General features: G+C 63.7%; 111 protein-coding genes, 1 tRNA gene and 1 pseudogene (2 of these 113 cut by a window edge). 49 read left to right on the forward strand and 64 right to left on the reverse strand.

Going from position 1 to position 110,985, the window contains the following annotated elements:
* From ACM62G_RS20825 to ACM62G_RS20835, 3 genes are all read right to left on the reverse strand, one after another.
* Positions 1-467: the 5' portion of a response regulator gene (locus ACM62G_RS20825; protein ID WP_419735450.1), read on the reverse strand. Its footprint begins 172 nt before the window's first position; only the first 467 of its 639 coding nucleotides appear in the window; it begins with the start codon at positions 465-467; its stop codon lies off the left edge, out of view.
* A 133-nt stretch (positions 468-600) separates the two neighbouring features.
* Positions 601-873 (reverse strand): helix-turn-helix domain-containing protein, encoded by a 273-nt coding sequence (locus ACM62G_RS20830; RefSeq protein WP_273826326.1) that lies wholly within the window; start codon positions 871-873, stop codon positions 601-603.
* Positions 874-1,340: 467 nt separating this feature from the next.
* Positions 1,341-3,005 carry an electron transfer flavoprotein-ubiquinone oxidoreductase gene (locus tag ACM62G_RS20835; RefSeq protein ID WP_273826327.1) on the reverse strand — a complete coding sequence of 555 codons (1,665 nt, stop codon included), beginning with the start codon at positions 3,003-3,005 and terminating at the stop codon, positions 1,341-1,343.
* Between the two features lie 531 nt (positions 3,006-3,536).
* Between ACM62G_RS20835 and ACM62G_RS20840 the strand changes: the two genes are divergently transcribed.
* From ACM62G_RS20840 to ACM62G_RS20890, 11 genes are all read left to right on the forward strand, one after another.
* Positions 3,537-4,286 carry an electron transfer flavoprotein subunit beta/FixA family protein gene (locus tag ACM62G_RS20840; protein ID WP_054058597.1) on the forward strand — a complete coding sequence of 250 codons (750 nt, stop codon included), beginning with the start codon at positions 3,537-3,539 and terminating at the stop codon, positions 4,284-4,286.
* A 2-nt stretch (positions 4,287-4,288) separates the two neighbouring features.
* Positions 4,289-5,218: an electron transfer flavoprotein subunit alpha/FixB family protein gene (locus ACM62G_RS20845; protein ID WP_054058596.1), complete on the forward strand. Its 930-nt coding sequence runs from the start codon at positions 4,289-4,291 to the stop codon at positions 5,216-5,218.
* Positions 5,219-5,435: 217 nt separating this feature from the next.
* Positions 5,436-6,248, forward strand: a complete 813-nt coding sequence (locus tag ACM62G_RS20850; protein ID WP_416769952.1) for a substrate-binding periplasmic protein — start codon at positions 5,436-5,438, stop codon at positions 6,246-6,248.
* A gap of 9 nt (positions 6,249-6,257) precedes the next feature.
* Positions 6,258-6,614, forward strand: a complete 357-nt coding sequence (locus tag ACM62G_RS20855) for a DUF4398 domain-containing protein (RefSeq protein WP_419735451.1) — start codon at positions 6,258-6,260, stop codon at positions 6,612-6,614.
* Entirely contained in the window at positions 6,611-7,423 is an 813-nt protein-coding gene (locus tag ACM62G_RS20860) for an OmpA family protein (protein WP_054059952.1), read from the forward strand. Before ACM62G_RS20855 ends, ACM62G_RS20860 begins: the two co-directional genes overlap by 4 nt.
* A gap of 220 nt (positions 7,424-7,643) precedes the next feature.
* A complete protein-coding gene (locus tag ACM62G_RS20865) occupies positions 7,644-9,086 on the forward strand; it encodes a PLP-dependent aminotransferase family protein (protein ID WP_054059951.1) in 1,443 nt (480 codons plus the stop codon).
* 130 nt (positions 9,087-9,216) lie between these two features.
* On the forward strand, positions 9,217-9,735 hold the full coding sequence (locus ACM62G_RS20870; RefSeq protein ID WP_419735452.1) for a hypothetical protein: 519 nt from the start codon (positions 9,217-9,219) through the stop codon (positions 9,733-9,735).
* A gap of 149 nt (positions 9,736-9,884) precedes the next feature.
* Positions 9,885-10,139, forward strand: coding sequence for a YkgJ family cysteine cluster protein (locus ACM62G_RS20875; RefSeq protein ID WP_054059949.1), 255 nt, complete (start codon positions 9,885-9,887; stop codon positions 10,137-10,139).
* 34 nt (positions 10,140-10,173) lie between these two features.
* Positions 10,174-10,779 (forward strand): START domain-containing protein, encoded by a 606-nt coding sequence (locus ACM62G_RS20880; protein ID WP_054059948.1) that lies wholly within the window; start codon positions 10,174-10,176, stop codon positions 10,777-10,779.
* Positions 10,780-11,019: 240 nt separating this feature from the next.
* On the forward strand, positions 11,020-11,256 hold the full coding sequence (locus ACM62G_RS20885) for a hypothetical protein (RefSeq protein WP_054059947.1): 237 nt from the start codon (positions 11,020-11,022) through the stop codon (positions 11,254-11,256).
* A gap of 211 nt (positions 11,257-11,467) precedes the next feature.
* Complete coding sequence (locus ACM62G_RS20890) at positions 11,468-11,806, forward strand: ribonuclease E inhibitor RraB (protein WP_054059946.1); 339 nt, start codon at positions 11,468-11,470, stop codon at positions 11,804-11,806.
* A 292-nt stretch (positions 11,807-12,098) separates the two neighbouring features.
* On the opposite strand, the gene ACM62G_RS20895 is transcribed toward ACM62G_RS20890, so the two are convergent.
* Both ACM62G_RS20895 and ACM62G_RS20900 read right to left on the reverse strand, forming a co-directional pair.
* Positions 12,099-12,908 (reverse strand): c-type cytochrome, encoded by an 810-nt coding sequence (locus ACM62G_RS20895; protein ID WP_419735453.1) that lies wholly within the window; start codon positions 12,906-12,908, stop codon positions 12,099-12,101.
* Between the two features lie 10 nt (positions 12,909-12,918).
* Complete coding sequence (locus ACM62G_RS20900; RefSeq protein WP_273826242.1) at positions 12,919-13,395, reverse strand: rhodanese-like domain-containing protein; 477 nt, start codon at positions 13,393-13,395, stop codon at positions 12,919-12,921.
* 562 nt (positions 13,396-13,957) lie between these two features.
* Here ACM62G_RS20900 and ACM62G_RS20905 point away from each other — a divergent pair.
* The 3 genes from ACM62G_RS20905 to ACM62G_RS20915 all read left to right on the forward strand — a co-directional run bounded on the left by ACM62G_RS20905 (position 13,958) and on the right by ACM62G_RS20915 (position 18,159).
* Complete coding sequence (locus ACM62G_RS20905; protein WP_054059943.1) at positions 13,958-15,163, forward strand: acetyl-CoA C-acetyltransferase; 1,206 nt, start codon at positions 13,958-13,960, stop codon at positions 15,161-15,163.
* A gap of 19 nt (positions 15,164-15,182) precedes the next feature.
* On the forward strand, positions 15,183-17,324 hold the full coding sequence (locus ACM62G_RS20910) for a 3-hydroxyacyl-CoA dehydrogenase NAD-binding domain-containing protein (protein WP_419735454.1): 2,142 nt from the start codon (positions 15,183-15,185) through the stop codon (positions 17,322-17,324).
* Between the two features lie 106 nt (positions 17,325-17,430).
* On the forward strand, positions 17,431-18,159 hold the full coding sequence (locus ACM62G_RS20915; protein WP_419735455.1) for an amidotransferase: 729 nt from the start codon (positions 17,431-17,433) through the stop codon (positions 18,157-18,159).
* 73 nt (positions 18,160-18,232) lie between these two features.
* Here ACM62G_RS20915 and ACM62G_RS20920 read toward each other — a convergent pair whose 3' ends face one another.
* The 3 genes from ACM62G_RS20920 to ACM62G_RS20930 form a co-directional block, all read right to left on the reverse strand.
* The gene (locus ACM62G_RS20920; protein ID WP_054060408.1) at positions 18,233-19,204 is read right to left on the reverse strand and encodes a magnesium and cobalt transport protein CorA; all 972 of its coding nucleotides are present in this window, start codon (positions 19,202-19,204) and stop codon (positions 18,233-18,235) included.
* A gap of 144 nt (positions 19,205-19,348) precedes the next feature.
* Positions 19,349-20,074, reverse strand: coding sequence for a lysophospholipid acyltransferase family protein (locus ACM62G_RS20925; protein WP_419735456.1), 726 nt, complete (start codon positions 20,072-20,074; stop codon positions 19,349-19,351).
* Between the two features lie 179 nt (positions 20,075-20,253).
* Positions 20,254-20,943: a crotonase/enoyl-CoA hydratase family protein gene (locus tag ACM62G_RS20930; RefSeq protein ID WP_054062957.1), complete on the reverse strand. Its 690-nt coding sequence runs from the start codon at positions 20,941-20,943 to the stop codon at positions 20,254-20,256.
* A gap of 318 nt (positions 20,944-21,261) precedes the next feature.
* On the opposite strand from ACM62G_RS20930, the gene ACM62G_RS20935 reads away from it, so the two are divergent.
* From ACM62G_RS20935 to ACM62G_RS20945, 3 genes are all read left to right on the forward strand, one after another.
* Positions 21,262-21,351, forward strand: a tRNA-Ser gene (locus tag ACM62G_RS20935).
* Positions 21,352-21,636: 285 nt separating this feature from the next.
* Complete coding sequence (locus tag ACM62G_RS20940; RefSeq protein ID WP_419735457.1) at positions 21,637-21,810, forward strand: hypothetical protein; 174 nt, start codon at positions 21,637-21,639, stop codon at positions 21,808-21,810.
* Complete coding sequence (locus tag ACM62G_RS20945) at positions 21,811-22,167, forward strand: hypothetical protein (protein ID WP_419735458.1); 357 nt, start codon at positions 21,811-21,813, stop codon at positions 22,165-22,167. It abuts the gene before it with no gap.
* On the opposite strand, the gene ACM62G_RS20950 is transcribed toward ACM62G_RS20945, so the two are convergent.
* Positions 22,131-23,135 (reverse strand): alpha/beta fold hydrolase, encoded by a 1,005-nt coding sequence (locus ACM62G_RS20950; protein WP_419735459.1) that lies wholly within the window; start codon positions 23,133-23,135, stop codon positions 22,131-22,133. The genes ACM62G_RS20945 and ACM62G_RS20950 overlap by 37 nt on opposite strands.
* A 257-nt stretch (positions 23,136-23,392) precedes the next feature.
* Positions 23,393-24,028 carry a LysE family translocator gene (locus ACM62G_RS20955; protein WP_054060403.1) on the reverse strand — a complete coding sequence of 212 codons (636 nt, stop codon included), beginning with the start codon at positions 24,026-24,028 and terminating at the stop codon, positions 23,393-23,395.
* Between the two features lie 120 nt (positions 24,029-24,148).
* On the opposite strand from ACM62G_RS20955, the gene ACM62G_RS20960 reads away from it, so the two are divergent.
* Positions 24,149-25,066: a LysR substrate-binding domain-containing protein gene (locus ACM62G_RS20960; RefSeq protein ID WP_054060410.1), complete on the forward strand. Its 918-nt coding sequence runs from the start codon at positions 24,149-24,151 to the stop codon at positions 25,064-25,066.
* 7 nt (positions 25,067-25,073) lie between these two features.
* Here ACM62G_RS20960 and ACM62G_RS20965 read toward each other — a convergent pair whose 3' ends face one another.
* On the reverse strand, positions 25,074-25,568 hold the full coding sequence (locus ACM62G_RS20965) for a DUF1543 domain-containing protein (protein ID WP_419735460.1): 495 nt from the start codon (positions 25,566-25,568) through the stop codon (positions 25,074-25,076).
* 119 nt (positions 25,569-25,687) lie between these two features.
* Positions 25,688-25,900 (reverse strand): hypothetical protein, encoded by a 213-nt coding sequence (locus ACM62G_RS20970; protein ID WP_419735461.1) that lies wholly within the window; start codon positions 25,898-25,900, stop codon positions 25,688-25,690.
* 374 nt (positions 25,901-26,274) lie between these two features.
* Here ACM62G_RS20970 and ACM62G_RS20975 point away from each other — a divergent pair, with 374 nt between their 5' ends.
* The gene (locus ACM62G_RS20975) at positions 26,275-26,793 is read left to right on the forward strand and encodes a DUF4142 domain-containing protein (RefSeq protein WP_054060400.1); all 519 of its coding nucleotides are present in this window, start codon (positions 26,275-26,277) and stop codon (positions 26,791-26,793) included.
* Here ACM62G_RS20975 and ACM62G_RS20980 read toward each other — a convergent pair whose 3' ends face one another.
* Positions 26,794-27,054: a hypothetical protein gene (locus ACM62G_RS20980; RefSeq protein WP_186681412.1), complete on the reverse strand. Its 261-nt coding sequence runs from the start codon at positions 27,052-27,054 to the stop codon at positions 26,794-26,796.
* Positions 27,055-27,228: 174 nt separating this feature from the next.
* On the opposite strand from ACM62G_RS20980, the gene ACM62G_RS20985 reads away from it, so the two are divergent.
* Positions 27,229-27,489 carry a DUF1652 domain-containing protein gene (locus ACM62G_RS20985; RefSeq protein ID WP_054061476.1) on the forward strand — a complete coding sequence of 87 codons (261 nt, stop codon included), beginning with the start codon at positions 27,229-27,231 and terminating at the stop codon, positions 27,487-27,489.
* A gap of 22 nt (positions 27,490-27,511) precedes the next feature.
* Here the strand turns inward: ACM62G_RS20985 and ACM62G_RS20990 are convergent, their stop codons facing one another.
* The 3 genes from ACM62G_RS20990 to ACM62G_RS21000 all read right to left on the reverse strand — a co-directional run bounded on the left by ACM62G_RS20990 (position 27,512) and on the right by ACM62G_RS21000 (position 28,687).
* Complete coding sequence (locus tag ACM62G_RS20990; RefSeq protein WP_054062953.1) at positions 27,512-27,892, reverse strand: hypothetical protein; 381 nt, start codon at positions 27,890-27,892, stop codon at positions 27,512-27,514.
* A 65-nt stretch (positions 27,893-27,957) separates the two neighbouring features.
* Positions 27,958-28,299, reverse strand: a complete 342-nt coding sequence (locus ACM62G_RS20995) for a hypothetical protein (RefSeq protein ID WP_419735462.1) — start codon at positions 28,297-28,299, stop codon at positions 27,958-27,960.
* 88 nt (positions 28,300-28,387) lie between these two features.
* Positions 28,388-28,687, reverse strand: a complete 300-nt coding sequence (locus ACM62G_RS21000; protein ID WP_419735463.1) for a DUF6388 family protein — start codon at positions 28,685-28,687, stop codon at positions 28,388-28,390.
* A gap of 257 nt (positions 28,688-28,944) precedes the next feature.
* On the opposite strand from ACM62G_RS21000, the gene ACM62G_RS21005 reads away from it, so the two are divergent.
* On the forward strand, positions 28,945-29,649 hold the full coding sequence (locus ACM62G_RS21005) for an HAD-IA family hydrolase (RefSeq protein ID WP_419735464.1): 705 nt from the start codon (positions 28,945-28,947) through the stop codon (positions 29,647-29,649).
* Positions 29,650-29,734: 85 nt separating this feature from the next.
* On the opposite strand, the gene ACM62G_RS21010 is transcribed toward ACM62G_RS21005, so the two are convergent.
* On the reverse strand, positions 29,735-30,928 hold the full coding sequence (locus ACM62G_RS21010; protein WP_419735465.1) for an MFS transporter: 1,194 nt from the start codon (positions 30,926-30,928) through the stop codon (positions 29,735-29,737).
* Between the two features lie 105 nt (positions 30,929-31,033).
* Between ACM62G_RS21010 and ACM62G_RS21015 the strand changes: the two genes are divergently transcribed.
* Positions 31,034-31,945 carry a LysR family transcriptional regulator gene (locus tag ACM62G_RS21015; protein ID WP_054062951.1) on the forward strand — a complete coding sequence of 304 codons (912 nt, stop codon included), beginning with the start codon at positions 31,034-31,036 and terminating at the stop codon, positions 31,943-31,945.
* Here ACM62G_RS21015 and ACM62G_RS21020 read toward each other — a convergent pair.
* The gene (locus ACM62G_RS21020) at positions 31,935-32,681 is read right to left on the reverse strand and encodes a 3-oxoacyl-ACP reductase family protein (protein ID WP_419735466.1); all 747 of its coding nucleotides are present in this window, start codon (positions 32,679-32,681) and stop codon (positions 31,935-31,937) included. The genes ACM62G_RS21015 and ACM62G_RS21020 overlap by 11 nt on opposite strands.
* Positions 32,682-32,820: 139 nt before the next feature.
* Between ACM62G_RS21020 and ACM62G_RS21025 the strand changes: the two genes are divergently transcribed.
* Positions 32,821-33,753, forward strand: a complete 933-nt coding sequence (locus ACM62G_RS21025) for a LysR family transcriptional regulator (protein ID WP_054063124.1) — start codon at positions 32,821-32,823, stop codon at positions 33,751-33,753.
* Between the two features lie 30 nt (positions 33,754-33,783).
* Here ACM62G_RS21025 and ACM62G_RS21030 read toward each other — a convergent pair whose 3' ends face one another.
* Entirely contained in the window at positions 33,784-34,512 is a 729-nt protein-coding gene (locus ACM62G_RS21030) for an aspartate/glutamate racemase family protein (RefSeq protein ID WP_273826231.1), read from the reverse strand.
* A 53-nt stretch (positions 34,513-34,565) separates the two neighbouring features.
* Complete coding sequence (locus ACM62G_RS21035) at positions 34,566-36,080, reverse strand: NCS1 family nucleobase:cation symporter-1 (protein ID WP_273826230.1); 1,515 nt, start codon at positions 36,078-36,080, stop codon at positions 34,566-34,568.
* A 470-nt stretch (positions 36,081-36,550) separates the two neighbouring features.
* Between ACM62G_RS21035 and ACM62G_RS21040 the strand changes: the two genes are divergently transcribed.
* On the forward strand, positions 36,551-37,579 hold the full coding sequence (locus ACM62G_RS21040) for an Ldh family oxidoreductase (RefSeq protein WP_419735467.1): 1,029 nt from the start codon (positions 36,551-36,553) through the stop codon (positions 37,577-37,579).
* A gap of 18 nt (positions 37,580-37,597) precedes the next feature.
* Here the strand turns inward: ACM62G_RS21040 and ACM62G_RS21045 are convergent, their stop codons facing one another.
* Complete coding sequence (locus ACM62G_RS21045; RefSeq protein WP_054059755.1) at positions 37,598-37,918, reverse strand: DUF883 family protein; 321 nt, start codon at positions 37,916-37,918, stop codon at positions 37,598-37,600.
* 166 nt (positions 37,919-38,084) lie between these two features.
* Here ACM62G_RS21045 and ACM62G_RS21050 point away from each other — a divergent pair, with 166 nt between their 5' ends.
* On the forward strand, positions 38,085-38,339 hold the full coding sequence (locus tag ACM62G_RS21050; RefSeq protein ID WP_010447072.1) for a hypothetical protein: 255 nt from the start codon (positions 38,085-38,087) through the stop codon (positions 38,337-38,339).
* A 9-nt stretch (positions 38,340-38,348) separates the two neighbouring features.
* Here ACM62G_RS21050 and ACM62G_RS21055 read toward each other — a convergent pair whose 3' ends face one another.
* Positions 38,349-38,831 (reverse strand): GreA/GreB family elongation factor, encoded by a 483-nt coding sequence (locus ACM62G_RS21055; RefSeq protein ID WP_419735468.1) that lies wholly within the window; start codon positions 38,829-38,831, stop codon positions 38,349-38,351.
* A 14-nt stretch (positions 38,832-38,845) separates the two neighbouring features.
* Positions 38,846-39,262, reverse strand: coding sequence for a hypothetical protein (locus ACM62G_RS21060; protein WP_054059754.1), 417 nt, complete (start codon positions 39,260-39,262; stop codon positions 38,846-38,848).
* Positions 39,263-39,387: 125 nt separating this feature from the next.
* On the opposite strand from ACM62G_RS21060, the gene earP reads away from it, so the two are divergent.
* The gene (gene earP, locus ACM62G_RS21065; protein WP_419735469.1) at positions 39,388-40,521 is read left to right on the forward strand and encodes an elongation factor P maturation arginine rhamnosyltransferase EarP; all 1,134 of its coding nucleotides are present in this window, start codon (positions 39,388-39,390) and stop codon (positions 40,519-40,521) included.
* Positions 40,522-40,569: 48 nt separating this feature from the next.
* Positions 40,570-41,139 (forward strand): elongation factor P, encoded by a 570-nt coding sequence (efp, locus tag ACM62G_RS21070; RefSeq protein WP_017905681.1) that lies wholly within the window; start codon positions 40,570-40,572, stop codon positions 41,137-41,139.
* Between the two features lie 213 nt (positions 41,140-41,352).
* Here efp and ACM62G_RS21075 read toward each other — a convergent pair whose 3' ends face one another.
* The 4 genes from ACM62G_RS21075 to ACM62G_RS21090 all read right to left on the reverse strand — a co-directional run bounded on the left by ACM62G_RS21075 (position 41,353) and on the right by ACM62G_RS21090 (position 44,563).
* On the reverse strand, positions 41,353-42,372 hold the full coding sequence (locus ACM62G_RS21075) for an alpha/beta hydrolase (RefSeq protein WP_273826226.1): 1,020 nt from the start codon (positions 42,370-42,372) through the stop codon (positions 41,353-41,355).
* 26 nt (positions 42,373-42,398) lie between these two features.
* On the reverse strand, positions 42,399-42,818 hold the full coding sequence (locus ACM62G_RS21080) for an organic hydroperoxide resistance protein (protein WP_054059751.1): 420 nt from the start codon (positions 42,816-42,818) through the stop codon (positions 42,399-42,401).
* Positions 42,819-43,081: 263 nt separating this feature from the next.
* Positions 43,082-43,534: a MarR family winged helix-turn-helix transcriptional regulator gene (locus ACM62G_RS21085; protein ID WP_054059750.1), complete on the reverse strand. Its 453-nt coding sequence runs from the start codon at positions 43,532-43,534 to the stop codon at positions 43,082-43,084.
* A gap of 72 nt (positions 43,535-43,606) precedes the next feature.
* On the reverse strand, positions 43,607-44,563 hold the full coding sequence (locus ACM62G_RS21090; RefSeq protein WP_273826225.1) for a LysR family transcriptional regulator: 957 nt from the start codon (positions 44,561-44,563) through the stop codon (positions 43,607-43,609).
* Between the two features lie 103 nt (positions 44,564-44,666).
* Here ACM62G_RS21090 and ACM62G_RS21095 point away from each other — a divergent pair, with 103 nt between their 5' ends.
* Complete coding sequence (locus ACM62G_RS21095) at positions 44,667-45,416, forward strand: sulfite exporter TauE/SafE family protein (protein ID WP_054060773.1); 750 nt, start codon at positions 44,667-44,669, stop codon at positions 45,414-45,416.
* On the opposite strand, the gene ACM62G_RS21100 is transcribed toward ACM62G_RS21095, so the two are convergent.
* On the reverse strand, positions 45,406-46,260 hold the full coding sequence (locus ACM62G_RS21100) for a LysR family transcriptional regulator (protein ID WP_192842793.1): 855 nt from the start codon (positions 46,258-46,260) through the stop codon (positions 45,406-45,408). The genes ACM62G_RS21095 and ACM62G_RS21100 overlap by 11 nt on opposite strands.
* A 98-nt stretch (positions 46,261-46,358) precedes the next feature.
* Here ACM62G_RS21100 and ACM62G_RS21105 point away from each other — a divergent pair, with 98 nt between their 5' ends.
* Positions 46,359-46,586: a DUF1127 domain-containing protein gene (locus ACM62G_RS21105; protein ID WP_419735470.1), complete on the forward strand. Its 228-nt coding sequence runs from the start codon at positions 46,359-46,361 to the stop codon at positions 46,584-46,586.
* 70 nt (positions 46,587-46,656) lie between these two features.
* Positions 46,657-47,868, forward strand: a complete 1,212-nt coding sequence (locus ACM62G_RS21110) for a winged helix-turn-helix domain-containing protein (RefSeq protein ID WP_419735471.1) — start codon at positions 46,657-46,659, stop codon at positions 47,866-47,868.
* Positions 47,869-47,938: 70 nt separating this feature from the next.
* Here ACM62G_RS21110 and ACM62G_RS21115 read toward each other — a convergent pair whose 3' ends face one another.
* Positions 47,939-49,285, reverse strand: coding sequence for a class II 3-deoxy-7-phosphoheptulonate synthase (locus tag ACM62G_RS21115; protein WP_273825489.1), 1,347 nt, complete (start codon positions 49,283-49,285; stop codon positions 47,939-47,941).
* 155 nt (positions 49,286-49,440) lie between these two features.
* Here ACM62G_RS21115 and ACM62G_RS21120 point away from each other — a divergent pair, with 155 nt between their 5' ends.
* Positions 49,441-50,196: a spermidine synthase gene (locus tag ACM62G_RS21120; RefSeq protein WP_054060769.1), complete on the forward strand. Its 756-nt coding sequence runs from the start codon at positions 49,441-49,443 to the stop codon at positions 50,194-50,196.
* Between the two features lie 343 nt (positions 50,197-50,539).
* Positions 50,540-52,238: pseudogene (locus ACM62G_RS21125) on the forward strand (DEAD/DEAH box helicase).
* A gap of 186 nt (positions 52,239-52,424) precedes the next feature.
* Here ACM62G_RS21125 and ACM62G_RS21130 read toward each other — a convergent pair.
* Complete coding sequence (locus tag ACM62G_RS21130) at positions 52,425-53,192, reverse strand: DODA-type extradiol aromatic ring-opening family dioxygenase (RefSeq protein WP_419735472.1); 768 nt, start codon at positions 53,190-53,192, stop codon at positions 52,425-52,427.
* Between the two features lie 103 nt (positions 53,193-53,295).
* Here ACM62G_RS21130 and ACM62G_RS21135 point away from each other — a divergent pair, with 103 nt between their 5' ends.
* The gene (locus tag ACM62G_RS21135) at positions 53,296-53,961 is read left to right on the forward strand and encodes a thiopurine S-methyltransferase (RefSeq protein ID WP_419735473.1); all 666 of its coding nucleotides are present in this window, start codon (positions 53,296-53,298) and stop codon (positions 53,959-53,961) included.
* Between the two features lie 49 nt (positions 53,962-54,010).
* Here ACM62G_RS21135 and htpX read toward each other — a convergent pair whose 3' ends face one another.
* A complete protein-coding gene (htpX, locus tag ACM62G_RS21140; protein WP_054058828.1) occupies positions 54,011-54,898 on the reverse strand; it encodes a protease HtpX in 888 nt (295 codons plus the stop codon).
* 318 nt (positions 54,899-55,216) lie between these two features.
* Positions 55,217-56,428, reverse strand: coding sequence for a pyridoxal phosphate-dependent aminotransferase (locus ACM62G_RS21145; RefSeq protein WP_017905666.1), 1,212 nt, complete (start codon positions 56,426-56,428; stop codon positions 55,217-55,219).
* A 227-nt stretch (positions 56,429-56,655) separates the two neighbouring features.
* On the opposite strand from ACM62G_RS21145, the gene msrB reads away from it, so the two are divergent.
* From msrB to ACM62G_RS21160, 3 genes are all read left to right on the forward strand, one after another.
* Positions 56,656-57,057: a peptide-methionine (R)-S-oxide reductase MsrB gene (gene msrB / locus ACM62G_RS21150; protein ID WP_054058831.1), complete on the forward strand. Its 402-nt coding sequence runs from the start codon at positions 56,656-56,658 to the stop codon at positions 57,055-57,057.
* 148 nt (positions 57,058-57,205) lie between these two features.
* Positions 57,206-57,697: a glutathione peroxidase gene (locus ACM62G_RS21155; RefSeq protein WP_054062902.1), complete on the forward strand. Its 492-nt coding sequence runs from the start codon at positions 57,206-57,208 to the stop codon at positions 57,695-57,697.
* Positions 57,690-58,142 (forward strand): MarR family winged helix-turn-helix transcriptional regulator, encoded by a 453-nt coding sequence (locus tag ACM62G_RS21160; protein WP_054058826.1) that lies wholly within the window; start codon positions 57,690-57,692, stop codon positions 58,140-58,142. The genes ACM62G_RS21155 and ACM62G_RS21160 overlap by 8 nt, the downstream gene beginning before the upstream one ends.
* Here ACM62G_RS21160 and ACM62G_RS21165 read toward each other — a convergent pair.
* Complete coding sequence (locus ACM62G_RS21165) at positions 58,135-60,453, reverse strand: response regulator (protein WP_273825480.1); 2,319 nt, start codon at positions 60,451-60,453, stop codon at positions 58,135-58,137. The two genes, ACM62G_RS21160 and ACM62G_RS21165, sit on opposite strands and share 8 nt — an antisense overlap.
* Positions 60,454-60,631: 178 nt before the next feature.
* On the opposite strand from ACM62G_RS21165, the gene ACM62G_RS21170 reads away from it, so the two are divergent.
* Both ACM62G_RS21170 and ACM62G_RS21175 read left to right on the forward strand, forming a co-directional pair.
* Positions 60,632-61,522: an ATP-binding protein gene (locus ACM62G_RS21170; protein ID WP_054058824.1), complete on the forward strand. Its 891-nt coding sequence runs from the start codon at positions 60,632-60,634 to the stop codon at positions 61,520-61,522.
* Positions 61,519-62,001 carry a GAF domain-containing protein gene (locus tag ACM62G_RS21175; protein WP_054058823.1) on the forward strand — a complete coding sequence of 161 codons (483 nt, stop codon included), beginning with the start codon at positions 61,519-61,521 and terminating at the stop codon, positions 61,999-62,001. Before ACM62G_RS21170 ends, ACM62G_RS21175 begins: the two co-directional genes overlap by 4 nt.
* A 7-nt stretch (positions 62,002-62,008) precedes the next feature.
* Here ACM62G_RS21175 and ACM62G_RS21180 read toward each other — a convergent pair whose 3' ends face one another.
* The 9 genes from ACM62G_RS21180 to ACM62G_RS21220 form a co-directional block, all read right to left on the reverse strand.
* The gene (locus tag ACM62G_RS21180; protein ID WP_419735474.1) at positions 62,009-64,960 is read right to left on the reverse strand and encodes an HD domain-containing phosphohydrolase; all 2,952 of its coding nucleotides are present in this window, start codon (positions 64,958-64,960) and stop codon (positions 62,009-62,011) included.
* Between the two features lie 142 nt (positions 64,961-65,102).
* The gene (locus ACM62G_RS21185; protein ID WP_419735475.1) at positions 65,103-68,786 is read right to left on the reverse strand and encodes a transporter substrate-binding domain-containing protein; all 3,684 of its coding nucleotides are present in this window, start codon (positions 68,784-68,786) and stop codon (positions 65,103-65,105) included.
* Positions 68,787-68,794: 8 nt separating this feature from the next.
* Positions 68,795-69,424 carry a response regulator transcription factor gene (locus ACM62G_RS21190; RefSeq protein ID WP_054058820.1) on the reverse strand — a complete coding sequence of 210 codons (630 nt, stop codon included), beginning with the start codon at positions 69,422-69,424 and terminating at the stop codon, positions 68,795-68,797.
* Positions 69,425-69,751: 327 nt separating this feature from the next.
* On the reverse strand, positions 69,752-70,147 hold the full coding sequence (locus ACM62G_RS21195; RefSeq protein ID WP_054058819.1) for a response regulator: 396 nt from the start codon (positions 70,145-70,147) through the stop codon (positions 69,752-69,754).
* Positions 70,148-70,403: 256 nt separating this feature from the next.
* Positions 70,404-71,735 (reverse strand): deoxyguanosinetriphosphate triphosphohydrolase, encoded by a 1,332-nt coding sequence (locus ACM62G_RS21200; RefSeq protein ID WP_054058818.1) that lies wholly within the window; start codon positions 71,733-71,735, stop codon positions 70,404-70,406.
* A gap of 144 nt (positions 71,736-71,879) precedes the next feature.
* Complete coding sequence (locus tag ACM62G_RS21205; RefSeq protein ID WP_054058817.1) at positions 71,880-73,043, reverse strand: EAL domain-containing protein; 1,164 nt, start codon at positions 73,041-73,043, stop codon at positions 71,880-71,882.
* A gap of 129 nt (positions 73,044-73,172) precedes the next feature.
* Positions 73,173-73,514, reverse strand: a complete 342-nt coding sequence (locus ACM62G_RS21210) for a hypothetical protein (protein WP_054058816.1) — start codon at positions 73,512-73,514, stop codon at positions 73,173-73,175.
* On the reverse strand, positions 73,511-73,888 hold the full coding sequence (locus ACM62G_RS21215; RefSeq protein WP_054058815.1) for a phage holin family protein: 378 nt from the start codon (positions 73,886-73,888) through the stop codon (positions 73,511-73,513). The genes ACM62G_RS21210 and ACM62G_RS21215 overlap by 4 nt, the downstream gene beginning before the upstream one ends.
* A 2-nt stretch (positions 73,889-73,890) precedes the next feature.
* Entirely contained in the window at positions 73,891-74,205 is a 315-nt protein-coding gene (locus ACM62G_RS21220) for a DUF883 family protein (RefSeq protein ID WP_419735476.1), read from the reverse strand.
* 328 nt (positions 74,206-74,533) lie between these two features.
* Here ACM62G_RS21220 and ACM62G_RS21225 point away from each other — a divergent pair, with 328 nt between their 5' ends.
* Positions 74,534-75,742, forward strand: coding sequence for an ammonium transporter (locus ACM62G_RS21225; RefSeq protein ID WP_419735477.1), 1,209 nt, complete (start codon positions 74,534-74,536; stop codon positions 75,740-75,742).
* 3 nt (positions 75,743-75,745) lie between these two features.
* Here ACM62G_RS21225 and ACM62G_RS21230 read toward each other — a convergent pair whose 3' ends face one another.
* Positions 75,746-77,701 (reverse strand): monovalent cation:proton antiporter family protein, encoded by a 1,956-nt coding sequence (locus ACM62G_RS21230; protein WP_054058812.1) that lies wholly within the window; start codon positions 77,699-77,701, stop codon positions 75,746-75,748.
* A 189-nt stretch (positions 77,702-77,890) separates the two neighbouring features.
* On the opposite strand from ACM62G_RS21230, the gene ACM62G_RS21235 reads away from it, so the two are divergent.
* From ACM62G_RS21235 to ACM62G_RS21260, 6 genes are all read left to right on the forward strand, one after another.
* A complete protein-coding gene (locus ACM62G_RS21235) occupies positions 77,891-78,997 on the forward strand; it encodes an acyltransferase family protein (protein ID WP_273825472.1) in 1,107 nt (368 codons plus the stop codon).
* A 6-nt stretch (positions 78,998-79,003) separates the two neighbouring features.
* On the forward strand, positions 79,004-79,975 hold the full coding sequence (locus tag ACM62G_RS21240; protein ID WP_273825471.1) for an acyltransferase family protein: 972 nt from the start codon (positions 79,004-79,006) through the stop codon (positions 79,973-79,975).
* Positions 79,976-80,042: 67 nt separating this feature from the next.
* Positions 80,043-80,279, forward strand: a complete 237-nt coding sequence (locus ACM62G_RS21245) for a glutaredoxin family protein (RefSeq protein WP_054058810.1) — start codon at positions 80,043-80,045, stop codon at positions 80,277-80,279.
* Between the two features lie 150 nt (positions 80,280-80,429).
* Positions 80,430-80,615 carry a hypothetical protein gene (locus ACM62G_RS21250; RefSeq protein WP_419735478.1) on the forward strand — a complete coding sequence of 62 codons (186 nt, stop codon included), beginning with the start codon at positions 80,430-80,432 and terminating at the stop codon, positions 80,613-80,615.
* A gap of 146 nt (positions 80,616-80,761) precedes the next feature.
* Positions 80,762-81,097 carry a hypothetical protein gene (locus tag ACM62G_RS21255; RefSeq protein WP_054058809.1) on the forward strand — a complete coding sequence of 112 codons (336 nt, stop codon included), beginning with the start codon at positions 80,762-80,764 and terminating at the stop codon, positions 81,095-81,097.
* 81 nt (positions 81,098-81,178) lie between these two features.
* A complete protein-coding gene (locus ACM62G_RS21260; RefSeq protein ID WP_273825470.1) occupies positions 81,179-82,069 on the forward strand; it encodes a pseudouridine synthase in 891 nt (296 codons plus the stop codon).
* On the opposite strand, the gene ACM62G_RS21265 is transcribed toward ACM62G_RS21260, so the two are convergent.
* From ACM62G_RS21265 to mobA, 3 genes are all read right to left on the reverse strand, one after another.
* Positions 82,053-82,526, reverse strand: a complete 474-nt coding sequence (locus tag ACM62G_RS21265; RefSeq protein ID WP_054058807.1) for a type II 3-dehydroquinate dehydratase — start codon at positions 82,524-82,526, stop codon at positions 82,053-82,055. The two genes, ACM62G_RS21260 and ACM62G_RS21265, sit on opposite strands and share 17 nt — an antisense overlap.
* A 149-nt stretch (positions 82,527-82,675) precedes the next feature.
* Positions 82,676-82,897, reverse strand: a complete 222-nt coding sequence (locus ACM62G_RS21270) for a YgdI/YgdR family lipoprotein (protein WP_054058806.1) — start codon at positions 82,895-82,897, stop codon at positions 82,676-82,678.
* Positions 82,898-82,943: 46 nt separating this feature from the next.
* Complete coding sequence (mobA, locus tag ACM62G_RS21275) at positions 82,944-83,561, reverse strand: molybdenum cofactor guanylyltransferase MobA (protein WP_419735479.1); 618 nt, start codon at positions 83,559-83,561, stop codon at positions 82,944-82,946.
* A gap of 121 nt (positions 83,562-83,682) precedes the next feature.
* Here mobA and moaB point away from each other — a divergent pair, with 121 nt between their 5' ends.
* From moaB to ACM62G_RS21290, 3 genes are all read left to right on the forward strand, one after another.
* The gene (gene moaB / locus ACM62G_RS21280) at positions 83,683-84,222 is read left to right on the forward strand and encodes a molybdenum cofactor biosynthesis protein B (protein WP_419735480.1); all 540 of its coding nucleotides are present in this window, start codon (positions 83,683-83,685) and stop codon (positions 84,220-84,222) included.
* 22 nt (positions 84,223-84,244) lie between these two features.
* A complete protein-coding gene (gene glp, locus ACM62G_RS21285; protein ID WP_419737543.1) occupies positions 84,245-85,432 on the forward strand; it encodes a gephyrin-like molybdotransferase Glp in 1,188 nt (395 codons plus the stop codon).
* A 190-nt stretch (positions 85,433-85,622) separates the two neighbouring features.
* Positions 85,623-86,771, forward strand: a complete 1,149-nt coding sequence (locus tag ACM62G_RS21290) for an acyl-CoA dehydrogenase family protein (RefSeq protein WP_419735481.1) — start codon at positions 85,623-85,625, stop codon at positions 86,769-86,771.
* Between the two features lie 12 nt (positions 86,772-86,783).
* Here the strand turns inward: ACM62G_RS21290 and ACM62G_RS21295 are convergent, their stop codons facing one another.
* From ACM62G_RS21295 to ACM62G_RS21375, 17 genes are all read right to left on the reverse strand, one after another.
* Entirely contained in the window at positions 86,784-87,332 is a 549-nt protein-coding gene (locus ACM62G_RS21295) for an adenine phosphoribosyltransferase (protein WP_054061460.1), read from the reverse strand.
* 90 nt (positions 87,333-87,422) lie between these two features.
* Positions 87,423-88,157: a fumarate/nitrate reduction transcriptional regulator Fnr gene (fnr, locus tag ACM62G_RS21300; protein WP_054061459.1), complete on the reverse strand. Its 735-nt coding sequence runs from the start codon at positions 88,155-88,157 to the stop codon at positions 87,423-87,425.
* Positions 88,158-88,264: 107 nt separating this feature from the next.
* Positions 88,265-89,647: an oxygen-independent coproporphyrinogen III oxidase gene (hemN, locus tag ACM62G_RS21305; RefSeq protein WP_054061458.1), complete on the reverse strand. Its 1,383-nt coding sequence runs from the start codon at positions 89,645-89,647 to the stop codon at positions 88,265-88,267.
* Positions 89,648-89,738: 91 nt separating this feature from the next.
* Complete coding sequence (locus ACM62G_RS21310; protein WP_054062891.1) at positions 89,739-90,422, reverse strand: sulfite exporter TauE/SafE family protein; 684 nt, start codon at positions 90,420-90,422, stop codon at positions 89,739-89,741.
* Positions 90,415-90,633: a cbb3-type cytochrome oxidase assembly protein CcoS gene (gene ccoS / locus ACM62G_RS21315; RefSeq protein WP_054061543.1), complete on the reverse strand. Its 219-nt coding sequence runs from the start codon at positions 90,631-90,633 to the stop codon at positions 90,415-90,417. Before ccoS ends, ACM62G_RS21310 begins: the two co-directional genes overlap by 8 nt.
* A 22-nt stretch (positions 90,634-90,655) precedes the next feature.
* On the reverse strand, positions 90,656-93,106 hold the full coding sequence (locus ACM62G_RS21320) for a heavy metal translocating P-type ATPase (protein WP_419735482.1): 2,451 nt from the start codon (positions 93,104-93,106) through the stop codon (positions 90,656-90,658).
* Between the two features lie 32 nt (positions 93,107-93,138).
* Positions 93,139-93,678 carry a FixH family protein gene (locus tag ACM62G_RS21325; protein WP_273825466.1) on the reverse strand — a complete coding sequence of 180 codons (540 nt, stop codon included), beginning with the start codon at positions 93,676-93,678 and terminating at the stop codon, positions 93,139-93,141.
* An 11-nt stretch (positions 93,679-93,689) separates the two neighbouring features.
* Complete coding sequence (ccoG, locus tag ACM62G_RS21330) at positions 93,690-95,105, reverse strand: cytochrome c oxidase accessory protein CcoG (RefSeq protein WP_054061070.1); 1,416 nt, start codon at positions 95,103-95,105, stop codon at positions 93,690-93,692.
* A 312-nt stretch (positions 95,106-95,417) separates the two neighbouring features.
* Positions 95,418-96,392 (reverse strand): cytochrome-c oxidase, cbb3-type subunit III, encoded by a 975-nt coding sequence (gene ccoP, locus ACM62G_RS21335; protein ID WP_054061069.1) that lies wholly within the window; start codon positions 96,390-96,392, stop codon positions 95,418-95,420.
* A complete protein-coding gene (locus ACM62G_RS21340; protein ID WP_026145428.1) occupies positions 96,389-96,574 on the reverse strand; it encodes a CcoQ/FixQ family Cbb3-type cytochrome c oxidase assembly chaperone in 186 nt (61 codons plus the stop codon). The genes ccoP (ACM62G_RS21335) and ACM62G_RS21340 overlap by 4 nt, the downstream gene beginning before the upstream one ends.
* Before the next feature lie 6 nt (positions 96,575-96,580).
* Positions 96,581-97,189 (reverse strand): cytochrome-c oxidase, cbb3-type subunit II, encoded by a 609-nt coding sequence (ccoO, locus tag ACM62G_RS21345; protein WP_017905624.1) that lies wholly within the window; start codon positions 97,187-97,189, stop codon positions 96,581-96,583.
* Complete coding sequence (gene ccoN / locus ACM62G_RS21350; protein WP_054061068.1) at positions 97,189-98,631, reverse strand: cytochrome-c oxidase, cbb3-type subunit I; 1,443 nt, start codon at positions 98,629-98,631, stop codon at positions 97,189-97,191. The genes ccoO (ACM62G_RS21345) and ccoN (ACM62G_RS21350) overlap by 1 nt, the downstream gene beginning before the upstream one ends.
* A 334-nt stretch (positions 98,632-98,965) precedes the next feature.
* Complete coding sequence (gene ccoP, locus ACM62G_RS21355; RefSeq protein ID WP_054061067.1) at positions 98,966-99,904, reverse strand: cytochrome-c oxidase, cbb3-type subunit III; 939 nt, start codon at positions 99,902-99,904, stop codon at positions 98,966-98,968.
* Positions 99,901-100,095, reverse strand: coding sequence for a cbb3-type cytochrome oxidase subunit 3 (locus ACM62G_RS21360; protein ID WP_337959421.1), 195 nt, complete (start codon positions 100,093-100,095; stop codon positions 99,901-99,903). The genes ccoP (ACM62G_RS21355) and ACM62G_RS21360 overlap by 4 nt, the downstream gene beginning before the upstream one ends.
* A gap of 3 nt (positions 100,096-100,098) precedes the next feature.
* A complete protein-coding gene (gene ccoO / locus ACM62G_RS21365) occupies positions 100,099-100,707 on the reverse strand; it encodes a cytochrome-c oxidase, cbb3-type subunit II (RefSeq protein WP_054061066.1) in 609 nt (202 codons plus the stop codon).
* Between the two features lie 10 nt (positions 100,708-100,717).
* On the reverse strand, positions 100,718-102,142 hold the full coding sequence (gene ccoN / locus ACM62G_RS21370) for a cytochrome-c oxidase, cbb3-type subunit I (RefSeq protein WP_054061065.1): 1,425 nt from the start codon (positions 102,140-102,142) through the stop codon (positions 100,718-100,720).
* A gap of 210 nt (positions 102,143-102,352) precedes the next feature.
* On the reverse strand, positions 102,353-109,780 hold the full coding sequence (locus ACM62G_RS21375; RefSeq protein ID WP_419735483.1) for an Ig-like domain-containing protein: 7,428 nt from the start codon (positions 109,778-109,780) through the stop codon (positions 102,353-102,355).
* Between the two features lie 156 nt (positions 109,781-109,936).
* On the opposite strand from ACM62G_RS21375, the gene ACM62G_RS21380 reads away from it, so the two are divergent.
* Positions 109,937-110,596 (forward strand): alpha/beta fold hydrolase, encoded by a 660-nt coding sequence (locus tag ACM62G_RS21380; RefSeq protein WP_419735484.1) that lies wholly within the window; start codon positions 109,937-109,939, stop codon positions 110,594-110,596.
* A gap of 39 nt (positions 110,597-110,635) precedes the next feature.
* Here ACM62G_RS21380 and ACM62G_RS21385 read toward each other — a convergent pair whose 3' ends face one another.
* A protein-coding gene (locus ACM62G_RS21385) for a hypothetical protein (protein WP_419735485.1) crosses the window boundary here: on the reverse strand, positions 110,636-110,985 show its final stretch. 382 nt of this gene lie beyond the right edge of the window; only the last 350 of its 732 coding nucleotides appear in the window; its start codon lies off the right edge, out of view — the gene reads right to left on this strand; it ends in the stop codon at positions 110,636-110,638.

A 110,985-nucleotide genomic window follows, 5' to 3' on the forward strand; every position in this document is an offset into this window, starting at 1 on the left:
TCCCGTTGCGACAGCGGGGCATCGAGCAGGTCGCTGGTGCCGTGCATTTTCAGCATCAGCGCGAAGCTGGGGCTGAGGTAGCGGCGGTCGGCCCCGACCTCGGCCACGGCGTTGCTCAACTCGTGCAGCGGCTGATTCTTGTCGAACAGCCCGGTCACCCCCTGGTCGAGCAGCTCGCGCAGCAGCGCCGGGCTGCTGAGCATGGTCATCACCAGCACCTTGAGCGTTGGATAATGCCGGCGGATATAGCCGATCAGGGTAATGCCATCGGGGAAGCGGCCATTGGGCATGGACAGGTCGGTCAGCAGCAGGTCGCAAGGGTGCCGTTGCAAATGGGTGACCAGGGCATCGGTGCTCAGGGCTTCGTGCAAGGTCAGGTCGGCATCGCGGTTGGCGACGGTAATGGCCATTCGCGCACCTTGCAGCACGACGGGATGATCGTCGGCCAGGAGGATATGTCGGGTCATGGAACGGGATCTTGGGCTTGGAAGGTGGCTGGGGCGAAGGAGCTGGCGTTGCGGATCCTGAGGGTCACAACCGCCGAGTGCAGGTCTCGTGTGACGATCAGGTCAAGGGCGCGGATTCATGCAGGGCATGGAATCACGGCTTTACCAGGCCCATCTGAGCGGCCCGGCGCAAGGCGACCCAGCGCGATGACACGTTGAATTTCACACGGATATTGGCGAAGTGGTAATTCACCGCCGACTCCGTGCAGTCGAGGATCCGGGCGATTTCCCAGGAGGACTTGCCCAACATCGCCCAGCGCATGACCTCCAGCTCCTTGCGGGTGAGTCGGATGTGGGGCGCGCCATCGCCGCTGGGTTGTACGACTGGGGGAAGGGAGGAGGTGGGTTTGGGTTGTAACGCACGCATATCGGAAACTCCCGCAAAAAACAGTTGAGGAACTTCAATCGGTTTTCGGGCTGGGCGGCTCGGGATCCCTGACGGAAACGGCCCTGAGGCCAGCGGTGACTTCCCTAGGTTGCCCATGAGGTTATAAACAAAAAAACGCCGTTTGGGACCTGTCAGAATTGACAGGTGGCGACTGATGGAAACTGTACTTGGATGAGTGGTCCGTTTCTGTAAGCTGATTCTTTATATGCTGTGGGCTGGAGGATCAGGCGGGCCGGTAGCCTGAAAAGACGGGGAAGGTCTTTGTTTACAGTCAGTTAATGGAGCGTTTTTTACCGGTGGTTTTTCGGGGGGAGAGGGCAGGGGCGGGGGAGGGGCACGCTGGTTTTTCGGGTGCCGTTGGTCGTTTTCTTACCGAGTGTTTCCTGCTTTCGCAAAGGCAACAAAAAGGCCCCCGAAGGAGCCTTGATGCCATTCAGCCAGCCATCTCACATGTTCGGATAGGTCGGGCCACCAGCCCCTTCCGGCGCCACCCAGGTGATGTTCTGCGATGGATCCTTGATGTCGCAGGTCTTGCAGTGCACGCAGTTCTGGGCGTTGATCTGGAAGCGCTTCTCGCCGTCTTCCTGGGTGATCACTTCATACACGCCCGCCGGACAGTAGCGCTGCGCCGGCTCGTCGTACAGCGGCAGGTTCCTGGTCAGCGGAATGCTCGCATCCTTGAGCTTGAGGTGGCACGGCTGTTCTTCTTCATGGTTGGTGCTGGAGAGGAATACCGAGCTGAGCTTGTCGAAGCTGAGCTTGCCGTCCGGCTTGGGGTAGTCGATTTTCACCGAGTCCTTGGCCAGCTTCAGGCAGGCGTAGTCCGGCTTGTTGTCGTGCAGGGTGAAGGGCAGCTTGCCGCCGAACAGGTTCTGCTCGACCCAGTTGAAACCGCCACCGATGATCGGGCCGTACTTGTGGATGGCCGCGCCGAAGTTGCGGCTGGCGAACAGTTCCTCGTACAGCCAGCTGGCCTTGAACGAGGTGACGTAGTTGTCCAGCTGGTCACCGCCCTCGGCGCCGGCCAGCAGCTTCTCGGCCACCGCTTCGGCGGCGAGCATGCCGGATTTCATCGCGGTGTGGCTGCCCTTGATCTTGGCGAAGTTCAGGGTGCCGAGGTCGCAGCCGATCAGTGCGCCGCCGTTGAAGACCATCTTGGGCAGCGAGTTCAGGCCGCCCTTGCAGATGGCGCGGGCGCCGTAGCTGATGCGCTTGCCGCCTTCCAGGTACTGCTTGAGCACCGGGTGGTGCTTGAGGCGCTGGAACTCGTCGAACGGCGACAGATAGGCGTTGCTGTAGGACAGGTCGACGATCAGGCCGACCACCACCTGGTTGTTTTCCAGGTGATAGAGGAAGGAACCACCGGTGTTCTCGGTGCCCATGATGTCCAGCGGCCAGCCGGCGGTGTGGACCACCAGGCCCGGCTGGTGCCTGGCCGGGTCGATTTCCCAGATTTCCTTGAGGCCGATGCCGTAGTGCTGGGCGTCGGCTTCGCTGTCGAGCTTGAAGCGCGCGATCAGTTGCTTGCCGATGTGGCCGCGGCAACCTTCGGCGAACAGCGTGTATTTGCCTCGCAGTTCCATGCCGGGGGTGTACAGGCCGTCTTTCGGGTTGCCTTCACGGTCGACGCCGAGGTCGCCGGTGATGATGCCGCGTACCACGCCATTGTCGTCGAACAGCGCTTCCTGGGCGGCGAAGCCCGGGTAGATCTCCACGCCCAGGTTCTCGGCCTGCTGAGCCAGCCAGCGGCACAGGTTGCCCAGGGAGATGATGTAGTTGCCTTCGTTGTGCATGGTCTTGGGCACGAAGAAGTCGGGAACCTTGGTCGCGGTCTCGCCGTTGCGCAGGACATAGATGTCGTCGCGCTTGACCGGGGTATTGAGCGGCGCACCGAGTTCCTTCCAGTCCGGGAACAGTTCGTTCAGGGCCCGTGGTTCGAACACCGCGCCGGAAAGGATGTGGGCACCGACCTCGGAGCCTTTTTCCACGACGCAGACGCTGATTTCCTGACCCGCTTCGGCGGCTTTCTGTTTCAGCCGGCAGGCGGCGGACAGGCCTGCGGGGCCGGCACCGACGATGACCACGTCGAATTCCATGTATTCGCGTTCCACAGACTCTCTCCTACTCTCAAGGCTCAACAGTTTTCTTCTGGATTGGAGGTTTGGTGTCCCGCTCCAGGAGGGGGGAGACATCTTTCTCTCTAGGTGGCGCATTATATCTACACCACTATCAGCGTCCAATACAAACGTTTGTTTGAATTCGCTGGAGGCCAGATAAATCAAAGTAGCGCGGCTTATGACTGACCATTTTGCCGTATTGACCAGAATAGGCGTTCCGGTCAAGATACGAGCGGTTTTGCGCTTGCCGTAGGCTAAACGGAGGCCGCAAGAGCACGTCTAAAGACAGGACGAAGACAGCGAAAGTGAAGTGGCACGCCGATTCTGGCGCGAAGTTTACACGTCCATCGGTCCCGTGACTGCACGGTCACGTCGGACGGACGGTCATGAACCGGAAGACAGCCAGGCTTTCGTGCAGATGTCGGCGTTTTTGGAGGTGCCCTTGAGCTTCACGCGCGCGCCGCTGAGCATCCAACCGCCAGGTACGCCTGGGCGACTTTCTTTTCACCGGAGAGTGAGGAATCCATGAAGGTTCTTGTAGCTGTCAAACGCGTTGTCGATTACAACGTCAAGGTTCGCGTCAAGGCGGACAATTCCGGCGTCGACCTCGCCAACGTCAAGATGTCGATGAACCCGTTCTGCGAAATCGCAGTGGAAGAAGCGGTACGTCTGAAGGAAAAAGGCGTGGCGACTGAAATCGTCGTCGTCACCATCGGCCCGTCCACTGCCCAGGAGCAACTGCGTACCGCGCTGGCGCTGGGTGCCGACCGCGCCATCCTGGTCGAGTCCGCCGACGAACTGAACTCCCTGGCCGTGGCCAAGCTGCTCAAGGCCGTGGTCGACAAGGAACAGCCACAACTGGTGATCCTCGGCAAGCAGGCGATCGACAGCGACAACAACCAGACTGGCCAGATGCTGGCTGCGCTGAGCGGCTACGCCCAGGGCACCTTCGCCTCGAAAGTCGAAGTGGCGGGCGACAAGGTTGCCGTGACCCGCGAAATCGACGGCGGCCTGCAGACCGTGTCGCTGAGCCTGCCGGCCATCGTCACCACCGACCTGCGCCTGAACGAGCCACGCTATGCGTCGCTGCCGAACATCATGAAAGCCAAGAAGAAGCCGCTCGAGACGCTGACTCCGGATGCTTTGGGCGTTTCCACCGCCTCCACCAACAAGACCCTGAAGGTTGAAGCACCGGCTGCACGCAGCGCGGGCATCAAGGTCAAGTCGGTTGCAGAACTGGTCGAGAAACTGAAAAACGAAGCGAAGGTAATCTGAACATGACTATCTTGGTAATCGCCGAACACGACAACAAAACCGTCGCTCCGGCCACCCTGAACACCGTTGGCGCCGCCGCGAAGATCGGTGGTGACATCCACGTGCTGGTTGCCGGCCAGGGCGTTGGCGCCGTTGCCGAAGCCGCCGCGAAAATCGCTGGCGTGTCGAAAGTGCTGGTGGCCGACAACGCCGCCTACGCTCATCAACTGCCGGAGAACGTCGCTCCCCTGGCTGCCGAGCTGGGCAAGGGCTACAGCCACGTCCTGGCCGCCGCCACCTCCAACGGCAAGAACATCCTGCCACGCGTGGCCGCCCAACTGGACGTCGACCAGATCTCCGAGATCATCTCGGTGGAAAGCGCCGATACCTTCAAGCGCCCGATCTATGCCGGTAACGCCATTGCCACCGTGCAATCGAGCGCTGCGGTCAAGGTCATCACCGTGCGTGCCACCGGTTTCGACCCGGTTGCCGCCGAAGGGGGCTCGGCTGCCGTCGAAGCCGTTGGCGCCGCTCACGATGCGGGCAAATCGTCGTTCGTCGGCGAAGAGCTGGCCAAGTCCGATCGTCCTGAGCTGACCGCTGCCAAGATCGTCGTCTCCGGCGGCCGCGGCATGCAGAACGGCGACAACTTCAAGCACCTGTACGCCCTGGCCGACAAGCTGGGCGCGGCAGTCGGCGCTTCCCGCGCCGCGGTCGACGCCGGTTTCGTGCCGAACGACATGCAAGTCGGCCAGACCGGCAAGATCGTCGCGCCACAGCTGTACATCGCCGTCGGCATCTCCGGCGCGATCCAGCACCTGGCCGGCATGAAGGATTCCAAGGTGATCGTCGCGATCAACAAGGACGAAGAGGCGCCGATCTTCCAGGTGGCCGACTACGGCCTGGTGGCTGACCTGTTCGAAGCCGTGCCCGAGTTGGAAAAGCTGGTCTGATCCAGCTGCTTCACTTATAAAAGAACCCGGTCTGGTGACCGGGTTTTTTTTTACCGAATCGCTGTATCTGTACCGCGTCATGGCGACACCGCCTACCGTAGGAGCAGGGCTTGCCCGCGAAAGCGTCAGGTCAGTCAACCTATTGGCTGGCTGACCTGACGCTTTCGCGGGCAAGCCGCGCTCCTACAGGATGCGGCGTGGATTGGAGAAATTTGTCATGGACGTGCTTCGCGTCGCCGCATTGTCACTGCTGTTCGGTCTGCCTGCGCAGGCCCTCGCCGTCGGTAAGTGCGAGCGTCTGATCGTCACCGGCAGCCCGGATGCACCGCCCTACCTGTGGCGTGACCCTGAGGATCCGGTGCACCTGATCGGCGCCAGCGCCGACCTGTTGCGCCAGGTCGGCGGCGAGCTGGGCCTCAAGATCGAGGTGCTCTACGGCGGCAAGCGCTCCCAGGCCCAGGAGGAGGTGCGCAGCGGGCGCATGGACCTGCTGGTGGACGCGCCGATCGCCGTCAACGAACTGGACGCGCTGGATTACATCCACCCGGCGCTGGTACAGAACGACTTCCTGGTCTGGACCCGCAACGATTCGACGCTCGTCTACAACACCGCCAACGACCTGCATGGACACACCGGTGCCGTCTCGCAGAAGGCCCGGTTGACCCAACCGTTCGTGGAATTCAGCAGGCAGCACCTGACGCTGCAGTACACGCCGGCCTTGCCCCAGGCTTTCCAGAAGCTGCTGCTGGGCGAGGTCGAGTATGTCCTGGCCGGGCGGTATGCCGGCATGGTCACCGCCCAGAGCCTGGGCATGGCCCGGGACATCGCCCCGCGGGCCCAGCCGGTGGACCAGCCGGGCCTGTTCCTGGCGGTGTCCCACAACTCGGCCTGCAATGACGCCTGGTTGCGCGGACAGCTGGCAAAAAAAATGACAGAATTGCCCGCTTCCGGTCTGACCGAGGCCGTGTTGCAGCGCAATCTGGAGCGTTGGAAGGCGCAACTGCAACCGGTCGGCGCCCCCAAACAGTAGGAATTTGCTTTGAGTATTCGACCTTTATTCGCTGCCCTGGCCGTCGTGGCCCTGGCGGGTTGCGCGGCCGATCCGGCGCCGAATGAACAAATGCGTCTCACCGAACGTGCGCTCGAACAGGCCCGGGCGGTTGGCGCCAAGGCTGACGAAGTCGCCGAACTGAAACTGGCCGAAGGCAAGTTCGAACGTGCCAAGTCCGCCATGGCCGACCAGTCCTTCAAGAAGGCCCGCATGCGGGCCGAGCAGGCCGAGCTGGACGCGCGCCTGGCCGAAGCCCAGGTGCTGACCGCCAAGAGCGAGGAGGAGCTGAAACTGCTCAATGCCCGTATCACGCGCCTGCGCAAGCAGTTGGGAGACGCCCAATGATCTATCCGAGCCGAATGGTCGGCGTCCTGCTGGCGCTGGGCTGTGTCAGTCTCTACGGTTGCGCCGGCCAGCAGGCCAGCGAGGCGGCGCTGCAACAGGCTTCCGCCAGCTTCCAGAAGGTCAAGGAAGACACCAATGTGCTGCGTTATGCGCCCAAGGACGTGATCCGCGCCGGTGAGTCGCTGGCGCGCGCCGATCGCCTGTCCGGCTACTGGGGCAGCAGCGGCGATGTGGCGCATTACGCCTACCTGAGCGAGCGCTACTCGGACATCGCCCGCCAGCACACCGAGCAGGCCCTGAACCAGGAACGTGCCGCCAAGCTGGAACTGGAACGTCAGCGCCTGCAACTGGCCCTGCGCGAGTCCAAGCTGATCAGCGTGCAGCAGCAGGGCAAGTGGGTGGAGGAGCAGATCAGCCAGGCCAGCACCCAGACCGATCGCGGGCTGGTGATGACCCTGGGCGACGTGTTGTTCGATACCGGCGAGGCCGAGCTGCAGAGTTCCGCCAACCGGGCGATCCTCAAGCTGGTGCAGTTTCTCCAGCTCAACCCGAAACGGGTCGTGCGCATCGAAGGCTACACCGACAGCACCGGCGAGAAGGACAGCAACCTGCAGTTGTCCCGCGACCGGGCGCAGTCCGTGGCGGACATGCTGGTGGACCTGGGCATCGACGAAAAGCGTATCGAGGTCGTTGGCTATGGCGACGAATACCCGATCGACGTGAATGCCACCGAGCGCGGCCGGGCGCAGAACCGTCGGGTGGAGGTGGTGTTTTCCGACGAGAAGGGCCATCTCGGCGCAGCCCGCTGAGGCGTCGGCCGATGCAGGAACAGACCCGGTATCCGCAAGGTGCCGGGTTTTTTCATGCCCGAACGCCCGGGCTGAAACACCTGGCGGTGTGCCGATACAGTTTTACTTCTCTCGTCACTGTATTGTCGACTATTGTAGGAACTGTGCCAGTACACTTTGAAACTGTTCCGGTATCGTTGCTTTCAAGAATAAAAACGCCGTTGAAACCGAGTGCCGCTTCATGACCAACCTATTGCTCTACCAACGTATTGCGCAGCAACTGGCCGACGACATCCGCCGTGGTGTCTATCAGCCAGGCGAGCGCGTGCCTTCGGTACGCAAGATGAGCTCGCAGCTCAACGTCAGCCACGCAACGGTGTTGCAGGCCTACGCCAACCTGGAAGACCAGGGGCTGATCCGCGCCCGTCCGCAGTCGGGCTACTACGTGCACCAGACTCCCGCGCTGACCGCGCCGACGCCGGATATCGCCCGGGTCGAGCGGCCGGGCCTGGTCACCCGCAGCAGCATCATCCACCAGGTGCTGGTCGAATCCCGCCGTGAAGGGGTGTTTCCATTCGGCGCGGCGGTGCCGTCGGTGGATTACCTGCCGGTACGGGCGCTGCACCAGCAGTTGGCCAAGGTCACCCGGTTTCACAGCCCGCGGGCTTTCAGCTACATGTTCAGCCCCGGCTTCGAGCCGCTGCGACGCCAGGTGGCGATCCGCATGCGCGATGCCGGGGTGGTGGTCGATCCCTCCGAGGTGGTGATCACCCACGGCTGCGTCGATGCGCTGCAGATGTCGCTGCGGGTGCTGACCCGCCCTGGTGATCTGATCGCAGCCGAGTCGCCAACCTACTACGGCCTGCTGCAACTGGCCGACCTGCTGGGCCTGAAGGTCATCGAGATTCCCAGCGATCCGTCCACCGGCATGAGCCTGGAAGCCCTGCAACTGGCGGCCAACCAATGGTCGATCAAGGCGCTGGTGCTGACCACGCGCCTGAGCAACCCGCTGGGCGGGACCATGCCCGAGGAGCGGCAGAAGCAACTGCTGCGCCTGGCATCGGATTTCGATATCCAGATCGTCGAGGACGATATCTACGGCGAACTGATGTTCGAGGTGGGCCGTACCAAGGCGCTCAAGGCCTATGACCGGCTGGACCGGGTGATCTACTGTTCGAGCTTCTCCAAGACCCTGTCGCCCGGCGTGCGGATCGGCTGGATGATCGCCGGCAAGTTCCAGCAGGAAATCCAGCGCCTGCAGACCTTCAGCACCCATTCGGCCTGCAGCGTGACGCAGATGGGCGTGGCGGCCTACCTGGAGAACGGCGGTTACGACCGGCACCTGCGCTACATTCGCCAGGAGTACCGCAAGAATCTCAGTGCCTTCCAGTTGGCGGTGCAGCAGTATTTTCCCGAAGGTACGCAGATGACCCGTCCGACCGGCGGTTTCATTCTCTGGGTCAGCCTGCCGGGACGGGTCAACACCCAGGAGTTGCATGTCCGGGCGCTGCAGCAGGGCATCAGCATTGCGCCGGGGCTGATCTTCAGCAACACCGAGCAGTTCAACCACTGTATCCGGCTCAACTGCGGGATTCCGTGGAACCGCGAGGCCGAACGGGCGCTGATGACCCTCGGCATGCTGGCCAACCAGCTCTGCCAGGAAACCGCGGCCGGGCTGTTCTGAACGGGCTGCCGGGAGCTGCCAGCGGGCACTCCCGGCGGTGGCATCCGGGGACGATTCGCGATCGCATTACTTGTCATTACCTGCCCAACGAGCGAGCATAGGGCACTCTGTTGTCGATGCCGTAGAGTTCATGAACGCGACTTTCGCTGTACGCCTGCTGTTGCTTGCCTTGCTGACCGGCCTTGGCGCTGGTGGTACGGTTATGGCGCAGGCCCAGGAAAGGCCGCCGGCCACCCGTGGCACGACGCAGGAAAACACGGCTACTTCAGCGAAGCAGACCCGTGCTTCGACGAATAAGGCCGCAGCCACTCAGAAAAAAGCCCAGCCGAAAAAGACCACGCCTACAAAGAAAGCCACCACGGGCAAACCACGCAAGGTCGATAATGAGGTGGTGAAGACTCGTCTGCCACCGCCCAAGCTGGACTTGAGCCTGCCCCAGGAACTGGTCAACAAGATGCAGCCGGTCGGCAAGGTGCCGCTGTCCAGGAGCCGGCCGCTGTTGCCGCAGATGTTCGTGGAAAAGCCGGCCTCCCAGACGCCTTTTCAACTCAACGGTCGACTGCTGAGCAACGAAATGGAGCTGCAGTTGCGTAACGACAGCCGTCGGGAAATCGAGGGCGCAGCGCTGGATTTCGAGTTCAAGCAGTAGAATCCCCCTCTCGGTCATGACGCTTCGTCGGTGACTGACCAGTCATCTACCCAGTTATTGAAAAACCATTGTGCGACCAATTTTAAACAGCCGTTTTAGCGGTTACTCTGTCTTCCACACCCCGGGTCCGTTGCTGGGAGCGTATCGCCATGAACTGCCGTGAGGGTTGTGGTGCCTGCTGTATCGCTCCTTCCATCAGCTCGCCGCTGCCGGGCATGCCCGAGGGCAAGCCGGCCGGAGAACGTTGTGTGCATCTCTCGGTCGAAAACCTCTGTGAACTGTTCGGCCGGCCCGAGCGGCCGGCCGTGTGTGGGGGATTCAAGGCCGACCCGGAAGTCTGTGGCGGCAGTCGTGAAGAGGCCATCCGCCTGATCGGCTGGTGGGAGAAAATGACGGCGGCTTGAAGCGTGTTTACCTTCGACAATAAGGAATAAGAAAATGGGTTCGCTGCATCGTTTAGCTGTGGTTTGTGGTTTGAGTGCCCTGTTGACCGGGACCGCCTACGCGGAAACCTGGGAGACGGCCAAGGATGAAAACGGCATCAAGGTGTCGCTCGCCGAAGTGAGCGGTTCCAAGTACAAGGCCTACCAGGGCGTGACGACGATCAAGGCTTCGGTGGCCAAGATCCGCGCCCTGCAGGAGGATGTGGTCGGCGCCTGTGCCTGGATCCACGAGTGCAAGTCGCAGAAACTGGTGGACAAGAAGGGTGACGAAAGCTGGACCTACACCCAGTTCAAGGCACCGTTCCCGGTCACGGATCGCGACTCCTACCTGCATATCACCACCATCCAGAATGCCGACGGCAGCCTGACCCGCAAGCTCCAGGGCGTACCGACCTACAAGCCGGAAGAAAAGGGTTATGTGCGCGTCGCCCAGGTCGATGGCTTCTGGAAGCTGGTGCCCAAGGGTGACAACCTCACCGAGGTGACCTACCAGGTGCACACCGAGCCAGGTGGCAGCGTGCCTTCGTGGCTGGCGAACAAGTTCGTGGTCGAGGCTCCCTTCAATACCCTGCAGGCCCTGAAGGAACGCGCCGAGAAGTGATCGGCCGGGGGCGCAGGTCTCTCCTCGGAGCAGGAGCCCGGGACCGCCGCCCCTTGTAGGAGCGCGGCTTGCCCGCGAAGGCGGTCGACCAGTTGACATATCCGCTGACTGAGCCATCGCCTTCGCGGGCAAGCCACGCTTCTACAGGTTCTGGTTGCCTGCAAACGCCTTGAACGATCCCTGTTGCCGCGAGGTCCAGATATCTGTGGGCCCGTGATGGGCTTGAGCGAGGAGACACCGATGAAGATGTGGGCAGTCACTTTCGTGGATGATCATGGTGTTCAGAGCGTCGAGCACTTCGATTGCGAGCACCAACCGAGTAGGGAGCAGGCCGCACAGTGGGTTCGCGCCCGTTTGCTGCCGGTTCCGGCCGAACTGGACCTCAATGATCTCGACGGGCGCATGGACGAGCCGACAGTCAAGAGCCTCAAGGAGCAGAACAGCATCCAGATCCTGCGCATCGCGCCGGCTTCGTAAAGTCGGTTTTTCTACTTCAGACCCTCTGGCAGAGCTGCTGGCATCACGCTACTCTGCAATCGAGATCAGCGAGAGATTCGCTAAGGTGGTCTGATCTTGTCAGCTACATGCTTGTTTCCCGGCGATGGCCATCCGTCGCGCTGCCGGCACCGTGGGTGCCCGTCCCGGGATCGCGGAAAGTCTATCCAACGCTTGCTGAGGAGGACGTTTCATGAGCACAGCCTATCAAGAAGACATCAGCAGCCAGGTGCTGCGCCGCATGAAAGAAGGCGGTTTTGATTTCGCACGTATCCATCCCATCGAGTTCTATGCGGTTTTCCCGGACGAGGAGCGGGCGCGCAGGGCTGCAGGTCAGTTTCGTGGTGAATCCCTGAACGCTCAGGTCAGCCCCAGGGACGACGGTGCCTGGTATCTGGAACTGAGTAAGGTGATGTACGCCACCTATGGTGGCATCGATGACTTCGAGCACGACTTCGGGGCGGTGGTCGAACCGCTGGGCGGCGTGATCGAAGGCTGGGGTGTCAAGCATCCGGTCCGTGCGCGCAACTGAACGTACGGAACTCTCCCTGAAACGACGGCTGACCTGTGGGTCGGCCGTTTTTGTTTTCGGCGTAGAGTGGGCGCAAAAAAAGGCCACCGCAGAGGGTGGCCGAATGGGAAGCAGGGGGCGCGGACGAGGTATCGGTCGATCCACGGGCAGACGCCGCTTGGCGCCTGGCAAAAGGGGGCAAGTCGCCTGGGCGGTGCTTGTCGCCCTGGCCGGCTTGATGGGGGAATTATCCGCCAGCTCTCTCCCAGGCGGAAATCGACTCTGGCTATGTAGGTGATAGCCAAAAGCCTGCTTACTGCACTGGCACCTTGCGCTGGGCCATGTGCCTGAGATAGCCCACCAGCAGATCGAGGTCGCTGTCCGGCAGCACCGCCGGGGCGAACGCCGGCATCTTTGCCTGTGGCCAGTGGCGCAGGCTCTGCGGGTCGCGGATGTAACGCTTGAGATAGCCTTCGGCGAAGTACTCGGTCGGGCTGTACGGTACGTTCAGGTCCGGTCCCACCTGCGCATCGCCCGCGCCGTTGAGCTTGTGGCAGGCCAGGCAGTTTTTCTGGAACAGCGCGAAGCCCTGGTTCACCGGGTCGTTGGCCGCCAGCGCGGGGTCCGGCAGCAACGCCGGGAAACGCTGCGCCACCGGGGCCAGGCGCTGGATACTGGCGACCTGGAAAGGCCATTGTTCGGGGCTGATGTGTCCGGCTTCCGGATGCGTCCACACCAGGTAGAACGGCCCGGCGCCCGGTTTGCCCTCGGCGAGTGGCGGCCAGGGTCTGGCCGGGTCTTCCACCGCCAGCCAGGCCTGGGCGCCACTTTTGCCGAGCAGCGGCGCAGCGCTCATTTCGGCGGCGAACCCGTCCAGCGCCACGGCCTGCAGGTGATCGTCAGGCTTGACGCCGTCCAGCAGCACGGCCACCGGCACCGCACGATAGGTCATCTGGCGTTTGTAGGAGACATCGTCGTCGATGGTGATGGTCTGTGCCTTGGGGTGGGCCAGCAGCGCCTCGGTCTCCCAGGTCCGGGGGCCGGAGCCGAGGTCGAGGGTGAGTTGGGCGGCATGCAGTTGGCTGCAGAGCAGGGCGGTGGTCAGCAGGATCAGGCGTTTCATTCGTGGGGTCTTATTCGATCGGGGCGGTGGTGGGGTTGGATTGGTCGGCGATATCGTCGTCATTGTCGAAGACCCAGGTCGGGGTGTCCTCGACATGATCGAACAGCGCATCGCGCAGTTCGCTGTAGTTGCCGCCATTGACGATGCCGAAGTAGCCACGCCGGATCAGCGTGTCCTCGGCTTCCAGGGCGTGCTGGTTGGTGTCGCTGTAGATCACCACGGTGGCGTTCGGGTCGAGTACCACCAGGCGCAACTGGTAGGCCAGGCCTTCGGCACTGATGCCGGTGCCGTCTTCCAGGGTCAGGTCCACCTGCAGGGAGTTGTGGATATTGCCGGCGGCGAAATCGCTGTTGTTGCGCAGGTCGAGGATAAGTGCACCGTCGCGGATTTCGTCGACCGCGCGGTTCACATCGATGATCCCGGCCCGGGCGTGGAAGCTGCCGAGCAGTGCCGTGGCTGTCAGGGCGGCGGCGATCCAGTGGCGCATGAGCTTGTCTCCATCAAGTCATGGCTCAAGATTGGCACACAAAACCGAACCCCGGTAGTTGACCGGGGCGAGAATTCGGTTTTGTGAAAAAGCGCCACAGGCTCTAACCGGCCAACCTGGTGAGGTTCGGCAGGATGAGCAACAAGGTGGTGGCGAATAGGATCAAACCGGCCTGGCGGACTTTCGAGTGCTTGAACATGGCTGACTGCCTTTTGTTGTTATTCCTGAAATACGACTCGATGACTCGGTGTTGGTGTCCCGGCAAAACCCGGCGGCAACTCCACAGGAGTAACCTTAGGGCCCGCGTCACACTTGGCTTAGAACTCTTTGCCATGTGTTTAGCAAAGTTTTATTTAAAAAAGACATGAGGCATATGGCCAGCTGGCTAGCGGGCCTTTGGCTAGACACCTGCAAGCACTCAACCGGTCAAGCGCTTAGCACACTACCGTTCGTCCGAGCGTGAGGGTCAAGGCCGATGAGCGCTTCGGTCATTGAATCCTGGCGGGCCGGGCCTAAGGTGGGAGCGCGGCTTTTTTCTCCACCCGAACGGTTCGAGGACGTCATGACAGAGGCTCTGATATTCGATGCGGTGCGTACGCCCCGGGGCAAGGGCAAGGCCGGTGGCGCCTTGTACAGCGTCAAGCCGGTGAACCTGCTGGCCGGGTTGCTCACGGCGTTGCAGCAGCGCAACGGCTTCGATACCCGCGAAGTGGACGACCTCGTGATCGGCTGCGTGACGCCGGTGGGTGACCAGGGGGCCGATATCGCCAGGACGGCGGCGTTGGTGGCGGACTGGGATGTCAGCGTTGCCGGGGTGCAGGTCAACCGGTTTTGCGCCTCGGGCCTGGAAGCGGTGAACCTGGGCGCGATGAAAGTCCGTTCGGGCTTCGAGGACCTGGTGGTGGTCGGTGGCGTCGAGTCCATGTCGCGGGTACCGATGGGCAGCGATGGCGGGGCCTGGGTGCTCGATCCACAGACCAATCTGCATTGTCACTTCACGCCCCAGGGCATTGGCGCGGACCTGATCGCCACCCTGGAAGGCTTCAGTCGCCAGGATGTCGACGGCTTCGCCTTGCAGTCGCAGCAGAAGGCCGCACGGGCGAGGGCCGCGGGGGCGTTCCGCAAGTCCCTGGTGCCGGTTATGGACCAGAACGGCCTGGTCCTGCTCGACCATGACGAATTCATCCGGGCCGATTCGACCCTCGAGGGCCTGGGGCAACTCAGGCCGAGTTTCGAGGCGATCGGGCAGATGGGCTTCGACGCCACGGCCCTGCGGGTCTACAGCCATGTCGAGCGGATCCGCCATGTGCATACCCCGGGCAACAGTTCCGGGATTGTCGATGGCGCCGCGCTGATGCTCATCGGTTCGCCCGACAAGGGCCGTGAACTGGGCCTGCGGCCGCGGGCGCGGATCGTGGCGAGTGCGGTCACCGCCACCGATCCGACCATCATGCTCACCGGCCCCGCACCGGCCACCCGCAAGGCGCTGGCCAAGGCCGGCCTGCAGATCGGCGACATCGACCTGTTCGAGGTCAACGAAGCCTTTGCCTCGGTGGTGCTCAAGTTCATCAGGGACATGGCGGTCGATCCGCACAAGGTCAACGTCAATGGCGGCTCGATTGCCCTGGGGCATCCGCTGGGGGCCACCGGTTGCGCGATGCTCGGCACGCTGCTCGACGAGCTGGAGGCAAGGCAGTTGCGCCATGGGCTGGCAACGCTTTGCGTCGGTGGCGGCATGGGGATCGCCACCATTATCGAACGCCTTTGAACCGATCGGGAAACCTGCCATGACGGATGCCATTCGCTACGAAAAGGGGGCCGACCGGATCGTCGTCCTGACCCTGGACATGCCCGGCCAGACGGCCAACACCCTGAATGCCGCCTATCGCCAGGCCATGGCCGCCTGCGTGGCGCGCCTCACCGCCGAGCGCGAGGATCTGGCCGGGGTGATCATCACTTCGGCCAAGCCCACCTTCCTTGCCGGGGGCGATCTCAATGAACTGATCAGGGTCACACCGGCGGATGCGCAGGCTTTCCAGGACGGCGTACGCGAACTGAAGGCCCAGTTGCGCGCCCTGGAAACCCTGGAGCGGCCGGTGGTGGCGGCCATCAATGGTGCTGCGCTGGGCGGTGGCTGGGAAGTCTGCCTGGCCTGCCAGCACCGCATCGCCCTGGACGACAAGGCCGTGCAACTGGGCTTGCCGGAAGTGACCCTGGGCCTGCTGCCGGGCGGTGGCGGGGTGGTGCGCATGGTGCGCCTGCTGGGCCTGGAGAAGGCGCTGCCGTACCTGCTCGAAGGTCGGAAGGTTGGCGCCCGGCAGGCGCTGCAGGCCGGCCTGGTCGGCGAGTTGGCGGGCGACGTCGACGAGATGCTGGCCAAGGCCCGGGCCTGGATCGTCGAGCATCCGGCGGCCCGCCAGCCCTGGGACCTGCCGGGCTATCGACTGCCGGGGGGAAGCCCCTCCGAGCCCAAGGTGGCGCAGATGCTCGCCATCGCCCCGTCGATCCTGCGCAGCAAGACCCAGGGTTGCCTGCCGGCCCCGGAAAAAATTCTCTGTGCGGCGGTGGAAGGGGCCCAGGTCGACTTCGATACCGCGCACCTGATCGAGACCCGCTATTTCACTGAACTCGCCACCGGCCAGGTGGCGAAGAACATGATCGGGACCTTCTGGTTCCAGTTGAACGAGATCAATGCCGGCGGTTCCCGCCCCGGGGGATTTGCCCCCCATATCACCCGCAAGGTCGGCGTGCTCGGGGCGGGGATGATGGGCGCGGGTATCGCCCATGTCAGCGCCGTCGCCGGGATCGAGGTGGTGCTCAAGGACGTCAGTCTGGCCGTGGCCGAGCAGGGCAAGGCCCGCTCGGCGGCGTTGCTGGACAGCAAGGTCGCCCGTGGCCAACTGAGCGGCGAACAACGCGAAGCGATCCTGGCGCGCATCCGGCCGACCGGGACGGATGACGACCTGACCGGGTGCGACCTGATCATCGAGGCGGTGTTCGAGGACCGTGAACTCAAGGCCAGGGTCTCGGCGGCCGCACAACGGGTGGTGGGCAGCGAGGCCGTGATCGCCTCCAACACCTCGACCCTGCCCATCACCGGCCTGGCCACGGCAGTACCGCGTCAGGACCGGTTCATCGGCCTGCATTTCTTCAGCCCGGTGGAGAAGATGCCGCTGGTGGAAATCATCCGGGGCGCGCAGACCAGCGACGAAACCCTGGCCCGCGGCTTCGATTTCGTCCAGCAGATCCGCAAGACGCCGATCGTGGTCAATGACCGCCGCGGCTTCTTCACCTCGCGGGTGTTCGGCACCTTTACCCATGAAGGCATTGCCATGCTCGGCGAGGGAATCCCGGCGGCGATGATCGAAACCGAGGCGCGCAAGGCCGGCATGCCGATCGGGCCGCTGGCGGTTTCCGACGAGGTGTCGCTGAGCCTGATGAGCCACATCCGCCAGCAGACCGCCCGGGACCTGCAGGCCGAAGGCAGGGTGCCGCCCAGTCACCCGGCCTACGCGGTGATCGATGCGCTGCTGGAGTACAGGCGCCCCGGCAAGGCCGGTGGTGGTGGGTTCTACGATTATCCGGCGGGCGGGCAGAAACACCTGTGGCCGGACCTGAAGCGGCATTTCGAGAACCCCGAACGGCGGATTTCGCCCCAGGATGTGCGCGACCGCCTGCTCTTCGTGCAGGCCCTGGAAACCGTACGCTGCCTGGAGGAGGGCGTGCTGCAGTCGACGGCCGATGCCAACGTCGGCTCGGTCCTCGGTATCGGCTTTGCCGCCTGGAGCGGCGGCGCCTTGCAGTTCATCAACCAGTACGGCCTGGCGAACTGCGTTGCCCGGGCCCGCTACCTGAGCGAACAGTACGGCGAGCGTTTCGCGCCACCGGCGCTATTGCTGGACAAGGCCGCCAGGGACGAGCGGTTCTGAGGCAACTGAACCACGCCTGGCGCAGGCGCGTTCCGGGCTTGCCTTGAATACAGGTTTCAAGGCAGGCTCAGGCCTCACTCTTTGGTCTTTCGCGTCAGGTACTTTTATGTCGTTACACATCTGCATTCTGGAAACCGATGTCCTGCGTCCAGAGCTGGTCGAGCAGTATCAGGGGTATGGGAAGATGTTCGAGCGTCTGTTCTCCCGCCAGCCGATCACTGCCGAGTTCAGTATCTACAACGTGATGCAGGGCCACTATCCGAGTGACGACCTGACCTTCGACGCCTACCTGGTGACGGGCAGCAAGGCCGACTCCTTCGGCAGCGCCCCGTGGATCCAGACGCTCAAGACCTACCTGCTGAACCGCTACGAGCGTGGCGACAAGCTGCTGGGCATCTGCTTCGGCCACCAGTTGCTGGCGTTGCTGCTGGGCGGCAGGACCGAGCGTGCCCACCAGGGCTGGGGCGTTGGCATCCATCAGTACAAGCTGGCCGCGAAAGCCCCCTGGATGAGCCCGGTGCGCGAAGAACTGACCTTGCTGATCAGCCACCAGGACCAGGTCACCGAGCTGCCGGAGAATGCCACGGTCATCGCCAGCAGCGATTTCTGCCCGTACGCGGCGTACCACATCAACGACCAGGTGTTGTGCTTCCAGGGGCACCCGGAGTTCATCCATGACTACTCGCGGGCCCTGCTGGACATCCGCCAGGAGAACCTCGGCGAGACCCTCTATGCCAAGGGCGTCGCTAGCCTGGACCAGGAACACCACGGCACCACGGTGGCGGAGTGGATGATGCGCTTCGTCGCGCACAAGCCGCAGGCCGGATCCGCCTGATCCCGGCTCCCACGGTGAGTTGCAGTCGACACAAGTCCCTGTGGCAGCGGGCTGGCCCGCGAAGCCTTTGACTTCACAACCAGCCTGAGCGCTTGAAGCTGGCCCACAACGCCGTGCAGCCGACCGCAATCGCCCCGAGCACGGCGAAGTAGCCGTAGTGCCAGCTCAGTTCCGGCATGTTCTGGAAGTTCATCCCGTAGATCCCCGCCACCGCGGTGGGAAACGCCAGGATCGCCGCCCAGGCAGCGAACTTGCGCTGCACGATGCTCTGCCGGGTCGACTCCAGCAGTGCGCCGATCTCAATGGTCTGGCTGGCGATATCGCGCAGCGTCGCCAGGTCTTCCATCTGCCGGGTCACGTGGATCTGCACGTCGCGAAAGTACGGACGCATGTTCTTGTCGATGAACGGGAAGGCCAGGCGCGAGACCTCTTCGCTGATCTCGACCATCGGTGCCACGTGGCGACGCAGGCGCAGCACGTCCCGGCGCAGGTGGTGGATGCGCTGGATGTCGCCCTCGTTCAGCGTGCTGCACAGTACGTTCTTTTCCAGTTCGTCGATTTCGGCATGAATGGCTTCACTGACCGGCTGGTAACTCTCGGTCACGAAGTCCAGCAGGGCATAGAGCACGAAGTCCTCGCCGTGTTCCAGCAGCAGAGGACGGGCTTCGCAGCGCTGTCTGACATGGGCGTAGGATTTCGAATGCCCATTGCGGCAGGTGATGATGTAGCCCTTGCCGGCAAAGATGTGGGTCTCGATGAACTCCAGCCTGCCTTCGTTGCGGATCGGCGAATAGGTGACGATGAACAGCGCGTCGCCGAAGGTTTCCAGCTTCGGTCGGCTGTGCTTTTCCAGGGCATCCTCAATGGCCAGTTCGTGCAGGTTGAACTGTTTCTGCAGGTTGGCCAGTTCCTGGGCGTTGGGCTCTTCCAGACCGATCCAGACGAAATGTCCCGGCTTTGCCGCCCAGGCGGCACCTTCGTCGAGGGTGATATTGGTGACTTTCTTGCCGGCGCTGTAGACCGCGGCCGCAACGACTCTACCCATAATGCTGATCGCTTCTTCTTGAGGGGGAAAGACAAGTTGCAGCTTAGCCTGCCTGGCCTCTCTCCAGGAGATGGCGATGCCTTGCACAAGGCTCGGTCCCTTGTCGGAGCCGGCCCCGACAATGTATTCCCATAGCGACGACGCTCAGGGCTCGGCCTGCACCTGCCGATCCAGCGCCTCGATGCACTCGCGCATCTGTTCCCGACATTGCGCCATCAGCTTCGGTATGTCTTCCGAGGTCAGCCCCGCGGTGGGAATCGCCGGCAGCGAGCGGATCATCACCTGGCCGCTGTTCCAGCGGTTCAGGCGCATGTGTCGGACATAAGTGCTGGCGCACACCGGCACGATCGGCACACCGGCGGCGATCGCCATCTGGAACGCGCCTTTCTTGAACGCCAGCAGCGCCTGGCCCCGGTTGCGGGTGCCCTCGGGAAACACCCAGATCGACGTATCCTTGTGCTGCAGGGTATCGGTGGTGGTGCGTATCGCCCGGCGCGCCTTGTAGGCGTTGCTGCGGTCGATCAGCACATTGCCCGCCAGCCAGAAGATCTGGCCGAAGAACGGCAGCCACTTGAGGCTCTTCTTGCCGATGGCGACCGTGCGCCGGGGCACCACATTGCCGAACACGAACAGGTCGTAGTTGGACTGGTGGTTGGCGATGATCACGCCGCTTTGCGATTGACCCTGCAGGGACTCGACCTCGGCCCTGAGCTTCAGGCCCAGGATGCGCATGGCCGGCCTGGCATAGAAGCGGGCACACAGCCGACTGTTGTCCGGGTTGAAGGGGCGGCAGAGCACCAGCAGCAGGCCGAGCAGACCGGCCAGCAGGAAATGCAGCCCCATCAATGACATGCGTAATACGAACAGCATCTGGCGAGCTTCCCTGACAAAAGGTCAAACAGTGTACGGTTGTACACTGGGTTCGGCAATCAATCCGCTGGCGCGGGTTATTGGCGGAGGGAGGCCGGGAAACCGTGGCGAGACGGCCTGGACGGGCAAGAAAAAGCCCGGCACGAAGCCGGGCTGCAGGGCGCAAGGCGTCATGCGGATCAGTTCAGGTGTTCCTGGTCGAGGATGATCGCGTTGTCCAGGGTTTCCAGCAGTTCCTTGCGCACTTTCAGCTTGGTCTTCTTGTGCGCGTTCATGTTGATCTTCTTCAACTGCCGGGCGGCGTTCAGCGCGGCTTCCCGAAGATCTTCCGGGGCGACCAGCTTGTCGAGGAAGCCGGCATCCACCGCGTCTTTCGGCGAGAACATCTCGCCATTGATCACCGAGCGGTGGAAGGCCGAGCGCCGCAGCCGGTCACGGGCCAGCTCGATACCGGCGTGGTGCATGGTCATGCCGATCTGCACTTCGTTCAGGCCGATGCTGAAGGGGCCGTCGACACCCAGGCGATAGTCGGCCGACAGCAGCAGGAAGGCGCCCTTGGCGACGGCATGGCCGGGGCAGGCGACGATCACCGGGAACGGGTGGGACAGCAGCCGGCGGGCGAGGGTGGAGCCGGCGGTCACCAGGCTGACGGCCTCCTTGGGGCCGGCGGTCATCACTTTCAGGTCGTAGCCGCCGGAGAGGATGCCGGGCTGGCCGGTGATGATCACCACGGCACGGTCGGCGGTGGCCTGATCCAGGGCAGCGTTGAAGGCGGCAATCACGTCCGGGGAAATGGCGTTGACCTTGCCATTGTTCAAGGTCAGGGTCGCGATACCGTCGTCGAGGTGGTAGGAGATCAATTCACTCATGACGTAATTCCTTATAAAGAAGTGCAGCAGACGTTACCCAGCCGCACGAGGCAGGTAAAGCGTCGTGACTGACTGGTGAGTCAGGCTTTGCCACCGGGATGCGCCGCGGGCGGGCGCCAGGCGTCCGCTCCAGCCGGGTCGAAGGCGGCGAGCCGGGCCGGAGATTGGCGGGTTTGCCCTGATCGACGGGAGCGCCCATGGCGGAAAATCGGCTATTTGACTTAACCGCATGAAAATTCTGAAAAAAACCTTTGCCATCGGGAACGCTTTCGACTACATTAGCGCGCCTCGACAGACTGAATCGGTTTGACGAGATACGGTGAAGTGTCCGAGTGGCTTAAGGAGCACGCCTGGAAAGTGTGTATACAGGAAACTGTATCGAGAGTTCGAATCTCTCCTTCACCGCCAAATTCGATATAGCAGAACCCCTGGCTCTCTCAAGAAGCCAGGGGTTTTGTGTTTCTGGGGCTGGAAAGTTGGCCGGGTGAATCCGTGTTCTGCGGTAGTCAGCCTAATCACTGACAGTTCCCTCGGCTTTTCCCTACCTGCTCAGGTAAACCTTTCCAAATCGTAATACCGACAAACAATTTGCTCGGGGCACGGCCGCTTTTGATCGGGACGCCAGCCGGGAAATAAGTCATTCTGAACCCATTGAGCCGCGACTCTCGACGGCTCGCCACGGGAGCAATCTCCATGTCCATGCCTGACCTGAAGACTCCGCGACTCGTCCTTTCCGGTGCCTTGCTGGGGATCGCGGTTGCGAATGTACTGTTTGGCACGGGAGACTCCACTGCTGGTGAATGGCTGGCGGGCGCTGTCGGGGCCAGTGTTGCCTTTGTCGCCATCAAGGTTCTGGCGATTGCCTGAATGATCAGCGCCTTCGGCCACGAAATCGGCAGTGAAGGCATCACGCTGATCATCGCGGCAGTCTGTGTGTTGATAAGCTTTGTCCAGCAATGGCGCAGCAGGCGGCAGATTACGACGACGGACTCGATTGCCTCACTGCTCAACGGCGCTTCGTTGTTTCCCTTCTGCCTGATGGTGGGTGCGAGCTTTTCGAGCGACTTCATGCATGCCGCCATTGCCTCGAGGGCATCTCTGAGCATTGCGGGATTTCTGGGGTTACTGTGCGTTTGTGGGGAGGTTCTTTCTCCTTCGGGGCTCAAGAGGTATTCGGGGAAAAGTGTTCATTCCGAGCCTGCTGTCTCGTCGAAAATCCCCTGAGTTTCCCTAGGCGTGTTTTCCTGGGGGTAGTTCCTCCCAAGAAAATCCAGCAACGCCGCATTCACCTCCTCGGGCTTTTCGTTCTGGATCCAGTGCCCGCAATCCTCCAGCACCTGTTGTTCCAGATGGGGCACCACGGTGGGCATGCGCTTGATCGTATGCGCTTCCAGGGCACCGACCGGGTCGCGGTCGCCGACCATGAACAGTGTCGGTTGCAGTACCTGGGCCCCGGCCAGGAACTCGGTCTCTTGCCAGTTGCGTTCGAAGTTGCGGTACCAGTTCAGAGCGCCGTGAAAGCCCTTGCCGGTGAAGGTCTGGCGATAGGCCTCGAAGTCTTCTTCCGTGCACCAGTGCGGCAGTGCCGAGGGCATGTTCACGCCGTCAAACAGCCTGGCGTCGGCCGGCTTGCTCTGCAGGAACACCTCGGTATCGCCCATGAAGGTTCGTAGGGTGCGATCGATGTCCGCATCCAGTTCCTGCTCGGCAACACCCGGCTGCTGGAAGTAGAGAATGTAGTTGAAGCGATCGGCGAAGAACTCGCGCATGCTCTCGATGGCCGGGCGTTTGGAACGGCCAGCGAAGGGCACCGACAACGTCACCAGGGCCCGGACCCGCTGCGGCTCCAGCAGCGCCAGGTGCCAGGCTACCGGTGCGCCCCAGTCGTGGCCGATCATGGCGACCTGCTCGTGAGCAAAGGCCTGCATGGCGGCCTGGATGTCGCCACAGAGGGTCAGTAATGCGTAGGCTGCGCTGTCCGGCGGTGCGCTGCTACGGCCGTAGCCGCGCATTTCCGGGACGAAGACCCGGTAACCGGCCTGAACCAGCGCCGGTACCTGCTTGCGCCAGGAGTGCCAGCACTCCGGGAAGCCGTGCAGCAGCCAGACCGGCCGACCCTCCTGGGGACCTGCCACATGTACGCTCAGGGTGATGCCGTTGACGGACAAGCTGTGCTGTTCGAGTGCGTTCATCCCGTGGGCTCCTGATCGGACGTATCGACCCTAGTGTCCTGTCTCGGAAATAGGCTGTGCACTTTTGGCGGCGTCTTGGGCGCCCGGCCGGCGTTGCCGCTCCTCGCCATAGCCCTGCTATGACTCGTCGCGGCGCCTTGGCCGAACACCCAAGCCACTCGCTAAAAGAGAACTTATTTCCGAGACAGGACACTAGCAGAAACGCGGAATGGCGCTAATCATCATTCATTGATCGAATGATGACTGAAACACGCCTTTCAATGCAGGGCCACCAGCATCGACCGGGCGGCGTAGCCGGCGCCGAAGATCGCCACCAGCAGCAGTACCAGGCTGGAGGCGAAAGTCACCTTGGCCTTGTGTCGGGCGGAGAACATCCGGTTGGCCAGGTGGATGTACAGACCCAGGATGATGAAGTCGACCAGGGCCCAGAGTACGGTCAACAGCAGTGCGCTGTGGCCGAACGAAGGCGTGATCTGGATGAACTGCGGGAAGAAGGACACGAAAAAGATAATGTCCTTGGGGTTGGAGATCCCCACCAGGAAACCTTTGAGGAAACCGCTGCGGGAACTGGGCAGCGGTTGCTGCACGGTGTCGTCCACTGGCGTGCGCAGGGCGTCCTTGAGCCCCTGAAGGCCCAGATGGCCGATGAACAGGCAGCCGATGAAGCTCACCAGGTTCAGCAGGTGTTCGTTGAGCGACAGGCTGCCGGCCAGGATCAGTACCGCCAGCAGGGCGAGCATCAGCGAGGCGCCATTGGTGCCGAGCACCGTGAGCATGGCGCGGCCGGTGCCAGCCTTCAGGCTGGTGTTGATCGCCAGGGCGACCACCGGGCCCGGGGTGACGATCAGCAGGGCAACGCTGAGCACGTAGAGCAGCAGTAGCGAGAAGTTCATGGCAGGGATGTCGCCTTTGTACGGGGATTCGTGGACGCCAAGCCTGAGGCGACACGGGCGGTTTGAAAAATGGATAAATCTGTGACCAACTATGATTATTAATCATGCTTGGTGTCCTTCATGGCCGAACGTATCCCCCCGCTCTATGCCCTGCGTGCCTTCGAGGTGGCGGCGCGTTCCTGCTCGTTCACCCGGGCGGCCGAGGAACTGTCGCTGACCCAGAGTGCCATCAGCCGGCATATCCGTAATCTGGAAGAGTTGTTCGGCTGCCATCTGTTCGAGAGAAAGGGCCCCAAGCTGCAACTGACTGACGCTGGGCAAGGCCTGGCCCAGGAGCTCAAGGCCGGCTTCAAGCTGATCGAGGACGCCTGTCTGCCGTTTCGGGCCAATGCCAGTCACCTGCGCCTCAAGGCACCGTCGAGCCTGACCATGCGCTGGCTGCTGCAGGTGCTGGAGAAACTCAAGACGGTGGAACCCGGGCTGCCGGTGCAATTGTCCAGCGTGTGGATGGACATCGACAGCGTGGACTTCTACGCCGAGCCCTACGATTGCGCGATCCTGCTCGGCGATGGGCATTTCGGGGCGCAGACCGAATGCTGCAAGCTGTTTGACGAGTGGCTGATTCCCATCTGTTCGAGCAAGGCCCTGGGCTCGGAGCCGTGGAGCCTGGAAACCCTGGAGCACCACGAACTGATCCACCCGTCGGCGGATCGCCGGGACTGGCGTCGCTGGTTGCGCCGCCTCGATCTCGACGAGCGGGTCCGGCTCGACCGCGGCAAGGTGTTCGGTACCCTCGACCAGGGCATATCCGCGGCGATGCGCGGTCACGGCGTATCGATCGCAGACCTTGGTCTGGTGCTGGAGGATGTGCGTGACGGCCTGCTGGCCTTGCCGTTCATGACCGCCGTCGGTACCGGCGACAGCTACTACCTGGTCTGGCTCAAGGGCAGCCTGCGCAAGGAGCGGATCCTGGCGTTCCGCGATTTCCTCAATGGCGAGTTGCCGCAGCTGGAACTGCCGCAGATCGAATTTCTCTGAGCCAGGGTCAGGGCAGGACGATGTAGTCGTTGCCCTGTACGATGCCCCGGTGCGGTGCTTCCAGCAGCTCGATATAACGCCCGCCCACCTGGTCGATCGGCAGGCAGTCGTCGACGTCGAGCAGGGTGTCGGTGTGGGGCTTTTCCCACTCGCGGAGCATCTGCCGCTTGCCTTTGGCCTTGGCCTGCTCGCTGTTTTCGGCAACCACCAGCAGATACCGGTGGGCCTCGCCATAGACCCCGGCCTCATAGCCGCCAAGATTGATGAAGAACAGCCGTGGCGAGCCGGGCGCGGGGGCCAGGTCGCTGAAGCCGACCTTCCAGCGCTCGACGCCATCGACCCGCATCCAGGCATCGATATGCAGGCCCTTCTGGCTGCCGAACCAGTCCTGGCGCAACTGCGGATAGCTCGCCGCCAGGCTGTCGGCACGGACGAAGGCGACATCATGTACTTCTATCTTGGCCCGGGGATGTTTTCCGCCCAGCATCACCACCCACAACATTTCTGTTCCTTTTTGAGAGATCGGCGCGGTCCGCACCGTTTTTCCAGCGTGCCTGCCATTATGTCGCAGTTGCTCGGACAGAAGCTTGCCCCAAGGGCGGCACCCCAGGAGGGAGGTGCTCAATGCTCTTCGCGATTGCCCGTGTGCTTGCGGGCGCTGGCGGGAAGTGGCCGATGCAGCCAGGCCAGGCAAACCTCCTCGACATCGACCCAGTTGCCATTCTGCGGCCGGGTTCGGCAGCTCTTGAAAGCCAGGCAGATGCCGTTCTGGTCCAACAGGGCGAAATGGCGTGGGGAAGCGGGATAGGTGAGGAAAAAGCGGGGGGGAGTCATGGCGATGTTTCCGGTGGCTACCGGCCTTTTATAGGCGATATCTTCGGTGAAACCTCCATGAAAAATTGTGCAATTGTGTCGACCCAAGGGGCTGGAAATGACGCCCCGCCGCCTTTGCCAGTGCCTGGACGCCTTGGCCTGGAAGGGCATGCCATGACCTGCGGCAAGCCACGCGGAAGATGAAAATTCTTTCACTGTGACGGTTTCGCGCGGCGGATATAGTGTGATCGCTCGTTCAAAAGCTTCCCTTGCCCGCCCTCCCGCGGGCTTTTTTTGGCCCGCCGTTCGTCGCTGTCGTGCAGTTTTTTCTAAACCTTTGACGCCTGGGGAATTCACAACCCGGTAGAGCACGGTTTTTCAACAGGAGGACAGCCATGAGCCGAAAGGCCCCACGACTACGCCCGATGTTTTTCAGCCTGATCCTCGGCGCCAGCCTGGCCACCCAGGTACAGGCGCAGACCCCGGCCGAGTTTATCGACAGCGCTTCGGCGGCCGGTATCGCCGAGATCGAAACCAGCCGCCTGGCGATCCAGAAGACGTCCGCCACGGATATCAACAGCTACGCCGTGGAAATGATCAAGGATCATACCGACGCCAATCGCGACCTCAAGGCCATCGCCAGCAAGCACGACCTGCCGATGGCCTCCGATGCGCAAATCATGGACCGGGCCAGGAAACTGATGTTGCAGGTGCAGGAAGGCGAGTCATTCGACGTCGCGTACGTGGCCAACCAGATCAAGGCCCATGAACAAGCCATCAAGCTGTACGAGGACGAGGCCAGCCAGTCGCAGTCGCCCGAACTGAAGGCGTTCGCCGAGCAGACCTTGCCCAAGCTGCGCATGCACCTGGACATGGCCAGGAAACTGGAAATGAGTCATCACAAGGGCGACTGATCACAGCCGCTGCAGTCGACTGGTCTTGCTGCCCTGGCGCGACAGGACCATTTCCTCGAGGATTTCCCTGGCCAACCGGGCCAGGGATTCGCGCCCGCGGTAATCGGCCCGGACGATGCCGGTCACGGCGAAGTGATCGGCATTGGGGCCACTGAGGATCGCCGACAGGGTTCCATCGGAATGCAGCGTGCATTCGACTTCGTAGCTGGGCAAACGGGAGGCCAGTTCGGTCTCGATTTCCGACTTGCTCAGTGTGTCCATTCCAAAGGCTCCATGTCCGGTGGGCAGTCCACTCAAAAGGATAGAATCCCCTCTCGCGTCGTGTTACAAGAATGTAAGTTCATGTTACGCCAAATCTGACGGCTCGGGCCTGCTAGGCTCACAGACGGGCAATGAATGCCCATGTGTCTTGTCACTTCAAAAGGATGTATAGACGTGATTTCCATTCTTGAACTGCGCAACATCATCGAGCTCGGCTTCCTGCCCCTGCGCTGCCAGTGCACAGTGGCGCCTGACTCATCGCTGACGGTAAAGGTCTTCGACGAACCGACCGGTAGGGTGGACCTGCTGGTGACGGGGATTTCCAGCAACACCCTGACCAGCGCCAGGGCCATCGCCAACCTGGTGGCCGAGTTGCGCGCGGAGTTGCAGAGCAACCAGGCGTCTTCGGCGCGTACTTCGCGGGTGGCCGGCTAGCAGCCACCCTTTCCTCTGTGGATCAGGCCGCCTTGTGCAAGGCCTCGATCAGTTCCTGCTTACTCATCCTGTAGCGTCCGACGATGTGTCGGGCGCGGGCTTCCTGCAACAGGCTGGCCTTGCTCTGGGTCTGCAGTGAAGCCTGGCTGTCGCGGGGATGGCCCTGACGACTGGCCGCCGCGCGTTTCGCCGAATCCGAGCGGGCCCTGGCCTTGGCCGTATCGGATTTGTTGCGACCCGAGCCGCCGGCCCGCTCGCCACCGCCCGACTGCTTGTTGACGGTGGCCCAGGCGCGCGCCTCGGCCTGTGCTTGCGGCAGGCCTCTTTCTTCATAGCTGGATTCGATACGAGCCGCCTGGCGCTTTTGCGCGGCGGTGTATTTGGCTTTGCTGGCTCGTGGCATTTTCTGACTCCTTGACGTGAGTGGACGCAAGGGCACCGACGGAGCGCGACGGCGCCGTCGAGGATCTACGGGGTACCTGAACCGCCGGTTCCGCTCGAACCCGTTCCCTTGTTGCCGGAGCCCGGGACGTGGCCGTCGCCGATGGGGCCATTGCCATCGGTGTTCATGCCGCCCTGGCGGCCGGTGTCGTTGCCCTGGTTGCGCGGGTCGATGCCGTTGCCTGGGGGCAGGGCGCCGTTCTTGATCACGCTGCCATTGTCGGGGTTGATACCGCCGGGCAGTTGGGGCGGCTTGGGTTCCTGTACCGGGTTGGTCGGCCCGGTCGTGGATGGCGCGGCGAAACTCGCCAGGGATACCGATGACAACAGACCGGTCAACAGCAGCGTCGCAAGTCTTGATGAAATCATGGTCAGTCTCCTCGTTCGAGAGTCCTTACCTGATCTTGGGCCTTGCGTGGCGGCTGTTGGTGCCGGTGAATCGACGAATGGCGGGGGTTCAGTCTTCGCAAATATCGTTGAACGAGCAGTATTCGTCCCAGTCCATGCCCAGTGCCTCGGCCACTTCACGGTGCACTTCCAGGCGCATGGCCTGCAGTTCCTGCGGGTTCTCGGCGATCAGTTGCAGCCTCAGTTCCCAGGGTTCGATGCCCTGGTTTTGCGCTTCGTCCTCGAAGGCCCACTGAAATTGCTGCTGCTGTTCGGTCGGGCTCAGGCCCTGGGTCTCTTCGCGCAGATGCGGGTTGGCGTCGAGGAACTTGGCGAGGGCGACCTCGCTGCGGGATTCTTTGGGGATCATGCTGGCGTCTCTGTGCGATACGATGGCCACGGGCCTGGAAAACTGCGGACATGATAGTGCGCCACAGGGAAAATGACTGCTCAAATTTGCGCTTCCGCGTGCTCGTTGCATGGGGTGGGCAATAACGCTTTTTTCGCGGATGGACATCACCGCGTCATTCAACGATGGAAACAATCACCCGGCTCTGCGACGCTTGCACTTCCCTGGCCGCACCTGAGCCGCCCTGAATTCAACTTCCTGTATACGGATCGGATGCGATGACTGCTGCTGATTTTGCTTCCCCGGGCCCGATAAAGGCCGTGATTTTCGACATGGACGGTTTGCTGCTCGACACCGAGGGTATCTATTCGGAGGTTACGCAGATCATCGTCGGTCGTTATGGCCGTCGCTTCGACTGGAGTCACAAGCAGAACATCATCGGTCGCGGCGCGGGCGACCTGGCGCGTTATGTGGTGGAGGCCATGGACCTGCCGATCAGCCCCGAGGAGTTTCTTGCGGTGCGTGAGCCGCTGATGCGCGAACGCTTCCCCCTGGCCGGGTCGATGGCCGGTGCCGAGGCGCTGGTGCGCCATCTGTCGGCGCACAACATTCCGATTGCGGTGGGGACCAGTTCCTCGCGGGGCTCGTTCGAGCTCAAGACCACCCGGCATCGCGAGTGGTTCGCCCTGTTCGACACCATTGTCACGGCCGATGACCCGCTGGTGGGCCAGGCCAAGCCGGCGCCGGATATCTTCCTGCTGGCCGCCAGCCGCCTCGGCGTGGCGGCCGAGGACTGCCTGGTGTTCGAGGATTCGCCATTCGGGGTGACGGCGGCGAAGGCGGCCGGGATGTACGCGGTGGCGGTACCTGACCCGGCGATGGCGGTGGAGAAGTATCACCATGCCGACCGGGTGGTGACTTCGCTCAAGCACTTTGCCCTGGAGCCGATGGGGTTGCCGGCGATCGACTGGGCCAGTGCCTGACTGGGGCGTTTTCCGCCGCGAAGAAGGCGACGCGTCTTTATCGGCAAGACCTCGTTATCGTTCTTCACCGCGGCCCGCGTCCGGATCAGGCCGACACCGTCGCCCCGATCCGCCGCTGCACCCAGGCCCAGATCCCCAGCGCCAGCGCCGAGATCAGCCCGCCGGCGACGACGATCCCGTTCCAGCCATAGGGCCCCCACAGCTGCGCCCCCAGCAGCGAGCCCAGTGCGCCGCCGACGAAGTAGCAGGTGATGTAGCCGGCATTCAGGCGGTTGCGCGCCGCCGGGCGCACCTTGAAGACCGCGTTCTGATTGCTCACGTGCACCAGTTGCACGGCGAAGTCGAGTACCAGCACCCCGGCCAGCAGCGCCACCAGCGAGTGCCCGGCGAACCCCAGCGGCAGCCAGGACAGCAACAGCGCCAGCAGGCCGATAGTGGTGGCGAACTCGCCCTTGCCGCGGTCGGCCATGCGCCCGCCGAGGTTGGCGGCCATGGCGCCGACGGCACCGGCCAGGCCGAACAGGCCGATCACGCCATCCGAATAGCCGTAGGGAGGATTCGCCAGCAGGAACGCCAACGGCGTCCAGAACAGCGCGAACAGGCAGAAGCTCAGCAGGCCCAGGACCGCCCGCAGACGCAGCACCGGTTCCTCGACGAACAGCCGGAACACCGAGCCGAGCAGGGCCGGGTAGCTCAGCCCGGCATTCTGCCGGTGGTGCGGCAGGGCCCGGGACAAGGCGAGGGCGCAGACGAACATCAGCCCGGCAGCCAGCAGATAGATGGCGCGCCAGTCGCCGAACGATGACAGCGCTCCGGCCGCCGTGCGCGCCAGCAGGATACCCAGCAGCAGGCCGCTCATCAGTGTGCCGACGACTCGTCCACGTTGCTCCGGTGGCGTCAGGCTGGCGGCCATCGGCACCAGCACCTGGGCCACCACCGAGAACAGCCCGGTCAGAGCGGTGCCCAGCAGCAGCCAGGGCAGGCCCGGTGCGAAGGCGCTGATCAGCAGGCCGATGGCGCTGATCAGGGTCATGACCACGATCAGCCGGCGCTGTTCGAACAGATCGCCCAGCGGCACCAGCAGCAACAGGCCGGCACCGTAGCTCAACTGGGCGGTGATGACGATGGTCCCGGCGGTGGCCATGCTCAGGCCCAGTTGCTGGGCGATGGTGTGCAGCAGTGGCTGGGCGTAATAGTTACTGGCCACGGCCAGGCCGGTTGCGGTGGCCATCAGCAGGATCAGGGCAGTACTCAAGGGTTTGTTCGGTGTGTCGGACATTGCCTGTCTCGTTGTGTGATCTGGGTGTGCGGAGTATTCGGAATGTCTTAGCATGACGCCAATGCATTGTTTTCATTTTATCCATCTGCAAACGAGATACAGGCGATGAACCTGAAGCAGATCGAATACGCCCTGGCAGTGGCGGACGAGGGCAGCTTTACCCGGGCGGCGGAGCGTTGCCATATCGTCCAGTCGGCGCTCAGCCATCAGATCGCCCGGCTGGAGGAACACCTGGGCACGCCGCTGTTCGAGCGCAGTTCGCGCAAGGTCCGGCTGACCGCCGCTGGCGAGGCCTTCGTGCGCAGCGCCCGACCGGCGCTGGAGGCGACCCGTCGGATTGTCGCCGAGGTGGCGGCGGTGTCGGGGGAGGTGCGCGGCAGCCTGTCCATCGGCAAGATCTCGTCGCTGACCGAGGTCGATCTGGTGGAATTGCTGGCGCGGTTTCACGGGCTTTACCCACAGGTGGATATTCACCTGAACATGAGCAAGAGCGAACTGCTCATGGCGGATGTCCGCGAGCGTCGGTTGGACCTGGCCTTCGTCGGCCTGTGGCCGGGGGAGAAGATCGAGGGGCTGGCGATGCGCCTGCTGGCCGAGGAGGAACTGGTGGCGGTGGTGCCGCCCGGCCATCCACTGGCCAGCTACGAGTGCCTGCCGTTGGCGAAACTGGAGGACCAGCCGCTGGTGGACTTCCAGGCCGGCACCGCCGGGCGCCGGCAGACCGACGAGGCCTTTGCCGCGGCCGGATTGCGGCACCGGGTGCAGTTCGAGGCGGGTAACGTGATGCTGGTGGGTGAGTTCGTCCGGCGTGGATTGGCGCTGGGCCTGGTGCCGAGCCGGATTGCCGAGGGCTTCAGTGGCGTGGTGACGGTGCCGGTGTACGACGCACCGTCACGGCACCTATACGCGGTCTGGTCCCATCGGCCGACGCCGGCGGCGGCGGCGTTTCTGGTGTTGCTGGAGCAGGCGCTGGGCCGCCGGGAACACCCCGGCAGCCCCGTGCAGGTCACGCGCTGAAGCCGCCGTCGATGGTCAGGCTGGCACCGGTGATGTAGCCCGCCTGCGGCCCCGCCAGGTAGGTGACGAAGCTGGCGATCTCATCGACATTGCCATAGCGACCGCTGGCCATCAGTGCCAGCAGGCTGTCGGCGAAGTCGCCGTTGGCCGGGTTCATGTCGGTGTCCACCGGCCCTGGCTGCACGTTGTTCACGGTGATGCCACGGGGGCCGAGGTCGCGGGCCAGGCCCTTGGTCAGCCCCACCAGTGCCGATTTGCTCATCGCATAGGTGGCGCCACCGGCAAACGGCATGCGTTCGGCGTTGGTGCTGCCGATGTTGATGACCCGGCCGCCGTCGCCCATGTGCCGTGCGGCTTCCTGGGTGGCGACGAAGACGCTGCGCACGTTGATGGCCAGGGTTCGGTCGAAATCCTCCAGGCTGAATGCTTCCAGCGGTCCCATCGCCAGCACGCCGGCATTGTTGACCAGGATATCCAGGCGACCGAAGGCCTCGACGGTGCGCGTGACCGCCTGGCGCACCGCGTCGGCGTCGGCACTGTCGGCGTGGATGGCCAGGGCCTTGCCGCCGCTGGCGATGACACTGTCGCGCAGTTCCTCGGCCTTGACCGCGGAGCTCACGTAGGTGAAGGCCACGGCGGCGCCCTGGGCCGCCAGGTGCCTGACGATGGCCGCGCCGATGCCACGGGAACCGCCCTGGACCAGGGCCACTTTACCGCTCAGGTGTTGTTCGCTCATTTCGTTCTCCAAGGTTCAAGGCCGGTAGGGGAAGGTGGGGATGGCCTTGTCGTTGGAGGCAAGTATTGACCGTGGATTGATGACCCGGTAGACGGTAATTGCTACAGTCTGTGTAAACCATAAGTTTATAATGGTGATCATGGAAAGCCTCGGCAGTATCGAATGTTTTGTCCGTAGCGCCGAAGTCGGCAGCTTTGCCGAGGCGGCGCGGCGCCTGGGTCTGACGCCGGCCGCGGTGGGCAAGAGTGTCGCCAAGCTCGAGGCCCGTCTCGGCGTGCGGCTGTTCCAGCGCAGCACCCGCCGGTTGACCCTGACCGAAGCCGGGCAGTTGTTTCTCGCCGAGGTCGGCACCAGCCTGCACAGCATCCAGAACGCCGTGGCCAACCTGGCCAGCGCCAAGGGCCGTCCGGCGGGAACCCTCAAGGTCAGCATGGGCACGGTGTTCGGGCGTTTGTACATCGTGCCGCTGCTCGGCGAGTTCCTGCAGCGCTTCCCGGAGATCCGCCCGGACTGGCATTTCGATAACCGCCAGGTCGACCTGATCGGCCAGGGTTTCGATGCGGCGATTGGCGGTGGGTTCGAACTGCCCCTGGGGGTGGTGGCACGCAAGCTGACGGTGGCTCATCGGGTGCTGGTGGCTTCTGCGGATTACCTGGCGGGGCAGGCACCGGTGCGGGTACCGGACGATCTGCGCCGTTGCACGGGGATCCTGATCCGTTCACCGCAGACCGGTCGCGTGCGTTCCTGGCAACTGACCGGCCGCGACGGCGAGCAGCAGCCGCTGAGCCTGCCGGCGTGCATGACCATGAGCGATTCGGAGGCGGCCTGCGCGGTGGCGGCCCAGGGCCTCGGCGTGGCCCTGGTGAGCATGCCGTTCGCCGTGCCCTGGCTACGGGCCGGAACCCTGCACCGGGTATTGCCCGACTGGTACGTGGACGATGGTCATATCTCGATCTATTACGCCGAGCACCGGTTGCTGCCGGGCAAGACCCGGGCCTTCGTCGACTTCATCATCGAGTGTTTTGCCGAGCAGCGGTTGGCGCTGCAGTTCGATGCGCGCCCATCGTCCTGAAGATACTCACCCCCCTCGGTGGCCAGGCTGTCAACGACGCAGATGCCCGGGCCAGCCGATGATCTGCTTCGGCCGCGGCTTGGCGTAGGTGCGCACCTTGGAGGTCGACAGTCCCAGGCGCACCAGCGATTCGGCAAGGGTTACCGCGGCGGTCACGCCGTCCACCACCGGGACGCCGGTGCGCTGGCGGATCTGTTCATCGAGGCCGGCCATGCCGCCGCAACCCAGGCAGATCACTTCGGCCTTGTCATCCTGCACGGCCCGCTCGGCCTGCCGGACGATGGCATCCACCGCCCGTTGCGGGTCTTCCTCGAGTTCCAGCACCGCCAGGCCACTGGCCCGCACCGAGGCACAACGCTGATAGAGCCCGGCCAGCTTCAAGCGGTCCTCGATCAACGGCACGGTACGATCGAGGGTGGTGACCACCGAGTAGGCATGGCCGAGAAACATTGCCGTGCTGGCGCCGGCTTCGGTGATATCCACTACCGGCACGTCGAGCAGCTCCTGCAGGCCTTCGCGGCCGTGCTCGCCGTAGCCGGCCTGGATCACTGCGTCATAGGGCTGGTCGTAGGCCAGCACCCGGTCCATGACGGCGATGGCGGCCAGATAGCTTTCGAAATTGCCCTCCACCGAGTCGGCGCCGAAGTAGGGCGTCAGACCGACGATTTCGGTTCCCGGCGCGGCGACGGCCCGGGCCTGGCGGGCAATGGCCTCAGTGATCGAGGCGGTGGTGTTGACGTTGACGATCAGAATCCGCATGGGGCAATCCTTGTTCGGCAGGGGAGAGGCCCGCCTGAGGCGGGCCGGAATGTTCAGTGGCTGGGGTTGTCGACGGCGATCGCGGCGCCGCTGACCTCGGTGTAATGGACGTCGCGCCTGGCGATGAGCAGGTAGAGCAGCCCGGCGATACCGGCACCGAACATCCAGGAGAACGGCGAGACACTGTCGAACCCCGGCACCAGGGCCAGCACGATGGCGATCAGCGCGGCCGGAATGAATGCCGCCAGCGCCCGCAGGTTGATGCCATGGCTGTAGTGGTAGGGGCCGGCCGGGTCTTCGCTGTACAGCGCCGGTACGTCGACACGGCCTTTGCGCAGCAACCAGTAGTCGACCATGATCACCCCGTACAGCGGGCCCAGCAGGGCGCCCAGCCCGGACAGGAAGTAAACGATCACCAGCGGGCTGTTGTAGAGGTTCCACGGCAGGATCAGCACGGCGATCGCGGCGCTGATCAGTCCGGCGCGACGGAAGGTCAGCAGGCGCGGTGCCAGATTGCTGAGGACGAACGCCGGGGCGACGAAGTTGGCCATGATGTTCACCGCCACGGTGACGATCAGGAACGCCAGGCAGCCGAGCACCAGGAAAAAGGTGTTGGGGATCGAGGCAATGATGTCGGTGGGGCTCTGGATCACTTTGCCGTTGATCTGGAATTGGGCGCCGCAGAGCAGCACGGTAATGGCGGCGAACATCAGGATGTTCACCGGCAGGCCCCAGAAGTTGCCGACCAGGATGGTTCGGCGGCTTGGCGAGGAACGGGCGAAATCGCAGAAGTTGAGGATCAGCGTGCCGTAGATCGACAGCCACAGGGCCGCGCCGGCAAAGATGTTGCGCCACATCTCGGTGCCGCTCAGCGGCTCGCGGATCGACCAGGCGATGGTCGCGCCGGCCTGGCTGTACATCCACACGGCCAGGGCGGCCATGGTGAACAGGATCACCGGCCCGGCAAAACCTTCGTAGCGGCGGACCGTTTCCATGCCGTAGGCCAGGATCACCAACTGCACGAACCAGATGATCACGAAGCAGGCCCAGCCAAGCGTGGACAGGCCGAGAATCGAATTGTGGTCATAGTCGGCAAAGCCCGGGTGGATGGCGCTCAGCAGCACCCGGAAGACGACGGAGGCCAGGTAGGTCTGGATACCGAACCAGGCAATCGCGATCACCGCGCGAATCAGCGCCGGCAATTGCGCGCCATGGATGCCGAAGCTGATCCGGCTGATCACCGGGAAGGGCACGCCGGTCTTCTGGCCCATGAAGCCGGAGAGGTTCATGAAAAAATACACCAGTGCCGCGCCGATACCCAGCGACAGCAGAATCTGCCAGCCGCCCAGGCCCATCGCATAGAGGCCGATGGCGAAGGAGTAGTTGGCGATGTTGTGCACATCGTTGGTCCACAGGGCGAAGATGCTGTAGCCGCCCCAGCGCCGGCCTTCGACCCGGGTCGGCGCCAGATCCGGGTTGTGCAGGCGCGGACTGAGGGCGGTGGTGTTGGGGTCGAGCGATGAGACGGGAAGATCCAGTGCGGCGTGTGACGAGAGACTGGTAGGCATTCCGGCTGGCTCCTGGCTCCGGGCTGAGGTCCCGCGGGGTGGCGGGGCGGCGCTCGGCGAGCTTTTTGTATGTAGGTTTAGGTTAAGTTGTATACAAGTTCGCTGTCGAGCTAAGCCAGTTCTGTGCCAGTTTCCGATCTATAAAATTTCCCGCTAATTTCGTTTTCTTCTTTTTGTTTACTAACTACATGAAATTGAAGAACTATAAGTTGACCGATCGAACAGCTATTTTGCTTTGTGCAGCTATTCGGAGTGATGCGTTATCGCCGTGATCGAATGAGGGTCTGTCACTTTATGGTGCGCAGGGATTTACTGTGCACAGTGATGTGACACTTATGGTTACAGGAGTGTGTACAGTTATTTTCTCGCCATTTGACAGCCTCCCGCTGGTCGTTCGATAGTGCCGACGCCTGCCTTGGTACCGCTTTCTCTCGTTCTTCCAATAAAACCAATCGGAATCGGAGTCTCGGATGTCTGCACCACGCGATACGGCTACTCAACACATTTCCTACGCTGATCTGGTTGTGCTTTTGCAGCAGGTTTTCGAGCGCCACGGCACCTCGCCGGAGGTGGCGCGGGTGCTGGCCGGGAACTGCGCCAGCGCCGAGCGCGATGGTGCCCACAGTCACGGCGTGTTTCGCATGCCGGGTTACGTTTCGACGCTGGCCAGTGGCTGGGTCGATGGCCACGCGGTGCCGGTGGTCGAGGACGTGGCGCCGGGCTTCGTGCGTGTCGATGCCGCCAACGGTTTTGCCCAGCCGGCCCTGGCCGCGGCCCGCGAACTGTTGGTGGAGAAGGTCCGCAGCGCCGGGATCGCGGTGCTGGCCATTCGTAATTCCCACCACTTCGCAGCGCTCTGGCCGGATGTCGAGCCGTTCGCCTATGAAGGCCTGGTGGCGCTGAGCGTGGTCAATTCGATGACCTGCGTGGTGCCCCATGGCGCCGAACGGCCATTATTCGGCACCAACCCGATCGCCTTTGCCGCCCCCCGGGCCGGCGCCGACCCGATTGTGTTCGACCTGGCCACCAGCGCTATGGCCCATGGCGACGTGCAGATCGCCGCACGCAAGGGCGAGCAGTTGCCGGCCGGCGTTGGCGTGGATCGTGAGGGACGACCGACCTGCGATCCCAAGGCGATCCTGGACGGCGGGGCGCTACTGCCGTTCGGTGGGCACAAGGGCTCGGCGCTGTCGATGATGGTCGAGCTGCTGGCGGCGGCCCTGACCGGCGGGAATTTTTCCTTCGAGTTCGACTGGTCCCGGCACCCGGGCGCCAAGACGCCCTGGACCGGGCAACTGATCATCGTCATCGATCCCGCCCGCTCGGCCGGAAGGGATTTCGCCGAGCGCAGCCAGACGCTGGTCAGCCAGATGCATGGCGTGGGTCTGCAGCGTCTGCCCGGTGACCGGCGGCACCAGCAACGGGCCACCTCGCTGGCGCATGGCATAGAACTGTCGGTGGAGGCGTTGCGGCAGTTGCGCGAGCTGGCCGGGTACTAGGCCAGCTCGGCAATGAGGTCAGGAACGGCGGCCCAGCAGCAGACCGACCACCAGGCCGAACCCGGCGGAGATCGCCACGGTCTGCCAGGGGTGGCCGCCGATGTAGGTCTCGGTCGCCTCGACCACCGGACGGGTGGTTTCACGCACATGGGTGACCGAGTCCAGGGCCTGCTTGAGTTTCTGGCTGACCTGGGCGCGCAGGCTTTCACCTTCTTCGCCGACCAGTGTCGCGCTGTCCTTGAGCAGCTTTTCCGATTCCTGGATCAGCGCCTGCAACTCGCTGAAGGCCTGGTCCTTGATCTGGTCTTCGGCGGCTTGTACGGCGGATTTACGGGCCATGGCGATATTCCTTTGCAAGTGAATGAGGCTCTGAACAATGGGAGTCGAACGGAGCGGGGAAAGTTGCAAATTTTTCCTGTCACCCGTGGGGCGAGCGAAAATCCCCGGTCGGATGTTGCCAGCGACAGTGTAAGATACAGCTCTATTTGCACCGCAGGATTTTCCAATGAGCTTCAATCTGGCTAACAAGTCCCTGGCCGAGCGGGCCGCCATCGAGGATGAGAAGTCACGCCTGTTCGAACTCTGGCAGAGCAACCTGGGCAAGGCCAAGGGCGAGGCCGCGCGGCTGTTCGGCGAGCGCGCCAAGCGCAAGGGCAAGTGGGCGGAGTGGGTGCGCGCCGAGCTCGATACCCTGTCGCCGCCGGAATACACCAGCATGGTGCGCAGCGAGGTCAACCGCCTGATGGCGGCGGCCAAGTAGGGCGCGGCTTCAACTGACGCGGGTCACCCAATAGTTTTGCCGGGCCCCGGCGACGGCGATCTGCACCTCGTCACCGTCGAGCTTGCCCAGCAGCGCCTGGCCCAGGGGCGAGCGCGGGCTGATCACGGTGATCAGGAGCCCCTCCCATTCCACTTTCAAACCGGCGGCGTCCGGGGCCAGGAACAGCAATTGTTCGCTGCCGTTTTCGGCTTCGAGGGTCAGCAGGGCGCCGAGCTGGATGCCGACCTGCTCATCATAGGGGCGCAGGGGCAGTTCCCGGCAGCGCTTGAGGGCTTGACGGATCTCTTCGGTGCGCCGGGCCTGGCCGGTCGCCAGGTAGGACGCTTCCAGGCCGAGGGTGTCGTACTTGTTCTCGGCGACATTCTCTTCATGGGTGGCGGCTTCGTAGGCGGTTTGCGCCGCCCGCTGCAGGACATCGAGGTCGACCGCCAGGGTGTCGACGATGCGCTGATGAATCGCCTGCTTGTCCACGCAGCCCAACCCGTTCAATTGCAGAACTGCAGGACGTTGGCCCGGCTCTTGTCGCTGGGGGCGGTCTGGTCCTGCTGCAGCCAGAACTGGCACTTGGGGTTGGACAGGTTGCGATAGCTGTTGCGGGCCTGGTCCAGGCGCTGCTGCTCTTCGTTCTTGCGCAGGTTTTCCTTGTATTGTTCGAACATCTGCGTCGAGTCGCCCGGTGCCTGTGGCGCAGCGGGCGCGGTCGGGGCCGTGGGCTGGCCCAGTTGCCGGGCCGCATCGGCCAGGGGTGCCAGCGGCTGGGGCATGAACACCCGTGCCAGCAGCCAGGCGGTGAGGGCCAGGGCCACGAAGCCGAGCCAGATGCCCAGGGCGATGCTGCCGGTCAGTTGCAGTGGATTGAGTGTGACATACAAGCGGCGCGGCGGTTGTGGGCGATAAGGCATGGCGGCCTCCTGGCGGTTGGGTCGGTGCAGGCTGCAATTGTCCCATGAAGATTAATCGACGTGGACTCTTCTGCGCAGATGGATTTGCGCGGACAATCGACGCCTTTGCCAAACGGAGCCCTTGCATGCCGGCCAACTGGGATATTTTCTGCACCGTCGTCGACAACTACGGCGATATCGGCGTGACCTGGCGCCTGGCCCGGCAACTGGTGGCGGAGCACGGGTTGGCGGTGCGCCTGTGGGTCGACGATCTGCGTGCCTTCGAGCGGCTGTGCCCGCAGATCGATATCGACTGCCTGCGGCAGTTGCAGCAGGGGGTCGAGGTGCGCCACTGGTCGCCCGAATGGCCGGCGGTGGAGGCGGCGGATGTGGTGATCGGGGCCTTCGCCTGCCAGTTGCCCGAGGAGTACATGGAGGCGATGGCCCGGCGGTCGGTGGCTCCCGTTTGGCTGAACCTGGACTACCTGAGTGCCGAGGACTGGGTAATCGGCTGCCATGGCCTGCCGTCGCTGAAGTTCAGGCAGGTGCAGCGTTATTTCTTTTTCCCGGGATTTTTGCCGGGCACCGGCGGCCTGCTGCGCGAGGCCGGCTTGCTGGAACAGCGGCGGGCCTTTCAGGCCGATCCCGCGGCGCGGCGCGACTTCCTGCGGGGCCTCGGGGTGGAGGTGAGTGGTGGCGAGCGGCTGATTTCGCTGTTCGCCTACGAGAATCCGGCGGTGGCCGGCTGGCTCGAGGCGCTGGCGGCCGACACCCGGCCGACCCGGTTGCTGGTGCCGGAGGGCCGGGTGCTGGCGGATGTTCGGGGCTGGCTGGGCGTCTCTGGCCTGGAAGTCGGTGACAGCCAGGTACGGGGTGCGCTGACGGTACAGGTCGTGCCGTTCGTCCCCCAGCAGGACTACGATCGACTGCTGTGGAGCTGCGATTTCAACGCCATTCGCGGCGAAGACTCGTTCGTCCGGGCGCAGTGGGCCGGCCGGCCGTTGCTCTGGCATATCTATCGGCAGGAAGAGGACGTGCACCTGGAGAAGCTGGAGGCCTTTCTCGCTCTTTATACCCGTGGTTTGTCGGACTCGGCGCGCGATGCGTTCAATGGCTGGTGGCGGGCCTGGAACACCGCGGGCGACATGGCGACGGCCTGGTCGGGGCTGTTGCAATACGAGCGCGAACTGGCCGAACACGCCGAGCGCTGGTGTCAGGAACAGGCTTCTCGGACCGATCTGTCGACAGCGCTGGTACAGTTTCGCCAAAGTTCGATATGATATGCGGCCTAGATTTTTGTACATCCCATCCAAATTCGGATATTCGCAATGAAAACTGGTAAAGAACTGAAACCCGGTACCGTGCTGCGTATCGACAACGACCCTTGGCTGGTTCAGAAGACTGAATTCACCAAGTCGGGTCGCAACAGCGCGATCATGAAGACCAAGCTGAAGAACCTGCTGACCGGTTACAAGACCGAAACCGTTTACTTTGCAGACGACAAGCTGGACGACGTCATCCTCGATCGCAAGGAAGTGACCCTGTCCTTCATCAGCGGTGACTCCTACACCTTCATGGACACCACCGACTACACCATGTACGAGCTGAACGCCGAAGACATCGACGCCGTTCTGCCGTACATCGAGGAAGGCATGCAGGACGTCTGCGCGCTGACCATGTACGAAGAGAAAGTCGTATCGGTTGAACTGCCGACCACCATCAGCCGTCAGGTTGTCTACACCGAGAACGCTGCTCGTGGCGACACCTCGGGCAAGGTCATGAAGCCTGCCAAGCTGGCCAACGGCACCGAGATCCAGGTGGCCGACTTCATCGAGATCGACGAGTGGATCGATATCGACACCCGTGACAACTCCTTCAAGGGTCGCAGCAAGAAGTAATTGCTCGATGTCACATGAAAAACCCGGAGCTTTCCGGGTTTTTTTATGCCTGTTCGCCGGGGCTTGCTTTGGGGGCAAAAAGCTTTGCAGGCAAGCCTTGCTCCTGCAGGATCCGTGGTGTCATTGAAGTTCGACTTCGACGCAGATCCTGTAGGAGCAAGGCTTGCCTGCGAACGGGCCCTCGACGTCGCCGAAGGCCCACGGTGACAGCGCTTACTTCAGGTGTTGCTTGAGTTCCCCGGAGGCCTGCAGCAGGGCCGAGCGGACTTCCGGTACCTGGCTGACCACGTTGAGCAGGCCGAAGTCGTGGATCATGCCGTTGTAGCGTACGCTGGTCACCGGCACGCCGGCTTCATCCAGCTTGCGCCCATAGGCCTCGCCCTCGTCGCGCAGCACGTCGGCCCCGGCGGTCTGGATCAGCGCCGGCGGCAGGCCCTTGAGTTGTGCCGTGGTGGCCCGCAGCGGCGAAGCGTAGATCTCGTTGCGCTGCGCGGCATCGGTGGTGTAGTTGTCCCAGAACCACTTCATCATGTTCTTGCTGAGGAAGTGACCCTCGGCATACTGGTTGTAGGACGCCGTCTCGAAACTGGCATCGGTCACCGGCCACAGCAGCAGCTGGAACCTGATCGCCGGTGTGCCCTTGTCCTTGGCCATCAGGCTGACCACGGCCGCCATGTTGCCGCCGACGCTGTTGCCGGCCACCGCCAGGCGCTTGCCGTCGACACCGATTTCCTTGCCATGCTCGGCGACCCATTTCGTCGCGGCATAGGCCTGGTTGATCGCCGTGGGGTAGTGGGCCTCGGGGGACGGCGTGTAGTTGACGAATACCGCGGCCGCTCCGGAACCCACCACCAGGTCGCGCACCAACCGTTCATGGGTGGGGAAGTCCCCCAGCACCCAGCCGCCACCGTGGAAGTACATGAACACGGGCAAGGTGCCCTTGACTCCGGCCGGCCGGACAATGGTCAGTTGCAGCGGCTGGCCGTCGACCTGGATGGTCTTCTGGCTGATGTCGGTGCGCGGCAGGGTCAGTTTCACCCCCGACTGCGCGCCGGACAGCACGGCGCGGGCCTCGGTTGGCGTCATCTGTTCCATCGGCTTGCCGGTACCGGCATTCAGTGCATCGAGAAACGCCTGGGTGTTGTGCTCGATACCGGCGTTTTCGGCGGCGAACGCCCCCTGGACGGACAGGGCGAGCAGAGTACCGGTCAGGACCTTGCTGAAAGTGTTCATGTACGACTCCTTGGTGGGCGGTTCGGTCAGACGGTGACGTGCAGGCGGACGTCGACGTTGCCACGGGTGGCGTTGGAGTACGGGCAGACCTGGTGGGCTGCATCGACCAGGCTTTGTGCGTCAGCCTGTTCCAGACCTGGCAGGCTGATGTGCAGGTCGATGTCCAGGCCGAAACCGCCAGGGATCTGGCCGATGCCGACATGGGCGGTGATCGAGGCGTCAGCCGGGATCTGCCGCTTGCTCTGGCTGGCGACGAACTTCAGGGCGCCGATGAAGCAGGCCGAGTAGCCGGCGGCGAACAGTTGCTCGGGGTTGGTGGCTGCACCACCGGCACCGCCGAGTTCCTTCGGCGTGGCGAGTTTCACGTCGAGGATGTTGTCGCTGGAAATCGCACGGCCATCACGGCCACCGGTGGCGGTTGCAACTGCGGTATAGAGAGCTTTCATGGTAGACCTCGTCATTTCAGATGATTGATTTGCGCTAAATGTTTGCGTGCTAACTAATTACGGTTTAAATGTACTGCGCAAATATTTAGTGTGCAAGATAAATTTTCAAAAAAATTGCTCGCAGGCTTTGGGGCCGTCCGGGAGCAGCGGCGCTACGAGTGAAATTGTCGCGGCAGCCGAACGCGTCGGCTTGTATGCCAGTGCTGTGTTTGGGGGGGAGGCAGCGGTGACGGGCGGGCTCGCCACCGTGGGGGGAAGTGGGCCTAGAGGCTGTCCTGCAGATGGCCGCGCAGGGCGAGCAGTTCGGCCTGCAGGGCGCGCAGGCGCTCCATGGAGCCGCCGCCGGCGGCCAGGATGCATTGCGGAATGCCCCGGGCCTTGTCGCGCAGGGCGCGGCCGGCGTCGGTCAGTTCGATGATGACCACGCGTTCATCCTCCTTGCTGCGGGTCCGGCTCAACAGCCCTTCGGCCTCGAGCCGCTTGAGCAGCGGGGTCAGCGAGCCGGGATCGGTCAGCAGCCTGTTGCTGATTTCACCTACGGTCAGGCGGTCCTGTTCCCAGAGTACGATCATCGCCAGGTATTGTGGATAAGTCAGGTTCAACGCCTGGAGCAAGGGTTTGTAGACCTTGGTCATCAACAATGAGGTGGAGTGCAGGGCAAAGCACACCTGATTGTCCAGGAGCAGGTCGTCACAGTTGTCGGTAGTGCTGTTCATCACTGAAGCCTTGTGTGTCACGTCTGTTGAATCTAGCGGGCGAATCTTTAATGCGCCAGGGAATTTTCCCCGTCAGTGCCGTCCCAGTCCGCTTTGCAGGGCCAGGTCCCAGGGCGGGATCGGGCTGAAGCGGCTTTTGAGGAACTCCAGCAGCAGGCGGCTGCGGGAGTTGGCCGGCTGATCCAGGCGCAACGCATAGATGCCGGAGGTTTCCGGCTCCGGCAGGCCGTTGTCGCAAAACAGTGGCAGCAGTTCTCCACGCAACAGGTACTCGCTGCTGAGCCAGGTCGGCAGGTGGGCCACGCCCAGGCCGCTCAGGGCGCCGGACAGCAGGGCCTCGGCGTTGTTGGAGGTCATGCGGATCCGCGACGGGCGGTGCAGTTGCATCTGGCCGTCCTGCTCGAAGCGCCAGGCCATCGGCGGCGCGAGGGCATCCCAGTCGAGGCCGTCGTGCCGGCCCAGGTCGTCGGGGCGCAGGGGCGTACCGCGTGTCTTGAGATAGGCCGGGCTGGCGCAGGCGATACGCACGATGCTGGCCAGGGGAGTGGCGACCAGGCGGGTGTCGGCCATCTGGCCGGCCCGTAGCACCAGGTCGACCTTGCCCAGGTTGGAGCCCTGCATGTCGACGAAACTGTCGATCAGGTGCAGTTGCACATCGAGCCCCGGGTATTCGACCAGGAAATCGGCGATGGCCGGGGCCAGGTGACGGCGGCCGAAGGCGGCGGGAGCGTCGATGCGGATCAGGCCTTCCGGGGCGTTGCTCAGCGATACCGCTTCGGCCCGGGCCAGGCGCAGTTCGGCGACGATCCGCCGGGCCCGTTCGGCAAACGCCAGCCCGGCGGGGGTGGCCCTTACCGCATGGGTGCTGCGGATGAACAGGCGCGAGCCGACCGAGGCTTCCAGGCTGTCGATCCGCCGGGCCACCGCCGAGGGCGTCAGCGGGTGGCGCCGGGACGCGGCGGAGAAGCTGCCGGCTTCCAGGACATCGAGAAACAGGCCGAGTTGATCGGTGAGGCTGGTAGGATTCATGAACTTTGCCTGTGCGTAATTGGCAAAGCCATTGTGCGTTGTTGTGCGTTTCCGTGCCAGAGCCGACTGCGTAGCATGCAGTCCATCGAGCGGGGAGGTGGTTGTGATTGAGTTGATCGAGTATCTGCTGCTGGGGGTGACGATGGGGGCCGTGGGCGGCCTTTTCGGGATCGGCGGCGGCCTGATCGCGATTCCGGTGCTGGGTATCCTGTTCGGCCTGGATCAGCAGATGGCCCAGGGCACGGCCCTGGTCATGGTGGTGCCGAACGTGGTGCTGGCCTTGTACCGCTATCATCAGCGCAACCGTATCCAGTTGAAACACGCCTTGCCCCTGGTGGTGACGAGTTTCTGCTTCGCCTGGTTCGGCGCGCTGTGGGCGGTAGGCCTGGAACCGCGCAGCATGCGTCTGTGTTTTGTCGGCTTCCTGCTGGCGTTGGCGCTGTTCTACCTGGTGCGGTCGTTCATGGCGCCCTCCGCGGTATCGGCGCAGATGCGCCATCCCTGGCCGTGGCTGGCCGTGCTGGGCGCCGGTTCCGGGGCCATGGGCGGGCTGTTCGGGGTTGGCGGCGCCGTGGTGGCGACGCCGTTCCTGACCATCGTCTTCGGCACTTCACAGGTGGTGGCCCAGGGCCTGTCGCTGGCCCTGGCGCTGCCCAGCACCGGCGTGACCCTGGTGACCTACGCCGTGCACAACGAAGTGGACTGGCGCATGGGCATCCCGATGGCCGTTGGCGGCCTGCTGAGTATCAGCTGGGGCGTGAAAATGGCCTATGCCCTGCCAGAAAGGGTGTTGCGCGCGTTGTTCTGTCTTTACCTGGTGATTGGCGCGCTGCTGCTCGGCTTCAAGGCTTGAAGCCTTCGATGATGTGCTCGGCCAGGCATTCGGTGATCGGCGAGGGCTTGTTCGGGTGGCGCACCAGCATGATGTTGAGCAGGGGCAACTGCGGCAGGCCCTCGGCCTCGCCGAGAATGCGCCAGTCCTGGGGGACCAGGCTTTCCAGCTGGGCGGTCATCGCCAGCCCGACATTCACCACCGCCATGATCGTCGACAGGCTCGGGCAGTTGTAGGCCAGCCGGTAGTCGCGGCCACGGGCATCGAGGGCATTGCAGGCCCATTGCGTGCAGAAGCAGGTCATGCCGTCCATCGCCAGCGGCAGCGGATTCTGCTCATGGATCGCCGCGTTCTGCGCCTCGGCCCAGACCAGGCGTTCCTGGCGCAGCAACTGGCCGACTTCGTCGCCGGGCTTGCGGGTGACGATGGTCAGGTCCAGGTCCTGGCGCAGCAGCAACTGCGTGGAGGATTCGCAGTTCACTTCGATCTGCACCAGCGGGTAGGACTGGGCGAAGCGCGACAGGATGCCCGGCAGGAAACGCATGACATAGTCATCGGGCACGCCGATCCGCACCAGCCCGACCATGTGCGGTTCGCGCAGGGTATTGAACACCTCGCTCTGCAGTTTCAGGATCCGCCGGGCGTAGCCGAGCAGGACCTGGCCTTCGGCGGTCAGGCGCATCTGCCGGCCGTCGCGTTCGAACAGCTGACGCTGCAGCACATCTTCCTCCAGCCGTTTCATCTGCATGCTCACGGCCGATTGCGTGCGATTGACCATCTCCCCGGCCTTGGTGAAACCGCCGTGTTCGGCAATCGCGACGAAGGTGCGCAAGACGTCGGTATCGATACTGGGATAGCTGGACAACTCATCAATCTCCGAGATGTGTTGCATAAGAAACATTCGTTGGATTGATCTTAGCCCCAGGCACAGACTTCAGTCATCCCCTACTGGAGGGCAGGATGATGAAAGGTCAGAAAGGTTATCTGCTGGTTGGCGGAGGTGCGCGTCCGGGGCTGTCGCTGTCGGGTATGTGGCAGCGGTTGGCGCGCTGGTACCAGTTGTCCCGCGAGCGCCAGATGCTGGCGTCGTTGAGCGACGATGCACTCAAGGATATCGGGCTCAGTCGTGCCGATATCGATGGGGAAACCCATCAGCACTTCTGGAACGATCCGTTGGGCAAGGGCCGCTGATGGCGAGCGGGCCGGTGCTACCCAAACAGGGGGCGACTGGAGTAGTTTGCGGGTTCACAAGGAGGCGTACATGCCCGCAGACCTGTCGTTTTCGTTGAAGCAAGCCCGTCGCCTGGCGCTGGCGGCCCAGGGATTCCAGAGCCGCCAGCGCCAGGTGACGATCCAGCCGCGGCAGGTCAATCGCCTGATCGAGCGCCTGGGTGTGGTGCAGATCGATTCGGTCAATGCACTGGTGCGTTCCCATTACCTGCCTCTGTTCTCCCGCCTGGGCAACTACCCCGCCGATCTGCTCGACCAGGCCGCCTGGAGCCGGGGGCGACGACGTACGTTGTTCGAGTACTGGGGGCATGAGGCTTCGTTGCTGCCGATGGCGTTGTATCCGTTGATGCGCTGGCGCATGGTGCGGGCTTCCCGGGGCGAGGGCATCTATAGACAGATGGCGCAGTTCGGTCGCGAACAGCAGGCCACCATTCGCCGGGTGCTGGCGCAGGTCGAGGCGCGTGGGGCGCTGGGGGCTGGCAGCCTGTCGAACCGTGAGGAAAAGGCCGGGCCCTGGTGGGACTGGAGCGCCGAGAAACACGCGCTGGAATGGCTGTTCGCCGCTGGTGAGGTCACCGTGGCCGGGCGCCGCGGTTTCGAACGGCTCTACGACCTGCCGGAGCGGGTGATCCCCAGGGCGGTGCTCGGGCAGGCACCGGTCGATGAGGCCGAGGCCCAGCGCGGGCTGCTGCGTCAGGCGGCATTGGCCCTCGGGGTGGCGACCGAAAAGGATTTGCGCGACTACTACCGGCTTGACCCAGCCGACAGTCGGGCGCGCCTGGCGGAACTGGTGGAGGCGGGCGAAGTGCAACTCTGCCAGGTACAGGGCTGGCGTCAGCCGGCGTACTGTCCGGCAGCGGTCAAGGTGCCGCGCAAGGTCGAGGCCAGCGCCTTGCTGTCGCCGTTCGACTCATTGATCTGGGAGCGCAGCCGAACCGAGCGATTGTTCGATTTCCGCTATCGGCTGGAGATCTACACGCCGCAGCACAAGCGGGTCTATGGCTATTACGTGTTGCCGTTCCTGCATGGCGAGCGGATTGCTGCGCGGGTCGATCTGCGCGCCGAACGGGCGCAGGGCCGGTTGGCCGTGCATGCGGTGCATGAAGAGGAACAGGGACTTGACGACGCGGGTATGGTGGCGCTGGCGGCCAACCTGCGGCAGTTGGCGGACTGGTTGGGCTTGGCGGATATCCAGCTCAATTGTCCGCGCGAGAGTGCACGGCGGTTGAGTGGGCTGCTCTGAAAGATGTGCAGTCAGGTAGATCGCATTCGCCGCGAATGCGATCTACCTGACTGCAAGACAACTCATTGGCTCAACGCCGCACCTGCTTGAGCGTCTCGGCAATCAGGAACGCCAGTTCCAGCGACTGGTCGGCATTCATCCGCGGGTCGCAGTGGGTGTGGTACCGATCCGACAATCCATCCTCGGTAATCGGCCGTGCACCACCGATGCACTCGGTGACATTCTGCCCGGTCATCTCGATGTGGATGCCGCCGGCATAGCTGCCTTCGGCCTGGTGTACCTGGAAGAACTGCTTCACTTCGCTGAGGATCTGCGCGAAGTCGCGGGTCTTGTAGCCGCTGCTGGCCTTGATGGTGTTGCCGTGCATCGGGTCGGAACTCCACAGCACGCGCTTGCCTTCGCTTTCCACCGCACGAATCAACGATGGCAGGTGCTCGCCCACCTTGTTCGCACCCATGCGCACGATCAGGTTCAGGCGCCCGGGGTCGTTGTCCGGGTTGAGGATGTCGATCAGGCGGATCAGTTCGTCGGTGTTCATGCTCGGACCGACCTTGACCCCGATCGGGTTGTTCACCCCGCGCAGGAATTCGACGTGGGCACCGTCGAGCTGGCGGGTGCGGTCGCCGATCCAGAGCATGTGCGCCGAGCAGTCGTAGTAGTCGTTGGTCAGGCTGTCACGGCGGACGAAGGCCTCCTCGTAGTTCAGCAGCAGCGCTTCGTGGGCGGTGAAGAAGCTGGTTTCGCGCAGTTGCGGTGCAGTGTCCAGGCCGCAGGCGCGCATGAAGGCCAGGGTTTCATCGATACGGTCGGCCAACTGGCTGTACTTCTCGGCCAGGGCCGAGTTGGCGATGAAGTCCAGGTTCCACTTGTGCACCTGGTGCAGGTCGGCAAAGCCGCCCTGGGCGAAGGCCCGCAGCAGGTTCAGGGTGGCCGTCGACTGGTGGTAGGACTGCAGCAGGCGTTCGGGGTCCGGCGCACGGCTCTGGGCGTCGAAGCCGATGCCATTGACGATATCGCCACGGTAGGCCGGCAGGGTCACGCCGTTGAGGGTTTCGTCATTGGCCGAGCGCGGCTTGGCGAACTGGCCGGCCATGCGCCCGACCTTGACCACCGGGCAGCCGGCGGCGAAGGTCATGACCACCGCCATCTGCAACAGCACCTTGAACGTGTCGCGAATCTTCGCCGCGGAGAACTCCGCGAAGCTCTCCGCACAGTCGCCGCCCTGGAGCAGGAAGGCACGGCCTTCGGTGACCTCGGCGAACTGGCGACGCAGTTCGCGGGCTTCGCCGGCAAACACCAGCGGTGGGTAACTGGCCAGGGTTTGTTCGACGCGCAGCAGATGAGCGGCGTCCGGGTATTGCGGTTGTTGCTGGATCGGCAGGGGGCGCCAGCTGTCAGGGCTCCAGGGTTGGCTCATCATGCACTCTAGTCGTTGACGGTAAGGCACCCATGGTAGCAGCAAATTAGTACGTGACCTGCTGCCGTGGCATGGCTGACAATCGCGCTTTGCCGCTCGTGGCCGAGCGGCTGATTCATCGCGCCGGCAGTGGCCGGTTGCGCCAAGGAGTTGAAATGAGTGAGGAGCGCGTCGAGCGTCTGCTGGCTGAAGTGCACGACGCCTTCGGCATGATTCGCGTGCTGGAAGTGGAGGACTACCGCTTTCTCGAATTTGGCGATGCGATCGAGCAGAGCTGCGTGTTTACCGCCGATCCCAGCTGGCTGGAATATGACTATACCCGGGCGATGCTGATCGGTGCCCTGTGCCATGAGCAGCCGGAAAGTGCGCTGTTCCTCGGGCTGGGCGCCGGGACGCTGACCCAGGCCTGCCTGAAGTTCCTGCCGCTGGAGGATGTCGAGGCCATCGAGCTGCGCCCCGACGTGCCGCGACTGGCCATCGAGTACCTGGGGCTGGACGACGATCCGCGCCTCTACATTCGGGTCGGCGATGCCCTGGAACTGCTGGACACGGCGGAGCCGGCGGACCTGATCTTCGTCGACCTGTATACCGATGTCGGCCCGGGGGCGGGGCACCTGGCCTGGGTCTTCCTGGAAAACTGCCAGAAGAAGCTCAACCCCGGTGGGTGGCTGGTGATCAACCAGTGGGCCACCGATGATGGCAAACCGCTCGGCGCGGCCCTGTTGCGCGGCCTTTATCACCGGCATTACTGGGAACTGCCGGTGAAGGAGGGCAATGTCATCCTGATCATCCCGGCGGACCTGGACCAGGCGTTGGACATGGACGCGCTGATTGCCCGGGCTGACGGCCTGGCACCGCGCCTCGGCTATTCGTTGCGGCCGTTGATCAAGGACATCCGTCCGGCGAGTTGAACCCTGTCGCCATGGAACCGACGAGTGAATCGTTTAAGCCGCCAGGCCCGCGGACAGCCGGCAACCCGTTGGTCGGTTATCCGCAAAGCCCGGTGCAGAGGGCCGTCAACTGGTGTTTTCCGATAAAAAAAACTCCCTTTTTTTGTCAGTTCCGGTATAGTGCGCGCCGGCCTTTAGCCGGGCCGCGTTTAGGAATGCAATTGCCCGAAGACAACTTCGGGTGCTGTTCGCCCCAGCGGACGATCCTCGACGATCCTTTCATTCAATCGTTTTCGCAAATCCCCGCCGACAAAGCTGCCAGGGTGACTCTCAGAGTCTTACACGGCATGCGCAGCTTTGGAGCATGGGTCTTTGCGGATGCACTTAGAGGCAGACCCATGACCCAGGAAATCGGCGGCTTCGCCGCTCTTGAACTTCATCCCAGTATTGTCGCTGCAGTAGTCGCCACCGGCTACGAAGAGCCTTCGGCCATTCAGCAGCAGTCGATCCCGATCATCCTTGCCGGTCATGACATGATTGGTCAGGCACAAACCGGTACCGGTAAGACGGCCGCTTTCGCCCTGCCCATCCTGCACCGCATCGATCCGTCCAAGCGCGAGCCGCAAGCTCTGATCCTGGCCCCAACCCGTGAGTTGGCGCTGCAAGTTGCAACCGCTTTCGAAACCTACGCCAAGCAGATGCCTGGCGTGACTGTCGTGGCCGTCTATGGCGGTGCGCCGATGGGCCCGCAGTTGAAAGCAATCCGTAATGGCGCACAGATCGTTGTCGCCACCCCAGGCCGTCTGTGCGACCACCTGCGTCGCGACGAAAAAGTCCTGGCAACCGTGAACCACCTGGTTCTCGACGAAGCGGACGAGATGCTCAAGCTCGGCTTCATGGATGACCTGGAAGTCATCTTCAAGGCCATGCCTGAAAGCCGTCAGACCGTTCTGTTCTCGGCCACCCTGCCGCAGTCGATCCGCGCGATCGCCGAGCGTCACCTCAAGGACCCGAAACACGTCAAGATCCAGAGCAAGACCCAGACCGTCACCGCGATCGAGCAGGCTCACCTGCTGGTTCACGCCGACCAGAAGACCTCGGCCGTGCTGAGCCTGCTGGAAGTCGAGGACTTCGACGCGCTGATCATGTTCGTGCGTACCAAGCAGGCCACCCTGGACCTGGCCAGCGCCCTGGAAGCCAAGGGCTACAAGGCTGCTGCCCTGAACGGCGACATTGCCCAGAACCAGCGTGAGCGCGTGATCGACTCGCTCAAGGACGGTCGCCTGGACATCGTCGTCGCCACCGACGTGGCCGCCCGTGGCCTGGACGTACCGCGCATCACCCACGTGTTCAACGTCGACATGCCGTACGATCCGGAGTCCTACGTGCACCGTATCGGCCGTACCGGCCGTGCCGGTCGCGAAGGTCGTGCGCTGCTGCTGGTGACGCCACGTGAGCGCCGCATGCTGCAGGTGATCGAGCGTGTGACCGGGCAGAAAGTGGCTGAAGTGCGTCTGCCGGACGCCCAGGCGATTCTCGACTCGCGCATCAAGAAACTGACCAACAGCCTGGCTCCGCTGGTGACCGAGGCCGAAGCGACTCACGGCGATCTGCTCGACCGCCTGACCGCCGACATCGGTTGCAGCCCGCGCGCCCTGGCCGCGGCCCTGCTGCGCAAGGCCACCAATGGTCAGGCGCTGAACCTGGCGGCGATCGAGAAAGAGCGTCCGCTGGTGCCGAACAGCACCCCGCGTGGCGAGCGTCCGGAGCGTTCTGGCGATCGTCCCGAGCGCGAACGTCGTGCGCCGATGCCACTGGCCGAAGGCCGTGCCCGTTGCCGTACCGCGCTGGGCGCGCGTGACGGTATCGCGGCGAAGAACCTGCTGGGTGCCATCCTCAATGAAGGTGGCCTGGCACGTGAAGCCATCGGTCGCATACAGGTGCGTGACAGCTTCAGCCTGGTGGAACTGCCTGAAGAAGGCCTGGACCGCCTGCTGACCAAGCTGAAGGACACCCGGGTTGCCGGCAAGCAGCTGAAACTGCGTCGCTACCGTGAGGATTGATCGGCCCTGGGTTGATTGATCGATAAAAAAATCCCCGACCGGTTCGGGGATTTTTTTGCCTGGTGCCAGGCGGTGCGCCTGGCTCGAGGCCTGCGGGAGCGGGGCTTGCCCGTGAACAGGATTTCGAGACTTGCTCATGACCATGAAGCCGCCCCCCCCCTGCGCGGGCAGCGTCATGATACCTGCTCAGTCGAAGCGGTAGATGTCCATGCCCAGCGCGCCCAGGGTGAAGCCCTGGTGAACGATCCCCATCCGCTCGCCGGCGCCGCGGGCAAAGTACAGCGGCAGCAGATGTTCGTCGCTGGGGTGGTTGCGCACGGCATGGGGGGCCTGGCGGCGATAGTCGTTCAGGGCGTCGTCGTCATCGGCGGCGAGCTTTTCCACCATCCAGTCGCGGAAGGCCTTGGCCCAGGGTTCGATGACCTCCGGGCCGGCGCGCCAGTTCAGCTCGCCGAGGTTATGGGTGATGCTGCCGGAGCCCACCAGCAGAATGCCCTGCTCGCGCAGGCCGCGCAGGGCCTGCCCGATGCGGGTCTGCAAGGCCGGGCCCATGTGGCTGGGCAGCGAGACCTGGACGATGGGGATATCGGCTTCGGGATACATCAGTTTCATCGGCACCCAGACGCCATGGTCGAAGGGACGGGTGGCGTCCAGCCGCGCCGGCAGGCCCGCCTGCGTCAGCAGCCCGGCCACCTCGGCAGCCAGCTCCGGCTGGCCCGGTGCCGGGTACTGCACGGCGAACAGTTCGCGGGGAAATCCGCCGAAGTCATGCCAGGTTTCCGGTTGCGGACTGCTGCCGACCAGCAGTCCCTGGCTTTCCCAGTGCGCCGAGACGATCACGATGGCCCTGGGTCGTGGCAGTTCGGCGGCCAGCCTGGCCAGGGCCGGGCCGCTGGCGCCGGGTTCGAGGGCCAGCATGGGCGAGCCGTGGGAGATGAACAGGCTGGGGAACATGGGCAAGGTCCTGAGCGTTAAGATGGCACCATCTTCATTCAAAACATTGATCTAAATCTAATATAAGTTTTAGTGGATTCTGATCGAATTATTGGGGTTAAACATGCAGCCTGAGTTTTGGCACAAACGCTGGGAGCTCGACCAGATCGGCTTTCATCTGGATCAAGTCAATCCCTATCTGCAGCGCTACTGGCCGGACCTGCCGTTGGAGCCGGGTGGGCGGGTGCTGGTGCCATTGTGTGGCAAGAGTCTCGATCTGGCCTGGCTGGCGGCGCAGGGATTGCGGGTGCTGGGCGTCGAGCTGTCGAGGAAGGCGGTCGAGGACTTTTTCCTGGAGCGTCAGTTGCAGCCGCGGGTGCACGAGCAGGGCGGCTTCCGGATCTACGAGGCCGGGTCGCTGCAGCTCTGGTGCGGGGATTTCTTCGCTCTGAGCGCCGAGGACGTCGCCGACTGTGCGGCGCTCTATGACCGGGCTGCGATGATCGCCTTGCCAGCCGAGATGCGCCAACGTTATGCGAGCCACCTGACGCGGATTCTGCCCGGCGGCTGCCAGGGCCTGCTGATTACGCTGGACTACGACCAGTCGCTGCTGAACGGGCCGCCCTTTGCCGTCCTCGACGGTGAGGTGCGCAGTCTGCTGGTGCCGGCGTGGGAGGTTCAGGTGGAAGAGCAGAAGGATGTGCTCGGTGAGAGCTGGAAGTTCCTCAAGGCGGGGGTGACTCGCCTTGAGGAACGGGTATATCGGTTGGAGAAGAACCGGATCGGCTGAGGGTATTGTGCCCTGTGGGAGCCAGCAGGCAGGCTCCCACAAGTGGCGGTCAGCCGCGGCGACGCAGGGCGTCGATACGCTCTTCCAGCGGCGGGTGGCTCATGAACATCTTGGCCAGGCCCTGCTTCAGGCCGCCGTTGATACCGAAGGCGTTCAGCGTGTCGGGCATGTGCACTGGCAGGCCCTGTTCGGCGCGCAGGCGCTGCAGGGCGCCAATCATTGCGGCGGTACCGGCCAGGCTGGCACCGGCTTCGTCGGCACGGAATTCGCGCTTGCGCGAGAACCACATGACGATGGCGCTGGCGAGGAAGCCCAGGACCAGTTCGGCGAAGATGGTCGCCACGTAGTAGGCGATACCCTGGCCTTCTTCGTTCTTGAAGATGACCTTGTCGACGAAGTTGCCGATGATCCGCGCGAAGAACATGACGAAGGTGTTCACCACGCCCTGGACCAGTGCCAGGGTGACCATGTCGCCGTTGGCCACGTGACCGATCTCGTGGGCCAGCACGGCCTTCACTTCATCGGGCGAGAAGCGCTCCAGCAGACCCTGGCTGACCGCGACCAGCGCGTCGTTCTTGTTCCAGCCGGTGGCGAAGGCGTTCGCCTCGTAGGCCGGGAAGATGCCGACCTCCGGCATCTTGATCCCGGCTTCACGGGACAGTTGCTCGACGGTTTGCAGCAGCCATTGCTCGTGGCGGGTGCGTGGCTGGGTAATGATCTGGGTACTGGTGCTCATCTTCGCCATCCATTTGGATATGAACAGCGAGAACAGCGAACCGGCAAAACCAAAGACCGCACAGAAGATCAGCAGCTGATTGAGGTTGAGATCAACCCCATTGGCCGCCATGAACCCGTTGAAGCCGAAAAGGCTCAGGGTGATGCTGGCAATCAGCACGACCGCCAGGTTGGTAGCCAAGAACAGCAGGATGCGCATCATGGTTGAAAGTATCTCCTCATCTAAAGATGTCGCTTTATGCGGGGTATATAAGGTGCCGCTACCGCCTATTCAACCGGGTGACTATTTCAAACTGTGTCCTACAGCTCGATTGTAGAATTCTGCCGGCCATTTCCGAATCAAAAAGGTCGGTGTTTTTCTTCCCGCAGCCGGTCGTAGCCCGCGGAAACTGCGTTGCAGAGCCTTTGACAGCATTGCACGGAACAGTTCGGCGAACGACGTATGTGCATACAAAAAACAGCTGATGAGAGAGGGGCCGCACGGCGACGCCACTCGGGAGTCGCCGTGGGTTGTAGGATATTACTGGCGGTAGGATTTCAGGAAGTGGCCGATGCGGCCAATGGCCTGCTCCAGGTCGTCGACCCGTGGCAGGGTGACCACCCGGAAGTGATCCGGCCATGGCCAGTTGAAGGCCGTACCCTGTACCACCAGCAGTTTTTCCGAGAGCAGCAGGTCGAGGACGAACTTCTCGTCGTTGTGGATCGGGCAGACCTTGGGGTCGATCCGCGGGAAGGCATACAGTGCGCCCATGGGCTTGACGCAGCTGACGCCGGGGATGTCGTTGAGCAGTTCCCAGGTGCGGTTGCGCTGCTCCAGCAGGCGGCCGGGTGGCAGCACCAGGTCGTTGATGCTCTGGTAGCCGCCGAGGGCGGTCTGGATCGCATGCTGGCTCGGCACGTTGGCGCACAGGCGCATGTTGGCCAGGATGTCGAGGCCTTCGATATAGCTCTGGGCATTGTGCTTGGGACCGGAGATGGCGATCCAGCCGGAGCGGAAGCCGGCGACCCGGTAGGACTTGGACAGGCCGTTGAAGGTCAGGCACAGCAGGTCCGGTGCCAGCGAGGCGGTGCAGACGTGCACGGCGTCGTCGTAGAGGATCTTGTCGTAGATCTCGTCGGAAAACACCACGAGGTTGTGCTGGCGGGCCAGTTCGAGCATGCCCAGCAGGACTTCCTTCGAATACACCGCGCCGGTCGGGTTGTTCGGGTTGATGATCACCATGGCCCTGGTATTGGGGGTGATCTTGGCCTTGATGTCGGCCAGGTCAGGCCACCAGTTGGCCTGCTCGTCGCACAGGTAATGCACCGCCTTGCCGCCGGACAGGCTGACCGCGGCGGTCCACAGTGGATAGTCCGGTGCCGGGACCAGCACTTCGTCGCCGTTGTTGAGCAGGGCCTGCATCGACATCACGATCAGCTCGGAAACGCCGTTGCCCAGGTAGATGTCCTCGATACCGACACCTTCGACCTGCTTCTGCTGGTAGTACTGCATCACCGCCTTGCGCGCGCTGAACAGGCCCTTGGAATCGCTGTAGCCCTGGGCGGTCGGCAGGTTGCGGATCACATCCTGGAGGATTTCGTCCGGCGCTTCGAAACCAAAGGGCGCCGGGTTGCCGATGTTCAGCTTGAGGATGCGATGGCCTTCCTCTTCCAGGCGTTTGGCGTGCTTGAGCACCGGGCCGCGAATGTCATAACAGACGTTGGCGAGCTTGTTCGATTTGCTGACCTGCATGGTGATGTGATCCCGAAAATGGACGATCCAGACGACCCGCTGGGGTCGCTGTGGCAATACTGCGTTTGCGGCGCGTCCCGTGGCCCCTTGCCGCCGCTGCGGAAAATCCGATTTGAATGCGGTTCAAGCGGGTGCCAGACTGGCGTTCAACGAGGCGCAATCATACGTGCCACCCGATCCGTGGAAAAGGTACAGATCGGGGTTTTATCTGCCGCCGAGGTGCAATGATGGAAAAGCTGGAGAAAACCCTGGACGAATGGCGCGCCATGCTCGATCCGGAGCAGTACAACGTCTGTCGCCTGAAAGGCACGGAACGGCCGTTTTCGGGGAAATACAATGGCACCAAGACCGATGGTGTCTATCATTGCATCTGCTGCAATGAGCCGCTGTTCGATTCGAAGGCCAAGTTCGATTCCGGTTGTGGCTGGCCGAGCTTTTACGAGCCGATCGCCGACAGTGCGATGATCGAGATCCGTGACACCAGTCACGGCATGATCCGTACCGAAGTGGTCTGTGCGCGCTGCGATGCGCATCTGGGGCATGTGTTCCCCGATGGGCCGCCGCCGACCGGCCTGCGTTACTGCATCAACTCGGTGTGCCTGGACCTGGTGCCACGGGTTCAGGGCTGAAGGTGAGGACGGTCCCGGGCCTGGTGGGGAAGTCGCCGCAGGCCTGGTGTTATCCGGCAAGAGCATGACCCTATATAAACCTGAGTAATTGAATTGTGTGCAATTAAATTGCTCGCTATCTTGATCGGCATTCAATGGAGGAACCGTCATGAGCGCAAACCTGCTGAACATCCCGTGCACCACTATCAAGGGCGAGCAGAAGACTCTCGCCGACTTCGCCGGCAAGGCCCTGTTGGTGGTCAACACCGCCAGCAAGTGCGGTTTCACCCCGCAGTACAAGGGGCTCGAAGCGCTCTGGCAGCACTACAAGGACCAGGGGCTGGTGGTCCTCGGTTTTCCCTGCAACCAGTTCGGCAAGCAGGAGCCGGGCAACGAAGCGGCGATTTCCGAATTCTGCGAGCTGAACTATGGCGTCAGCTTCCCGCTGTTCAAGAAGATCGAGGTCAATGGTTCCGGGGCACACCCGCTGTTCGTGCAACTGAAGAAGGACGCTCCCGGGTTGCTGGGCTCCGAGCGCATCAAGTGGAACTTCACCAAGTTCCTGATCAGCCGCGATGGCAAGGTGGTCAAGCGTTTTGCCCCGCTGACCAAGCCCGATGACATGGTCCGCGAGATCGAAGACCTGCTCGAGCATGAATGACCTGCCCGCCGATTCGCTGCGGCTCGACCGTCAGCTGTGCTTCAAGCTCTATGCGGCGTCGCGGGCGGTGATCCGTGGCTACAAGCCGATGCTCGACCGCTTGGGGCTGACTTATCCACAGTACCTGGCGATGCTGGTGCTGTGGGAGTGGCACGACAGTGCGCCGCAGCAGCCCACGGTCAAGGCGCTGGGCGAACGGCTGCTGCTCGATTCGGGGACGCTGACGCCGTTGCTCAAGCGCCTGGAGCAGATGGAACTGGTACAGCGCCGGCGCTCGCCCGATGACGAGCGCGAGGTGCACCTGAGCTTGACCCCGGCCGGTTGGGCACTGCGCGAGCAGGTTGCGCCGCTCAAGGCGCAACTGCTCTGTGACAGCGGTATCGATCTGGCTCGGCTCGATCAACTGCGCGACGGTCTGGACCAGTTGCTGGCGTACGTCAGGTGATCTGCGGCGCGACCCAGAGTTCGAGCAACGCCATCAGTTCCTCGCGGCGGAACGGCTTGGCCAGGTAGTCGTTCATGCCCGCTGCCCGGCAGCGTTCGCGCTCCTCGGGCATGGCGTTGGCGGTCAGGGCCACGATCGGCAGGTTCGGCCAGCGTCCGCTGCGGCGGATCTGCCGACTGGCCTCGTAGCCATCCATGACCGGCATGTTGCAATCCATCAGCACCATGTCGAAATCCTGCTGTTCCAGCTGGCTCAGCGCTTCGCCACCGTGGGCCGCCACGGTCACCTCGCAGCCCAGCTTGCCGAGCATGCCCTTGGCGACCAGTTGGTTGACCGGGTTGTCCTCGACCAACAGGATCCGGCCGCGCCGCTGGGGCGGGCTGTCCTGGGCCTGGACCGACTGAGCCTCGGGATCATCCACTTGCAGGGTGCGCTGCAGGATCTGGTACAGCGCATTCCGCGCCAGGGGGCGAGCCTGTTGCTGCAGGGGAGCCAGGGCGCTGGCCTCCTCGTTGGGCATGAAGTTGCCGTAGGCGGTCACCAGCAGGATCGGCGCGGTGACGGCCGGTCGCAGGCCGAACAGGCATTCCGGGCAGTCGGTGATCAGCAGGTCGATCTGCAGGCCGGCGAGGCTGTCGTCGAGCCCGTAGCGCTTGTATTGCAGGCCCCAGGCCGGCAACTGGCTGTCGAGCAGTTCGCTCAGGCCGCTGCCTGCGGAGCTGACCGCGATGATCCGGCCGTTGAGCGGCTTCGGCGGGGTGGCGGGGGTGTGGCAGGGCAGCGGCAGTTCGGCGCAGAACTGGCTGCCGAAGCCGACTTCGGAACTGATGGTCAGGCGGCCCTTCATCGCTTCGCAAAGGTTGTAGGTCAGGGCCAGGCCGAGCCCGGTACCGCCGTACTGGCGAGTGATCCCGGCGCCGGCCTGGGTGAATGGCTGGAAGATCTTCGCCTGGGCTTCCTGGGCGATCCCGATACCGGTGTCGCAGACTTCGATCCGCACGCCGTCGTCGCGGGCCGTCAGGCGTACGTCGACGCGACCGAAGCGGGTGAACTTCAGGGCGTTGGACAGCAGGTTGCTGACGATCTGCCGAACCCGGGTCGGGTCGCCCAGCACCAGGGCGGGGAACTTCGGCTCGATCAGGCAGGCCAGCTCGACGCTGGGAGCGGCATTCTGCGAGAGCAGGTTGGCGGTATCCTCGATCAGTGCGCCGAGATCGAAGGGGATCCGTTCCAGCTCCAGTTGCCCGGCGTCGAACTTCGACAGGTCGAGGATATCGTTGAGCAGTTCCACCAGGACCTTTCCCGAGTCGTGGGCAATCGACAACTGCTGGCGTTGCTCGGCATTCAGCGAGCTGTCGAGCGACAGCGCGATCATGCCGAGCAGGCCGTTCAACGGCGTACGGATTTCATGGCTCATGTTGGCCAGGAAGGCCGAGCGTGCCTGGGCCATGTTCAGCGCCGTACTGCGGGCCACTTCCAGCTCCTGGTTGGACTGGCTCAGGCGGGCGTTGATCGCCTTGAGTTCGGTGGTCCGGGCCGAGACGATGTTTTCCAGTTGCCCGAGGTAATCGGTCAGGCGGTTTTCGGCGTTGCGCCGCTGCTGGATCTCGGTGGCCATGATGTCGAACTGCTGGTTGGCAACCTTGACCAGTACACCGATCTCGTCCTTTTCATGGCCGGGTGGAAACTCCAGTCGCGCTTGCCGGGGGGCTCCCGGCTGGGTGCTGGCCAGCGCATCGATGACCCTGACCAGGGGCTTGGTCAGCATCACGTAGAACAGTGCCAGGAGGATGCCGGTCAGGATCAGACCATGGATCAACCCGTTGAGCAGGCTGATTTCGGCGCGTTTGAGGAAACGGATGCCGAAGGTGTAGGTGTCGACATCCAGGTGCAGGACGCCGAGGGATTCGTTCGGCAGGTGGTCGAGGAACAGGCGGTCCTCGAACTGCCGGTCGGCGCCGAAGAGGAAGTCGCTGATCGCCCGGTAGCGGCCATCCTGGCGGGGCCGCTCGACGCTGGCCAGCACCGCATTGTTGTTGTCGGTCAGTTTTGCCCGCAGCACCGCTGGCGAGTGCAGCAGCCCCAGCGCCAGTTCCTGGGCCAGTTCGGCATCGATGTTGTAGGCGATCCGTGAGGCGGGATTGTGGCTGATTTCCAGCAGCGAAAGGATTTCACGATTGATGGAGGCGTTTTCGCTGGCATAATCGAGACCGATCTGCAGCAGGCTGAGCAGCGTCCCCAGAATGAACCCGACCACCACGGTCGATCGGGCTTGCTTGTAGGACAAGCGCTGGGTGAATTTTATATCCATGGGATGATGTACCACATTCGTTTCCCTTCGCCGGGCAAGCATAGCTGATCCTTCGATAGCACCGGCAGACAAGTGGTGGCGCCCTGATCGGGTGTTTGCCGAGACAGCCTGCTTGATTTTCAAGCGCCCTGTGGCGCCGACGCGACATCATGAGTGTGAACTTGCCCGAGGAAAAGTCGTGGATGCTCGATTGAATGCCTTTCTGGAGCGCGCCGACGCGTTCCTCTCCCGTCTGGAACCGCTGTTGCCCGCCACCCGCCAGGTGATCGACTGGGATCGCTGCCTGGCGGCCCGCTGGCAGCGCGAAGGTCGCACGGGGTTCCTGTTGCCGCTCGAGGTCAGCCTGGACATGCGCCTGTCCGACCTGATCGGCGTCGACAAGCAGCGTGAACAACTGGCCCGCAATACCCGGCAGTTCATCGACGGCCTGCCGGCCAACCATGCCCTGCTCTGGGGTTCGCGTGGCACCGGCAAGTCGTCGCTGGTGCGGGCCCTGCTGGCCGAACATGCCGGTGCCGGCCTGCGCCTGATCGAGATCGAGCGCGATCACCTGGCGGATCTGCCGCGGGTGGTGGAGCAACTGACCAGGCTGCCGCAGCGTTTCGTGCTGTTCTGCGACGATCTTTCGTTCGAGTCCGGCGAGGGTGACTACCGGGTGCTCAAGAGCGTGCTCGATGGTTCGCTGGAGCAGGCACCGGACAACGTGTTGCTGTACGCCACGTCGAACCGCCGGCACCTGGTGCCGGAGAAGGAGAGTGACAACGAGAACTGGAAACGCGTCGATGGCGAGCTGCACCCGAGCGAAGCGGTGGAGGACAAGATCGCCCTTTCCGATCGGTTCGGCTTGTGGCTGTCGTTCTATCCGTTCACCCAGGAGCACTACCTCAGCGTGGTCGAGCACTGGATCGGCGAGTTGGCGCGCAAGGCCGGCCTTGCGTGGCAGCGTGATGACGAACTGGATGTTCTGGCGGTACGCTGGGCCACCGGGCGGGGTAACCGCAACGGTCGCTGCGCCTATCAGTTTGCGCGGTATTGGGTTGGATTGAAGTTGTTGGAGCAGGCACCATGATTGATTTGCAAAAGGCTGGCGCAGGGTTGGACGGCTACGGGCTGCTCTGTGCGCAGTTGGAGTCGCTGTTGGCGGACGAGCGCGATTTCATCGCCAACTCGGCGCAGTTCTCGGCGTTTCTGTTCAACCAGTTGGAGGATCTGAACTGGGCCGGTTTCTACCTCAACCGCGACGGCGAGCTGGTGCTCGGCCCGTTCCAGGGGCAGATCGCCTGTGTTCGCATTCCCTTCGGGCGTGGGGTCTGCGGTGCGGCGGCGGCCAGCCGGCAGACCCAGCGGGTGGAGGACGTGCATGCGTTCCCCGGGCATATCGCCTGTGACAGCGCCTCGAACAGCGAACTGGTGGTGCCACTGGTCAAGGAGGGCCGCCTGATCGGCGTGCTCGATCTCGACAGTCCACGCCTGGCCCGCTTCACCGTCGAAGACCAGGCGGGCATCGAGCAACTGGCGGCGATCTTCCTCCGCCTGACCGACTGCTGACGCGGCCTCAGGCCTTCAGACCGGCCTTGGCCAGCAGCCCCGGTACGTCGATCGCATCGATCTGCTGGGGCTGCAGATAGCTGTTGGCATATTGCAGGTAGATCTCCTCCTGCATGAACAGCTCGAACAATTGTGGGTCGATATGGGCATCGCGGCACATCGCGGCCATGATGTTCAGCGCCTCGCTCAGCGACTTGGCCTTCTTGTAGGGCCGGTCGGCGGCGGTCAGTGCCTCGAAGATATCGGCGATCGCCATCATCCGCGCCGGCAGGCTCATCTGCTCGCGCCTCAGGCGTTTCGGGTAACCGGTCCCGTCCATCTTCTCGTGATGACCGCCGGCGATTTCCGCGACCATCGACAGATGGCCGGGGAAGGGCAGGCGGCTGAGCATGATGATGGTCTGCACCATGTGATCGTTGATGATGTAGCGCTCTTCGCGGGTCAGGGTGCCGCGGGTGATGCTCAGGTTGTACAGCTCGCCGCGGTTGAACTTGCAGGGCGGGACATCGAGCTGGAAGCCCCAGGGATTGTCGGCCGGCATCCGTTCGCTGTCGCTGCGTTCGAACAGGTGCTCGGGCTTGTCGGCCAGCAGGTACTCGGTGACGGGCAGGGTGGGTGCCGGGGTGCGTTCCTGGCGCCGGTGTTCTTCCCAGGACACGCCGAGACGATCATCCAGGGTGCGGCTCCAGGTGCGCTGGGCAATCTTGCGCAGCCGCTCCAGGTCGGCCTCGGCCATGGCCTCGCTGCCCAGGTTGCACTGGGCGACAAAGGCGAAATCGTCGTCCAGTGCGCTCAGGCGGGCGTCCCGTGAAACGGCAAGCGCCTGCTCCTCGGCAGCGGTGGTGGCGCGGGTCTGCCAATAGTCGATCCAGACATCACGCTTGAGCACTTCGAAACGCGTACGTACTTCGTGGATGCGATCGTGGAGGGTCTCCAGCTTGGTCGCCTTGTCGACCACATATTCCGGCGTCGTGACCTTGCCGCAATCATGCAGCCAGGCCGCCACATGCAGGGCCTCCCACTCGTCCTCCGAAGGGTTGTAGTCACGGAACGCCGGCTGCTCGCTGGCGGCCGCGGCCCTGGCCAGCATCTGGGTGAGCACCGGTACGCGCTGGCAATGGCCGCCGGTATAGGGGCTCTTGGCGTCGATGGCGCCTGCCAGCAGCTGGATGAACGCATCGAGCAGTTGCTTCTGCCTGACCTGCAGGTGCTGGCTCTCGATGCACGCCGCTGCCGTGCCGGACACCGCGCTGATGAAGGCGATGCGGTCGGGCTTGAGGTTTTCCAGGTCGGCTTCGGTGCCGCTGTCGGGCAGCAGCAGCGCCAGGACCCCCACGGTTTCGCCATGGCGGTTGTGCAGGCGGATGCCGATCAGGTGAATGCGCGGCGTTTCCAGGGCGATCATCACCCGTTGCAAGTCATCGGCCTGCTCGAAACCGAGGGTGCTGACCGTGCTGTTGTGGCTGTCGAGCCGGCTCAGCCAGTCCGCGCGCCGGCTGTCCGTGGCGGCGTCGCTGCGGATGTCGAACTGCTGCGGGGGGTGCTGGATACCGTCGATGATCAGCGCCTGGGGCTCCAGTCGGCGGTTTTCGCCGTTGACCAGATAGAGCAGGCCCGCCCGGGCCTGGCCGATCTTTATGGTTTCGTTGAGTACCAGTTGCAGCAACTGCTCGAAGCGGGTTTCCGCCGACAGGCTGGCGGATATCTCGAAGAAGCTGGCCAGGGTCCCTTTCATGCGGCTCATCGATACGGTCAACTGGTCGACTTCCAGTACCGGCGAGTTCGGGGTGGCCGGGTAGTTGAAGTTGAAGCTGCGGATCGCATCGGCTTCGCGCACCAGCGCATGCAGCGGCTTGACCAGGATCCTGGAGGTCAGCCAGCCCAGCGGCAGGCAGAGCAGCAGCGTCGCCAGGGTCAGCAGCGCGCCCTGCCAGCGCAGCCGATAGGCATCGGCCAGCAATTGGTCCTCCGGTACCAGCAGGGCCAGGTGCAGCCCGGTCGGGCCGCCTTCGGCGAGATTGCTGCGGGCGACGATCCACTGCCGATCGCGGGTGCGCATGTGGCGGCCGGACGGGTTGGCCGGGTCCATGAACTGTTGCAGTGCCGGGCTCAGCTCGCGGACCGGCGTCAGTCGATCGCCGCCCTGGGCGGTCAGCTTGCCGTAGTCGGGGTAGGCCACCGCATTGCCCTGGTCGTCGAACAGGACGATCTCGGTATCGGGGGTGACCTTGTGTTTGCCCAGGGTGGCCGACAGGTCCTCCAGCGTCAGGTCGGCGGCCACCACCACCGTCGGGGAACTGCGTCGGGCCAGTGTGGTACCGACATTGTGGGTCGAGAAGAATACATAGGGTTCGGTGGTGATCTGGCCAGTGCCGCCCAGGGCGGTGTCGAACCAGGCGCGGCTGCGTGGATCGTAGATCTCCTCGGGGTTTTCCTGGCGGCTGATCAGGTTCAGGTTGGCATCGTAGAACAGCGATTGCGACTGCAGGCTGCCCTTGCCGGCATTGCGCTCGATGCTCCAGACCTGGAAGGCCGCGTTCTCCGGCCCCTTGACGTAGGCCCGCAGCGCCGGGTCGCGCAGCGGTCGGACCATGAAGAAGTCACCGTCGGTATAGCCCAGGTACAGCGAGGCGAGGTTGGGGTTGTCGTTGAGTGCCTGGGTAAAGGGCCGCAGCAGGGCCAGGCGTTCTGCCAGGGTGGTGGCCGAGTTGCAGGGGTCGATGGCCAGCAGGCTCAGCAGGTGGCGAATCGGCTGGTAGGTGTGCTGCAGGTCCAGCTGGACATCTTCCTGGATCTTGCCGAAGAGTTTTTCGCTGCTGGAGAGGATGATGCGGGTGGTGTGCTGGTAATTGAAGATCCCCAACAGGGTGCCGGTCAGCAACAGCAGGCAGGTGAACAGGATGCTGATGTGGATGTGCAGGGGGAACCGGCGCTGCTGGACGGGCGTCGAACTGGGCATCGCAGCTATCTCCTTGGTGATGCGGTGCACTGCTCAGCAGCCAGGGGCAGTCAATGGCTCGCCGAAAAGGCTGGCGGTCGCATTTTCCGTATGGCCCTGCCTGAGGTGGGGCTGCGCAGGGAAGTGCCCAGCCCAGGCTGTTTTACTCCATTTCGGGGGGATTTGTCTGGTGGCCGGCGTCATCCTGCGTGGATTTTTTTTTATCCAGTTCGCCAAGGTACTTCCGGAGGGCCTCTTCCAGTGTCGCCAGGGTCCGGACGACTGCCTCGCGGGCACTTTCGATCGTGCTCGGCGGGGCGTTCCGTTCGCCGGCGGCTTCCAGGCTTTCGCACTGCTCGACCAGCGTGGCAGCCTGAATGATGCGGGCCGCGCCCTTGATCTTGTGCGCCAGGTCGATGAAGGCCGTCATGCCGTGCCCCAATGGCAATCCCTGCAATTCCTGCCGGTCGGCCTGGCAACTGCTGAGCAATTCGTCCAGCAGCCGGCGTATCAGTTGCGGCTCGCCACCGGTCAGGGCGTTCAGGCCTTCGATGCTGAACGGTGGGTTGAAGGGCACGGCACGCAGGTCGGCCAGTTTCCTGCTCAGCGCGGTCAGGCTGATCGGCTTGAACAGACAGTCGTTCATTCCGGCTTGCAGACAGCGGCTGCGTTCTTCCGGCTGGGCATTGGCGGTGAAACCGAACACCGTGCAACGCGGGCGCGCCAGTGCCGTTTCATGGTCGCGCAGTTGGCGGGTCAGGTCATAGCCGTTCATGACCGGCATGTTGCAATCGACGATCACCAGGTCGAAGTGTCCGTCCTTCCAGATCTGCAGGCCGCTAGCGCCGTTCTGCGCGGTGCTGTAGCGATGACCGAGGTACCCCAGTTGCTGGCACATCAGCAGGCGGTTGGCGGGATGGTCGTCGACCACCAGCACATTCAGTTCATGCAGGGCCGGGGGCAGCTCCGTCTCGCGCTCGATCGGCCCTTGCAGCGGTTCCAGGCTGTCCAGTTCAAGGGTCACGGTCACCTGGGTGCCCTGGCCGGGAACGCTGGCAAGAGTCAGTGTTCCTCCCATCATTTCGCAGAGGCTGCGGCAGATCACCAGCCCCAGCCCGGCACCACTGCGGGCCAGTTGGCCGGAGTTGTCGGCCTGGGCGAAGGGTTGGAACAGGCGTTCCTGGTCGGCCTGGCTGATGCCGATACCGGTGTCTTCGACCCGCAGTCGCACCGCTACCCGTTGCGCCACTTCGGTGGGCTGGATGGCCAGGTCGATGCTGATCCGGCCCTGCTCGGTGAACTTGATGGCGTTGCTGACCAGGTTGGACAGAATCTGTCTGAAGCGCAGCGGGTCGACCAGCACATCGCAGGGCTGCTCCCGGAGCGTTTCCTTCATGACCAGGCTCAGGCTTTTCTGGCGCGCCAGGCCATCGAAGACGCGGACCACCGATTCCGCCAGCTCCTCCAGGTTGACCCGTTCTGGGGACAGGCTGAGGCGGCCGGACTCGATGCGGGCGATGTCGAGAATATCGCCGATCAGTTCCAGCAGGTCCTTGGCCGAGTTGTATGCGACCTCGATGGCCGGGCGATCCAGATGTCCCTGGTCGGCGCGCTTCAGGCTCAGTTCCAGCATGCCGATCACAGCGTTCATCGGCGTGCGGATCTCATGGCTCATGGTCGCCAGGAAGGTGCTCTTGGCCCGGTTGGCGTCATCGGCCTGTTCCTTGGCACTGCGCAGGTCCTCGAGCAGTTGGCGTCGTTCGCTGACGTCGATCCAGCCGCCGATGATGCCCTGCACCTCACCCAGTGAGTTCCGGTAGGGCAGTATCCAGTGATAGATGGTCAGCTCACGGCCCCTGATATGCAGTGTGCGGTCGCAGATCAGCGGCGTGCCGTCCTCGATCACCCGCAGGTAGTCGGCCTGGTATTCGCTGGCCTCCTGTTCGTTGCCGAGGGCGCGTGCACCTTCCAGCGCGCTTTTGCCGACCAGGTCTTCCAGCTTCGCCGAGAAGGCTTCCAGGTAGCTGTCGTTGCAGGTCTGCAGCAGGCCCTGGCGGTCGCGCACGTAGATCGGGTGAGGAGTGCCGTTGACCAGCGCACGCATGAATTCGAACTGGTCGCTCAATGCCCGTTCCGCCAACTGGCGCTGCCTGATCTGCCTTCGCATGTAGGCATTCCAGGTCAGCGATAGCAGCAACAGCACACTGGCACCGACGATGATCTGGATGATCAGGCGGTGATAGTTGCGCCAGTAGCTGTCGGAGGCCGGGGTGTAGCCGCGCCAGCGGCTGTTGACGATACCCAGTTCGTCCGGGGCGATGCTCAGCAGGGCCTTGTCGAGGATCGAACCGAGTTCGGTGGCGCCGCGGGCGGTGGCCAGGGCGAAGACCGCCTGCTGGGTACCGATGGTGGCGCTGATCTGCAGGCGGTCGTCGAATATCTGCGAGGCGATCAGGTAGTTGGCGATCACCAGCGAGCCGACCGCACCCTCCACCTGGCCCTGGGCGAGCAGTTCGGCGGCCTTGAGGCCGTCGTCGGTCTCCACCAGGCGGATCCCCGGGAATTCGCGGCGCAGGTAGTCGATCAGTGCATTGCCGCGTGTGATTGCCAGGCGCTTGTTCTCCATCTGCTCGAGATTGATCGGGCTGTCCTTGCCTTTCGCGGTGAGCAGGACGAAGGAGTTCTCCATGTAGGGACGGCTGAAATGCAGCAGCTCTTCCCGGGCATTGGTCGGGCTTATGGCCGCGATCACATCGGCCTTGCCGCTGCCGATTCGGCCGATCATGTCATCCACGCTGCGTGCCCGCTGGATTTCGAAACGCAGGCCGGTACGCAGGCGGATCAGTTCCAGCAGGTCGGCCGTCACCCCGCGAAAGTTGCCGTCGGCGTCGAAGAAGGTGATCGGCGCCAGGGCCTCGTTGACTACCACGCGCACCAGCGGATTGGCCTTGAGCCACTGCTCTTCGCGAGGGCTCAGTTGCAGCTTGTGATCGGTCAGCAGGATATCGCTGCCGGCACTCCAGCGTTGCGCGATGCTCTCGCGCTCACCGGTGGGGATGGCCCTGAGAATGCTGTTGACGATACCCAGCAGCAACGGTTCGTCGCCGCGCACGGCAAAACTGAAACCGTAGGCTTCATGTTTGCCGAAATTGGCCATTTTCACGTTGCGCAGGTAGCCCTTGTTGATCAGGTAGTGGGTCGAGATGGTGTCGCCCAGGAACACATCGGCCTGGTCGAAGGCGACGGCGTTGATGGCATTGAGGTAGGAGGGATAGAACTGGATGATCGCCTCGGGATACTGCGCCTTTATCTCGTCCAGTGGCAGGTAGTGATAGACCATGCTCAGGCGCATGCCGGCCAGACCGTCGGTGAGCGAGCGGGTTTCGCCCTCGCGGGTGACCAGCACCGGCTGGTCGACGGCATAGGGAATCGATAGCGCGATGTTCTTGTTGACGGCCTCGAAGCCGTTGGCGCTCCCCAGCAGATCGATCTGTCCGTTCTCGAGGGCCTGGATGGCTTGCTCCCGGCTGGCGAAGCTGTGCACCTTGACCGGCAGGCCAAGTGCGCCGGAAAGAATCCCCGCGTAGTCCGCCGTGATGCCTTCGTAGTCACGCCCGCTGGCGGTGATGTCGAACGGTGGATAGTCCGGGGAGGAGGTGCCCAGTACCAGCACGCGCCTGTCCTGTATCCAGCGGCGCTGTTCCTTGTCGAGCTGCACCTCCATGTGTCCAGCATTCGAACGGCTGAGCAGGGCGAAGTGGGTCACATCGCCGGGTATTGCATGCGCTGACAGACACAGGAGCATTCCCGTGATGATCGTCAGATAATCCTTCAAGCGCGTGGGCATCCGTCTTCTCACACTACCGCGTTGCGTTTGGCCATTTCGATCAGTTCGACGAGGGTCTTGGCTTTCAGTTTCTGCATCAGGCGTTTCTTGTAAGTGCTGACGGTCTTGTTGCTGAGGAACATGCCCTTGGCGATTTCCTTGTTTGTCCTGCCCTGGGCGAACAGTTGCAATACCATCAGTTCCCGGTCGTTGACCAGTTTGAAGAGTTCCATTTCCGGATTGATCGCTTCATCTTTTCGGCCGCTGATCAATGCCTGGCTGGGAAAGTAATTGTAGCCGGATAATACCGCTTTCACCGCACTCATCAGTTCGCCCAGATCTTCGGTCTTGCAAACATAGCCTGCAGCGCCCGATTGCATGCAGCGAATGGCGAACAGCGAGGGAGACTGCCCGGTCAGTACCAGGGTTTTCAGCGACAGGTTCATGCCGTCCAGGCGGGCCAGCACTTCCAGGCCGTCCAGCTTGGGGATGCTGACGTCGAGAATGACGAGGTCCGGCATGCATTCGCGGACCATCTGCATGGCGTCGACACCATTATCCGTCTCACCGACTATTTCATAACAATCTTCCTGTTCCAGCAATATGCGAATGGCAAGACGGACAACGGGGTGGTCGTCGACGATAAAAACCGAATTCATAATAAATCCCATACGAGCTGCGTAGAAAGCGCGCACATTAGCTCACTTGTCTCCCGGGACGCATGAATAGAGATGCCTACAGAAGCTGTATAGGAATATTCCTACTTTAATTGAGCTGTCGACTTACATTCTGAGGATACATGGAGGGGTGTGTTTCCTGCTTTTATAGTTTTTTGTTATTAAAAGGGCTTGGCTGTTTGTAGGTGTTTAATAGTATTTCGGATAATTCCTACGTATGGATAGGCTTGATTCTGCAGTTCTGTTGGCTGGCAATCACGATATTAGTGACAGTTGCCAAGACATTCGTCTGACAAAAGATGCTGTTTTCTATCGGACGCAGCGTGAGCCCAATATGTTTTTCAGCGCCAGGCCGTTGAGCGGCTTGCTCAGGCAGCCCAGCAGAGGGAGATGGCGCAGCAATGCGCTCTGGTTGAGTGCCCACAGTTCGTCGAGGCTGAGACTGCTGAGCAGGATAGCCTGCCTGATCTTGCCGCGCTGACTGGCGGTGTGGATCAGTTCGAGCCCCGGTATATCGGGCAGGCACTGGTCGCAGAGCATCAGGTCGAAGGGCGTTGGCACGGCTTCCATCGCCCGCAGGGCTTCGGTTGCGTTGGCGGCCGGGGTGAGGTGGTGGAAGCCGTAGCTGTTGAGCAGGCTCTGCGTAGCGACCAGTTGAAAGGGGTGATCCTCCACCAGCAATACGCGCAGATTTTCTTTGGGCATGTAATTTTCCAGGCGGGCTACCTGTTTCGAACAAGGCCTCAGGTGCAGGCGGTGAGGTGTCGATCCTGAAGAGGGGCCTGTTGAGCGAGGGGATGGATTGAGTCCAGGCGGCAGACTAAGAGGGTAATGGATTATTTCAGTGGGTCGAACGAAAGCTCCATCAGCGGATTCCGCGGCCAATGTAGGCTTTCTCCGCGCGACGTAGGGGGGCCTTCGGCAAGGGCTTCAGTCCTTGCCGAAGGCGAGCGGGGCAAGGTTACTGGGGACTGGAGCGTCCGGTCATTTCCCTGGCCATTTCACTGGCGTAGCTGTCGGTCATGCCGGCGATGAAGTCGATCATGCGCAGGAACGAGGCGTGCAGCGGCCAGTCGGGATTGGGCGCGTTGTTGCCGAGCAGATCGAGAATCCGCCGGTTCTTGAACGACGGCGTACGCCCGCCGTGCTGCTCCAGGGCGGCACCGCAGAAGGCATTCAGGAGAATCTCCAGGGTGGTGTAGGCGCCGATTTCGTGCAGCGTCTTGCGTTTGTCCTGGAAGATCTTTTTGCGGGCGATGTCCTTGGCGTTGAGCACGCAACGCTTGGCCGGACCGTGCATGTGTTCGACCAGGTCGCCCGGCAGGGTTCCCGCCAGCAGGGCGTCCTGCTGCTCGACGAAGGCCCTGGCGGCGGCATTGGTCAGGTGTTCGATGGCCTTCCCACGCAGAATCGCCAGTTTGCGTCGACGCGAGTCCTGCGGGCCCAGCAGTCGATAGGTTTCCGGCAGATCGTCACCGACCAGGTCGAGCAGCAGCGATTCGACCTGTTCATAGTCGAGCAGGTCCATCTCCAGGCCGTCTTCCAGGTCGATCAGCGCGTAGCAGATGTCGTCGGCAGCCTCCATCAGGTACACCAGCGGGTGCCGGGCCCAGCGTTGTTCCTCCAGTTGCGGCAGGCCGAGCTTGTGGGCGATCTGCTCGAGGATCGGCAGCTCGCTCTGGTAGCAGCCGAACTTGTGCTTCTTGTAGCCCAGCGAGTCGGCGTGACGGGCGCTCCAGGGGTACTTGAGGTAGGTGCCGAGGGTGGCGTAGGTCAGCCGGGTGCCACCGTCGAACTGGTGGTACTCAAGCTGAGTCAGCACCCGGAAACCCTGGGCATTGCCCTCGAAGTTGAGGAAGTCGGCCCGCTCGGCGATGCTCATGTCGTCCAGCCAACCGCGGCCGGCGGCCTGCTGGAACCAGTGGCGGATCGCATCCTCGCCGGAATGGCCGAAAGGCGGATTGCCGATGTCATGGGCCAGACAGGCCGACTGCACGACCATCCCCAGGTCGCTCGGTTCGCACCAGTCGGGCAGGGCGCTGCGCAGGGTTTCGCCGACCCGCATGCCCAGGGAGCGGCCGACGCAACTGACTTCCAGCGAGTGGGTCAGGCGGGTGTGGATATGATCGTTGCTCGAAACCGGATGTACCTGGGTCTTGCGGCCCAGGCGGCGGAATGCCCCGGAGAAGATGATACGGTCGTGGTCCTTGTGGAAAGGGCTGCGGCCCAGCTCTTGCGGGCTGTGCAGGGGCTTGCCCAGGCGTTCGCGGTTAAGCAGGGTTTGCCAGTCCAAGGCGGGTTCCCTCCGTCGAATGATCGAACCGCCAGCTTCCCGGTTAGCTGGCGCGCCTGCAAGCAAAAACTGGCAAGGTGGGGCAAATCCGGGTGGTCTTTGCGGTGAATGCGATTCAACCGGGCGAATCAGCCACGCAGGCCCCTAGAGGATGGCGGCATCGATATCGATGAGCAGCAGGCGCCGGCCATCGTCGAAGAATTGCCCGGCGGTCAGGCAGTACTGGTTGGTGGTGGCGTCGCGGTAGGTGCCGGACAGCGTCAGGCGCCGCCCATCCCAGCCTTCGGCGAGCAGGTGATAGAAGTACGGGCGCCATGACCAGTTGTGGCCCACATAGCTGTTGTCGGCCTGCCAGGCCTGGTTGCGCCATTCCACGTTGGGTGTGAGTTGCGTGCCGTGGCGGTCGCACTGGTAGAAACGCAGCAGCCAGGGGTAGCTGTCCAGCCGTGGCAGTTGGCTGAGGGGCGCCTGCGCCTGGGCCCAGGCCTGGAGGATGCCCATCAGTTCACCCAGTTGCTGGCGCAGCTTCATCAACTGCGCGCGCTCGGCGAGCTTGCGCTGGACATAGCGTTCGCGCAGTTCGGCGAATTGCCTGACGAACCTGTCGCTGGGGAAAAACGCCTGTTCGGCCTTGGCGAACAGATAACCCTGAACATAGCGTGAACCGCATTCGAGGGCGAAGTTCAACTCTTCCTCGGTTTCGACCCCTTCGGCAATGATCCAGCAGCCGGTCTTTTCCGCCATCTGCGCGAGCGCCTTGACCACCTCGCTGCTCGGTCCGCCACGGGCCGCCGCCTGGAACAGGCGCATGTCGAGCTTGAGAATATCCGGCTGCAGGGCCAGTACCCGATCCAGTTGCGAGTAGCCGGCACCGAAGTCGTCGATGGCGATCCGGGCGCCGGCCTGGCGATAGCGCTCGACCACCTGGGACAGTTGCTGGCTGTCGCCATCCAGTTCGGTGATCTCGAAGACGATGCGGGCCGGGTCCACGCCGTGCCGTTGCAATTGTTGCAGGCTCGGCAGGGCCTGGCCCGGTGTCAACAGGCTGATCCAGCGAGGCGATATGTTGAGGCTCAGAAACCACTCTGGCGGGGCTTCGTGCAGCCGGCTCAGGGCGTCATCGCGCAGTTGCCGGTCGAGGTCCAGCAGGTCTGCTGCGGGTGTCAGCGGGTCGCTGAACAGGGGGCCGACGGAGACCAGTTGCCCGTTCGCCTGGCGCAGGCGGCCCAGGACCTCGACGCCGGCTATGCGCCCCGTCGCGGTATCGATGAATGGCTGAAAGCAAGCGAGCGGTTGCCCGTCGATCACGGAGCCTCCTGAGGCGGTTTGTCGGCTGGTGGCTCGTGGGCAGGCAGCGGGGTCGCCAACCGCCGAAAACAACCGGCGGTTATTGTTCGATCAGTTATCTTTGCAAGAATGCAGCCAGCTCCACTGCCGTCAACGTTTTCCGGATGAGCCCTGCATGACCAGCCTGATCAGCGGCAGCAGGCTGGTGCCCAGGCGCACCAGGCGGGACAGACCGCCGACCCCGGCACCCTTGGCGCCCTTGCCGCCAAGGAAGCCCAGCAGTGTGACCACGGCGATACCCCACAGGGGAGCGTGCTTGATGCCGAGGTTTTCCTGCCAGTTGCGGCCCAGCCCGCGCACGCGCTGCAACGGCTCCAGCAGTTGCCGGGATTCGTGGCGGATTTCCTGTCGATGCATTTCCATGCGCAGGCGGATCAGTGCCTTGCGCATCTCCCGGCGGGAGTTGCCTTGTGGCAGTTCTGGCAGGCTCATGGCAGCAGTCGCTTGCGGTCGTTGGCCAGCTCTTCGAGCGTGGCGTGGAAGGGAGAGGACTCATCGAAGACGGCCGCCTTCAGGCGCAGGCCACAGAACAGGGCGGCCAGGCTGTAGAAGACGCACAAGCCGATGATGCCGGCCAGGCGGTAGGTGTCCCAGACCAGAATCAGCACCAGTGCCGACAGGCCGATCAGCAGCAGCAGGGCGAAGACCAGCGCCAGCCCGGCGAACAGCAGCAGGCTGACAGTGCGGGCCTTCTGTTCCTGCAGCTCGATGCCGAACAGCTCGATATGGCTGTGCAGCAGGCCGAGGACGGCGGCACCCAGGCGCCGGCTGGAGGAGCCGGTGTTTTGCGCTTCGTCGATAGCCATGATCAGCGCCGTGTAACCAGCAGGCCGACGATAAAACCGAGGCCGGCGGCGATGCCCACCGATTGCCAGGGGTTGGCCTGGACATAGTCTTCGGCCGCGACCACGGCTTCCTTGCTCCGCTCACGCAGGGTCGCCTCGGTCAACTGCAGGGTCTCCCGGGCTTTCGACAGGCTGTCGTGAATCTGCACTCGCAGCTCGTCAGCCTGTTCGCCGGCCAGGCCCGCGGTGTGTTCCAGCAAACGCTCGGCGTCGCTGACCAAGGTCTGAAAATCCGCCATCAATATTTCCTGAGCAGTCTTTGCCGGATTGCGGGCCATAGGGGCATATCTCCTTGAGAGGCGTGTGAAAGGTTCGAGTGCGGGCCTTGTCCGAAGGTTCACTGCAATCGACTGGTACAGCTTTTGCTGTGTGCTGGTGCGTGGTCGCAGGCCCGTGCGCCGTATCCGGGCGTTTATGGGCGCGCACCACGAAAACCTTACCTTAAATAATCGAAACACGCGGAAAAAACCGAAGCGGCCACCGAGCCTGTTTTTCGTGCTGCGCCAAAGCGGTTCGCTGCCTGCCCGGCGTGCGCCAATAGAGTGCGAAAAAACCGGTGTCCCGAACAGCCGCGGTGCCTTTCCCTGACTTCAGGTCTGCCGTCCCATGGAAAATTTGCAAAGTGCCGTGGATAGTCTGGTCCATGGTTCCAACACCCTGTTCATCCTGCTCGGCGCGATCATGGTGCTGTTCATGCACGCCGGCTTTGCCTTTCTTGAAGTCGGTACCGTACGCCAGAAGAACCAGGTGAACGCGCTGTCGAAAATCCTCAGCGATTTCGCCATCTCGACCCTGGTGTATTTCTTCGTCGGCTACTGGATCGCCTATGGCGTGAGCTTTCTGCAGCCAGCGGCACAGATCAGCGGCGATCACGGCTACGGGCTGGTGAAGTTCTTCTTCCTGCTGACTTTCGCCGCGGCCATTCCCGCGATCATTTCCGGCGGGATCGCCGAGCGGGCGAAGTTTGCCCCGCAGTTGTGCGCCACGGCGCTGATCGTCGCGTTCGTCTATCCGTTTTTCGAAGGCGCGGTCTGGAATGGCAATTTCGGCCTGCAAGCCTGGCTGCTGGCGCGCTTTGGCGCAAGCTTCCATGACTTCGCCGGCTCCGTGGTGGTGCACACCATGGGCGGCTGGCTGGCGCTGGCGGCGGTGTTGCTGCTGGGGCCGCGCCAGGGGCGCTACCGTGAAGGGCGGCTGGTGGCGTTCGCGCCGTCGAGTATTCCGTTCCTGGCGCTGGGCTCGTGGATCCTGATCGTCGGCTGGTTCGGCTTCAACGTGATGAGCGCCCAGACCTTGCAGGGCGTCAGTGGCCTGGTGGCGGTGAACTCGCTGATGGCGATGGTTGGCGGTACGGTGGCGGCGCTGATCATCGGCCGCAATGACCCGGGCTTCCTGCACAATGGCCCGTTGGCCGGGTTGGTGGCGATCTGTGCCGGTTCCGACCTGATGCATCCGGTGGGGGCGCTGGTGACCGGGGTGGTGGCGGGCGGCCTGTTCGTCTGGTGCTTCATTGCCGTGCAGAGCAAATGGAAGATCGACGATGTGCTGGGTGTCTGGCCGCTGCACGGGCTGTGCGGCGTATGGGGCGGGATTGCCTGCGGGATCTTCGGCCAGCAGGCGCTGGGGGGCCTGGGTGGCGTCAGCCTGGTCAGCCAATTGATCGGCACGGCGCTGGGTGTGGTCGTGGCACTGGTCGGCGGGTTTGCGGTGTATGGGCTGATCAGGGCCGTACACGGCCTGCGGCTGAGTCAGGAAGAAGAGTATTACGGCGCCGACCTGTCGATTCACAAGATCGGCGCCGTGAGCCAGGACTGAATTCTACCCACCCAGCAATCGGGCCTCGCAGGCCTCGATGGCTGCCAGAGGCCCGGACACCCGTACGGTGTCGCCGGCCTGCAGCGTGGTATCGGCATCGACTGCCAGTTCGCTGCCGCCGCGCTGCAGTCCCTGAATCTCGACCCCCAGCTGTTCAAGGGCCAGGTCATTGACCGAGCGGCCGCAGGCATGGGCGTCGGCCCCGAGGTTCACCGCATGCATCAGCACCCTGGGCTGGCCCTGGCTGCCCAGCAGGTTGGTCTGCGCCCCGTGGTAGAAACCGCGCAGCAACTTGTAGCGGCTGTGCCGTACTTCGTTGATTCCGGCCCGTACCCGCTGCTCCTCGACCCCGAGCATCACCAGTGCATGGGAGGCGAGCATCAGGCTCGACTCCAGCAACTCCGGCACCACCTCGCTGGCGCCAGCCTCTTTCAACTCGGTGAGCTGGCTGTCATCGCGGGTCCGGACCAGGATCGGGACCGTGGCGCTGAGCCGGCGGGCCTCCCTGAGCACCTGCATGGCGATATCGGTCTTGTCCACCGCGACCACCAGCAGGCGTGCCCGCTCCAGGCCCACGGCGCTCAGCAGGTCGCCACGGCGTGAGTCGCCGTAGTGCACGCAGCTTTCGCCGGCGGCGGCTTCGCTCACCCGTACCGGATCGTCGTCGAGCGCGACGAAGGGCTGCTGCTCGCGGCGCAGGAAGCGGCCGATGGACTGGCCGACACGGCCGTAGCCGCAGATCACCACATGCCCGTGCAATTCGGCGTTCAGTGCGCTGATTTCCTCCAGGCGGGCTTCCTGGTTCGGCTTGCGATGCAGCGTGGCGGCGATCCGTGGCGCGGCGCGCAGCAGCAAGGGGGTCATGACCATGGAGCAGAAGGTCGCCGCCAGCAACGGACCGCTGATATCGGCGGGCATCAACCGGTTCTGTTGCATCTGGGCCATCAGGGCGAAACAGAACTCGCCGCCCTGGGCCAGGGCCAGGCCGCTGCGCCAGGCGGTTTCCGCATCGCTGCCGCGACCCCTGACCAGCAGCGCCACCACTGAGCCCTTGATCAGCAGCAGGGCCAGGGTCAGGCCGAGGATCAGCAGGCCATGATGGGCGAACAGTTGCAGATCGATCAGCATGCCGATACTGACGAAGAACAGGCCGAGCAGGATGTCGCGAAACGGGCGGATATCGGCCTCGATCTGATGACGATAGTGGCTTTCCCCCAGCAGCATGCCGGCGAGAAAAGCGCCCAGGGCGGGCGACAGGCCCAGCAGGTGGGTCAGCCAGGCGGTCAGCAGCACGATCACCAGGGCCAGCAGTACGAACAGTTCCGCCGAGTGCGAGGCGGCGACCTCATGGAACAACCGTGGCAGCAGCCAGCGGCTGGCCAGCAGCAGGCCGACGAACAGCACCAGGGTCTTGCCCAGGGTGAGTGGCAGCGCCCAGTACCAGGCCTGGTCGCTGCTGCCGGCGAACACCGGGACCAGCGTCAGCAGCAGGACCGCGATGACATCCTGGAACAGCAGCACGCCAATCGCGTTCTGGCCATGGCTGCTGAAGATCTCCCCGAGGCTGGTCAGCTCCTTGCTGACGATGGCGGTCGAGGACAGGGCCAGCCCCGTCCCGAGCATCAGCGCCGCCGCCAGCGGCATGCCGAAGAATGCCAGCAGCGCGCCCAGCACCGCCCCGGTGCAGACCACTTGCAGGCTGCCCAGGCCGAAGACCACACGCCGCAGGGCGAGCATCTTCGACAGGGAAAACTCCAGGCCCAGGGAGAACAGCAGGAACACCACGCCCAGCTCGGCCAGGTCCGGCAGCGCTTCGTTGTCGTTGACCCAGTCGAAGGCGGTCGGCCCCACCAGCAGCCCGACGCACAGGTAACCCAGCACCGGTGGCAACTGCAGGCGCCGGAACAGCGCAATCACTACCAGTGACGAGGCGAGAATGATCAACAGATTGGCAAACACAAGCATCTCCGCAACGGTTCGGAAAAATGGCCCGGAAAAAGTAACCGGAAAAAAGCCGTCAGTTTCTCGCAGATGATCGAAACCAGGGTTGATGGAAATCATCCGCCAGTGGCAATGTCTCATATCCGGCACGGTTCGCTATGCTCAATCTCGGAATGCCGGAGCACAGGCGTGACAACGGAGAGAAGCATGGAGCGGCTGTATTCGCTGCAGGGCCTTAGAGGGGCGGCAGTGGTTGGGGTAGTGCTGTTTCACATGGCGGCGGTGGAGCTCAAGTACTCTGGCGGCGATACCCTGCTGCCGGCGCTGGTGGATTTCTTCCAGCTGGGCGTCGACCTGTTCTTCGTCATCAGCGGTTTCGTCATGGTGATCGTCACCCGTGGCCGCTTCCAGGACAAGGCGCAGTTCCAGCGCTTCCTGTTCAACCGCGTGTCGCGGATCTACCCCAACTACTGGCTGTATTTCTTCATCACCCTGGCGGTGTATCTGGCCTCGCCGACGCTGGTCAACAGCTCCCACGGCGGTTCCAACCTGCTGATGTCGTTCCTGCTGCTGCCCAACGAGCGCGTGCTGCTGGTGATGGTGGCCTGGTCACTGGTGTTCGAGCTGTGGTTCTACCTGGTGTTCAGCGGGCTGCTGGCCTTTCGCGAGCGCTGGTTGCCAGCTCTGCTGCTGGCCTGGGCGCTGGCACTGCTGGTGTTCAACCTGCTCGGTTCCTGGCAGGCCCATGGACCGGCCCTGAAAATCATCCTGCACCCCTATGCCCTGGAGTTCATCGTCGGCAGCGCCCTGGCACTGTTCTTCTACGGGCCGCACAGCGCAAGGGTGCCGACGCCGGCGCTCTGGCTGCTGTTCGCGGCCAGCCTGCTGCTGGGCTTTCCGCTGATCTATCACTACCAGTTGTTCCAGCAGGAAGGGCTGTTGCGGATGCTCTCGGTGGGCCTGGTGTTCGGTGCCCTGACCCTGTCGCTGGTGCTGCTCGAACGGCGTCAGCTGATCCGTATCCCGACGCCGCTGGTGTTCACCGGTGACATGTCCTACACGATTTATCTGTCGCATCTGCTGGTGCTGGGCGTGGTCGGTCGGACCTGGCTGGTGATCGGCAACTGGCCAGGCAGCCTGCTGGACAACCTGCTGTTCCTGCTGCTGATGCTGGCGGCGGTGTTGTGCTACGGCTGGGTCGGCTACTCGTTTTTCGAGAAACCGGTGCTCGATCGGGCGACCCGCTACTGCAACCGCCGGTTTCGCCGCGCCTCGTCGCGCAAGCCGTCCGATTCCTTGCCGGAAAGCAGGTGAGTGCCGATGTCCAAAGTCCTCAACGGTAACCTGGATGCGCTGAAGGTTGTGCTGGCGGTGTTCGTGGTGGTGTTGCACTGTCATTTCATGGGCGGCAACTACACGGCGGTGGGCTACCTGCTGTGCAACGGTCTGTTCCGGGTCGCGGTGCCGACCTTCTTCGTGATCAATGGCTACTACCTGTGGAAAACCCTGGATTCCGGCCACTCGTTCGCCGTCTGGTTCAGGCGCGGGCTGCTGCTGTATCTCTTCTGGATGCTGGTCTACAGCCCGACCTATGTCAGTCTCCAGGCACTGGGCAGCGTCGGTGGGGTGCTGTGGATCGTCAAGCAGTTCGTGATCGGCTACTTCCACCTCTGGTACCTGCTCGGCATGCTCGGCGGCGGCCTGATCCTGTACCTGCTGCGCGGACGCCCGACCGGGCTGCTGGTGGTCCTGGCGCTGGGTGCCTTCACGATCGGCCTGGTGCTGCAATATGCCCGGGTCTATTTCGAGCTGCCCAACGCCTTTCTCCAGCACTTCAACCAGAACGACTACACCGCACGCAATTTCCTGTTCATGGGCTTCCCGTTCATGGCGCTGGGCTTTCTATTGGCCCGGCACCAGGTGCCGGAGCGGGTTACCCGGGCGCAAGTGTGCACGGCCCTGGTGATCAGCCTGCTGCTGGTGTTCGGCGAAGCCTGGCTGAACTACTCGCACCAGGCCGATGCCCGGCAGAACTTCGACTTCCTGCTGTCATTGCCGCTGATCACGCCGGCGCTGTTCCTGCTGCCCTTCGTGTTTTTCCGCCCCTCCACCAGCAGCCGCAACGCCAAGCTGTCCTCGGCGCTCTACTACGTGCATCCGCTGTTTCTCTATGGGGCATTGGCGCTGGGCATCCCCTACGGAAACGCGATGACCGCCATCGTGCTGTTGCTGGCGCTTGCCGCCGCGCCGCTGCTGATCCTGCTCAGCCGCCGGCTGCGCTTCGTGCTCTGAGCGTCGGCTCGACGCAGGCGGGGGGGCGGCCTAGAATGAGGTTTTCCCCTGCCCAGGACCCCTCGCCATGCTGCCTGAATGCCAACTCTTCGGCACCTTGGGTTGCCACCTCTGCGAAGTCGCCGAAGCGGTGCTGATGCCGCTGGTGGAGCACGGCCTGCTGGTGGAACTGGTGGACATCGCCGACGACGAGTCCCTGTTCGAGCGCTACGGCCTGCGGATTCCGGTATTGCGCCGGGTGGATACCGGTGCCGAACTCGGCTGGCCCTTCGATGCCGAACAGGTCGTGGCCTTCGTGCGCTGAGCGCGCCTGCCAGAGCCTTTCCCGGCCCTTCTGTTTCATCAGATTACCCTGGCTTGCACCTGGAAAACGGCTGTGCTTACGTCCAGGCATGACGTTTTGACGCAGCACGCATGCGTGGTGCAGGGAGGAAGTGAAATGAAAGGGAGACAAGTGTTGCTGGTCAACCAACTGGGGGGACGCAAGTTTCTCGCGATGTTGGTGGTTGGTATGAGCACCGCGACCCTGACATGGTATGGAAAGATTGATGGCGCAACCTATGCCATGGTGATCCTCGGTACGGTGGGCTCGTTCATCGGCGGCAACGTCTATGGCAAGGTCCACCCCAGGGAGTCATGACCGCTCGTGCGGCAGGAATCCGTTGGCGAATTGCGTAAAATTCAGTTACTGTATATTCATACAGTTTTGTCCCGGTGTTGGTGACAGGATGTCCACCACGACATGCGCACCCGGGGATGAAACCAGGAAGATCAAGAGGGTAAAGCATGGTCAATGTCGAACAATTGAAATCCAGCGTCAATCGCATGTCCGCCGATGTGGTGCGCGAGGCGGTGCTGGAGTTGCGACTCGATGGGCTGGTGACGGAAGGCAAGACACCGTTCAACAAGCTGCATTTCAACACCTGTTTCGCGGAAATCGAGGCACTGTTCCAGCGCGCGGGTTATCACCGCCAGCTGGATGTGGTGGGCTACCAGGGGCTGCTCTACGCGCTCTACGACCCGGGGCGCTGGGAAGCGGTGGATGTGCTGCGCTGGCTGAAGGACTACACCGAGGCGGCCAGTGGCTCGCCACTGCTCAAGAGCCAGGTGGCGGCCGGTTGAGGCCAACCGGCACGATCGATTGACGGGGCGGCGGGGTCTTGCTCGATAATGTCGGCCCAGCCCGCCGTTCGAGCCCCCGTCATGTCCGCTTCACTGTTCAATGCCGCCGAAAACCAGGCCAGCACCCTGTATCTGCCACCGGGTAGCTGGCCTACCGTGCTGGACTGCCTGTGCGGGCATTTCCCGGCCATCGGTCGCGAGCAGTGGCTCGACCGGATCGCCCGCGGGCGGGTGCTCGATGCCCAGGGTGTGCCGATCACGGCACAACTGGCCTATCGCGAAGGGCTGAAGATCTACTACTTTCGCGAGGTGCCGAACGAGGCAGCGATTCCGGTCACGGAGGCGATTCTGTATGCCGACGAGCACCTGGTGGTGGCGGACAAGCCACATTTCCTGCCGGTGACCCCGGCCGGCGGGTACGTCGAGCAGACCTTGCTGCGCCGGTTGATCCGCCGTCTGGACAACCCTCACCTGGTGCCCCTTCACCGCATCGATCGGCATACCGCCGGGCTGGTGCTGTTTTCGGCGAACCCCGCGACACGCTCGGCCTATCAGTCGCTGTTTCCGACCCGGCAGATCGACAAGTTCTACGAGGCGATCGCCCCGGCCCTGCCAGGGCTGGACTTCCCGCGGGTGCACAAGAGCCGGCTGGTCGATGGCGAGCCGTTCTTCCGCATGTGCGAAGGCGAGGGCGCCAGCAATACCGAGACGCTGATCGAGGTCGCCGAAAAGAACGGTGACCTGTGGCGCTACGCCCTGTCCCCGGTGACCGGCAAGAAGCATCAGTTGCGCGTGCACATGGCCGCCCTGGGCGCGGCGATCTGCAATGACCCGTTTTATCCACAGGTGCTCAAGGACGTCGAGGACGACTACGCCAACCCGCTCAAGCTGCTGGCCAAGGGGCTGCGTTTCGTCGATCCGGTGACGGGGCAGGTGCGTCGGTTCCAGAGCGAAATCACCCTGCACTGGTAGCCCTGAACATCCGGCTCGTCATGGCGTGGGCCGCGTTGACTACCGCCCGCAGGCCGAGCAGGTAGCTGTCGACCCCGAAGCCGCAGATCTGCCCCATGCTCACGTCGGCCAGCACCGAGGGCTGGTGCAGGGTCTCGCGTCCATGGATGTTCGACATGTGCAGTTCCACCACCGGCACCCTCAGGTCGGCCAGGGCATCGCGAATATCGTAGCTGCTGTGGGTCCAGGCCCCGGGGTTGATCAGCACCGCGTCCACATGGTCGCGGGCAGCCTGCTGGATCCGTGCGCACATCGCTCCTTCGTGGTTGGTCTGGTAGCTGGTGATGTCGACTTCCAGCTCCCTGGCCAGTTTCAGCAAACGGGCATCGATCTGCCTGAGTGTGATACCGCCATGGCGGATCGGTGCGCGTTTGCCGAACAGGTCGTGATTGATGCCATGGAGCATGAGCACTTTCATGATTCGTCTTCCGCAAGCTGGCTGGCCCCGATAGGGGGGACACCTACAGAATAGGCTTGGGCGGCGGATCGTGCCGGGTGGCGACTTTCTGGTCGTCGGAAACGACAAAGCCCGCACGCGGCGGGCTTTGCTGGTGATCCTGAAAGGGCTTACAGCTCCTTGACGGTACGCACCTGGTCCTTGTTGATACGGGTGTTCTTGCCGTCCAGTTGCTTGAACTCGTAGAAGCCCGAGTCGGAATCGTACTTGGGAGTGTCCACCGCCTGAATCTCACGCCCGTCGTTCAGGGTGATCACCGTCGGCGTCGAGCAACCGGCGAGGGTGGCCAGGCCCACAGTCAGCATGAGTGCGGCGAGGGTCCGTTGGGTCATGGTGCTTCTCCAGAAAAAATACGGATGGATTACTGCTAGGACGCCATTATTTTCGGCAAGTTCCTTGCGGCTGTCCATCGAGCCTGCTGTCGCAATGCTGAAGCAATTGCGGAGTGTTGAGGTTGGCCAGCCTGGCGTCGCCTGCCGGGCACTGCAGGGCCTGGGCCTGCAACGGCAGCATGACCTGCCGCGGGCTGCGCTCGCCTGCCGCCCAGGCGCGTTCGAAGGCGTCGGCCAGCGCCACCGGGATCACGCAGAACAGCGGTTCCCAGTATTCGCCCTGGCGCACCATCAGCGGCTGCTGTGGGTGCTCGCCGGCCACCTCGAGCATGCTCTGCAGCAGTGACCGATCGACCTGTGGCACATCGCAGGGCAGCACCAGCAGATGCGGGTGACGTGCCACCGCCAGGCCGGCGCGAATCCCGGCCAGGGGCCCGGGGAAATCGCTGCTGTCGTCGCTGACCAGGCGATCGGCATAGACCGCATAGCGTTCCTGGTTACGGTTGCAGGAGATGATCAGGTCGTCGGTCAGTGGCCGCGCCGTGGCATGCAGATGGGCGATCAATGGCTGGCCTCGCCAGGGCAGCAGGCCCTTGTCCCGGCCGCCCATGCGTTGGCCGCGGCCGCCGGCCAGGAGCAGGATGGAGAAGTCGGTCAGCGGCATGGCGGGTCTCGAAGGCGATGGTCGTGTCACTCAAGGAGCGCACTTGTAACAGGCAACGCTGTGATATAACACCGGCCTGTTTCTCCGACAACGCATTCTTCCATCACATTGGACCGAGCCTATGAAAGCCAAGGCTGATAACCCTTTTGTACCGCTGAATATCGCGGTCCTGACTGTCAGTGATACCCGTACCCTGGAAACCGACACCTCCGGGCAGGTCTTCGTCGATCGCCTGACTGCCGCCGGCCACCACCTGGCCGAGCGGGTGCTGCTCAAGGATGACCTGTATCGGATCCGTGCCCAGGTCGCCACCTGGATCGCCGAGGAGGTGGTCCAGGTCGTGCTGATCACCGGCGGCACCGGCTTCACCGGCCGTGACAGTACCCCGGAGGCGGTGACCTGCCTGCTGGACAAGCAGGTCGACGGTTTCGGCGAACTGTTCCGGCAGATTTCCGTGGCCGATATCGGCACCTCCACCGTGCAGTCGCGGGCCCTGGCCGGCCTGGCCAACGGTACGCTGGTCTGCTGCCTGCCGGGTTCGACCAACGCGGTGCGCACCGGCTGGGACGGTATCCTCGCCGAACAGCTGGACTCGCGTCACCGCCCCTGCAACTTCGTTCCACACCTGAAACAGGCGGCGCCTTGTGAATCACGCGGGTAAGCCGGGCAAGAGCGGTGCGCTGATGCCGGTCGAAGTCGCCTTGGCCCGGCTGCTCGAACTGGCCGGGGCGGCGCCGATCCGCGACGTCGAGCACCTGCCGCTGGCGGCTGTCGAGGGTCGGGTGCTGGCCGAGGACCTGGTCTCCAGCCTCGATCTGCCGCCCTGGCCGAACAGTGCCATGGATGGTTATGCGCTGCGCCTGGCCGACTGGCAGGGCGAGCCGTTGCCGGTCAGCCAGCGGATTTTCGCCGGGCAGGCTCCGCAACCGCTGCTGCCTGGCACCTGTGCACGGATCTTCACCGGCGCGCCGGTGCCGGCCGGCGCCGACTGCGTGGAAATGCAGGAAAACGCCGAGGTGCAGGACGATCAGCGGGTACGTTTCACCCAGCCGCTCAAGCCACAGCAGAACATCCGGCCCCAGGGCCAGGAAACCACGGTCGGCGAACGGGTCTTGTCGGCGGGCACTCGCCTGGGGCCGGTGGAGCAGGGGCTGGCGGCCTCACTCGGCTGTGCCGAACTGGCGGTGATCCGCCCGGTGCGCGTCGCGGTGCTGTCGACCGGTGATGAACTGGTCGAGCCGGGCCAGCCGCTGGGGCCAGGGCAGATCTACAACAGCAACCGGGTCCTGCTCTGCAGCTGGCTCAAGCGGCTGGGTTGCACCGTGGTCGATGCCGGAATCCTGCCAGACGATCTGCCGGCCACCCGCCAGCGCCTGGCGGAGCTGGGGGATGTCGACCTGATCCTGTCCACCGGCGGCGTGTCGGTCGGTGAAGCGGACTTCCTCGGCATCGCCTTGCGCGAGGCCGGCGAACTGGACCTGTGGAAACTGGCGATCAAGCCGGGCAAGCCGCTGACCTTCGGGCATTTTCGCGGGGTGCCGGTGATCGGCCTACCGGGTAACCCGGCGTCGACCCTGGTGACCTTTGCGCTGCTGGCGCGCCCCTACCTGCTGCGCCGCCAGGGCGTGCAGGAGGTCGAGCCGTTGCGCTTGCGGGTGCCGGCCGGGTTCGCCTGGCCCAAGCCCGGCAATCGCCGCGAATACCTGCGTGCACGGCTGGAGAAGGGCCGGGCGATCATCTACCGCAACCAGAGCTCCGGTGTCCTGCGCAGTGCGGCGTGGGCCGAAGGGCTGGTGGAAGTGCTGGAGGGGACCACGCTGGTGGAGGGCGATGGGTTGAACTTCATTCCCTTGAGTGAAGTGCTCGGCTAACAGTCGCCAAGCGCTTCGCGGGCAAGCCACGCTCCTACGGGCCCTAGTCGTACGCAAGTCTGATGCCCGGCTTGGGCCTGTAGGAGCGTGGCTTGCCCGCGAAAGCATCCTCAAGATCACCGCATGCAAGAGACTTGAAAACCAAGCAAGCGCTAGGTAAGTTCTCTGGGTCTTCCCAGGGAGCTTGCCCATGTCTGCCTTTCAGGAATACTTCGATCCCGGCCATCAACTGATACGCGACAGCGTCAGGCGTTTCGTTGAGCGGGAAATTCTTCCGGACATCGAGCAATGGGAAGAAGCCGAAGGCTTCCCCCGCGAGCTTTACCTCAAGGCTGGCGCCGCCGGTATCCTCGGTATCGGTTATCCCGAGGCGCTGGGCGGCAGCCATGAAGGCGATCTGTTCGCCAAGGTTGCGGCCAGCGAGGAACTGATGCGCTGCGGCTCCGGCGGCCTGGTGGCGGGCCTCGGCTCCCTGGATATCGGCCTGCCCCCCATCGTCAAATGGGCGCGACCGGAGGTGCGTGAGCGGGTGGTGCCGGCCGTGCTGGCCGGCGAGAAGATCAGTGCCCTGGCAGTGACCGAGCCGGGCGGCGGATCGGATGTCGCCAACCTGCAGACCCGTGCCGTGCGCGATGGTGACTGTTACCGCGTCAGCGGCAGCAAGACCTTCATCACCAGCGGCGTGCGCGCCGACTATTACACCGTGGCGGTACGCACCGGCGAACCGGGTTTTGGCGGTATCAGCCTGTTGCTGATCGAGAAGGGCACTCCGGGCTTCAGCGTCGGCCGGCAACTGAAGAAGATGGGCTGGTGGGCGTCGGATACCGCCGAACTGTTCTTCGACGATTGCCGGGTACCGCTGGGCAACCTGATCGGTGCCGAGAACATGGGGTTTGCCTGCATCATGGGCAACTTCCAGAACGAACGCCTGGCCCTGGCGATCATGGCCAACATGACCGCCCAGCTGGCGTTGGAGGAAAGCCTGAAATGGGCGCGAGCACGCGAAGCCTTCGGCAAACCCATCGGCAAGTTCCAGGTGATCCGGCACCGCCTGGCCGAGATGGCGACGGCCCTGGAGGTATCACGGGAATTCACCTATCGCCAGGCGGCGAAGATGGCGGCAGGGCAGAGCGTGGTCAAGGAGGTGTCGATGGCGAAGAACTTCGCCACCGATACCGCCGAACGGATCACCCACGATGCGGTGCAGATCCTCGGGGGCCTCGGCTATATGCGCGAGAGCCTGGTGGAGCGGTTGTACCGCGACAACCGCATCCTCTCCATCGGCGGCGGTACCCGCGAAGTGATGAACGAGATCATCGGCAGGCAGATGGGGCTCTGAGCCCACCGGCCGTTACTTTTCCGCCAGCGAGAATTGGGTCAGGCAGTAGGTCGGCACGTTCATGTCGTTCAGCCGCCGGGAGCCGCCCAGCTCCGGCAGGTCGATGATCGCGGCGGCCTCGAAGACCTTGGCGCCCATGCGCCGGACCAGGTTGGCGGCGGCGATCAGGGTGCCGCCGGTGGCGATCAGGTCATCGAAGATCAGCACCGAATCGCCTTCGCACAGGCTGTCGGCATGCACTTCGAGGAAGGCCTCGCCGTATTCGGTCTGGTAGCCCTCGGACAGGACATCCGCTGGCAACTTGCCCTGCTTGCGGAACAGGATCAGCGGCTTGTTCAACTGGTGGGCGATGATCGAGCCGATCAGGAAGCCGCGGGCGTCCATCGCGCCGATGTGGCTGAAGTCGGCTTCGACATAACGGTGGATGAAGCTGTCGGCCACCAGCCGGACCGCCCGTGGCGACTGGAACAGTGGCGTGATGTCGCGGAAAATCACGCCCGGTTTCGGGAAATCGATAACCGGGCGGATCAGGGATTTGATGTCGAAGGTGTCGAAAGCCATCGTCGCAGGTTTCCTGGAGAGCGGTAGGTGCCCAGTATACCTGCGACGGTGCCCAGTGGCCTGTGCGAATTGGTCAGGCCGGCCGCCGGATCAGCTTTCCAGCGAACCGCCGGCGAGTGCACAGAGCTGGATCGGGTCGAGGATGTGCACTTCCTTGCCTTCGGCGGCGATCAGTTCGCTGCCCTGGAAGCGGGTGAACACCCGCGAGACGGTTTCCACCGCAAGGCCCAGGTAGTTGCCGATCTCGTTGCGCGACATGCTCAGGCGGAACTGGTTGGCGGAGAACCCGCGGGCGCGGAAACGGGCCGAAAGGTTGACCAGGAACGTGGCGATCCGCTCGTCGGCGGTCTTTTTCGACAACAGCAGCATCATCTGCTGGTCGTCGCGGATCTCCCGGCTCATCACCCGCATCAGTTGGCGGCGCAACTGCGGCAGTTGCAGGGCCAGTTCGTCCAGGCGCTCGAAGGGAATCTCGCACACCGAAGTGGTTTCCAGGGCCTGGGCCGATACCGGGTAGGTCTCGGTGTCCATCCCCGACAGCCCGACCAGTTCGCTGGGCAGGTGGAAACCGGTGATCTGTTCCTCGCCGCCGTCGCTCAGGCTGAAGGTCTTCAGTGCGCCGGAGCGCACAGCGTAGACGGAGCCGAAGGTATCGCCCTGGCGAAAGAGGAATTCCCCTTTCTTCAGCGGGCGGCCGCGTTTGACGATTTCGTCCAGCGCATCCATGTCCTCCAGATTCAATGAAAGTGGCAGGCAGAGAGGGGCCAGGCTGCAATCCTTGCAGTTGGCCTGGCTGTGGGCGCGCAGCTTCACGGGCTCGGACATTTCTTGAATCCTTGTGGGAAATCACACATAAGCCGTAAGGGTACCCCAGCAGGGCTTGTTCAGGCCAGCCTGCGCCAAAATGGCGCACCCCTACGAAAGTGTAATTTTCAGATCACCCGGGAGAAGCGCTGGCGATTCTGCTGTTCCAGGTAGGCATCGAATACCATGCACACCGAGCGTACCAGCAGGCGCCCGGCGGGCAGAACGGTGAGCCGCTCGTTGTCCAGCTCGATCAGGCCATCGTCGGCCATGCCCATCAGGCGTGGCCAGAGTTCGGCGAAGTAGCCGCGGAAGTCGAGGGTGAACTGTTGCTCGATCCGGGCGAACTCCAGGCTGAAGTTGCAGATGATCTGCTGGATCACTTCCCGGCGCAGCCGGTCGTCGGCGTTGCACAGCAGGCCGCGACTGGTGGCCAGTTGCGCGCTGGCCAGGGTGTTCTGGTACTGGTTCAGGTCGCTGCTGTTCTGGCAGTACAGGTCGCCGATCTGGCTGATGGCCGACACGCCCAGGCCGATCAGGTCGCAGTGGCCATGGGTGGTGTAGCCCTGGAAGTTGCGCTGCAGGGTGGACTCTTCCTGGGCGATCGCCAGTTCGTCGTCCGGCAGGGCGAAGTGATCCATGCCGATGTAGCGATAGCCGGCGGCGGTCAATTGCTCGATGGTGCGATGGAGCATTTCCAGCTTGTCGGCCGGGGCCGGCAGCTCATGACTGTTGATCCGCCGCTGGGGCAGGAAGCGCTCGGGCAGGTGGGCATAGTTGAACACCGAAAGGCGGTCCGGCTGCAGGTTGATCACTTCGTCCACGGTGCGGGCGAAATGTTCCGGGGTCTGCTTGGGCAGGCCGTAGATCAGGTCGATATTGATCGAGCGGAATTGCAGGGTCCGCGCCGCCTCGATCACCGCACGGGTTTCATCCAGGCTCTGCAGGCGATTGACCGCCCGCTGCACGCTCGGGTCGAGGTCCTGCAGGCCGATGCTGATCCGGTTGAAGCCCAGCTCGCGCAACAGGCCCATGGTCGACCAGTCGGCTTCCCGCGGGTCGATCTCGATGCCGTAGTCGCCGGAGTCGTCATCCAGCAGGTTGAAGTGCTGGCGCAGCCTGGCCATCAATTGGCGCAGTTCGTCATGGCTGAGAAAGGTCGGCGTGCCACCGCCGAAGTGCAACTGCTCGACTTTCTGGTTCGGGTCCAGGTGGCAGGCCACCAGCTGGATTTCCTGCTCCAGGCGCTGCAGGTAGGGCTGGGCGCGGCCGCGGTCCTTGGTGATGACCTTGTTGCAGGCGCAGTAGTAGCAGATGTTCGCGCAGAACGGCACATGCACATACAGCGACAGCGGCCGCGAGGCCTTGCGGCTGTCGCGCAGGGCGTGCAACAGGTCGAAGGTGCCGACCTGGCTGTTGAATTGTACGGCGGTGGGGTAGGAGGTGTAACGCGGTCCCGCAAGGTCGTAACGGCGAATAAGATCAGAGTCCCAACGAATGGCGTCGAGCATGCGGGCGTTCCCCCGGATTGGCTGCAATGCCCGGAGTCTAGGGGGATCGCGACGCAGGCATGTTGATTTGTATCAAGGGTCTCGGAGCCGCTCAGTGCCCCATCAACCAGTGCTGGTGCGGTCCCGGCAGGGTCCACAGGCCGAACAGCATCACCAGCAGGCCGCCGCCCAGGCGTACACCGCGTTTGCGCAACAGCGCCGTGACCCGTTCCGCCGCCAGCCCGGTCGCCAGCAGCACCGGCCAGGTGCCCAGGCCGAAGGCGAGCATCAGCAGCGCGCTGTCCAGCGCGTTGCCGCGGCTCGCCGCCCACAGCAGCGTGCTGTAGACCAGGCCACACGGCAGCCAGCCCCAGAGCGTACCCAGCAGCAGCGCACGGGGCAGGCTCGACACCGGCAGCAGGCGATTGGCAACCGGTTGGATATGCCGCCACAGGCCGCGGCCGAGAGCTTCGATGCGGGTCAGGCCACTCCACCAGCCGGCCAGGTACAGGCCCATGCTGATCAGCAGCAGGCCGGCCACGACCCGCAACGCCGCCGCCGCCGGGCTGCTGGCCACCGCCCAGCCGGCCAGCCCGGTGAGCAGGCCGGCCGCTCCGTAGCTGAGCACCCGCCCGAGGTTGTAGGCCAGCAGCAGGCGCAGGCGTCGCGCCCGTTGTTCGCGGGGGATCGCCAGGGTCAGGGCGCCCATCAGGCCGCCGCACATGCCCAGGCAATGACCGCCGCCGAGCAGGCCGAGGATTACCGCGGAAACCAGCAGTGGCACCAGTTCAGGCATGGGGCGGCGTCCGCCGATCGCGCTCGTTGCCCGTACCGTCGGCCTCGTCGATGGCGGCCTTGTGGTTCGGGTCCTGGTCGTCGAACAGGATGCTGTGGGCCGGGCCGTCGAGGTCGTCGTACTGGCCGCTGTCCACCGCCCAGAAGAAAATGTAGACGGCGATGGCGACGATCAGCAGTGCCGCCGGGATCATCACGTAGAGTGCTGGCATCTTTACTCCAGGCCCGCCCGGTTCAGGCCGGTTGCGGGCGGGTTTCGTTCAGGACGTGGTCGCCCTGCGGGCCGGGCAGGCGAGTCAGGCGCAAGGCGTTCAGCACCACCGTCAACGAGCTGATGGACATACCGACCGCCGCCCATATCGGCGTGATCCAGCCGAGGGCGGCGAACGGCAACATGAGGCCATTGTACAGTGCCGCCCAGGCCAGGTTCTCGATGATCACCCGACGGGTCCGGCGGGCCAGGTCGAAGGCCTGCACCAGGGCGTCGAGGCGGTTGGACAGCAGCACGGCGTCGGCACTGGTCTTGGCCAGGTCGGTGGCCGAGCCCATGGCGACGCTGATGTCGGCTGCGGCCAGCACCGGCACGTCGTTGACCCCGTCCCCCAGCATCAGCACCTTGCGGCCCTGCTGCTGCAATTGCCTGAGCACCTGCAACTTGTCATCCGGGCTCAGCCCGCCACGGGCCTCGTCGATCCCCAGTTGCGCAGCCACGTCGGTGACCATCGGCGAACTGTCGCCGGATAGCAGCAGGGTGCGCCAGCCACGGGCACGGCAGGCCGCGAGCAGGTCCGGGGCATCGCCGCGCAGCCGGTCGTCGAGGACGAACCAGGCCAGCGCGCCCTGGCGGTCGCCGAGCAGCAGCCACTGTCCGCTGGCATCCGGCGCTGTCGGCAGGGCGCAGCCGCTGAGTTCACAGACGAACTGCGCCTGGCCGATCCGCAACCACTGCGCGCCGACCCGGCCTTCCAGGCCGCGTCCGGGTGTACTCAGGACGTCTTCGGCGGCTTGCGGGGCACGCCCGAAGGCCCTGGCGATCGGGTGCTCGGAGCGGTTCTCCAGCGCCGCAGCCAAGGCCAGGCAGCGTTCGCTGTCCAGCGCTCCCAGCGGGTTGATGGCGCGCAGCGCCAGGCGGCCTTCGGTGAGGGTGCCGGTCTTGTCGAAAATCACCGTGTCGATCTGGTTCAGCCCTTCGAGTACATGCCCGCGGGTCAGCAGCAGGCCGAGCTTATGCAGGGTGCCGGTGGCCGCGGTGAGGGCGGTCGGGGTGGCCAGCGACAGGGCGCAGGGGCAGGTCGCCACCAGCATCGCCAGGACGATCCAGAACGCCCGCTGTGGGTCGACCTGCCACCAGAGCAGGCCGATGGCCGCGGCGGCGATCAGCGACAGCAGCAGGAACCATTGCGAGGCGCGGTCGGCGATCTCCGCCAGGCGCGGCTTCTCGCTCTGGGCCCGTTCCAGCAGGCGGACGATGGCCGACAGGCGAGTGTCCTGGCCGAGGGCGAGGATCTCGACCGTCAGGGCGCCTTCGACGTTCAGCGTGCCGGCGGTGACCGCCTCTCCCGGGCTACGCGGTTGCGGCAGGTATTCGCCGGTCAGCAGCGATTCGTCGATGCTCGACTGGCCCCGGAGAATCCGGCCGTCCGCAGGTAGCACGGCACCGGGATGCACCAGCACCTGGTCACCCAGGCGCAGTTCATCGAGCAGGATGCGTTCGCTCTGGCCGTCCGCCCGCAGGCGCAGGCAGGATGCCGGCAGCAGGTTGACCAGTTGCGCGGTGGCCGCCGCCGTGCGCTCGCGGGCGCGTCGTTCCAGATAGCGGCCGGCCAGCAGAAACAGGGCGAACATGCCCACCGCATCGAAGTACAGCTCGCCGACGCCGCTGATCGAGGTCCAGATCCCGGCGCAGTAGGCGCTGCCGATCGCCAGCGAGACCGAGACGTCCATGGTCAGGTGGCGGGTACGCAGGTCGCGCAGGGCGCCGCGAAAGAACGGCGCGCAACTGTAGAAGACGATCGGGGTGGTCAGGAACAGCGCGACCCAGCGCAGGATGACATGCAGCTCCGGGCTCAGGTCGATATTGAATTCCGGCCAGGTGGCCATGGTCGCCATCATCGCCTGGAACCACAGCAGGCCGGCCACGCCCAGCTGGCGCAGGGACTTGCGGTTCTCGGCGGCCAACTGTTCGCTGGCGCGGTCGGGTCGATAGGGGTGGGCGGCGTAGCCGATCTGCCGCAGTTCGGCCAGCAGGCGGCTCAGCGGCAGTTGGCTGTCGGCCCAGCTGACCTGCAAGCGGTGATTGGACAGGTTCAGCCGCGCCTCGGCCACCGCCGGCAGGTTGCGCAGGTGCCTTTCGATCAGCCAGCCGCAGGCCGCGCAACTGATGCCTTCGATCAGCAGGGTGGTTTCGGCCAGTTCGCCGTCGTGACGGACGAAGGGCTGCTGCACATCGGCGCGGTCGTACAGCGCCAGTTCATCCGGCAGTTGCACCGGCAGGACGTCGGGGTTGGCGGAGGTCTCGCTGCGATGGCTGTAGTAGTGCTCCAGGCCGCCGGCGACGATGGCCTCGGCCACGGCCTGGCAGCCCGGGCAGCAGAACTCGCGGGTCTCGCCCAGCACTGCGGCGGTGAAGCGGCTGCCCGAGGGGACGGGCAGGGCGCAGTGGTAACAGGGGAGTGGGGTGGTCATAAGTGATGTGGGTCGATCGATTCCGTGCGCGGTCAGTTGTCGAGGTCTTCGGCACCCTTGAGCGGCTCGTCGCCCAGCAGCAGGTCGCGGTCATGGCTGACCTGCTCTTCCTCGAACATCCGCCAGGTCTTGCCGTCCTGGGTACCCAGCAGTTCGACGAAGCGCCGGCCCTCGACCTTGTCGCTCAACTGGCCGATGTAGCGGCCCTGTTCGGTCTGGCTGCGGTTGAGGCTGATCTTGCGATCCTTCTCCGGCTGGGTCGGCGAGATCAGGTTCAACTCCAGGGTCGCGGGCGTGCTGTCGCCGCTCAGGCGCAGGTCGACCTCACCGGTCACGTCGTCGAAGTGCACGTTGGCGCGCATCTTCAGCGACTGGGCCAGCAACTCGCGGTCCAGGGAACGGTTGATGCCCTTGCCGGCCTCGTAGTAGTTGTCGTTGACCAGGTTGTCCGGGTTCTTCACCGCGATGGTCACCATCGACAGGGTCAGGGCCACCGAGCAGGCCAGGATGCTGATGATGATCCACGGCCAGAGGTGCTTGTACCAGGGGTGGGTGGCAGTTGCGACGGACATTGTGGCTTCCCTTAGCGAATTTGCGGGCCGATGAACCGGCTCTTGGCTTCGACGTGAACGCTGGCGTCATCGGCGTCCCTGAGGATGAATTTCACCTCGTTGGTGCTCGACGGCAGTTGCTCGGGAGAACTGGAGAGTTCCACCGGCATGCTGAAGATCTCCCCGGCCGGCACGCGGATTTCGCGCCGCCCCTGCAGGCGCAGGTCGGGCAGGCCGGCGGCATCGAGCACGTAGGTGTGGTCGCGCTGGTCCTTGTTCATGATCTTCAGGCTGTAGACGTTCTCGATCCGACCCTCGGCATTTTCGCGATAGAGTACGCGGTCCTTGCTGACGTCGAAGCCGACCAGCGAGCGCATGAGGAACGCGGTGATCAACAGACTGATCATCGCCAGCAGCACCACCGCGTAGCCGATCAGGCGAGGGCGCAGGGTGTGGGTCTTCTGCCCGGACAGGTTGTGCTCGGTGGTGTAGCTGATCAGCCCGCGCGGATATTCCATCTTGTCCATGATGCTGTCACAGGCGTCGATGCAGGCGGCGCAGCCGATGCATTCGATCTGCAGGCCATCGCGGATGTCGATGCCGGTGGGGCAGACCTGCACGCACATCGTGCAGTCGATGCAGTCGCCCAGGCCCTGGGCCTTGTAGTCGGCGCCTTTCTTGCGCGGGCCACGGCCTTCGCCACGGCGCGGGTCGTAGGAGACGATCAGGGTGTCCTTGTCGAACATCACGCTCTGGAAGCGCGCGTAGGGGCACATGTAGATGCACACCTGCTCACGCAGCCAGCCGGCGTTGCCATAGGTGGCGAGGGTGAAGAAACCGACCCAGAAATACGACCAGCCATCGGCTTGCCCGGTGAAGAAGTCGATCACCAGTTCGCGGATCGGCGAGAAGTAGCCGACGAAGGTCATGCCGGTGACGAAGCCGATCAGCAGCCACAGGCTGTGCTTGCTGAACTTGCGCAGGAACTTGTTGGCGCTCATCGGCGCCTTGTCGAGCTTGATGCGCTGGTTGCGATCACCCTCGGTGACTTTCTCGCACCACATGAAGATCCAGGTCCAGACGCTCTGCGGGCAGGTGTAGCCGCACCAGATGCGCCCGGCGTAGACGGTGATGAAGAACAGGCCGAAGGCGGCGATGATCAGCATGCCCGACAGCAGGATGAAGTCCTGGGGCCAGAAGGTCGCGCCGAAGATGAAGAACTTGCGTTCCGGCAGGTTCCACCAGACGGCCTGGTGGCCGCCCCAGTTCAGCCAGACCGTACCGAAGTAGAGCAGGAACAGCACGGCACCGCCGGCCATCCGCAGGTTGCGGAACAGCCCGGTGAAGGCTCGGGTGTAGATTTTTTCGCGTGAGGCGTAGAGGTCGACGGCGTTGTTCTGTTGCTTGGCAGGCGGAGTGACGTCGTGTACCGGAATCTGATTGCTCATCATTGCATCCCACGGCAGGGGGAAAATGTCGCGGTCAGTACGTGCCGACCGTGATCGGATAGCGTTGAAGCTTAGTGCAGTGGCTTAATGATACGCCTCTGCCCCGGCTCAACGGGTGCGACCTTTGGTCGCGTTGGGTGAAAGCTCGGTATGGTGTAGCGAATGTAACAAAGCATGACGCAGATCAATTGACTATAGGCCAAGGCCGTGGCTGGCATGTGCCGATTCTGGCGGGCGTGAGGGCCCTGCACCATGAAAAAGGCCCCGTCGGTCCATGCCGGCGGGGCCTTTGTCGTTGCGGCAAGCCAGGGCTTATTCGGCGGGCTTGTCGTTACCGTGGGACAGGCTGTAGACGTAGGCCGCCAGCAGGTGGACCTTGTCGTTGCCCTGGGTCTGCTCCTGGGCCGGCATCTGCCCCTGGCGACCGTAACGGATGGTCTGTTGCAACTGCGCGAAGCTCGAACCGTAGATGAACGCGGCCGGGTGCGTCAGGTTCGGCGCGCCCATGGCCGGGGTACCCTTGCCTTCCGGCCCATGGCAGGCCACGCAGTTGGCGGCGAACAGCTTCTGGCCATTGACCGGGTCGGCCTTGGCGCCTTCCGGCAGCTTGCGACCGTCGAGGTTGGTCAGCACGAACGCGGCGACATCGGCCACGCCCTGCTCGCCGATCACCTCGGCCCAGGCCGGCATCACCGCATGGCGACCGCCCATGATGGTCTGCTTGATGGTCTGCGGGTCGCCGCCCCAGCGCCAGTCTTCATCGGTCAGGTTGGGGAAGCCATAGGCCCCCTTGGCGTCTGAACCGTGACACACCGAGCAGTTGGAGGCGAACAGTCGCCCACCCATCTTCAGGGCCTGCGGGTCCTTGGCCACTTCCTCGATGGGCATGGCGGCGTATTTGGCGAAGATCGGCCCGAATTTGGCATCCGACCTGGCCATTTCCTTCTCCCACTCGTGCACGCCGGTCCAGCCGGTCTGGCCGTTGGCGAAGGGGGTCTGCTTCTCGTTGTCCAGGTAGTTGTAACCTGGCAGTACCCCTTTCCAGTTGCCCAGGCCCGGGTACAGCACCAGGTAGCCGAGAGCGAAGATCAGGGTGCCGACGAACAGCATGAACCACCATTTCGGCAGTGGGTTGTCGTACTCCTCGATGCCGTCGAAGGAGTGGCCGACGGTCTCGTCGGTCTGCTCGGCGCGCTGGCCCTTGCGGGTCGACAGCAGCAGCCAGGTCAAGGCGAAGATGGTACCCAGACTGAGGACTGTGACGTACAGACTCCAGAACGTAGTCATTCTTTGTTACTCCTAGAAGCTTGCTCGACGTGCTTGATGGCTTCGGGATCGTCCGCGAAAGGCAGCAAGGTCGCGTCTTCAAACTCCGCCTTGCGCTTGGGGCTGAAGACCCACAAGGCCAGGCCGACAAAGGCCACCATCACCACGAGGGTGCCAAGGCCACGAATCATCCCGATATCCATGAACAATCACCGTTTGCTTTTGATGATGGTGCCAAGGCCTTGCAGGTAGGCCACCAGCGCGTCCATTTCGGTCTTGCCCTTCACGGCATCCCTGGCACCGGCGATGTCTTCGTCGGTGTAGGGCACGCCGAGCGAGCGCAGGACTTCCATCTTCTTCGCGGTGTCCTTGCCGTCGAGCTTGTTTTCCACGAGGAACGGGTACGCCGGCATTTTCGACTCGGGCACCACGTTGCGTGGGTTGTACAGGTGCGCGCGGTGCCAGTCATCGGAGTAACGACCGCCGACACGGGCCAGGTCCGGGCCGGTACGCTTGGAACCCCACAGGAACGGGTGGTCCCAGACGCTTTCACCGGCTACCGAGTAGTGCCCGTAGCGTTCGGTTTCGGCGCGGAACGGCCGGATCATCTGCGAGTGGCAGCCGACACAACCGTTGGCGATGTAGATGTCGCGGCCTTCCAGTTCCAGGGCGGTACGTGGCTTCATGCCTTCGACCGGCTTGTTGGTGACGTCCTGGAAGAACAGCGGGACGATCTGGGTCAGGCCGCCGATGCTCACGGCGATGACCATGAAGAAGGCCAGCAGGCCGATATTCTTCTCGACTACTTCGTGCTTCATCAGTGGGCTCCAACGACAGCGATCTGAGCGGCGGCTTCAGCTTCAGCCGGGTTCGAGGCGCGAACGGTACGGAAGGTGTTGTAGGCCATCAGCAGCATGCCCGTGGCGAAGAACGCCCCGCCCAGGGCGCGGACGATGAAGCCGGGGTGGCTGGCCTGCAGCGCTTCGACGAAGGAGTAGGTCAGCGTGCCGTCGTCGTTGATCGCCCGCCACATCAGGCCCTGGGTGATGCCGTTGACCCACATCGAGGCGATGTACAGCACCGTGCCGATGGTCGCCAGCCAGAAGTGCGCGTTGATCAGGCCGACGCTGTGCATCTGCTCGCGGCCGAACAGCTTGGGAATCATGTGATAGACCGCACCGATGGAAATCATCGCCACCCAGCCGAGGGCGCCGGCGTGGACGTGGCCGATGGTCCAGTCGGTGTAGTGCGAGAGCGAGTTGACGGTCTTGATCGCCATCATCGGACCCTCGAAGGTCGACATGCCGTAGAACGCCAGGGAGACGACGAGGAAGCGCAGGATCGGGTCGGTGCGCAGCTTATGCCAGGCGCCGGAGAGGGTCATCATGCCGTTGATCATGCCGCCCCAGCTCGGGGCCAGCAGGATGATCGACATGGCCATGCCCAGCGACTGGGCCCAGTCCGGCAGGGCGGTGTAGTGCAGGTGGTGGGGACCGGCCCAGATGTACAGGGTGATCAGTGCCCAGAAGTGGACGATGGACAGGCGATAGGAGTAGATCGGGCGTTCGGCCTGTTTCGGCACGAAGTAGTACATCATCCCGAGGAAGCCGGTGGTGAGGAAGAAACCCACCGCGTTATGCCCGTACCACCACTGGATCATCGCGTCGGTCGCGCCGGAGTAGGCCGAGTAGGACTTGAAGAAGCTCACCGGCAGCGAGGCGTGGTTGACGATGTGCAGCATGGCGGTAACGATGATGAACGCACCGTAGAACCAGTTGCCGACATAGATGTGCTTGGTCTTGCGCTTGATGATGGTGCCGAAGAACACCAGGGCGTAGACCACCCAGACGATGGCCAGCAGGATAGCCAGCGGCCATTCCAGTTCCGCGTATTCCTTGGTGGTGGTGTAGCCCAGCGGCAGGGTGACCAGGGCGCCGACGATCACGGCTTGCCAACCCCAGAAGTGGAAGGCCGCGAGGCTGTCGGAGATCAGTCGCACCTGGCAGGTACGCTGCACCACATAGTAGGAGGTGGCAAACAGTGCACAACCACCGAAGGCGAAGATCACCAGGTTGGTGTGCAGCGGGCGCAGGCGTCCAAAACTCGTCCACGGCAGACCGAAATTCAGCTCCGGCCAGACCAGTTGAGAGGCAATGAAGACTCCGAGCCCCATGCCAAGGATCCCCCAGACCACCGTCATGATGGCGAACTGGCGGACTACCTTATAGTTATAAGCAGTCTGACTTATTGCTGTGCTCATTCTAAGGTTCCACGGTTTGGGTATAGTTATTAGGGGTGAAAATCGGCCGCAAGTATGGATAAAGAGTAGGGTCATTGCAACGCGCCATGACCTGGGTCAATACCTTGCGACGCTGATTCTGCGGCCTTTCCATGCTCGGTGTAGGGTCAAAACGCGCGCTCGCGAAAACCGTGACCGACCGGTTGACGAGGGGTTGCGGATTGATCGAGGTTTGGAAAGCTTAGTACCGATTCCCGGGAGTGGGTAGGCAGAGCGAAACCGAGGTGCGACACTCGGTCGCGCAGGGGAGGGGAACTGCCGCATCCTGATCGATGCGGCAGGAAATATCCGGTATTTATTGAGCTTTGTTTTCTCCTTGACTGCCGTGGGAAAGGCTGTACACGTAAGCGGCCAGCAACTGCACCTTGTCGTTGCCGAGCAGTTCGCTCTGGGCCGGCATGTGGCCCTGGCGACCGTGGCGGATGGTCTGCTGCAGTTGCGCCAGGCTGGTGCCGTAGATGAAGGCGGCCGGCGTGGTCAGGTCCGGTGCGCCCATGGCCTGGGTACCCTGGCCGGTGGCGCCATGGCAGGCGACGCAGTTGGTGTTGAAGACCTGCTGGCCGGCGGCCAGGTCCGCGCCGTTGCCTTCCGGCAGCGGCAGCTTGCCCAGGCCGTGGCGCACATAGGCGGCGACGTTGCGCACACCGTCCTCACCGAGGATGTCGCCCCAGGCCGGCATCGCCGCGATGCGGCCACCCATGATGGTGGTCTTGATCGTGTCGGCACTGCCGCCCCAACGCCAGCTGTCATCGGCCAGGTTCGGGAAACCGTAGGCGCCCTTGGCGTCCGAGCCGTGGCAGACCGCGCAGTTGGAAGCGAACAGGCGTCCGCCCATTTTCAGCGCCTGTGGGTCCTTGGCCACTTCTTCCACGGGCATGGCCGCGAACTTGGCGAAGATCGGTCCGAACCTGGCATCGGCCTTGTCCATTTCCTTTTCCCACTCGTGCACGCCGGTCCAGCCGTTCTCGTAGCCGGGCAGGATGCCTTTCCAGTTGCCCAGGCCGGGGTAGAGGATCAGGTAGCCGACGGAAAACACCAGGGTGCCGGCGAACAGCATGAACCACCACTGCGGCAGCGGGTTGTCGTACTCCTCGATGCCGTCGAAGCTGTGGCCCATGGTCTGGTCGACGCTGCCCTTGGTCTCGCCCTTGCGCGTGCCGATCAGCAGCCAGGTCAGGCCGATCAGGCTGCCGATGGTCAGTACGCAGATGTACGTACTCCAGAAGGTGGTCATGGCCGGTTGCTCCTTGTTGCAGGGTCTTGTTCAGGTGTTTCGGGCAATGGATCGTCGGCGAACGGCAGCATGCGTGCCTGGGCGAACTCCGGATTGCGCTTGCCGTTGAACACCCAGATGGCGAGGCCGACGAAGGCGATCATCACCACCAGGGTGCCGAGGCCGCGGATCATTCCGCTACTGATCTCCATGGCTCACCTCTTGCTCTTGATCGCGGTGCCGAGCACCTGCAGGTAGGCGACCAGCGCGTCCATCTCGCTCTTGCCCTTGAGGCTGGCCACGGCGCCGGCGATGTCGTCGTCGCTGTAGGGCACGCCGAGGGTGCGCATGGCGCGCAGCTTGGTTTCGGTGTGGCTGCTGTCCAGGGCGTTGGCGACCAGCCACGGGTAGGCCGGCATCTTCGATTCCGGTACCACGTTGCGCGGGTTGTACAGGTGCGCACGGTGCCAGTCGTCCGAATAGCGGCCGCCGACTCGGGCCAGGTCCGGGCCGGTACGCTTGGAGCCCCACAGGAACGGGTGGTCCCAGACGCTTTCACCCGCCACCGAATAGTGCCCGTAGCGTTCGGTCTCGGCGCGGAACGGCCGGATCATCTGCGAGTGGCAACCGACGCAGCCTTCGCGGATGTAGATGTCGCGGCCTTCCAGTTGCAGCGCGGTGTAGGGCTTCATGCCTTCGACCGGCTTGTTGGTGACGTCCTGGAAGAACAGCGGGACGATCTGGGTCAGGCCGCCGATGCTGACGGCGAATACCATCAGCAGCATCAGCAGGCCGACGTTCTTTTCGATCACTTCGTGTTTCATGGCGAACTCCTCAGGCCATCTGCGCGTTGGCGGTGACGGTGGCAGGTGCTGCACCGCGCACGGTGCGCCAGGTGTTGTAGGCCATCAGCAGCATGCCGCTGAGGAAGATGGCACCGCCGATCAGCCGCACGATGAAGCCGGGATGGCTGGCCACCAGGGTTTCGACGAAGGAATAGGTCAGCGTGCCGTCCTCGTTGACCGCGCGCCACATCAGGCCCTGGGCGATACCGTTGACCCACATCGAGGCGATGTAGAGCACGGTGCCGATGGTGGCGAGCCAGAAGTGCGCGTTGATCAGGCCGACGCTGTGCATCTGCTCGCGGCCGAAGACTTTCGGGATCATGTGGTACAGCGCGCCGATGGAGATCATCGCCACCCAGCCCAGCGCCCCGGCGTGCACATGGCCGATGGTCCAGTCGGTGTAGTGGGAGAGAGCGTTGACGGTCTTGATCGCCATCATCGGACCCTCGAAGGTCGACATGCCGTAGAACGCCAGGGAGACCACGAGGAAGCGCAGGATCGGGTCGCTGCGCAGCTTATGCCAGGCGCCCGAGAGGGTCATCATGCCGTTGATCATGCCGCCCCAGCTGGGTGCCAGCAGGATCAGCGACATCACCATGCCCAGCGACTGGGCCCAGTCCGGCAGGGCGGTGTAGTGCAGGTGGTGGGGACCTGCCCAGATGTACAGGGTGATCAGCGCCCAGAAGTGGACGATGGACAGGCGATAGGAATACACCGGGCGTTCGGCCTGCTTGGGCACGAAGTAGTACATCATCCCCAGGAAACCGGCGGTCAGGAAGAAGCCCACCGCGTTGTGCCCGTACCACCACTGCACCATGGCGTCGGTGGCACCGGCGTAGAGCGAGTAGGACTTGGTCAGGCTGACCGGGATTTCCAGGTTGTTGACGATATGCAGGATCGCCACGGTGATGATGAATGCGCCGAAGAACCAGTTGCCGACATAGATGTGCTTGGTGGTGCGCTTCATCACCGTGCCGAAGAATACGTAGGCATAGGCGACCCAGACGATGGTGATCAGCAGGTCGATCGGCCATTCCAGCTCGGCGTATTCCTTGGAGCTGGTGTAGCCCAGCGGCAGGCTGATGGCTGCCAGCAGGATCACCAACTGCCAGCCCCAGAAGGTGAAGGCCGCCACCTTGGGCGAAAACAGCTGGGTCTGGCAGGTGCGCTGCACCGAGTAGTAGGAGCTGGCGAACAGTGCGCAGCCGCCGAAGGCGAAGATCACCGCGTTGGTGTGCAGCGGGCGCAGGCGGCCGAAGCTGGTCCAAGGCAGGTTGAAGTTGAGTTCGGGCCAGACCAATTGGGCCGCGAGGAAAACCCCGAGCCCCATACCGACGATGCCCCACACCACCGTCATAATGGCGAATTGGCGGACCACCCGGTAGTTGTAGGCGGTACTGATTGAAGTGTTCATGGTTCCCCATCCACGGTTCGGGCCAACGCGCAGACGGCCTGCCAGGCGGCCTGCATGTCCGGCCCGGAGTTATAGGCAGACTAAAGCAAGCCAAGCATGGGCAAATAGCCAGCGGCGGGTATTGACGGGGGTCAATGGGCTCCGCCATGGAGCCCGGGTGCAGGCGTGGGGCGTCGTCGCAGCGGGCTGCGCGACGCCCGGATCAACGGATCAGGTGCAGGGCAGCAGCCTGCTGCCCAGGCCCAGGCCCGAGGCATGGTGGGTCAGGGTCACCAGGCCGAGGTCGACGGTGAGCCCGGGGTGGGGGATCTCCGCCACGTCCGGCTTGCGCATGTCCAGCACCAGCAGGATCAGGCCCAGCGTGCCTTTCTTCGCGGTCATCGACCAGGTGAACTTCTCCGTGCTGTGCTGCAGTGGCCAGCGATTGCCATAGAGCCTGCGAATGGCCTTGAGCTCGTCGATGTCGGGGAGCCTGAGGCCCTTCATCGTGGCGTTCTCGGTCGTGTCATCGCTGTTGGCGACGCCGAGGTCGTAGCACAGCATCACACCGTACACGTTGACCTGGTATTTCTTGAACTGCCCGGCCTTGTCCCGCACCACGATATGCGTGCTGCCGTTGCTGCGTACCGTTACCCGGCCATTGCGGTCGACTGCGGCGACCTTCGGATTCTCGCTGCTGTAGGTGTAGCCGGGGACTCCGCCGCTGGGCACCCGCTGGACCCAGGTGCCCGGGCCGAATTCGGGCAGCACCTGAGGGTGGCAGGGGATCAGGAATATCTGGCCGTGCAGGTTGACCGGGCTGGTATCGAGCAGCAGTTCAGGCACGCGCATTTTCGCCCGCACCGTCAGGGTCAACCGTGGGAAGAGTACGGCCGTGGCTTCGTCGGCACTGCCATCGAAGCTCGCCTTGAGGGTCAGCGTCAGGCCGCTCAGGTCCCGCAGGCTGTCGAGCCCGCTGCGTGGCAGCTTGCCGTGAATGACGTCGGAGATACTGGTGATTTCCTCCGCCTTCCAGAGCGTGAAACGATAGGGCGTACCATCGTTGCGGGTGCCTTCGACCTGCAGCCAGACCCGTTGCCCGACCTGGATATGCGGCCACTTGCCGACCTCCACGGTGGCATCTGCGCTGAAGGTGTTCAGGTCCAGCAGCCGATCCCTGGCCTCGCGAACCTCGGGGGCCGGCAGGTTTCGCGGCAGCAGCACCGACAGTGGCAGGACCTCGGACGGTGACGCCACACTGCCACGGGTGAGGGTATAGCCGACATCCACGTTTTTGCCGATGTTGGCGCTGACCGCGGTGACCGGGGCGAAGAAGGCCAGGCTGCCGCTGTCGCTGCCCGGTTGCGCCGGCAGCGTCGGCGTGCCGTTGCCCGCAGTCCCGCGCCAGTAGGCGTGGACGCTGTCGCTGCCCTGCATGCCGGCATAGCGCACGTCGATGGTCGCCCCGCGCTGGGCCAGTTCCGGTAGCAGGAACGTGCCGCCGGCTTCACGGACCCTGGGCCTCGGCAGATCGAGCGGGCCGGCACTGACCGGCAGGTAGCGCGGCAGCGACGGGAAGCTGTCCCCGGCGCTGGTGGTGACTTCGTAGTGCAGGGTGACCGAGCCACCGGCCAGCACGCTGACCTTGTCGTCGGGAATCAGGAACTGGATGTCCTTGTCGATGTCCTCCTCGCGCAGGGTGATCGTCCGGTCATACGGCACCTCGCTGCCGCTGGCCGTCCGGCCGAGCCAGGTCAGCTTGACCTGCTGCCCGGCGGCGATGAAGTCGTAGGGCTCGACATGGGCGATCACATTACGGAATGCCGGGTCGAGCACGTTGCCGTTCTGCTCGGCAAGCGGCACCCGCGGCGGCTTGAGGGTGCGTGCCCGGCCGGTGATCCACAGCGGCCGGCTCTTGGAGCGACGGCTGGGCTGGCCGGCGATGTCGACATAGTAATAGACGCGGGCCAGGCCACGGAGAATGGCAATGAACTGCTCGTAAGGGACCATGAACGAGACGAAGGGGTCGCTGTCGTGTCCGGGGCTGCTCTGGGTATGGGGCAGCAACTGCTGGCCCTCGGCATCCTCGCGCTCCACCACCAGGCGCACGGTATGACCGCTGTTCATCCCTTCGTAGCGCAGTACCAGCACCTGCACGTCGGCGCCGTCGAGTTCGTCCAGGTTCAGCATCATGCCCTGGGCCTTGGGAACCACCGGTGCGAGCAGGGACGGATCGCCGATCCCGACCTCGATGAGCGCCGGCCGTGACCATTGCGACCAGTTGCCCACCTCGTCGCGGATCTCGTAGCGCACGATGATCGAATCGGAGTTGCCGGCATCCCGGATGATCTCCGGATCGATGGGGATCACCACTTCGTCGCTCGGCTCCATCAGCTCGGGGTGCTGCACGTGGCGACCATGCCAGGACACCAGGATCCGGTCGCCACGGGCCATGTTCGCATAACGCCTGACCACCACGCTGACGCCCTCGGGGTCCTCGATCACCCCGGGCGGCAGCACCTGGGGCAAGGCGAGTTTTTCGTTCTCGCAGAGGGTGGCGCCATTGCCGGCCTTGCACGAGCGCTCGGGAGCACCGGGACTGTCGAGCTTGACCCGCACCGTCTGCCGGCCTTCCTCGGGCGTACCGCCGGGAAAGGGGGTGAGCACATAACGCACGGTCGTGGTCCCGGAGGTAATCCAGCGGGTTTCGACTTTCAGGGTGATGTGCCCACTGCTGGGCGTGTTGCCCTGGACATGGGTGGCGACGGGGTTGGGATGAGTGCCCCAGTACAGCTCTATCCTGTCCTTCGGCTGCAGTTGCAGCGGCCCGACCAATACCGGCAGGGCCCGCTGCGGGTCGATGACATCGGTCGCGCCCACGCCCAGTTCATGGAAGCTGTTGATCAGCGGGGGTGTCAGGGCCCGTGCGGTCCTGGACAGGCGGGTGGGGAGGCTGGCCAGCGGTTTCCAGCTGGGCTCCACCGGGCCTGCCTGTCGCCACTGCCCGCTGGTGACCAGCACGCTGAGGTTGCCGGTGGCGGCGACCTTCTGCACGAAGGCGGCATCGGGCAGTTCGATCACCTGATGCTCGGCCGAAGAACCGTTCTGCGCGGGCAGGCCCGTGGCGCACAACTGGCGCTGGGCGGCGGAGCCACGCGGGGTGTACTTGAGCAGTGCACCATCCGCCGCGGAGAGATACAGCCCCCCGAGATAGGTCCCCTGGTTCTCCAGGGTCCGGGTGGCGAAGCAGATAAAGGTGACGGAAAAGAAGTCGAGCACCGCCGTACGCTCGGTGCCCAGGTAGGCCGGGCCCGTGGCATGGGCGATATGCAGGCTGTGCAGGTCATAGGTGTGGTCGAACGTCAGTGGCAGGCGCTCCTGGTCCAGTTCCTGGGCCTTGGTCGCGGCGATGGCGCGAGTGACCTTGACCTCCCGCTCATTGCTGAACGGTTCGATGACCGCGTAGCAGTGACTGGCCTGGCATCGATAGGTCGCACTGATCACCAGTTGCTGATGCCGACGCTCGATCCGCCGATGGCTGTAGCGTGCGGCGTCGTCGGCGTGATTGAACAGCGGGCCGACTTCATAGCGTTCCGGTTGCCTGGCCGCTTGCAGGGCGGGGTCCCAGTTCGTGTCGATCGGGCCGCGTGCCGACCAGAAGCTGCCGCTGCGCAATACCTGCAGCTTGCCGCCGGCCGCGACCTGGCGCAGGTAGGCCAGCGGAGCCAGGGTGCCCTCCTCCAACTGGCCCTGGGTCGGGATGCCATCCGAGGCGAAGACCGCGCCCTCGGCGGTTTCGTCCTGCTTGGGAAACACCTCGACCTGGTATTGCAGCAGGGCTCCATCAGGGATCGACAGGTAGAGCTTGACGCTCGATTCCAGTCCGGGTGTCTGGGACACGGGGCAGACGCCACGGGCGGTGGCGATCAGGTGGGCAAAGTCGCGTGCACCGATGAAGTGGCGATAGGTCGGGTCGGCCAGCAGTCCGGTCGTACCTTGGCGGACCGGTGGGGCGACATAGACCCCGTCGAAGTCGTAGCCCTGGGCAATCATCTTGAACAAGTCGACATGCTCGGGGAACACCCGGTAGCGGTTGAACCGGGACCCGCCATCGGCGACGGCAGCGGTCGAGACATATTCCTCGCGTCCGGTTTTCCTGAAGATGAAACCGAACAGCGTCTCGTCCGGCTGGCCTGCCGCGGCCAGGGCATGGCGCAGGGCATCCTGGGCGTCGATATGCACCGGGCTCAGGTCCGGGAAGGCCGTGGCGTGTCCGTGAGTGCTCGCCTGGCGGCTGTTGCCGGCGCGAAAGCCGTCGGCGCTGGCATTCAGGCTGGAGACCACACCCTTGTGGACCCAGATCGCGCCCGGGACCAGCACCAGCAGTTCACCGGCCTGCAGCAGGTCCCGGGCATAGGTGGCCAGCACGCCCTTGTCATCCGCCCTGGCACTGCTGATCCGCCGTTGCAGGGCGTTGTCCATCACCTGCAGCGGGCGGTCGGCGGGCGGTGACAACTGGTTGAACAACACCTGCTCATGGGCGGAGCCGCTGGCCGTATAGCGAATCAGCGAGCCATCGCTGCCCGAGAAATAGCGGTAGGGGATCGAATCGCGTTCCCTGATCGCCTGATGGATGTCCCAGGTGGGGAACAGATTGAGGTAGAGCTCGGCCTCGTCCTCGGGCAGATGGAAGTCGATGGTGCCCAGGCCCGAGTGATAGACGCCGACCACCTTGTGGTTCTCGGGGAAGAACGCCGCCTTGACGTCCTTGGGGAAAACCCGCTGGTGGTCGAAGACCGCCGTCGGCGACAGCCAGGGTTCGGTGGCGACGAACAGCCCGTCCGGACGCTGCAGCACCAGGCCGCCATGGACCTGGTCGTGACGGTGCGGAATCTGCCCATGGGCATGCCGGGCGGCATCGTCGGCGCGGGAGAACACCGGCCCCAGCAGGCGGCGCTGGAAGTGCTGGTAGGGCTTCCAGGTGTCGCTGACCGGCCCTTCGCGATCCCACAGTTCGCTGCTCCTGAGCACACTCAGGCTGCCGGCACGGGCCAGGCCATGGACGAAATGGCGAACTTCCAGGTTGCCCAGGGTCACCTGTTCGCCGAGGCTCGGCTCGCTGCCCTGGCGCTTGAGCAGCAGGTCGTCGGCCAGGGCATCCCGGGACAGGTACTTGAGCCAGGCGCCCTCGCGGGTGCTCAGGTAGAGGGGCAGCGCTTCGTCGAGCGGATCATCCGGGCGCAGATAGGGCAGGGCGGCGGCAAGATCGATGGGGTTGAAGACATTGCGGTATTGCCAACTGTCCCCGGCAGGGACGGGGTCGGGATACAACGCGGCTCTGTAGCTGATGGCCGCCAGCTCGAAATCGGCCGGCAGGTCGGGATGGCCCATGGCATTCGTGCCGAATACCGCGGCCGGGGAAAACGGCGGCGTGCCGGCCACGACCGGTTCGCAGGCGACGTATCGTGCCCGTTGCCGATGTTTGAGGATGAAGCTGATCCGCTGTTGCGGGTGCTGGCCATCGAGGCGTTGCAGGGTGTGGCGGGCGGCGGCTTCCAGGTTGTCGAACAGCGGCCCCAGGGCCGGCCTCGGCTGATCGACCGGTGCCACGATGGGATTGGGGGCCCAGTTCGCTGGCAGCTTGCCAGGCTTGCCCCAGTAGCGGTCGCCCCGGACCAGGTAAAGGCCCTGGGCCTTGGCCAGCAGCCTGATGAAATCGCTGGGCAGCAGTTCGCCCTTTTCCAGTTGTTCCTCGATGGCACTGCGGCCAGAACGGGCCTTGGGCAGCAGACGGATGACCAGTTGGTCCTCCTCCTGGCTGTCGCTGGGCATGTACTTGACCAGGTTGAGGTCGCTCATCAGCACATAGAAGGCCTGCAGGCCCGCGGACCGGCCGGCGATGGTGGCCAGTACTTCCTGGGCGGTGATGCTGCGGTGAGCCAGGCGGAACTCGTCCTCGGGCAGGTTCGCCAGCGCTCCGGAACGCTCGACATTCCTCAGGTTGATGTTGGAGCGATACACGGCATGCAGCCGATGCCCGGCCGGGAAGGCTGGAAGGCCGGTTTCCGTGCTGGGATAGAGCTGGCTGGCGTCGAACAGCCGGCCTTCGGTGAAACGCGGTTGTGTGGCGACGAAGCTCTGGTCCGCGCGTTGAAAGATCAAGCCGCCCATTTGCCGGGCGTGGCCGCCCAGAGTGATCTGCTGGGCATAGCGCGCCGCATCATCGGCCGAGAGAAACGCCTGGCCCAGTTCCGGTACGGGGCTGTCGGCGAAGGGTTGCCAGGTATCGGCCGGCACCCTGCCGGCGCGATTCCACAGGCGGCTGCCGACCAGTACCCGCAGGGTCCCGGCTTCGGCCAGGCGGCGTACCCATTGCGAGGTCGACAGCTTGCCATCGAGCAGTTCGCGATTGAAGCGCTCGGCGCGCGGTTGCCAGTCGGCGCGTTCGGGGAGCAGGGCCCGTTCCAGTTCGCTGTCCCGGGACTGGTAGGACAGCAGGGCGCCATCGGCGGTACCCAGGCACAATGGCAGGGGCGCTCCGCCCTGGGGGCGCAGGCGCCGGGCCTGGTCGAGACCGGCGAGCAGGTCGTGGGGGCGCAGGGTGTTTTCATACAGCCAGTTTTCCTCTGGCGGCGACTGCCCGGGCAGGCCGTCGGCCTGGGCGTACAGGCCGGCCAGCACCACTTGCGCTGGCAGCGCCTGCAGGCCGATGGGGTCGAACAGCGGGCCGGCAACGGCGACCGGCTCGGTGGCGCGGAATTCGTCCTTGTGTGGATGCTTCACGATCAGCGATTGTTGTCGGTGCCGGCCCTTGAGCCCCACCTGGCCATGGATATGCCGCACAGCCTCATCGAAGCTGACGAAGGTTCGGCTCAGGGCCGACGTGGGTTGATCCTTGCGTGCCTGCGTGGTGCGGATCCCGGCAGCGTCGGGTTTCCAGGTGGTGGTGATGCGCTGCGCCGGGCCCCAGAAGGCATCGCCGCTGACGATCGACAGCTCGCCGGCCTCGGCAACCTGGTGAATCAGGGCCAGTGGCGTCAGCGTCCGCTTGTCCAGGGCCGAAACCAGCGGCGCAGGCAACTGCAGCAGATGACCGAGGATGGCCGAGGGGGCCTGCAGGCCGGCCTGGAGTTCCTGCTCGGCTTTCGAGTCGCTGGAGAGGTAACGCAGCAGCACGCCGTCGCCGACGGCCAGATAGCATGTCGCGAACCGCGCACGCAGGCTGATCGCCTGCTGCAGATAACCGATCTTGTCGGAGAAGCCCGAAGCCAGCGCCTGGTGGATCTGCTCGTCCTCGGACAGGCTGGCGGCGGGTGCGGTGTCGCTGTAGGACACATAGCCAGCCTCGATCCGGTGGCCCGTGGGCAGTTCGCTGTCTTGCGGCACGGAGGGCCACAGGCTGGCCGTGCTACCCTGGCGGGCGGTGAACTCCTGCGGGGTGCTGGCGTGAAACAGGCCCTGGGCGTCCCGGGTGAGCAGCCCCCTGAAGCGGATATCGGTGCTGAATTCCGAGGCCTGGTAGGCGGCCCGCAGTTGGATGCACTGGTGCCTGGCATCGAGCATGGCGGCATCGAGGGTCGCGAAAGCGGCGCCGAATGCCGATACAGCCCGGGACGAGGCGGTGGAGCGGGAATCGCTGAGCGACGGTTCTGAGGTCATGACATTACCCGTTGGCGGAAAGAGAGGCGGGCATCGGCGCCCAGGGGCGCTGGCCCGAGGCTTCTGAGTGTTCAGAAGGTGGGCGGTCATTCTCGAAAGATCCCCGTCGCGGGGGCGTTACATATCTAGTGGGTGCAGTGAACGATGAGGAATGAGATGGGCGAACAAGCATGGCCGGGGCACCAGGGCTGGCTGCATGATCGGGCGGCCGCTGGCGAGTCGGCGCCGACCCTGATCCTGGCCCATGGGGCCGGGGCACCGATGGACAGCGATTTCATGAGCCTGATGGCCGCGCGCCTGGCGGCGCAGGGTGTCAATGTCCTGCGTTTCGAGTTTCCCTACATGGCGCAACGGCGCCTGGATGGCGGCAAGCGCCCGCCCAATCCCCAGGCCAGGCTGCTGGAGTGCTGGCGCGAGGTCTTCGAAACGGTGCGCCAGCAGGTCCGCGGGCCGCTGTTCATCGGCGGCAAATCCATGGGTGGACGCATGGCCAGCCTGCTGGCTGACGAGCTTGGCGTACAGGGATTGGTCTGCCTCGGCTATCCGTTCTACGCCGCCGGCAAACCGGATAAGCCGCGGGTGGCGCACCTGGCCGACATCGCCACGCCGACCCTGATCGTCCAGGGCGAGCGCGATGCCTTGGGCAACCGTCAGGCGGTGGCGGACTATGTGCTGTCGCCGCGTATCGAGCTGTGCTGGCTGACTGCCGCCGACCACGACCTCAAGCCGCTCAAGGCTAGCGGCTTCAGCCATGCGCAGCATCTGGACAGGGCCGCGCAGCAGGTGCGCGAATTCGTTCTGCGCCAGGGCGCATAGGGCCGGCAGCCCCGGGTGGGACTGCCGGCGGCACGGCGGTCAGGCTTCGAGGTCGACCACGACCCGCGTGGCGGGCGAGTGCTTCGACCAGTTGCCGACCACGTCATGGATCTCGTAGCGCACCGGCAGGCTGGGCGAACTGCCGACGGCTTCGACGATATCAGTCGGGACAGCGATGAGCAGGTTGCGGTTCAACTGCTCCTCGCCCAGGGGCGGGTAATCGATCCTGCGATCATCCCAGGCCACGCTGACCCGGTCGCCCACGCTCATGTTCAGGTAGGGCGCCACGATCACGCTCACACCGTGGGGCGAGGTGATCACGCCGGCCGGCTGCACCTGCGGCGCCTGCAGGCCCTCGTTTTCGTAGGGGGTGGCCGGGTCGATGTCGA

The organism is Pseudomonas sp. COR18, assembly GCF_048568395.1.
GTDB lineage: Bacteria > Pseudomonadota > Gammaproteobacteria > Pseudomonadales > Pseudomonadaceae > Aquipseudomonas > Aquipseudomonas fuscovaginae_B.

Coding starts and splice junctions, on each gene's coding strand:
- ACM62G_RS20830 (WP_273826326.1), bottom strand. CDS start 873: ATGCGTGCGTTACAACCCAAACCCACCTCCTCCCTTCCCCCAGTCGTA.
- ACM62G_RS20840 (WP_054058597.1), top strand. CDS start 3,537: ATGAAGGTTCTTGTAGCTGTCAAACGCGTTGTCGATTACAACGTCAAG.
- ACM62G_RS20845 (WP_054058596.1), top strand. CDS start 4,289: ATGACTATCTTGGTAATCGCCGAACACGACAACAAAACCGTCGCTCCG.
- ACM62G_RS20850 (WP_416769952.1), top strand. CDS start 5,436: ATGGACGTGCTTCGCGTCGCCGCATTGTCACTGCTGTTCGGTCTGCCT.
- ACM62G_RS20860 (WP_054059952.1), top strand. CDS start 6,611: ATGATCTATCCGAGCCGAATGGTCGGCGTCCTGCTGGCGCTGGGCTGT.
- ACM62G_RS20865 (WP_054059951.1), top strand. CDS start 7,644: ATGACCAACCTATTGCTCTACCAACGTATTGCGCAGCAACTGGCCGAC.
- ACM62G_RS20870 (WP_419735452.1), top strand. CDS start 9,217: ATGAACGCGACTTTCGCTGTACGCCTGCTGTTGCTTGCCTTGCTGACC.
- ACM62G_RS20875 (WP_054059949.1), top strand. CDS start 9,885: ATGAACTGCCGTGAGGGTTGTGGTGCCTGCTGTATCGCTCCTTCCATC.
- ACM62G_RS20880 (WP_054059948.1), top strand. CDS start 10,174: ATGGGTTCGCTGCATCGTTTAGCTGTGGTTTGTGGTTTGAGTGCCCTG.
- ACM62G_RS20885 (WP_054059947.1), top strand. CDS start 11,020: ATGAAGATGTGGGCAGTCACTTTCGTGGATGATCATGGTGTTCAGAGC.
- ACM62G_RS20890 (WP_054059946.1), top strand. CDS start 11,468: ATGAGCACAGCCTATCAAGAAGACATCAGCAGCCAGGTGCTGCGCCGC.
- ACM62G_RS20895 (WP_419735453.1), bottom strand. CDS start 12,908: ATGAAACGCCTGATCCTGCTGACCACCGCCCTGCTCTGCAGCCAACTG.
- ACM62G_RS20900 (WP_273826242.1), bottom strand. CDS start 13,395: ATGCGCCACTGGATCGCCGCCGCCCTGACAGCCACGGCACTGCTCGGC.
- ACM62G_RS20905 (WP_054059943.1), top strand. CDS start 13,958: ATGACAGAGGCTCTGATATTCGATGCGGTGCGTACGCCCCGGGGCAAG.
- ACM62G_RS20910 (WP_419735454.1), top strand. CDS start 15,183: ATGACGGATGCCATTCGCTACGAAAAGGGGGCCGACCGGATCGTCGTC.
- ACM62G_RS20915 (WP_419735455.1), top strand. CDS start 17,431: ATGTCGTTACACATCTGCATTCTGGAAACCGATGTCCTGCGTCCAGAG.
- ACM62G_RS20920 (WP_054060408.1), bottom strand. CDS start 19,204: ATGGGTAGAGTCGTTGCGGCCGCGGTCTACAGCGCCGGCAAGAAAGTC.
- ACM62G_RS20925 (WP_419735456.1), bottom strand. CDS start 20,074: ATGCTGTTCGTATTACGCATGTCATTGATGGGGCTGCATTTCCTGCTG.
- ACM62G_RS20930 (WP_054062957.1), bottom strand. CDS start 20,943: ATGAGTGAATTGATCTCCTACCACCTCGACGACGGTATCGCGACCCTG.
- ACM62G_RS20940 (WP_419735457.1), top strand. CDS start 21,637: ATGTCCATGCCTGACCTGAAGACTCCGCGACTCGTCCTTTCCGGTGCC.
- ACM62G_RS20945 (WP_419735458.1), top strand. CDS start 21,811: ATGATCAGCGCCTTCGGCCACGAAATCGGCAGTGAAGGCATCACGCTG.
- ACM62G_RS20950 (WP_419735459.1), bottom strand. CDS start 23,135: ATGAACGCACTCGAACAGCACAGCTTGTCCGTCAACGGCATCACCCTG.
- ACM62G_RS20955 (WP_054060403.1), bottom strand. CDS start 24,028: ATGAACTTCTCGCTACTGCTGCTCTACGTGCTCAGCGTTGCCCTGCTG.
- ACM62G_RS20960 (WP_054060410.1), top strand. CDS start 24,149: ATGGCCGAACGTATCCCCCCGCTCTATGCCCTGCGTGCCTTCGAGGTG.
- ACM62G_RS20965 (WP_419735460.1), bottom strand. CDS start 25,568: ATGTTGTGGGTGGTGATGCTGGGCGGAAAACATCCCCGGGCCAAGATA.
- ACM62G_RS20970 (WP_419735461.1), bottom strand. CDS start 25,900: ATGACTCCCCCCCGCTTTTTCCTCACCTATCCCGCTTCCCCACGCCAT.
- ACM62G_RS20975 (WP_054060400.1), top strand. CDS start 26,275: ATGAGCCGAAAGGCCCCACGACTACGCCCGATGTTTTTCAGCCTGATC.
- ACM62G_RS20980 (WP_186681412.1), bottom strand. CDS start 27,054: ATGGACACACTGAGCAAGTCGGAAATCGAGACCGAACTGGCCTCCCGT.
- ACM62G_RS20990 (WP_054062953.1), bottom strand. CDS start 27,892: ATGCCACGAGCCAGCAAAGCCAAATACACCGCCGCGCAAAAGCGCCAG.
- ACM62G_RS20995 (WP_419735462.1), bottom strand. CDS start 28,299: ATGATTTCATCAAGACTTGCGACGCTGCTGTTGACCGGTCTGTTGTCA.
- ACM62G_RS21000 (WP_419735463.1), bottom strand. CDS start 28,687: ATGATCCCCAAAGAATCCCGCAGCGAGGTCGCCCTCGCCAAGTTCCTC.
- ACM62G_RS21005 (WP_419735464.1), top strand. CDS start 28,945: ATGACTGCTGCTGATTTTGCTTCCCCGGGCCCGATAAAGGCCGTGATT.
- ACM62G_RS21010 (WP_419735465.1), bottom strand. CDS start 30,928: ATGTCCGACACACCGAACAAACCCTTGAGTACTGCCCTGATCCTGCTG.
- ACM62G_RS21015 (WP_054062951.1), top strand. CDS start 31,034: ATGAACCTGAAGCAGATCGAATACGCCCTGGCAGTGGCGGACGAGGGC.
- ACM62G_RS21020 (WP_419735466.1), bottom strand. CDS start 32,681: ATGAGCGAACAACACCTGAGCGGTAAAGTGGCCCTGGTCCAGGGCGGT.
- ACM62G_RS21025 (WP_054063124.1), top strand. CDS start 32,821: ATGGAAAGCCTCGGCAGTATCGAATGTTTTGTCCGTAGCGCCGAAGTC.
- ACM62G_RS21030 (WP_273826231.1), bottom strand. CDS start 34,512: ATGCGGATTCTGATCGTCAACGTCAACACCACCGCCTCGATCACTGAG.
- ACM62G_RS21035 (WP_273826230.1), bottom strand. CDS start 36,080: ATGCCTACCAGTCTCTCGTCACACGCCGCACTGGATCTTCCCGTCTCA.
- ACM62G_RS21040 (WP_419735467.1), top strand. CDS start 36,551: ATGTCTGCACCACGCGATACGGCTACTCAACACATTTCCTACGCTGAT.
- ACM62G_RS21045 (WP_054059755.1), bottom strand. CDS start 37,918: ATGGCCCGTAAATCCGCCGTACAAGCCGCCGAAGACCAGATCAAGGAC.
- ACM62G_RS21050 (WP_010447072.1), top strand. CDS start 38,085: ATGAGCTTCAATCTGGCTAACAAGTCCCTGGCCGAGCGGGCCGCCATC.
- ACM62G_RS21060 (WP_054059754.1), bottom strand. CDS start 39,262: ATGCCTTATCGCCCACAACCGCCGCGCCGCTTGTATGTCACACTCAAT.
- earP (WP_419735469.1), top strand. CDS start 39,388: ATGCCGGCCAACTGGGATATTTTCTGCACCGTCGTCGACAACTACGGC.
- efp (WP_017905681.1), top strand. CDS start 40,570: ATGAAAACTGGTAAAGAACTGAAACCCGGTACCGTGCTGCGTATCGAC.
- ACM62G_RS21075 (WP_273826226.1), bottom strand. CDS start 42,372: ATGAACACTTTCAGCAAGGTCCTGACCGGTACTCTGCTCGCCCTGTCC.
- ACM62G_RS21080 (WP_054059751.1), bottom strand. CDS start 42,818: ATGAAAGCTCTCTATACCGCAGTTGCAACCGCCACCGGTGGCCGTGAT.
- ACM62G_RS21085 (WP_054059750.1), bottom strand. CDS start 43,534: ATGAACAGCACTACCGACAACTGTGACGACCTGCTCCTGGACAATCAG.
- ACM62G_RS21090 (WP_273826225.1), bottom strand. CDS start 44,563: ATGAATCCTACCAGCCTCACCGATCAACTCGGCCTGTTTCTCGATGTC.
- ACM62G_RS21105 (WP_419735470.1), top strand. CDS start 46,359: ATGAAAGGTCAGAAAGGTTATCTGCTGGTTGGCGGAGGTGCGCGTCCG.
- ACM62G_RS21110 (WP_419735471.1), top strand. CDS start 46,657: ATGCCCGCAGACCTGTCGTTTTCGTTGAAGCAAGCCCGTCGCCTGGCG.
- ACM62G_RS21115 (WP_273825489.1), bottom strand. CDS start 49,285: ATGAGCCAACCCTGGAGCCCTGACAGCTGGCGCCCCCTGCCGATCCAG.
- ACM62G_RS21120 (WP_054060769.1), top strand. CDS start 49,441: ATGAGTGAGGAGCGCGTCGAGCGTCTGCTGGCTGAAGTGCACGACGCC.
- ACM62G_RS21130 (WP_419735472.1), bottom strand. CDS start 53,192: ATGTTCCCCAGCCTGTTCATCTCCCACGGCTCGCCCATGCTGGCCCTC.
- ACM62G_RS21135 (WP_419735473.1), top strand. CDS start 53,296: ATGCAGCCTGAGTTTTGGCACAAACGCTGGGAGCTCGACCAGATCGGC.
- htpX (WP_054058828.1), bottom strand. CDS start 54,898: ATGATGCGCATCCTGCTGTTCTTGGCTACCAACCTGGCGGTCGTGCTG.
- ACM62G_RS21145 (WP_017905666.1), bottom strand. CDS start 56,428: ATGCAGGTCAGCAAATCGAACAAGCTCGCCAACGTCTGTTATGACATT.
- msrB (WP_054058831.1), top strand. CDS start 56,656: ATGGAAAAGCTGGAGAAAACCCTGGACGAATGGCGCGCCATGCTCGAT.
- ACM62G_RS21155 (WP_054062902.1), top strand. CDS start 57,206: ATGAGCGCAAACCTGCTGAACATCCCGTGCACCACTATCAAGGGCGAG.
- ACM62G_RS21160 (WP_054058826.1), top strand. CDS start 57,690: ATGAATGACCTGCCCGCCGATTCGCTGCGGCTCGACCGTCAGCTGTGC.
- ACM62G_RS21165 (WP_273825480.1), bottom strand. CDS start 60,453: ATGGATATAAAATTCACCCAGCGCTTGTCCTACAAGCAAGCCCGATCG.
- ACM62G_RS21175 (WP_054058823.1), top strand. CDS start 61,519: ATGATTGATTTGCAAAAGGCTGGCGCAGGGTTGGACGGCTACGGGCTG.
- ACM62G_RS21180 (WP_419735474.1), bottom strand. CDS start 64,960: ATGCCCAGTTCGACGCCCGTCCAGCAGCGCCGGTTCCCCCTGCACATC.
- ACM62G_RS21185 (WP_419735475.1), bottom strand. CDS start 68,786: ATGCCCACGCGCTTGAAGGATTATCTGACGATCATCACGGGAATGCTC.
- ACM62G_RS21190 (WP_054058820.1), bottom strand. CDS start 69,424: ATGAATTCGGTTTTTATCGTCGACGACCACCCCGTTGTCCGTCTTGCC.
- ACM62G_RS21195 (WP_054058819.1), bottom strand. CDS start 70,147: ATGCCCAAAGAAAATCTGCGCGTATTGCTGGTGGAGGATCACCCCTTT.
- ACM62G_RS21210 (WP_054058816.1), bottom strand. CDS start 73,514: ATGAGCCTGCCAGAACTGCCACAAGGCAACTCCCGCCGGGAGATGCGC.
- ACM62G_RS21215 (WP_054058815.1), bottom strand. CDS start 73,888: ATGGCTATCGACGAAGCGCAAAACACCGGCTCCTCCAGCCGGCGCCTG.
- ACM62G_RS21220 (WP_419735476.1), bottom strand. CDS start 74,205: ATGGCCCGCAATCCGGCAAAGACTGCTCAGGAAATATTGATGGCGGAT.
- ACM62G_RS21225 (WP_419735477.1), top strand. CDS start 74,534: ATGGAAAATTTGCAAAGTGCCGTGGATAGTCTGGTCCATGGTTCCAAC.
- ACM62G_RS21235 (WP_273825472.1), top strand. CDS start 77,891: ATGGAGCGGCTGTATTCGCTGCAGGGCCTTAGAGGGGCGGCAGTGGTT.
- ACM62G_RS21240 (WP_273825471.1), top strand. CDS start 79,004: ATGTCCAAAGTCCTCAACGGTAACCTGGATGCGCTGAAGGTTGTGCTG.
- ACM62G_RS21245 (WP_054058810.1), top strand. CDS start 80,043: ATGCTGCCTGAATGCCAACTCTTCGGCACCTTGGGTTGCCACCTCTGC.
- ACM62G_RS21255 (WP_054058809.1), top strand. CDS start 80,762: ATGGTCAATGTCGAACAATTGAAATCCAGCGTCAATCGCATGTCCGCC.
- ACM62G_RS21260 (WP_273825470.1), top strand. CDS start 81,179: ATGTCCGCTTCACTGTTCAATGCCGCCGAAAACCAGGCCAGCACCCTG.
- ACM62G_RS21265 (WP_054058807.1), bottom strand. CDS start 82,526: ATGAAAGTGCTCATGCTCCATGGCATCAATCACGACCTGTTCGGCAAA.
- ACM62G_RS21270 (WP_054058806.1), bottom strand. CDS start 82,897: ATGACCCAACGGACCCTCGCCGCACTCATGCTGACTGTGGGCCTGGCC.
- mobA (WP_419735479.1), bottom strand. CDS start 83,561: ATGCCGCTGACCGACTTCTCCATCCTGCTCCTGGCCGGCGGCCGCGGC.
- moaB (WP_419735480.1), top strand. CDS start 83,683: ATGAAAGCCAAGGCTGATAACCCTTTTGTACCGCTGAATATCGCGGTC.
- glp (WP_419737543.1), top strand. CDS start 84,245: ATGCCGGTCGAAGTCGCCTTGGCCCGGCTGCTCGAACTGGCCGGGGCG.
- ACM62G_RS21290 (WP_419735481.1), top strand. CDS start 85,623: ATGTCTGCCTTTCAGGAATACTTCGATCCCGGCCATCAACTGATACGC.
- ACM62G_RS21295 (WP_054061460.1), bottom strand. CDS start 87,332: ATGGCTTTCGACACCTTCGACATCAAATCCCTGATCCGCCCGGTTATC.
- fnr (WP_054061459.1), bottom strand. CDS start 88,157: ATGTCCGAGCCCGTGAAGCTGCGCGCCCACAGCCAGGCCAACTGCAAG.
- hemN (WP_054061458.1), bottom strand. CDS start 89,647: ATGCTCGACGCCATTCGTTGGGACTCTGATCTTATTCGCCGTTACGAC.
- ACM62G_RS21310 (WP_054062891.1), bottom strand. CDS start 90,422: ATGCCTGAACTGGTGCCACTGCTGGTTTCCGCGGTAATCCTCGGCCTG.
- ccoS (WP_054061543.1), bottom strand. CDS start 90,633: ATGCCAGCACTCTACGTGATGATCCCGGCGGCACTGCTGATCGTCGCC.
- ACM62G_RS21320 (WP_419735482.1), bottom strand. CDS start 93,106: ATGACCACCCCACTCCCCTGTTACCACTGCGCCCTGCCCGTCCCCTCG.
- ACM62G_RS21325 (WP_273825466.1), bottom strand. CDS start 93,678: ATGTCCGTCGCAACTGCCACCCACCCCTGGTACAAGCACCTCTGGCCG.
- ccoG (WP_054061070.1), bottom strand. CDS start 95,105: ATGAGCAATCAGATTCCGGTACACGACGTCACTCCGCCTGCCAAGCAA.
- ccoP (WP_054061069.1), bottom strand. CDS start 96,392: ATGACTACGTTCTGGAGTCTGTACGTCACAGTCCTCAGTCTGGGTACC.
- ACM62G_RS21340 (WP_026145428.1), bottom strand. CDS start 96,574: ATGGATATCGGGATGATTCGTGGCCTTGGCACCCTCGTGGTGATGGTG.
- ccoO (WP_017905624.1), bottom strand. CDS start 97,189: ATGAAGCACGAAGTAGTCGAGAAGAATATCGGCCTGCTGGCCTTCTTC.
- ccoN (WP_054061068.1), bottom strand. CDS start 98,631: ATGAGCACAGCAATAAGTCAGACTGCTTATAACTATAAGGTAGTCCGC.
- ccoP (WP_054061067.1), bottom strand. CDS start 99,904: ATGACCACCTTCTGGAGTACGTACATCTGCGTACTGACCATCGGCAGC.
- ACM62G_RS21360 (WP_337959421.1), bottom strand. CDS start 100,095: ATGGAGATCAGTAGCGGAATGATCCGCGGCCTCGGCACCCTGGTGGTG.
- ccoO (WP_054061066.1), bottom strand. CDS start 100,707: ATGAAACACGAAGTGATCGAAAAGAACGTCGGCCTGCTGATGCTGCTG.
- ccoN (WP_054061065.1), bottom strand. CDS start 102,142: ATGAACACTTCAATCAGTACCGCCTACAACTACCGGGTGGTCCGCCAA.
- ACM62G_RS21375 (WP_419735483.1), bottom strand. CDS start 109,780: ATGACCTCAGAACCGTCGCTCAGCGATTCCCGCTCCACCGCCTCGTCC.
- ACM62G_RS21380 (WP_419735484.1), top strand. CDS start 109,937: ATGGGCGAACAAGCATGGCCGGGGCACCAGGGCTGGCTGCATGATCGG.